Genomic DNA, 115,343 nt, shown 5'->3' on the forward strand with positions numbered 1-115,343 from the left:
CAAGCGTCTTCGCATCCTGCGGCATCTTCTTCTCCTGCTCCGCGATCTGCTGCGTGAGCAGGGCTAACTCCATAATTGCTGACATATTGCTCAATCTTTAATTTTCTCGTAAACTTCCGTCGTCAGCACATCCGTACGTGCCACGCCGGGCCATTTCCCCTCGACATGCTCATAGGCATCACCGACATTCTTATAGCGCTGGAAGACATACTCCGTATTGATATACCCGTCGTTGCCATCCTTGGCGAGGACATAACAGTACATCGTCTGCAGATAACCGACGATACCGCCGTCACGCTTCACGGGCTCACTCTGCCAGGTCTTCTGCGGGATGACAGAGGAGAGGATGAACGAACTCGGATAACGGTTATAGAAATCCTCACGGCATTGCAGAATGAGCATGTTGGCATCACCGCCCTGATAGCCCTCCTCACTGTAGATGGGCATATACTTCGTGCGGATGTCCTCACCCTTCTTGCCGTCCTTGATGCCGAGCTCGTCCTTCACGCGCTTCGTCGTCGACTTCCACGAGCTCTTGGCATTATTCCAGATCGTCGTAGCCTTCTCACTGATCGACGGTTCCTTCGTCTTTTGTGAACGTGCTTTTGACGCAGACTTCTTCCTCGTCTGTCCCTGTGCCGGGAGGCCGAGCGTGAAGAGCATCAACAACGAGATGGTAATCGAAACTTTTCTGTTCATTTTCTTTCTTAGATTTTTCGTGAGATCATATTTTTAGTTTACCGGGGGCAAAAATACGAAAAAAGACTTAATAGCGGGTAGCATTTGACAGAGATTAACAATATTTTCATTGTAAATAAACACAGAAAGCCGTATCTTTGCAGCCAAAAGGAAAGGAAAAGATGAAAAAGAGAAATATTTTCTTCTTACTGCTCTTAGGAGCCCTGCCCGTCATGGCCCAGACGGACCTCGACCGGCAGAAAGCGGTATGGCGGCAGATGGTACAGGACACGCTGCGGGACCGTCAGCCCCTGGAGGCGCCGACACTCTCCCGCCCCTGGAGCGGCAGTGACGCCCTCCAGTCCGCTGCCGTCGTCACCGATCCGGCATCACGGCTCCATGCCTCCGTGGACCTCAGCGCCTTCTATCTCTCGGGCGACAACCTGCCACATCACGGCGGTTTCTCCCAGAATGTCAACCTCAGCTACGACTCGCCCCTCGTGAAGGACGGCCGGCTGTGGTTTACGGGTGGCGCCAACTTCAACAACGTCATGTGGGGCAGCGACAACTACCGTAGTGTCAACCTCTACGGTAGTCTCGACTATCAGATCAATGACAAGTTCGACGTGTACCTCTATGGCAATCTAAACCTCACGAACAACCGCGGGTCCTACTATACACCTTATTTATATCGTCGCGGCTATGGCTGGTATGGCGGTCCGTGGGCCTCTCCCCTCGCCTATCGCGGTGGCTGGCCGGGCTACTACGGTGCCATGGGGTATTACGATGATTTCGGATATAACGGCATAGCCCCCGGCGCCAATGTCATCGGCGTGGGGGCTACCTATCATCCGAGTCGTAATTTCTGGATCAGCGTCAACGTCGAGCGGGCATGGTATAACGATCCCGTCTTCCGCTGATTCCGCCACATCGATCCGTTTGTAGGTGGCCGTCCTGTTGCGGCCACGCACCCGAATTGGGGCGGAACATGATCAATCATGTCCCTACGTCGGGATCATTTCGCCCATTTCAGCCGCAGGGAGTTCAGCACGACGCTGACGCTGGAGAAGGCCATGAGGGCACTCGCCCACATCGGCGTGATCTGGAAGTCAATGCCGAAGAGGTACAGAACGCCGGCGGCCAAGGGGATACAGATGATGTTGTAGATGAACGCCCAGAAGAGGTTCTCCCAGATCATCCGCACCGTCTTCCGGCTCAGCCGCACCGCCTCGGGGATCGCCTCGAGGTCATCACCCATCAGCGTCACCTGCGCCACATCCATGGCGACATCGGTACCCTTGCCGATGGCGATGCTCACGTCGGCCAGGGCCAGGGCCTGCGTGTCGTTGATGCCGTCACCGATCATCGCGACGACATGTCCCTTCTTCTGCAACTTCCTGACGAGTTGCTCCTTATCATCGGGCTTCACCTTACTCTGGTAATGGCGGATCCCGGCCTTCTCAGCCCAGTATCTCGCGGCCTCCTCCTTATCACCACTCATCATATAGACATCGATGCCCCAGTCCTGCAACTGTCTCATGGCCTCGACGGCATGGGGTTTCAGATGCTCACGCTCCTCCAAGGGGAGGTTATCGGCCTTCGTGAAGTCGATATTCTGGTTGGGGATCGTCAGCGTTCCCGTCTTATCGGTCACGAGGGCGTCGACCTTACGCAGCCGCTCCAGAGCCGTGGCATCCTTGATGAGGACCTTCTTCTCGGCAGCCTTACCGATACCGACCATCAAGGCCGTCGGCGTGGCCAGGCCCATGGCACACGGACAGGCGACGACGAGGACGGCGACGGCGGAGAGGATAGCCTGGGGCAGTGCCTCACTGCCGCCGAGGGCCCACCAGAGGAGGAACGTCAGCACGGCGATGGCGGCGACGACGGGGACGAAGACCATCGCGGCCTTGTCGACGATGCGCTGCACGGGGGCCTTCGACCCTTGTGCCTCCTGCACCATCCGGATGATATGGGCCAGGGCCGTGTCCTCTCCGATCTGCCGCGCTCTCATGCGGAACTTCCCCTGGGAGGGGATCGTTCCCGCCAGCACCTTCGATCCGGCCTTTTTCTCCGCGGGGGTCGGCTCGCCCGTGATCATACTCTCATCGACGTAGGCGGCATCGGCGGTCATGAAGCTCTCGGCCCATGTTACCTCACCGTCTACGGGGACTTTCTCGCCCGGACGGACCTCGAGGAGATCTCCTTTCTCGATCGTGGAGATGGGGACCTCCCGCACATCTCCGTCCTCGACGATATGGGCGGTCTTCGGGGCCATACCCATGAGCTGTCGGATGCTTGAGGCCGTGCCGTCCTTGGCTTTCTCCTCGAGGAGGCGGCCCGTGAGGACGAATGTGATGATCATCACCGACGCGTCGAAATACGTATGCCACGCCATGCCGCGAGCGCCCCATACGGCATCGCCCCAGAACGTGTTGAACGTACTGAAGAGGAAGGCAATGGCTGTCGACAGACAGACGAGCGTATCCATATTGGCGGCCCCATGGCGCAGCTGCCGCCACGCTGTCTGATAGAAGCTCCAACCGCAGAATACGATATTCGCCAGGGCCAGCAGCATCGCAGTCTGGTTCGTCACGGCAGCGCCTCCGATCCGGATCCAGTGCATCGACAGGGCCATGACGAGGAGGGAGAAGATCCAGGAGAGGATCGTCTTACGCTTCAGCAGCGTATAGGCGCGCTGCTCGATCTCCGCCACAGAGCGGTCACTCTCAATGACGAGGTCGTAGCCGATGCCGTTGATGGCTTCCTTCATCTGCGGCAGCGTGATCTTGTCGGGGTCATAATCGACGAGTGCAGAACGCCCCGGCAGTGATACCGAGGCGTTGTTGATGCCGGGAAGGCTGTTGAGCTTCCGCTCGACATTCGCCGAGCAGGAAGCGCAGGCCATCCCCAGTACAGGGATTGTTTTCTTCATATCAGCAGGGATTACAGACTCAGTTCATAACGGCCACTGTTGTCGACAGCAGCCTTCAACTGCTCAGGCGTCACGGCAGCCTCGTCATAGTCCACCGTCACATTGGCGGCATCGAGGTTTACCTCAGCGCTCTTCACGCCACTGACAGCCTTCAACGCGTTCTCTACATTCATCTTGCAGTGGCCGCACTTCATGCCACTGACCGCAAAAGTCTTTTTCATATCGTTCCTTTCCTTTTAAACAGTTAAACATCCCGAGGACAGCTCTTCCGCGCCCCCTCGGCTTTCTTTTCTGCTGCAAAGTTACGGATTTTTTTGGGGAAAGGAGTTACGATTTCTTGGAAGAAAATTATGATTGATAAATCATCATAGATTTATTTTAGAAAATGGGCCATCGGATAAAACATGTGGGCAACGTGCCTCCATCAATGATCATCAATATTTCATCAATATCATCAGCGCCTCAAAAAAATTATCATCTATGGATGCCAAGGCATCGCGTCAATTTTCATCAATAGTGGCGATGGGGGAAGAGATTGATCCACATGCAGGGGCCGTCCTTTATGGCGGTCCGATGCCGGTACGGCATTCCCGTGTGGCGAATATTGATGAAAATTGACGCGATGGCAGAGCCATCCATAGATGATTATCATCGCCACTCGTAGCGCCAATGAATTGATGTTATTATTGATGAATATTGATGGAGCCAACCCACAGAAAATATCAGAAGCCCTATTTATCCTTATATCTTTTATATTTTATCCAGTTCCTTCCGTGTATTTCCGTCCATCCGTTTGAATTCCGTCGGTGTCATGCCCGTGATGGTCTTAAACTGGGAGCTGAGGTAGGCCACGCTGCTGTAGTTCATTTTCAGGGCGATCTGGGTAAGCGACAGTTCATCATATTTCAGGAGTTCCTTCACCCTCTCGACGCGCAGGAGCATATAATAATGTTCGATCGTCTGTCCCGTGCACTCACTGAAGAGTTTACTCAGGGCACTGTAGTCACTGTGCAACTCCCGGCTGAGGTATTCGCTGAGGGTGAGCTGCGTGTTACTGTTCTGCTGATGCACGAGGGTGATGAGGAGACTCTTGATTTGATTGAGGGTCTGCTGCCGCCGGTCGGTAAGCAACTCAAAGCCGAGGTTTTTCAACATCCCGGACAACTTCTCCCGCTCTTCGTCAGGGAGTACATCTTCCCTAATCTTCACCTCACCGAGCTCCACGCTCAGGGGATGAAGGCCCAACTGTTCCAGACAGCCGCTGACGGCCATTTTGCAGCGGTCACAAACCATATTTTTTATATACAAGGTAATCATATCGGATGCAAAGATAAGAAAAAACTTAAAAGATGTCAAATTTTTCGGGAAAAATTTGGGCATTTCGTATAGTTATCGTACATTTGCAGTGTACTACTACAGTGGTACACGTAAAAGTAAAAAAGTAAAGAAGTAAAAAAGTAAAAAAGTAAAAACAGAAATATGATAGAGATCAAAAATCTGACATACCGCTACCCGGGAGCGAAGCATCCCGTGTTTGAGGATTTCAGTCTCACGCTGGAGGGCAACCGCATTTACGGGCTCCTGGGGAAGAACGGCACGGGGAAGTCCACACTCCTCTACCTCATCAGTGGTCTGCTGCGCCCCACGGCGGGGGAGGTGCTGCTGGGCGGCCGACGGAGTTTCGACCGCACGCCCGAGATGCTCGAGGACCTCTTCCTCGTCCCTGAGGAGTATGACCTCCCGGCGATGGGTCTCCGGGAATACGTGAAGGTGAACCGCATGTTCTATCCCCGTTTCAGTGAGGAGATCCTCACCAACTGTCTCCGGGATTTCGAGATCGCCCCCGACGTGGACCTGAAGGCCCTGTCGATGGGACAGAAGAAAAAGGTATATATGAGTTTCGCCCTCGCCACGGGGACGCGTCTGATCCTCATGGACGAGCCGACGAACGGCCTCGATATCCCGTCGAAGAGCCTGTTCCGTAAGGTCGTGGCGAGATATATGACGGAGGACCGTACGATGATCATTTCCACGCATCAGGTGCATGACATCGAGAGTCTCCTGGACCATATCGTCATCATCGACCAGAGTGAGGTGCTCCTCAACAGCAGTGTCAGTGACCTCACGGCGCGCTATGCCTTCCGTGCCATCAGTGAGCAGGAGGCCGAGGGGCCGGATGTCGTCTACACGGAGCCGAGCATCATGGGCCTCGCCGCGATCCTCCGCCGCCAGCCCGGGGAGGAGGAGACGCAAGTGAACCTGGAATTGTTGTTTGACGCAATAACCAAAAGTAAAAAAGTAAAGAAGTAAAAAAGTAAAAAAACGATATAAAAGTAAAGAAGTAAAAAAGTAAAGGACTCTGGAAAATGAAAAAAAGCAATATGGAAAGATTCAGGAAGGTGGTGCTGTGGCAGTGGGCATACACACGGCGGAGCTACCTCTATGCCGCCGGGGGCTTTGCCGCGGCAGTACTCCTCCCGGCGCTCTGCGGCCTTGCCCTCCACCGAGGGGGCCAGGGGGCCATGCAAGTGATGGGGTCCCTCTTCGATATTGCGGCAGTGATCTACCTCCTCACCTGCGGCGCCCTCATCACGTCGGATATCTCGGGGAAGCGGGAGCGCATTGCCGCCTTCACGCTCCCGGCGACGAAGGGCGAGAAATTCGTGGCCCGTTACCTCCATCTCGTCATCGGCATCCCCGTGGCAGCTTTCGTGGGCATGATCGCCGGAGATCTCGTGCAGATGCTCCTCTCCCTGCTCATCTCGGGGGACAGCACCTCCGTGACGGCGGAGTTCTTCGGACGGTCGCGATATCTCTCCGACGTGGACGGGGCCTTCGACTATGGGGCTCTCATGGGGATCCTGTCGCTGCTCTTCGCCCATAGTTTTATGATGCTCTGTGGCATCTGTTTCCGCCGTCACGCGTGGATCAAGACGATGATCCTGCAGGCGGCCCTCGGCACAGTGGTCTCCACGGTCCTCGCGGGTGTCGGCTTCGCCATGATGTTCGCCCTGAACAACCGGTACGGGGAACATAATTATAATGTGGTGTTGGTCGACAATACCTTCACGCAGATCCTCTATGCAGCGGTCCTCCTCGCCCTCACCGCGGGATGTTATTGGGGGACGTTCCGCATCTACCGGCGGATGCAGGCAAATTAAAAAAGTAAAGAAGTAAAAAGTAAAAAAGTAAAAGATAGACAGATTAAAATACAATACAGTATGAAAAAGATCATTTATACCTTTGTGGCGTTTCTCGTCGCCCTCTGCGCCCTCGCCTCCTGTAAGGTGGAGGTAGTGAATCAGAAGGACGGACAACAGGCAGCGTGGTCCGTTCCCGTGACCGCCTTCCGAGGCATCGAGGTGTCGGGCGCCGCCGATGTCACCTATATCCCCTCGGATACGTTCAGCGTGACGATCAAAGGGCCTGCCGATGAGCGGAAATATGTCTCCACGTCTGTCAATAATGGTATCCTGAAGATCAAATACGACACGAAGATTTTCAACAACAAGATCTACATCATCAACGGTCGTACGGAATCGCTGAAGATCGTGGTGAAGGCCCCCACCCTCTCCTCCGTCATCGTCAACGGCAGTGGCGACTTCACGGCCCAGTCCCTCCATGCCGACTCCTTCCGGAGTGTCACCAATGGCAGCGGGGATACGAAGATCACGAATCTCCAGGCCAAGAAGGTCGATATCTCCGTCAATGGCAGTGGGGATATCCGTGTAGGCCTTGAGAAGGTCGCTGACGCGCAGGTCGGCGTCGCCGGCAGCGGGGATATCAACCTGAAGCTGCGTCACTGCGGAAAACTCAACACCTCCGTCTCGGGCGCCGGTGACATCAAGGTCAGCGGCGATGTCGACACCTGGCAGAGCCATACCTCCGGCGCCGGTGATGTCGACAGTGACGGCCTGACCGTCAGACACCAGGAGGTCCACAATAGCCTCAATGATGAATAATGAGTTTCAAGAACGATAAAGCGATCTATCTCCAGATGGCGGAGCGGCTCTGCGATGATATCCTCGCGGGGAAATACAAGTCCGACGAGCGCATCCCGTCGGTACGGGAGTATGCCGTCATGCTGGAGGTGAACACGAACACGGCGGTGAAGGCCTACGATGAGCTGTCGCGGGAGGGCATCATCTACAACCGGCGCGGCCTGGGCTATTTCGTGGCCTCCGATGCCGCGGAGCGTATCCACGGGCACCGCCGGGAGGCCTTCTTCAAGGAGATGCTCCCCGACGTATTCCGCCAGATGACGCTCCTCGGGATCGATATTGAAGAGATCGAGGAAAGATGGATTAAAAGTAAAGAAGTAAAGAAGTAAAGAAGTAAAAAAGTAAAAAAGTAAAACAACTACGAATATGAAGAGACTTTATTTTACGGTTACGCTCGTGCTGCTGGCCATGACGGCGGCGCACGCACAATCCGCTGCCCACAAGGGCGGCGACGCTGCCCAGAAGGACAGCACGGAGACGGACTCCGCCTACTGGAAGAAATTCGACCTCAGCGAGGTGCAGGTCACTGCCGCCCGCAAGTATGTCAAGGCTGACATCGACAAGCTCACTTACGACATTGAGCGTGACGACGACTCGAAGACGAAGAACACCCTCGACATGCTCCGCAAGGTGCCCCTGGTCACTGTCGACGGCCAGGACAATATCAAGGTGAAGGGGTCCTCGGCTTTCAAGATCTACAAGAACGGCCACCCCGACCCGTCGTTTGAGGGCTCTACGGTGAGTCAGATCCTCAAGGCCCTCCCCGCCAACTCGATCAAGAAGATCGAGGTCATCACCGATCCCGGTGCCAAGTATGACGCCGAGGGCACCACGGCCATCCTCAACATCGTCATGAAGGACAATGCCGGCATGCATGGCGTGGCCGGTACGATCAATATGGCCGCCACCCCAGAAGGCTCCACAGAGCCATCGGTCAGCCTCACCACGCAGGTCGGCAAACTCACCGTCGGCATCAACTACGGCTTCGCCAATGTGTCGAAAGAAAATTCCAAGCAACGCCAGAATGGCGAGACCTATTATAAAGACAGTGGCGAGACCGACCGCTTCAATACGGCTATGAAAGGCCCGCTCCGCATCCATTTCGGCGATATCTCCGCCAGCTATGAGATCGACTCGCTGAACCTCATCTCCCTCTCCGGTGGCGGTTACTATTATCATGTCGGCATGGATATCCATACGGACAACCAGCATCTCGACAAGACCGGCGATCCCGTCTACAGCTATACTGACCACATGACGATGCCGAAATACGACTATTACAACTTCAACGGTCGTGTGGACTACCAGCATAAGACGCATCTCGACGGCGAGGTCCTCACGCTGAGCTATATGGGATCGACGACGAGGCAGAACGACAACGAGAGCCATGTCTACAGCAACTTCTCCGGCACCGTTCCCTTCGCCTATACCGGTTTTCTGCAGAAACAGAACGAGAAGTTCTTCGAGCATACGGCACAGATCGACTATGTCCGTCCCATCCATAAGATCCATACCCTTGAGGTCGGCGCGAAATATATCAACCGGTCGAACAAGAGTAAGACAGCCATGGACTATGCCGATGCTGCCGATCAGAACACCGGTGACCAGTTCAAGCATATCACGCAGGTCGCCGCCGCCTATGCTGAATGGATGTCGAAGCTCGGCAAATGGAGCCTCCGTGCCGGTCTGCGCTACGAATACAGTCACATGAAGGCGACTTATCCCGACGGCAGTCAGGCAGGCTTCAGCAAGAAACTCAACGACTGGTGTCCGTCGGCCAGCATCCAGTATGCCATCTCGGACATGAACACGCTGCGCCTGAACTACTCCACAACGATCACGCGTCCGGGTATCAGTTTTCTGAATCCCGCCGTCATCGAGACGCCGACGACGATCACCTATGGTAACCCGGAGCTGAACAGTGCCCGCAACCAGAGCCTCGCGCTGACCTACACCCATGTCGGTCAGAAGTTCACGTTCAATATCAGTCCGCAGTATTATTTCTCCAACAACCAGATTGCTGACGAGGACTTCGCGAGAAACAACAAGCAGGTGTCCACCTATGGCAATATCAACCGAGAGCGCAGTTTCTGGACTTCGGCCTACGCGCAGCTCACGCCTTGGAAGGGCGGCTCCTTCTCCATCAACGGCGGCGCGGGATACCACTGGTATAAGAACCCGAATATCAACCTCGCCCTCGGCGGCTGGCATGGCAACGGCTACGTCAACTACACGCAACAGCTACCGTGGAAGCTGCAGTTCACGGCGGGATTCGGTTGCAACCTGGGCAGGGAGCCGCAGTCGGTATATGACAATTGGACGGGATCCATATTCAATGATTTCTCCATCCGTCGCTCCTTCCTCAAAGAAGACCGGCTGACCGTGACGATCGCCACCTCCAATCCCTTCAATAAATATCAGACGTACAAATCTCACACGGTACAGGGTGACTATATCGGCTACAACAGGAATCAGAACTCACAGTCCCACCAGTTCGGTATCCGCATCTCCTACCGATTCGGTTCGCTGAAGGCTTCCGTGAAGAAGGCCGACAAGACCATCGAGAACAACGATGTCGTCGGAGGCATCAAGAAGTAGTTTGACCGCCACATCGGTTCGTATGCAGGGGCCGTCCCTTGTGGCGGCCCGCCGACCGAAGGTCGGATTTTAGGGATTGTGGGTACATCCGTCGTGCCGACGGCGGGCCGCCACAAGGGACGGCCCCTGCAAATGGATCACAGGCCACAAGGGCCGCGTCCTACGGTGGATCACGTTTGTCATTGCTTTGTCACACATGATCCACAATAAAGCCCTGGCATCGCCGTTATCCATGCAGATATGAAACTCTGGCAAATCATCGCTGCCGCCTCCATCGGCATCATCGTCGTGGTGATCATGATGATCCGCGACTTCGATATCAGCGCCCTCTCCCAGGTGTCCTTCTCCTGGCAGTTCATCGCAGGTGTCGTCGTCGCCTTCATGGGCTATGTCTTTCAGAACCTCTTCATGGCGGAACGGACACGGCTGCTCGTCGACGGGGAGCTGAACTTCTGGAAGAGTCTCCGCGTATTCATCCTCTGTGAGTTCACCTCCGCCGTCACGCCCTCCGCCGTCGGCGGCAGTGGCCTGGCGTTTATCTATCTCAATCAAGAAGGGGTGAACATGGGCAAGAGTACCTTCACCATGTTCGCCGCCCTCTTCGCCGACGAGCTCTTCCTCGGCCTGACGAGTCTCGCCCTCTACCTCTTCGTCCCCGCCAATACCCTTTTCGGTATCCCCGGTGATGTCAACAGCTCCATCCGCTATATCTTCCTCTTCAGCACGACCATCGTCTGTGCGTGGACGGCGACGCTCTTCGTCCTGATTTTCCACCACCCGGAATATTTCGGAAAGGTGTTCAAGCGCGTCTGCACCCTGCGCTGGCTGCGCCGCTTCTACGGAAAGGCTCGCCGCTACGGCAATGACCTGACGGTAGCCTCCGCCGTAGCCCGCCGGCATAACTTCTTCTACTGGCTGAAGATCATGGGCACAACGACGATGGCCTGGCTCTCCCGCTTCGGCATCGTCGTGGCGATTCTCTGGGCCTTCGACGCCCACGGCAACTACCTCATCGGACTGGCGCGGCAGTGGGTCATCTGGATGATCGCCATCATCTCACCGACTCCAGGCGGCAGTGGCGTGGCAGAACTGATGTTCCGCAACTATTACTCCGACTTCATCAGCAACACATCCGTCGTCATCCTCGCCGCCATGATCTGGCGATTTATTTTCTATTACACTTATCTTCTGCTCGGAACGGTAATGATTGCCACAAAACTGAAGAAATAATTTTCCTTAAAAATTATTTTTTCGTAACTTTGTGGCATGAACCACAAGAACATCCTTCTCTTCCTGGTCACCGTCCTCTTTGTCGCTTGTGACAAAGGGCCGTTTGACATCCACCCCTATGATGTCCATATCACGGGGGCCACAAATCTCAACGCTACAAATATCGCGAAGATCGAAGAAACCTGCAAAGGGAAAGACACCCTCCGTGTGGCCTTCATCAGTGACACCCATCTCTGGGTCTCCCAGTTTCAGAAAGAGGTCGACGACATCAACCGCCGCAAGGACTCCATAGACTTCGTCGTCCACTGTGGCGATATCACCGACACGGGGACAACGCGGGAGTATGAATGGACACGGAAGATCCTTGAGAAACTCGAGCGCCCTCATGTCGTACTCATCGGTAATCATGACTTCCTCGGCACGGGAGACCAAGTCTATGAGAACATGTATGGCGACCTCGACTTCTCCTTCATCGCCGGTACGACGAAGTTTGTCTGTCTGAACACGAACGCTACGGAATATGACTATCTCGCCGCCGTGCCCAACTTCGACTATATGGATGAGCAGATCCATGCCGACAGCGCGAAGTTCAACCACACCGTCGTCTGCATGCATGCCGGGCCGGGCAGTGAGCAGTTCAACAACAATGTCACGAAGATGTTCGGATATGTCCTCAGCCTCTATCCCGGACTCTACTGTTGTCTCTACGGCCATGACCATCACTTCCAGGCCACGGATATGTATCATAACGGTACGATGTGGTATGAGATTGCCAGTGCCCAGGCCCGTGAATACCTCCTCTTTACCTTCACCCCTAACGGATACAGCTATGAAAGGATTCATTATTAGTATACTGCTGCTCCTATTGCTGCCCCTCACCGCCACGGCGGGGGAGGAAGACAGCATCTACTTGAAAGACTCCATCCCGGGGAAATACGACCACCGCATCCACCGCTACCGTAAATACTGGGAGTCACTGATCCCCACACAGATCATCATCCAGAATGCGGGCAACATGGGCTTCATCTCCGGCGGCTTCGGATGGGAATACGGGCGACGGGGACAATGGGAGACGCATCTCCTCTGGGGCTTCCTGCCGAAATACAGCAGTACGCGCGCCAAACTGACGATGACGGTCAAAGAGACCTATATACCCTGGAGCATCAACCTCGGGAAGGGCTTCGCCCTCGAGCCCCTGAGCTCGGGCATCTACGTCAATACCGTCTACGGCCATGAGTTCTGGAAGAGTCAGCCGGGGCGCTATCCCGACAAATACTATCAGGCGCTGTCGACGAAATTCCGTCTGAATGTCTTCCTCGGACAACGGGTGACCCTGAATATCCCGGAGCGGCACCGCTTCTTCGTCAAGGCCATTACGGCATTCTATGAAGTCAGCACCTGTGATCTCTACATCCGTGCCATGATCCAGGATGACCAGATCAGCCTCTGGCAGATCCTCGGCCTGTCGCTGGGGTTGAAATTCCAACTGCTTTAAATGCGTTTCTCAAAAATATTTCGTAACTTTGTACCATCAAAACAAATAGCAAAAAAATCAAAAGGCGTATGAATATCTGTATTTTCTGCGGTGCCCGCCCGAACTTCATCAAGGTGGCACCGGTGATCAGAGCCATTGAGAAAGAGAAAGCCGCCGGCACGGACATCCACTACGAGCTCGTCTATGCCGGTCCCGCTGACGACCCGACACTCGAGAGCAGTATCTTTGAGGAACTGGAGATTCCACGGCCGAATGTCTTTCTCGGCGTGGAGTGTGAGAACCTTAATGAACTCACGGGACAGGTGATGTCGAAGTTCGAGACCTATCTGCAGCAGCACCCCACGGATACCGTCATCGTCGTCGACGACCTCGCCTCGACCATGGCCGCCGCCATCGTAACGAAGAAACAGGGCATCCGACTGGCACATATCGCCGCCGGCACACGCTCCTTCGATATCACGATGCCGAAGGAGATCAACCGCCTCGTCATCGACGGCCTCTCCGACATCCTCTTCACCGCCGGTATCAGTAACAACTCCATAGCAAACCGTGAGGGCGCTGAACTGTCGAAAGTATATATGGTGGGTAATGTGCTCATGGATAATCTGCGTTTCCTCCACGATAAGATTGAGAAGGCTACGCTCCCCGAGGAAGTGACGCGCTGGACGAAAGATGAGAATGGCAATGACAAGCCGTACCTCGTCTTCACCATCAACCGTAAGGCCCTCCTGGCCAATAAGCCGAACTTGCTGAAGATGCTCCAGCAGATGCTTGCGACATCCGGGGATATGGATATCATCGCGCCACTGCGTGATAAAGCCGTGACGACGATCATGGCCTTCGGACTCCATGACGGACTCGACCTCAGTCATTTCCATATTGTCCAGCCGTTGGGTTATCTCGAATTCTCCCATCTCACGCGTCATACCCGTGGCATCATCACCGACAGCGGTAATGTGGCTGAGGAGGCGACATTCAACCAGGTGCCGTGTATCACGCTGAACAGTTATACGGAACATATCGAGACGGTGAAGATCGGTACGAATGTCCTCGTGGGTGAAGATCCCACGGCCCTCGCCGGTGCCGTCTGCAACATGGTGCAGGGACAGTGGAAAGATGCCGCCATCCCCGACCGATGGGACGGACGAAGCGCCGAGAGGATCGTAAAGAGTTTATAAAGCCGATCAAACGGAAATTATTGGTCTTTAAACAGTTCCTTGATGCCGGCGAGGCTGCCGAGGACATTCGTCGCCTCATAGGGCAGATAGACGGTCTTCGTCTTATCGCCGGCGGCAAGTTCCTGCATCATCTGGATATATTTCTGTGCCAGGAGGTAGTTGGCCGGATTCGTACTCTTGCCGACAGCCTCCGTGATCTTCTCTATGGCGATGGCCTCGGCCTCAGCCTTACGGATACGGGCCTGGGCCTCACCCTCGGCACGGAGGATGGCCTGCTGCTTGGCAGCCTCGGCCTTGTTGATGATGGCGGCCTTGTCACCCTCACTCTGCAGGATCTGTGCCTGCTTGTCACCCTCACTGGTGAGGATCGTGGCACGCTTGTTCCGCTCAGCCTGCATCTGCTTCTCCATGGCCTGGAGGACACTCTGCGGCGGCGTGATATCCTGCAGCTCCACACGGTTGACCTTGATGCCCCATTTGTTCGTAGCATCATCGAGGACACCACGGAGCTTCGTGTTGATGGTGTCACGTGACGTCAGCGTCTGGTCGAGTTCCATCTCACCAATGATGTTACGGAGCGTCGTCTGCGTCAGTTTCTCAATAGCGTTCGGCAGGTTGTTGATCTCATAGACAGCCTTGAAAGGATCGACGATCTGGAAATAGAGCAGCGCGTTGATCTGCATCTGAATATTATCCTTCGTGATCACGTTCTGACGGTCGAAGTCGTAGACCTGCTCACGGAGATCGATGGTGTTGGTATACACATACCGTCCGTTGCGCAGGGAGACGATCTCCTTCGCCCGGTCGATGAACGGAATGATGATGTTCACACCCGGTTTCAACGTGGCATAATAGCGTCCGAGACGCTCAATGATTTTCGTCTCACTCTGCGGAATGATGACGACGGCCATCTTCACGAACACCAGGACGAGGATGACGATGGCAATTAAGACATAGGTTGCAATCATAATACAGTTTTTTATAGGTTTAACGGAACAGGATCAACCATGTCCCTACGTTTACTTTTTTACTTTTACAATAATGCTTTCTCTGCTGACGATCTTCACCTTCTCCCCTTTATGGATCGGCTCGGGATCATCGGAGACCGCCTTCCACTGGTCACCGTCGACCTGCACATACCCGCTGCCACCGGGACGGATCTCCTCGATGACCGTTCCTACCCTACCGATGAGGGCATCGGCATTGCTCACACGATGGTCACCACCCTTATGCAGGGCTTTCAACAGTCGGGGACGGATCAGTTTAATACTCAATACGGAGAAGGCGGCCCAAATCAGTACCTGCAACCAGAAAGGAAGTCCGATAACGGCACTGACGATGGCCACGAGGCCACCGATGGCAAAACAAGTGACAAAGAAATCACCGGAGGTCAGTTCTAGGATGAGGCACACAAAGGTGACGACGCACCACAGGAGCCATAGGTTGGCAGAAATATAATCTATCATAGTCATCGGAATAAAGGGTTATCAAAATATCCACTTGCAGGGGCCGTCCCTTGTGGCGGCCCGCCGTCGGTACGACGGATGTTTCCAAGGCAGTTGGGCAACCGAACAGATACCGGCGGGAACCAAATAAGATATTAACGTCTCTTGCGCGAAGAACTCTTGCGTGACGTCGTCTTCTTTGTCGTCACGGCTTTCGAGCTCTGCTTGTAGTATTTCAGAGCCTCAGGCATCTCCTGCTCCAGGGCGGCGATACGCTTGGCGTCAGAGGGGTGCGTGGAGAGGAAGTCGGATGTGGACGCTCCCGTATAAGAGCCACTGCTACCATTGCCACTGTTACCGGCCATACGCTTCCAGAACGGAATGGCCTGCTGGGGATCATAGCCGGCCATAGCGGCAAAGATCAGACCCATGTGATCGGCCTCGAGCTCATCCTGACGACTGTATTTGAGGTTCAGCAACTGGAAACCATTACTGGCGACATTGGCAGCAACATTGGCCACATCACTGCCGGCGACGGCGCCGAGGAGGGCACCACCGAGTTGAATACCGATGTTCTGATTCTGTGCCTTCGTCATCTGCTCCGCACTATGCTTAGCGACAGCATGGGCAATCTCATGACCGAGGACGATAGCCAGAGAGGTCTCATTCTGCGTGATAGGCAGCAAACCCTCATAGACAACAATCTTACCGCCAGGCATACACCAGGCATTGGCTTCCTTGTTCTGTACGAGGTTGAACTCCCATTCATAGTTCTTGATCTCTGAGGCATAGCCGTTCTGCTTTAGATAAGTCTCTACAGCATTGGCCAAACGGCGACCAACACGCTGGACCATCGCTGTGCTGGCAGCATCGGTAGACTTCTTGTTCTTTGCCATAAAAGCGGCATACTCCTGACGGGACTCCTGGAGGAGAGCCTGATCAGAGACAGCAATCTTGTGCTGACGGCCCGTGATAGGCACCGTCTGCGTCGTGCCACAACCTGCCAGACCTAAGACCATCATGGCAGTGAGCAAAATTACATGTAAACGTTTACTTCTCATTTCTTTACAGCATCACATATATTAATCTGCAGACAAAGATACATCTTTTTCTGCAATGCACAAAAAAATGGCTATAGTTTTTTACACTATAGCCATTTTATTATGATTGGGACATGATTCATCATGTTCCGAAATATTATGCCTCGGGGACGGCAGCGTCCTCAGCGGCCTTCTTCGTCTTACGGATGGAACGCTTGCGCTTCGGCTTCTCCTCTTTGGTCACGGTCTTCACACCGGCCAACTCAGGATCGATGAGGATACGACCACAATACTCGCAGACGATGATCTTCTTGTGCATCTTGATGTCGAGCTGACGCTGTGGCGGGATCTTGTTGAAACAACCACCACAGGCATCACGCTGCACGTAAACGATACCCAGACCATTACGGGCATTCTTGCGGATACGCTTGAAACTCTGAAGGAGACGGGGCTCAATCTTCTTCTCCAGCTCCTCAGCCTTGACCTTCAGCTTAGCCTCTTCATCCTTTGTCTCCTGCATCACCTCATCGAGTTCTCCACGCTTGTGCTCCAAATCAGCAGTGCGGTCCTCAATAGTAGACTGTGTGTTAGTGAGAGTCTGCTGCTTCTCAAAGACCTTCTGCTGGGCCTCCTTGATCTTTTTGTTGCACAGATCTACCTCCAACTGCTGGAAGTCGATCTCCTTACTCAGCATGTCATACTCACGGTTGTTGGCTACCGTGTCCAACTGCTGATGATAACGCGCCAGAGAGGCCTGAGCATCCTGGATGTCGGCCTGGTTCTTGGCAATGGCATTGTTGAAACTGTCAATGTCCTGCTGGATATGCTCCGCACGTGTCTGAAGACCGGCGATCTCATCCTCCAGCTCCTGCACTTCATAAGGTAACTCACCACGAAGGGCACGCTTCTCATCAATGGCAGAGAGCGTCTGCTGTAACTGGTAGAGGGTGGAGAGTTTCTCCTCTACCGTCATTTCTGTAGGATCTTTTTTTGTTGACATATCGTTTGTGATAAATATGAATTAATGTTGATGAAAATACAAAATAGGATTCGTGTCTTCTTCCGTCACTACCGTCCTTAACTCCGGACAACTCTTCTGAAGAATCTCCTGTAACAGTTCTGAGGTATACTGCTCACTCTGGTAATGCCCAATGACACAGAGCTGAATCTCCTGCTCATGGCCGAAATACTCATGATAATGCATCTCACCGGTCAGGAAGGCATCGGCTCCGGCTGCAAGGGCTGTCGGCAACAGGAAACTGCCGGCGCCACCACAGAGGGCAACGGTCTCGATGGGACGGCGCAAGAGCTCATTGGTCATCACGCACTCCACCTTGAAGACACGCTGGACGAGCTCCACGAAGTCATCGGCGGCGATCGGCTCGGCGAATCGTCCAAGGAGACCTTCCGATCCCCGCACACCTTCCACCTCCTGCTCCTTTCCAAGCGGGCGACAGTCGGACAGTCCGAGTTTCTCCGCGATCTTCCAGTTGACGCCACCCTGAGCGGCATCGAGATTCGTATGCATGGAGATGATGGCCAGGTCATGCTTGATGGCCTTGGCGACGACGCGCTGGACCATATCCTCCCCACTGATGCGGTGAAGGCCGTGGAAGAGCAGAGGATGGTGACTCACGATGAGGTTGCAGCCTTTTGACAACGCCTCATCGACGATGGACTCCGTCACGTCAAGACACAATAAAGCCCCTGAGACTTCCGCCTCTGGTAATCCGATCTGCAGGCCGGCATGATCATAGCCTTCCTGCAGGGGCAGAGGCGCGAAACGTTCAAGGGCATGAAGTACATTTCCTAATTTCACGCTAAAATGTTTTAGGTTGCAAAAGTACAATTTTTATTTGAGACCTACAAACTTTTCTCTTTTTTTTTCGCTTTTCGTTGGTGGTATCAATTTTTTTAACTAGATTTGCATCAGATAACGCAGTATCAACATTGTTCAACCCTTAAAACCGAAGAAGATGAATGTAACCTTACAAAGTGATTTTATTTTGCCTCCGGAATGGGACCGACAGAGCGGTATCATGCTCACATGGCCTCATGAACATACCGACTGGAAACCCTATCTCCAGGAAATCACGGAGACCTTTCTACAACTTGCCGACATCATCACACGGCATGAGAAACTCATCATCGCTACACCTGAGCCGGAGAAGGTAGAGAAACAGTTGAAGGACAGACTGAACGAGGAACAGATGAAAAAAGTCAAATGCTATGCCGTCGACACCGATGACACATGGGCCCGTGACCATGGTCCGATCACACTGGTATCTACGGGTAAAGCCCATGTTTGGCAGGTGCCGATCCACATGCTCGACTTCAACTTCAACGGATGGGGAGAGAAATATCCTTATGACAAGGATAACCGCATCAACCTGCAGCTCTATTATGCCGGTGCCTTCAAGGCCGTCTTGGAGAACCACACGGACTTCACGCTCGAAGGTGGTGCCATTGAGAGCGACGGAAAGGGATCGATCTTCACCACTTCCATGTGCATGCTGGCTCCTCATCGCAATGAGCCTTTGACAAAGAAAGACATCGATGAGCGACTGCGCATCCTCTTCCATGCCCAGCGCGTGGTATGGATCGACCACGGACACCTCATCGGCGATGATACCGACGGACATATCGACACCATCGTTCGCCTCGCGCCCAATGACACCTTATTATATATCGAGCCCGGTGACAAGAGCGATCCTCAACACGACGACTTCGTCAAACTGGAAGAGCAGCTGAAGACGCTCCGTACCCTCGACGGAAAGCCCTACCGGTTGATTCCGTTGCCCATGCCCGATGCCATCTACGACGGTGACGACCGTCTGCCGGCCACCTATGCCAACTTCCTCATCATCAATGGCGCCGTCATCGTGCCGACCTACGGACAGCCGGAGAAAGATGAAAGGGCCAAAGAGCAGATCCAGAAGGCCTTCCCCGGCAGGACCGTCATCGGCGTTGATGCCCGTACTGTCATCCGTCAGCACGGTTCCATCCACTGCCTCACGATGCAACTGCCTAAGGGGGCTATCCGCACACATACCAATTTCAACTGGGCTCAAGGAGCCTCTATCGCCCAATAAGCCCTTGATCAACAACAATATGACCAAAGAACTCAAAATCGGACTCTTACAACTGTCCAAGTCCGCCGACGTGAAAGAAAATCTCCGACGGACGGCAGAAGAGATCACGGACCTCGCCCACCGCGGCGCTGAACTCATCGTACTGCAGGAACTGCATAACTCCCTCTATTTCTGTCAAGTGGAAGATGTCAACAACTTCAACCTCGCCGAGCCGATCCCCGGTCCGTCCACGGCCTTCTACGGAGAGCTGGCACGGGAGTTGAATGTCGTCATTGTCACGTCACTCTTCGAGAAACGGGCGCCGGGACTCTATCATAACACCGCTGTGGTGATGGAGCGCGACGGCTCCATCGCCGGTATATACCGTAAGATGCATATCCCTGATGACCCGGCCTATTATGAGAAATTCTATTTTACCCCCGGCGATCTCGGCTTCCACCCCATCGACACCAGTGTGGGATGTCTCGGCGTCCTCGTCTGCTGGGACCAGTGGTACCCCGAAGCCGCACGACTCATGGCCCTGCAGGGCGCGGAAATTCTCATCTACCCTACCGCCATCGGTTATGAGACGAGTGACACGCCGGAGGAACAGCAACGGCAGCGGGAAGCCTGGACGACCGTACAACGCGGGCATGCCGTGGCTAACGGCCTCCCCGTGGTGACCGTCAACCGCGTGGGCTTTGAGCCCGACCCGAGTGGTCAGACCAAAGGTATTATGTTCTGGGGCAGCAGCATGGTCGTAGGACCGCAAGGCGAACTCCTCTACCGTGCTTCTGATAACGAGGAAGAGAGCATCGTGGTCAACATCGACCTCGAGCACAGCGAGCAGGTCCGCCGCTGGTGGCCCTTCCTCCGTGACCGCCGTATCGACCAATACGGAGGGATCACACAACGGTACATTGATTAGAAGTAAAAAAGTAAAAAAGTAAACGTCGGCAGTTGCGGCAGCTTTACTTTTTTACTTCTTTACTTTTTTACTTTTAAATTATTTTTTCCCGAATTCGGGATCAATATGTACGAGTTTTGTTACGATGTAAGTAACTAAACAGAATGCCATGACCAACACAAAATACATCCGATATCCCATCTGCTCCTGCATCCATCCACTCACCAAACCCGGCAACATCAGACTGGCCGTCATGAAGAAGGTACAAAGCGCATAATGACTCGTTTTGTAATCTCCTTGGGAGAAATAAATGAGGTAAAGCATATAAGCCGTGAAACCGAATCCGTAGCCAAACTGTTCAAAGAACAGGCAAGCGCTTACAATCATCAGATTGTTCGTCATGGAATAACTCAGATAGACATATACGAGATCGGGGATCGTGATGGCACAGACCATCGGCCACAGCCAACGCCGCAAGCCATCACGGGAGACGGCCATGCCACCGAGGATACCACCGAGCAGAAGACCGATGACACCCACTGTTCCTGACACGAAACCATATTCCTGGGGAGAGAGCCCGAGACCGCCGTTCGACGCGGAGTCAATGAGGAACAACGGCGTGATCTTCGTCAGAAAGCCCTCAGGCATACGGTAGAACAACATGAACAGTATCGCGGTCACGATATACGGTTTGGTGAAGAACGTCACAATCGTCTGACCCAACTCATGCCATACATCATTCATGGTGACGCCCTTACGCGGATGATCCTCCCGGGGATGAGGAAGGATAAACCGGTGCCAGAGCCACAGGGCAATGAACAATCCCGTCAGGCCATAGAAAGTAAGGCTCCAGGACAGTCGGATACTGTTCCGGAACAACACCTGCAGGTTTCCGGCAACCATCACGAGGACGCCCTGACCGAAGATCATCGCGAAACGATAGAACGTGCTGCGAATCCCGACGAAGAGGCTCTGGTCATGCTGCGACAAGCCTAACATATAAAAGCCGTCGGCGGCAATATCATGCGTCGCACTGGAGAACGCCATCAGGAAGAAGAAGAACATCGTCGACTGGAACCACCAATGGGTGGGGATCGTAAAAGCCACACCCGCCAGGGCGGCACCGATGAACAGCTCCATCGCCACGACCCAGAAACGCTTCGTCCGGATGATATCGACGAAAGGACTCCACAACGGCTTGATGAGCCACGGCAGGTTCAGCCATGTCGTATAGAATGTGATGGCGGCATTGCTCAGGCCCATCTGCTTGTACATCACCAATGAGACAACGGTGACGATGACATTCGGTATTCCCTCCGCGAAATAGAGGGAGGGCACCCAGGCCCATGGATTGATAGATGGTCGTTTCTTCATATCGTTTCGATGGTTGTATGCTGATAATAATGTTTCAAAATTTCCTCGTAGCTGTATCCCTGCTCGCCCATCACGGCAGCACCGATCTGACAGAGACCGACACCATGGCCCCAACCGGCTCCGGTAAGGACGAAGGCGGAAGGTACAGCGGCTCTGTCTTTCGTCTGATCCTCAAAGACCTTGTCGACAACGAAAGCGGAACTATAGAGATGACTGTCACTGAGGGCCCGCCGGATCTCCAACTCCTTGCCGATCACTACCGTTCCTTCCGTTCCCACAATCTGCAACTTCCAGATTCGTCCGCTCTTGCCACGGGCCAGCGGTACGAGGTCCGTAATGGCACCGACAACGATCTGACACTTGTCTCTCAACAACTGCTGCAGATGCTCCTGCGGCACCGTCTCTTTCCAACGATAGAAGTCGGTGGTCTCCTGGTCATAGTCATTGAGGACCTGAGAGAGGATCTTCTCATCATGGGTGTTGCAGAAAGCGGGAGGTGCCGTGCGGATCCAACGGTCGGCATTGGCCTCTACGGTAAGATCGGGAACGACGGTATCGCGGTCATCCCGTATGGCTTTCAGATAGGCCTTCGGCTCAGCCTCCCAACAATACTGATACTCCTCACTCACGCCACCGCAGCTCTTGCTGAAACGGGCATCGACGATCTCACCATCACTGACGAGGACCTGCCCGTAGGTAGCTTCCACAGCCTCACGGACATGCTCACTCGTCTCCTTGGTAATGCCTTGATAACGCTGACAGTGATCATCGGCACAGACATCAAAGAGGGTGTGATCCGTACGGTCGTACCAACGGATATGCTCGCCATGGGTAATGGGACCCTCTGAGACAGGAGATCCGGTCATACTCTTTTGCGGCGCTTTTTCCTCCCGGAGGATATGCATGAGCCAACTGCGGGAGATCACGGCATGGGCCTTCAACAGCTCCAGACTCGACGTGGCACTCATCTCACTCGAGATGACACTCTCCAGATAAGTCTCCACTCGAAGGATATTGATGGCGTAGATCCGCGGCTCAGCCTCCGGACCTTCTTCCTCCCGGTCCTTCCCATCAAGTCCGACACAGAGTTTCAATTTTCCGGAGAAGGTCTGACGCTCTTTGCGCTGCCAGTGGAAATGGACCCCGATGACGACATCATCAATGGAGAAGGAACACGAGCTGGCATAAGGCGCCAGCAACAATTCCTGATCCTCACAGGCTTTGCCGTCCCACAACAGTTCGCCCTTCGCAGAGAGCGCTACGGTATGGTCGCCTTCTATATGCTCGCCATTTCTGACATAAGCTCCATGGAAAGAAACATGCAACTCCTTGGCTCCGACAATACCAACCTTTACCTCCGGCTCACGGACCTTCTGGATGATCGTTTCATAAGTTTCATCGGAAACACACATTTCTTTCAATATCGAAATATATCGCGCTTCGGTCAGTTTCTCGAAATCCTCCTTACGTGGAAGGATGGCAAGTCCCGACATATCAAGGGCTCCGGGACTGATGAGCAACTGGTCGTCACCCGTAGCATAATAGCAATCGGGACGATGTTTTTCGCGCGGGAAAATAACAGTTATATATTCCTCCATGCCACGGTCAAACCAAGCTACGATATTCATCATCGGCTCGGTCTCGTCCTCTCGTTGCGGAAGTGCACGATAGAGGCGCCGGAAGAGGCGCAGACCGATCTCTTTCTCTAAGGTACGGATGGCAAAGGCATGACAAGGATAGTCGCGCAAGGCCAGCAACTGACCGTGATAGTCAAAGTCGACAAGGACGGTCGCATCTTTCTGCTCATCCCACCAGTTCTGTTCCAATGGGGTCAGTCCACTCGTTCCTCCCTGGAAATGGAGATGGTCAGGAGCACTGGCGCCACATTTCGGACCATTATAGAAGAACATCATATCCGGCTCATGATCCAAGAGCTGAAAAAGTTCCCCATACGTCTCCTCGATATGCTGCGGCTGATGCTTACGGGCCGGAATGGTGAAATGCTCGGGAAGGATGGGGAAAGGATTGACCAGTAGATGATAATCGCCATCCAACGGCATACTCTGCTGTTCCTTGGGGCGGTTCTCGTCACAGAGGAAACAAGGCCGCTGGGCGATCGTCGCATGATCCACCTTCGCGCCCGTACTCACGATACGGGCCGGATTCCACTGTGCGCGCAACTTCCCGAGGGCACGGACCTGGACACCCTGCAGATCGGTATAACGCTGTTCCACCTCCGGCCAGATACGCAACTGATGCTCGAAGAAACGGTCGAAAGCGGTCTGCTGGTCTAAATCAATATACTTATTCTCGCGGATGCGAGCCTCGAGTTCCATCGTCCGGATCTCATCCTTATAGTGATTGTTCCGATTCACTTTCTCCTGTGACAGGTCGGCATCACTGTTGCCTCCCCACCGACGACAGAGATAAAGCTCGTCATAGATACGACCGATGCGATAGTGACGACTGAACCACAGGCCCAGGGCATAATCCTCACCATAACTGGTATTGGGGAACTGCACCTGACGGACCAACGGCGTGAAGAAGGCACGGGGGGCACCGAGGCCATTGATACGCAAGGCATTGTTGGCACCATTCTCCAAGGTCCATTCATGATGGTCGATAAGGCCGGGAGGAAGGGTATTCAGTGAGAAATCACACATCCGATAGGCTCCGATGACCATCGCTGCCTTCTGATCATAGAAAGCCTTGACGATCTTCTCCACGGTATGTGGGGAGGAATAGAGATCATCGGAATCGAGCTGGATGGCAAAACGGCCGCAGGCTGCGGAATTGACCGCCTCATCCCAACAACCGCCAATACCAAGTTCCTGACGCTCGGGAACGATGACCACCAGTCGGTCCCCATATTTCTCTTTCAAAGAGGCCAACACGTCGGCAGTGCCATCGGTACTGTGGTTATCAACGACAATCACATTATAGTCGAAAGGTGCCTCTTGTTCACAGGCACTCTTCACGGCATCACCAATGGTCTTGACACGATTGTATACGGGAATCACCACACTGGCCTCACGGTCGAAGGGCTGCTCATGTAAATCGGGAGTCTGATAACCTTTGGAGTCGACCAAGGCGCCCAGACGCCAAAGATGATCCGTGACGACCTGCTCCATCTCGATCTGTACCTCACGGTTTCGGGGATTGACATAATCAAACTGTTTCTCGCCACTCTTCCGGAGATCCTGAGCTTCCGCGGTATAGAGATATTCGTTCACATGGAATATCGTGGACTCACGGGAGACAAAAAGGCGGAAACTGTACCAACCGGCATATTGAAGTTGCACTTCCTCTTTACCATCCCATACCGATGGACATTGGATGGTCGGACTTTGATAAGCATATTCCTCCAAGAGCTCCCGACGCAGAAGGATGACAGGACCAAAATCGAAATCATCACGCAACGATCCCTTCTGATAATCGATAACCGGATGATGCTGCCGCTGGCCTTCACTGATCTCATCATAGTCGGCATAGACAATACCGGCATTCGTCTCTTCTGCCACTCGGACAAGCCGTTGAAGGGCATTGGGCCCCCATGTGATGGAAGTATCCTGCAAGAGTAGGAGAATATATTTCTTATTGGTTTTCTTCAAGAGACCCCTCAAGGCCGCGTCGGACACCAGACCGCCATGAACGGGGGAATCGGAGAAGAAGATATCTACTTGTCGTTTGATCATTTTCTTGTTGAATTGTTCTTATTGCTTCGTATTCAAGCGACAAAGTTACAAAAAAATCAGCACAACGGAGCAGGGGAGACACATAATTATAAAAAATAAAAAGCCTTTCTTGGTCATTCGGGAAAAATATCGTAATTTTGCATTGTTATGACAGAAGCAACAAACAAAGAAGAAAAAATACAGAAAAAAGCCCTCCTCGGCCTTTCCCTGACGGAACTCCAGGATGTCGTCAAGGTCCTCGGCATGCCCCGCTTCACCGCTAAGCAGATCGCCGAATGGATCTATGTGCATCATGTGAAATCCATCGACGAGATGACCAACATCTCCAAGAATAACCGAGCCAAGTTGGAAGAGGAATACGAGATCGGCTGTGCTGGTCCCATCGATGCCCAACATTCTAAAGACGGCACCATCAAATACCTCTTCCCTACCCGCAGCGGGAAATTCGTCGAGACGGTCTTCATCCCGGAGACTGGAGGACGCGCCACGTTGTGTGTCTCCTCTCAGGTGGGCTGCAAGATGAACTGCCTGTTCTGCCAGACGGGAAAGCAGGGATTTGAGGGCAGTCTGCCGGCCAGCGACATTCTCAATCAGGTCTATGCCCTGCCGGAGGTGGACGAACTGACGAATATCGTTTTCATGGGTCAGGGGGAACCGATGGACAATCTCGATAACGTGCTGCGGGCCACACAGGCGCTCACGGCGCCCTGGGGCTGGGCCTGGAGTCCGAAGCGTATCACGGTGAGCAGTGTCGGCATCCGCGGCAAACTGAAACGGTTCCTCGAAGAGAGTGACTGTCAGGTGGCTATCAGCCTCCATGATGCCATTCCCGAAGAGCGTGCCTCCCTCATGCCGGCACAACGCGGCATGAGTATTGAGGAGATCGTTGAACTGCTGAGCAATTACGACTTCAGCCATCAGCGGCGGTTGTCGTTTGAATATATTGTCTTCGGTGGACTGAATGATGACATGCAACATGCCAAGGCTGTCGTCAAACTCCTCAAGCCTCTCGACTGCCGCGTCAACCTCATCCGATTCCACCAAATCCCGAATGTCCCTCTCCACGGTGCCAGCGACGAGGTAATGGAGAAATTCCGTGATTTCCTTACCGAGCATGGCGTGTTCACTACGATCCGTGCCTCACGGGGACAGGACATCTATGCGGCCTGCGGACTGTTGAGTACTTCGAAAAAAATCGGAGAGATCAGAAAATGAAACGAACCCGTCCCGCCCTTCTGCATACCTTGTTGATCAGTCTCTGCGTGATCATCCTCACAGGCTGTCGCCGCTCCTCGAAGCTTCCCGATGCCATCGGCAGACCTTCTGAGATCGTCCTCATTGACGGCCCCCATCATGAACTGAGAAGGATACTGCAAGACCGAAGGATGGAGGGACTTCCCCAACCGGAATATCTCTTCGATCTCACGGACATCAAACCGTCAGACTTTCGGGGTGACTTGAGAGAGGCGAAGATCATCGTTCGTTATGACAGGGGCAGATCACTGGAAAGCATAAATGATAAGTATGCCTTTCCACAGACAATCATCACAAGCAACGGCCGTGATCCCCAACGTCTCGTCAATGCCATCCTTCAGGCTGTCCTCCGACATCAGCAGATCCAACTGCTGCGTCACCGAAACATAAAGATGGAAAAGAGGGTGAGCCAACTGACCGGAGAAAAAATGTTGATTCCACAAGATATGACCTCCTGCAAACGGGCCCGTCATTTCCTTTGGATCTCCAACAACGATGGTAGGGTGATGAAGAACATCCTGATCTTCCCGGCCGGAGAGAAGGTCGACAGCATCCTTCAAAGGAATATGCCTGGAGAAGAAAAAGGCATGTACATGCAACTGGCAACCGGTCTGCCAAACGATCAGCGGACGACAGACTTAGAGAAGAAGAAACTCCCCCGGAAGGCCGACATGCTCCGAGGACTTTGGGAAATGCGAGGTGACGCCATGGGTGGCCCCTACATTCTCTATCACAAAAAGAACTCCCCATGGAGCCTGATGGCTTTCGTCTATGCCCCCGGCCATCCCAAGCGTGAGCCGATGCTGGAACTGGAGGCCTCCCTCCTCTCCTTCCGCCCTTGATCCGCCAAGACTAAATAGCCACGTCTATAGTGAGCTATCACATCTATCGCGAGCTACATATCTATTGTGAGCTATTGCATCTATTGTGAGCTATAAGAATTATCAATTTAAAATTAGCATATAATGGAAGAAAGAAAGATCCGCGTGGCACTGACCCACGGCGATACCAATGGTATCGGATACGAACTCATTTTTAAAACCTTCGAAGATCCGGAGATGCTCGACATCTGCACCCCGATCATCTACGGATCTCCGAAAGCCGCCACCTATCACCGTAAGGCTCTGGACCTTCCGGCACAGTTCTCTATCGTCACCAACGCCTCAGAGGTGAAAGACGGTCGCATCAACCTCCTCACGACCTACGATGAGGAGACGAAGATCGAGTTCGGTGCACCGACCCAAGAATCTGGCGATGCTGCTATCAAAGCCCTCGACCGTGCCATGAGTGACTACCGTGACGGTGCCTTCGACATCCTTGTCAATGCACCTGTTGACAACGATCATATCCAGGTAGAAGGCTATCCTTTCCATGGCATCACTCCGTATATCGAAACCTGCCTCGGAGAAGGTAAGAAAGTGATGCCTATCCTCATGAATAACCAACTGCGCGTTGCTTCCGTGACCGATTGTCTGCCATTGAATGAGGTAGCCGCCAAGATAACCAAGGAGAATGTTGAAGAACGGGCACGCCTGCTTTTCGACACCCTCCGACGTGACTTCCGCATCTCCAATCCGCGTATCGCCGTCCTCGCCCTGAACCCCGTGGCAGAGGGAGAAGGCAAATATGGTAAGGAAGAGACAGAAGCGATCATTCCGGCTATCACGGCTTTGGAAGATGATCACCTCCAGGCTTTCGGACCTTACGCTGCCGAAGATCTATTCGGCAAAGGATGGTATACCCATTTCGATGCTATTCTGGCCATGTACCATGATCAAGGCGTAGCACCGATGCGTGCGCTCTCCGATGCCGATCCGATCATCTACAATGCAGGACTGCCCGTGATCTCCACAGCCCTCGACATCACACCTGATTTTGAAGAGGCCGGAAAGAACATCGTTTCTGCTGACACCTTCCGTCAGGCCCTCTTCCTCGCCATCGACACCTTCCGTAACCGTAATGATTACGAGGAGCCTCTGAAACACCCACTGGGCAAGCTCTACCATGACAAACGGGAAGATGGTGATCGCTCACGCTTCTCGATCCCGAAGAAACATGCCGGCAGCCCGTTCCCTCCAAAGCGCAGCCACGGCATTCACACCTTCGCTCCAAAGAGCTATGGTCGTACACCCAAGACGGAGCATGCCGCCACCACGACACCGGCGCCCACCAAGCCTACTGCGCCTAATGTGCCTACTAAGCTCACAGCGCCTAGTGCCCCCGCTGAGTCCTCTGTCCAATAGGAAAGTGAAAAAAATCTGCCAAATTTGCAGATATCTCAAAAAATATATGTAATTTTGTCAGCTAAATGAATACATCAGAAATTCAGCGAGTCAAACAACGCTATAATATCGTCGGAAACTCCGATGGAATCAATCATGCCCTCGACGTGGCCCTACAGGTCGCGCCGACGGACCTGAGTGTGCTCATCGTCGGTGAGTCGGGTGTCGGTAAGGAGATTATTCCCCGGGTCATCCATGACAACTCACCGCGCCGACGGGAAAAATATTTCGCCATCAACTGTGGCAGTATCCCTGAGGGTACGATCGATAGCGAACTCTTCGGTCACGAGAAGGGCTCCTTCACCGGTGCCATCAACGAGAGTGAGGGCTATTTCGGTGTAGCCAACAAAGGTACCATCTTCCTCGATGAGGTAGGAGAACTCCCGATGGCTACCCAGGCTCGTTTGCTCCGCGTCCTGGAGACAGGTGAGTATATCCGTGTCGGTGGACAAGAGATTCGGAAGACCAATGTACGTATCGTTGCCGCCACGAACGTCAACATGCGTAAGGCTATCAGTGAGGGACGGTTCCGTGAAGACCTGTACTATCGTCTGAACACCATCCCTATCCAGATGCCCCCACTGCGCGACAGGGGAAACGATATCATTCTTCTCTTCCGTCTCTTCGCCATGCAGATGGCTGAGAAGTACCATCTGCCGAAGATCACGCTCACGGATGATGCCAAACAGCTCATGCTGAAATATAAATGGCCCGGTAATGTCAGACAGTTGAAGAATATCACCGAGCAGATGTCTGTACTCTGCGACAAGCGCGAGATCGATGCCGAGACACTGCTCCACTATATCCCCAAAGACACAGAGAGCACGCAACTCGCTACCATTGCCCAGCCCGGCCAACACTCTTACGAGAGCGAACGTGAGATTCTCTATAAGATTCTTTATGAGCTCCGTGGCAATGTCAGCGATCTCCGCCGAGACATGAATGCCCTCCGCAAACAGGTCGAGGAGCAACGGGATCTCAGTCAGGTAGCCCTCACCAAACAGGCGGAATATGGTACGGCTCTGCCTTCTGCTAATACGCCCTATCCTCAAGCTTCACCTTTCACTGCGCCCGGTAACAGTGTAGCACAGGAAGCAGAAGCCGAAGAGATCAAAGAGCCTGAGAGTCTCAATCTTAACGACCTCGGACGTCAGATGGTGGAGAAAGCGCTGGAGCGCAATGGGGGCAACCGGAAAAAGGCCGCACAGGAACTCGGCATTTCCGACCGTACCCTCTACCGCCGTATCAAGCAATATGGTCTCGAAGACAAGGAATACTAAACCAAATCCCTATTGTGAGCTATAGAAATCTATCGTGAGCTATAGAAATCTATCGTGAGCTATAGAAATCTATCGTGAGCTATAATATATAATAAGGTATATGAAGCTGTATAAATACATCCTTCCCATGATGCTCCTGCTCCTCGCCGCCTGTAGTGTCAGCTACAAGTTCAATGGAGCCAGCATCGACTATACGAAGACGAAAACCATCCAGATAGATGAGTTTCCGATCCGTTCCGCTTATGTATGGGCACCGATGGGACCACTCTTCAACAATCAACTCAAGGATGAGTTCAGCAGCCACACGCATCTCCGGCAGGTCAAGCGCAACGGTGACATGGTCATTCAGGGTGAGATCACCAACTACGCCCAGCACAACAAAGGCGTGACAGCGGAAACTTATTCTGCCCAGACAGAACTATCCATCACGGTCAACGTAAGGTTCACGAACACAAAGAATCACTCGGAGGACTTTGAGAAACAATTCACCTCTACCAAGACTTTCGATACGACACAGAGTCTGCAGAGCGTACAGGAAGAACTCGTACAGGAAATGATTAAGGATCTCGTCGACCAGATCTTCAACGCCACTGTAGCCAACTGGTAAGCAGGAAATGCTTCTCATCCGAAGACTCACAACACTCTATCATTCTAATAAATATTATGCAGAATCTCAGCAGACTGATACAACATCCGGAAGAACTCGACAAGGAGACCCTCTATGATCTCCGAAGCCTTCTTGCGCCCTATCCGTACTTCCAGACAGCCCGTCTGCTGATGCTGCAGAACCTCTATATCCTCCACGATCCATCCTTCGATGAGGAGCTGCGCCGTGCTGCCATCTTTATCCAAGACCGTACCGTCATCTTCCAGATGATCGAAGCCGCCCATTACCGACTTCGTCAGGAACAGTCGCCACGGATGGCCTCTCCCACCACCGCTGAGCAGTCTCAACCATCGAAGAACAATCAGGAAGACCGAACAGAGACACTCATCAATCACTTCCTTGACTCTATCCCATCAGAGGAAGAAGACTCCAAGAAGAAAAAGCGGAAGCCGACACCGGCAGATGCCGCCGTCGACTATGTCAGCTACCTTCTTGAGACGGAGAGCGAGGATGAGAAAGAGGCTGCCATGGACACGCCGCAGATGAAAGGTCAACAACTTATAGATGACTTTCTGGAAGATGGTGGCTTCGACCTCACGCAGTCGAATGATCTACCTGACGGTCCTGCAACAGAAGAAGAGGAAGAGAGCGAACCTTCATCCAACCAAGAGCCTCATGATGTCAACGTAGAAGACGGCAATGAGGGGGTCTTTACCGAGACTTTGGCCCGAATTTATATCAAACAAGGTAGATATTCGAAGGCTTTGGAAATTATTCGGCGATTAAATTTGAATTATCCAAAAAAAAATGCTTACTTTGCAGACCAAATACGATTCCTCGAGAAATTAATTCTCAACGAGAAAGAAAAAAAATAAATATAGCTATATAAAAATGTACACACTTTTAGTAATTATCATCGTCCTCGTGTCAATCCTCATGATTGGCATCGTACTCATCCAGGAGTCTAAGGGAGGCGGACTGGCGTCCAACTTCTCTTCCTCCAACCAGATCATGGGTGTCCGCAAGACCACTGACTTCATCGAGAAGGCTACGTGGGGTCTCGCCATCGCCATGGTGGTCATCTCCATCGCCTGCGCTTATGTCGCTCCGCAGTCTACCGCAGACCAGAGTGTCATGGAGCAGAGTTCTACCACTACCAATACCGCTATGCCCGCAATGCCCGGTCAGAACGGTGCTGCACAGGCTCCTGCTCAGGGTGTTCAGGCTCCCGTTCAAGGTGGCGCTGCCCAAGGTGCTCAGGCTCCCGCTCAGAGTGCTCCTGCCGCTCCTCAGACACCGGCAAAATAAAAAAAATAAAAAAAGTAAGGGAAAAATTTGGTAGATCCAAAAAATTCCCTTACCTTTGCACTCGCTTTCTGAAACATGAAAGCAGATAACCAAATGGTGGGCGTAGTTCAGTTGGTTAGAGCGTCAGATTGTGGTTCTGAATGTCGTGGGTTCGAGTCCCACCCCCCACCCCTCCTAACAAAGGCATTTCAAGTTCTGCTTGAGATGCCTTTTTTCATTTTGAAAAGATATGAAAATAACGCTTCCTTTCTTAGAAGAAACTTTTAATAAATTCAACAAGGAGATCTTTGACGGGCAACTGTCTGAGCCTGTTTTCGAGCCCTCCCGTGCCAAGACCTTTCTGGGTCTCTGTGTCCGCAAGCCTTTCACTTATCAAGGAAAGACCCAAGATATATGGATTCTTCGTTTCTCCATCATCATCGATCTCCCCAAAGAACAACTTGAGGACATCATTATCCACGAGATGATCCATTACTATATCGGCTCTACCGGTCAACAGGACAGTTCGGCCCATGGCCCTCTCTTCCTGAAGATCATGGATGACATCAACACCCGCTTCGGAAGACATATCACCGTCAGTGGCAAACTCACCAAGGAACAGAGAGAACAGCTCATCGATAAGCGACGGAAATGGCATGTCATAGCCATCGTCCGTTTCAAGGATGGTCGCGAGGGCTTCAAAGTCTTGCCGCGTGTCCGTGAGAGCATTCTAAGATACAAGAACACCCTCCAACGGTCACCGGAGATTGATGTCGTCCAACTGGTTTGGAGCCAGAACGTCTTCTTCAACCGCTATCCTGTGAGCAGTGCCTTCCGCGTCCATCTGAGCACGAACGAAGAGCTCACGCCCCTGCTCAAAGATGCTAAAATTTTACAACTCTAACCTCCCGTAGTCCTATGTCAATACTCTATCTTTTAGCCGGCCTCCTCATAGGAGCCGTTATTGGTTATCTCTTCGCCCACAGTAAAGTTGCCGCCCTGAACACAAAGGCAGAACTTCTGAATCAGCAACTTGAAGCCCAGAAAGCCCAATATGCCCAGCAACTCGAAGCTCAGAAAGCCCAATATGCCCAATATGCCCAAGAGCAGAAGGCGCAACAGAAGGAGCAGCAGAACCAGCAGGCCCAGCTCATCAGAGAACAGATCAACACGGCCTCTGAGGAGATTCTCCGCAAGCGCAGTGAGGAACTCGCACGCAACAACCATGACCAGCTCGCTGCCATCCTCACACCCCTCCATGACAATCTCCGTCAGATGCGTGAGGCCGTGGAGAAGAACGACCGCGACCAGGCCGACCGCCTCGTCAAACTTGACGCCACCATCAAAGAGAATCTCCGGCAGGCCCAGGAAGTCGGCGAGCGTGCTGACAAGCTGGCCCAGGCCCTGACGAGCGAGAACAAGACCCAGGGAAACTTCGGCGAGCTCCGTCTGCGCACCCTTCTGGAGAATATGGGCCTTGAGGAAGGCGTGCAGTTTGAGGAACAGTCAACGCTGAAGGATGAGAACGGACAGACGATCCATGAAGAAAACGGCCGCCGTATGATCCCCGATGTCATCCTCCATTTCCCCGATGAGCGTGATGTCATCATCGACTCAAAGATGTCACTGAAAGCTTTTGAGGATTATTACAATGCCGAAGATGACCAGGCCCGTGCCGATGCCCTCCAGCGCCATATCACCTCCGTCCGCAACCATGTCAACGAACTGGCACAGAAGAAATACTTTGACTATACGCCGAAGAACAAGCAGAAGCTCGACTTCGTCGTGATGTATATCTACAGCGAGAGTGCCCTTCAGCTGGCGCTGAGCAATGATCCCGGTCTGTGGAAAGAAGCCTATGACAAGGGCGTCATCATCTCCGGCAGTCAGAATCTCTACATGATGCTGCGTGTCCTGGAGATCACCTGGCGTCAGAGCCGGCAGGCCGAGAACCAGGAAGCCATTATGAAAGCCGCCGATGAGGTGGTCAACCGTGTGCAGCTATTCTATGAGCGTTTCCTCAATGTCGACCAGCAACTGACCAATACGCGCAAGGCTTTCGACGACCTGAAGACGACGACGCAGGCCAGTGGGCATAGCATCACTACAGCCGCCGCAAAACTCGTGAAACTCGGCGCAAAAGAGAATATCAAACGAAAGGTCAAACTCCCAAAGGAGGAAAATACAATAAATGATGACGAATAACGTTGTCCATATAAGTAAAAATACGTAATTTTGCAGCATTAAAAGATATTGAGACAACAAATATGAAGAAAATCTTCCTTGCCGCCCTCATGGCACTATGTACGCTTACCATCCACGCCCAGTCATCGATGACCGATGATCAGGTGATTGCAAAGGTAGCGCAGATGAATGCCGCCGGAAAATCACAAGCACAGATCGTCACACAACTCATGCAGAGCGGTGTTGACATCTCACAAATCCGCCGTATCCGGGAAAAATATCAGAAGACATCTTCCAAGAAAAACACGCTCGGCATGCAATCCGACGATACCGGCTCCCGTCTGCGCAAGCAGAACGGGCAGTTGAACCGGGAGAGCAATATAGATAACAGTTCCACCTACCGTGAGAGCAGCATCAGTCTGGATGACGATTACACCAACTATGATGCCAACGGCGACCGGATCCCTTTAAGCGACAAGCAGAAAGACCTGCTGCGAAAGCAACAGATTGATGAGATGATTGAAAATCTCGATGAGCTGACGCCGAAAGATTCCACCCGTCTCTTCCAAATGCTGATCCAACAGCAGCAGGACCACGATAAGCCCCGTATCTTCGGTCACGATATCTTCAACAATGACAAGCTGACTTTCGAGTCCGATATCAATATCGCCACACCGCAGCACTACCGCCTCGGTCCCGGCGATGCCGTGAACATCGATATCTATGGCGCCTCACAGAAATCGGTGACCGCCACCATCAGTCCTGACGGTGATGTCGTCATCGAGGGCTATGGTCCCATCAACCTCAGCGGCCTCACCGTGGCCCAGGCCAACGCCAAGCTGCGCCGTACCCTCGGCAGCCGTTACCGCAGCAGTCAGATCAAGCTCACCGTCGGTCAGACCAAGACTATCACCGTCAATGTCATGGGCGAGGTGAAGAGCCCCGGTACCTATACCCTCTCTGCCTTCGCCACCGTCTTCCAGGCCCTTTATATGGCACAGGGTGTCGACGATATCGGAACGCTCCGCAATATCAAGGTCTATCGTCACAACCGTCTCATCAGTGTCGTGGACCTCTACGACTATATCCTCAACGGCAAGCTCACGGGCAATGTCCGCCTGACCGATAATGATGTCATCATTGTCGGTCCTTATGACTGTCTTGTACAGATCACGGGCAAGGTGAAGCGCCCGATGTTCTATGAGATGAAGAAGAACGAGAGTCTGAGCTCCGTCCTTAAATATGCCGGTGGCTTCACGGGCGATGCTTACCGCAAGATCGTACGTGTGAGCCGTAAGACAGGTAAGGAACATACGGTCTTCAATGTTTCCGAGTTTGACTTCTCCTCTTTCCGCATCAATGACGGCGACTCCGTGAGCGTCGACTCCGTGCTTCCCCGTTATGAGAACACAGTAGAGCTCAAAGGTGCCGTCTTCCGTCCCGGTCTGTATCATATCAGCGGTGAGTGCAACAGTGTACGCTCCCTTATCGAACAGGCCGAAGGTCTCACGGAAGATGCCTTCACCAACCGTGCCATCATCCACCGCATGAAAGCCGACCGTACCCTCGAAGTCGTCAGTCTCGACCTCGAAGGCATCATGAGCGGCCGTGTCGCCGATGTGCCGTTGAAAGAGAATGACGTCGTCTTCATCCCCACCAAGACGGAGAAGAATGTCAAGCGTACGCTGACCATCCGTGGCGAGGTTCTCTACCCCGGTATCTATGAGTATGCCGACAACGAGACCCTTGAGGACTTTATCCTTCAGGCCGGCGGACTCACCGACAAGGCCTCTGTGGTGAAGGTTGATGTCAGCCGCCGTGTGATGAACCCGAAAGCCCTGGAGATAGACTCGATCATCGGCAAGACCTATTCACTGAGCCTGAAAGACGGTTTCGTCGTCGACGGCGAGCCGGGCTTCATCCTCATGCCATACGATGAGGTCTATGTCCGTAAGAGTCCGGCCTATAGCGATCAGCAGAATGTTTCCGTCAGTGGCGAGGTGATGTTCCCCGGCACCTACACCCTCACCAAGCGTAACGCCCGTCTGACCGATCTCCTCGAAGCTGCCGGCGGTGCCAACAATCTGGCCTATATCAAGGGCGCCCGCCTGGAGCGAAAGGTCAACAATGATGAGCGCAAGCGTATGGAGACCCTTCTGAAGATGGCACAGGAAGAGAAACGACAGAACCTCTCCACCCAGTTACTCTCCAACACGGCCATTACGGCCTCTGCGGAGCTCCTGCAGAAGCAGCAACAGCAAGAGTTGAACGAGTTGCAAGCCCCCGACTATTATCCGGTAGGTATTGAGTTGGATAAAGCTCTGAAGAATCCCGGCAGTGATGCCAACATCATCCTCCGCGAAGGTGACCGCCTCGTTCTCCCGCGCTATAATGCCTCCGTGAAGATCAACGGTTCTGTTCTCTATCCGAACACGGTGACCTACGAGCGTGGCAAGGGAGCCCGTTACTATATCGATGCCGCCGGCGGCTTTGCCCAGAATGCCCGTAAGAGTAGTGCCTACATTATCTATATGAATGGCATGGTCGGACAGGTCAGTCACGGCGCGAAGATCGAACCGGGCTGTGAGATCTACGTACCGAGCAAGCTCACCCGTAAATGGACGCCGGCAGAATACATGAGTATGGGCTCATCCTTCGCATCCATGGCAACTATGCTCGCCACGATCTGGAGTATTCTGAAATAAGCGTAACATCCCTATAACCTCCGGCCTTTGAAAGTATAAGGACGGGGGATATCCTTTTTCCGGATCCCAGATGGATCCAACGAAAAGAACGGCTCTGCGAGGACAGTCCTTTCCTCTGATCCTCCGAGGCGGAGTCTCTTCTCCTTCGTTCTGCCCCCTGGCAGCAGTACCTTTGGTTTCTGAATCAGTAGAGAACAAAGGAGGAGAGACTATATCTCACGGAACATGATTCATCATGTCCCTACATCTAGCGGAACATGAAGAATCATGTCCCTACAAAAAAGAATAATCATCAAATCAAGTTTAGATATGGATTTTAAGCGTAATATCATCATTACGGGTGGTGCCGGATTTATTGGCTCCCATGTCGTCAGACTCTTTGTCAACAAGTATCCCGACTACCACATCATCAATCTCGACAAGCTCACGTATGCCGGAAACCTGGCCAACCTCAAGGATATTGAGGACAAGCCGAACTACACCTTCGTGAAAGCCGACATCTGTGACTTCCCGAAGATGCAGGAACTCCTGCAGCAGTATCATGTCGACGGCATCATCCATCTTGCCGCCGAGAGCCATGTAGACCGCAGCATCAAGGATCCCTTCACCTTCGCACAGACGAATGTCATGGGCACGCTGAGCCTCCTTCAGGCTGCCAAGCTCTATTGGGAGAGTCTGCCGGAGAAATACGAGGGCAAGCGCTTCTATCATATCTCCACCGATGAGGTCTACGGCGCCTTGGAGCTGACTAATCCCGAGGGTCTCCCCTCTCCTTTCACCACGAAAGCTTCGTCCGCTCATCATCATGCCTACGGTAGGGAGTTCTTCACCGAAGACCGCCGTTATCAGCCCCATTCCCCTTATTCCGCCTCGAAGGCCAGCAGTGATCATTTCGTACGCGCCTTCCATGACACCTATGGTATGCCGACGATTGTCACCAACTGTTCCAACAACTACGGACCTTATCAGTTCCCCGAGAAGCTCATCCCGCTCTTCATCAACAATATCCGTCACCGCAAGCCCCTGCCCGTCTATGGCAAGGGTGAGAATGTGCGTGACTGGCTGTATGTAGAGGACCACGCCCGTGCCATCGATCTGATCTTCCATAAGGGCCGCATCGCCGACACCTATAATATCGGTGGTTTCAACGAGTGGAAGAACATCGATATCATCAAGGTACTCATCAAGACCGTCGACCGTCTCCTGGGTCGTAAGGAAGGTGAGGATATGGATCTCATCACGTATGTCACCGACCGTCCGGGCCATGACAAGCGTTATGCCATCGACAGCCGTAAGCTCCAGCGTGAGCTTGGCTGGGAACCGAGCCTGCAGTTTGAGGAAGGCATTGAGAAGACTGTCCGCTGGTATCTCGACAACCAGGAGTGGATGGACAATGTCACCTCCGGCGACTACCAGAAGTATTACGACAATATGTATAAAAACAGATAAGCAGATGAACGTTATCAAAACAGCCATAGAGGGCGTCGTGATCATCGAGCCCCGTATCTTCCCCGACGACCGGGGTTATTTCTTTGAGTCCTGGAACGAGAAGGCCTTCAACGAACAGGTCCGTGAGATTCATTTCTGTCAGGACAACCAGAGCAAGAGCAGCTACGGTGTGCTCCGTGGCCTCCATTTCCAGAAAGGCGAGCACAGTCAGAGCAAGCTCGTGCGCGTCGTCCGCGGCAGTGTCCTCGACGTTGCCGTGGATATCCGCAAAGGCTCTCCGACCTTCGGCCAGCATGTCGCCGTGGAACTGACGGAGGACAACCAGCGCCAGTTCTTCATTCCCCGTGGCTTCGCCCATGGCTTCAGCGTACTGAGTGAGACTGCCATCTTCCAGTATAAGTGTGACAACTTCTACTGCCCGGAGAGTGAGGGAGCCATTGCCTGGAATGATCCTGCACTGAAGATCGACTGGCGCATCCCTGCCGACAAGGTAATCCTCTCTCCGAAAGATGCCCATCATCCGCTGCTCAAGGACAGCGACTACCTCTTCGACTACAACGAGGATTTATATAAGTGATTCCCTTTCTCGATCTCAAGGCAGTGACGGCGGCCCATGGCGACGAGATCCGCCGGGCCGTCAACGAGGTCATCGATAGCGGCTGGTATCTCCAGGGAGAAGCCAACCGCCGCTTCGAGGCCGACTATGCCCGGTATATCGGTACGCACTACTGCGTAGGCTGTGGCAATGGCCTCGATGCCCTCTGGCTGATCTTCCGCGCCTATCTTGAGCTCGGCGTTCTCCATGAGGGCGACGAAGTCATCGTTCCCGCCAACACGTATATCGCCTCTATCCTCGCCATCTCCGAGAATGGGTTGAAGCCCGTACTCGTGGAACCACGTGAGGATACCCTTGAGATCGATGAAGACCGGATAGAGAACGCCATCACCTCACGCACCCGTGCCATCCTCATCGTTCATCTCTATGGCCGTTGTGCCTATACGGAGAAGATCGGGGCGTTGTGTCGGAAATACAATCTCAAACTTATTGAGGACAACGCACAGGCGCATGGCTGCCGATTTGAATCTGCAGAAGGATTGCCCTATCGGGCAACGGGCCGCCACAAGGGACGGCCCCTGCAAGCGGATCCCAACAGCGAAATGCAGGGGCCGTCCCTTGTGGCGGCCTGTCGTCGGAACGACGAATCCATACGACCTTCTGAAACACATAATTTTCAGCACGCCGAAAACACCTCTTCGCAACATACCGGTTCCCTCGGTGATGCCGCCGGTCACAGTTTCTATCCCGGCAAGAACCTCGGTGCCCTCGGTGACGGCGGTGCCGTAACGACCAACGACGAGGCCCTCGCCGCCACCGTCCGCAACCTCGGCAATTACGGTTCCACACGTAAGTATGTCTTCCGCTATCAGGGCCGCAACAGTCGTCTCGATGAGATTCAGGCTGCCGTCCTCGATGTGAAACTCCGTTATCTCGATGCCGATAACCGCCACCGCCAACAATTGGCACGGCTCTACTACGACGGTATTCATAACCAGTACATCCGTCTTCCCCGTCGTCTCCCCGATGCGGAGAATGTCTATCACCTCTTCCCCATATTCTGTGAAAGTCGTGATGATCTTCAGCAATATCTGAAAGACAACGGCATTCAGACGCTTATCCACTACCCCATTCCACCCCATCAGCAAGAGGCTTACAAGGAATGGAACACCCTTCATTATCCTATTACGGAACATATCCATCAGACGGAGCTCAGCCTGCCCATCAGTAGTGTACAGACTGAAGAGACAACCCAAAAGATTATAGACGTCATTAACAGCTATAAATAAAAATCCAAGACGATGAATTCTTTCGAAAATATTAAGATTGCCGTCGCTGGCACCGGTTATGTCGGCCTCAGCATCTCCACCCTTCTCAGTCAGCATCATGACGTGAAGGCTGTCGATGTCATCCCCGAGAAAGTGGAGATGATCAATCATAAGAAATCCCCTATCCAGGACGACTATATCGAGAAGTATCTCGCCGAGAAGCCCCTGCGCCTCACGGCGACCCTTGACGGTGCCGCTGCCTATCGTGATGCCGACATTGTCGTCATCGCCACACCGACGAACTATGATCCCGTGAAGAACTATTTCGACACATCCCATGTTGAGGAAGTCATCGAACTCGTCATGAAGGTCAATCCCGACGCGATCATGGTCATCAAGTCGACGATCCCCGTAGGTTATACGGAGAGTGTCCGCAAGAAATACCATTGCGATAATATCCTCTTCGCCCCGGAGTTCCTGCGGGAGAGCAAAGCCCTTTACGACAACCTCTATCCCAGCCGTATCATCGTCGGCCGTCCAGAGGGTGATGCCCGTCTGGACAAGGCCGCGCATATCTTCGCCGACTTGCTGAAAGAGGGAGCCATCAAGGAGAATATCGACACGCTGTTCATGGGGCTCACGGAGGCCGAGGCCGTAAAGCTCTTCGCCAATACCTATCTCGCCCTGCGTGTGAGCTACTTCAATGAGCTCGACACCTATGCCGAGGTGAAAGGCCTGAAGACCCAGGATATCATCAAGGGCGTGAGCCTCGACCCACGTATCGGTGACTTCTACAACAACCCATCGTTCGGTTATGGCGGCTACTGTCTGCCGAAAGACACGAAGCAGCTGCTCGCCAACTACAAGGACGTGCCGGAGAACCTCATCCAGGCCATCGTGGAGAGCAACCGCACACGTAAGGACTTCATCGCTGATCAGGTGCTGCGCAAGGCCGGATACTACGACTATTACAGCCATGGCGAGTATGACCCGCGGGAGGAGAACAGCTGTACCATCGGTGTCTACCGTCTGACGATGAAGAGCAACAGCGACAACTTCCGCCAGTCGAGTATCCAGGGCGTGATGAAGCGCATCAAGGCCAAGGGCGCACAAGTCATCATCTACGAGCCCACGCTCCCCGACGGCACGACGTTCTTCGGCAGTAAGGTTGTCAACGACCTTCAGCAGTTCAAGGCCCAGAGTCATGCCATCATCGCCAACCGCTACAACAGTTGTCTCGATGATGTCCGCGAGAAAGTCTATACGCGCGATCTATTCGAAAGAGACTAAGGAATATATGTAGGTGGCCGCCATGTTGCGGCCACCTACAAAAGGATATATGTGTAACCTTGAGTTCCATCTGCACAACATGGGCGACGAATACTGCGCTGATGAAGTCATGCTGGAACTGGAAAATGCATGAAACTATGGAAATCTACTCAGATACAATAGACGATCGGAAAATTAGATTCGCAGTCATCGCCATTGAAGCAGCAGCGAAGAAGTTAGGCATATCACCCAGTACGTTCTGCGCTCGTTTAGACCATTATGACTTGATAGAGAAACGACTCTTCAAATATTATGACACGCTCCATACTCAAAGTCAGTCTTATGTTGCTGATGATATTATAGAAACCCTAAGAAATTACGAGAGAAGAGAAGGAGGTAAAGAATGAGCAAAATAGTTTTATATCATGGCTCTCTCGTTGAAGTTAGTCATCCCCTTGTCAATGTTGGTCGTAAAGATCTTGACTTCGGACAAGGATTTTACTTGTAAAAAACTATAAAAAACAATGCTGGAATTTACACTAAGAAGAAAAATAGCGAGGGTCATCAAACAACTTGCCGAAACTCTGAATATTAGTTTCCCGCGAGCCGTCGCCCTGTTCTACAGTACCGATACTTGCCGAAAGATGCATGACCCCAAGTATCAGATTCATTATATGTCTGACACTTATCTCGTCAACGATATCATCCAGGAACTTCAGAAAAAACAAGGCTAAACAAACACGATCATCACATGAACATCTATGATCTCCACCACCGATGGGTGGAACGAAAAAAACGGAAACAGGAAGAAAAGAAGAAAAGGATGGAAGAACAGATTACCCAAGAGGAAGAAAAGTCCCGGAAAGTTCTGACGCAGAAGGAGGAACAGCCAAGCCATAATGGAAAAGAGCTTAAGCAACTTGATTTTATTAAGATTTTTCAAATCCTCAAGAAACATATCCTCTTATATCTGATCACTTTCCCTGCAGCAATCATCATCGCTTATCTTCTTGTTGCTTCTGAACCCAGATATTATACTTGTACCGTTAAAATGGCGCCGGAATTCTCTAGTATGAGTTCCAGTTCCATCAGTGCTCTAGCATCATCCTTCGGTGTTGATCTCAGTTCTGGTGGTTCTTCTGGTAACGATGCTATTATACCAGAACTCTATCCAGACCTGATGCAGTCTGTAGATTTCAAAACAAGCATGTTTGATGTCCCTATCACGACATCTGACGGAAAAGTGAAGACAACTTATTACGACTATTTACATAAGTATCAGAAAACTCCTTGGTGGAACAATATTTTTTCGAAACTTTTCTCCAAGAAGAAAACGGTAGAAGCAGACAGTGCCGTTAATCCTTTCAAACTCACGAAGACACAGTCTGATATCGCCAACACAATCGGAGGTAACATCACCTGCAGTATTGATAAAAAGAATTATGCCATCTCTATTTCTGTGACCGACCAGGATCCGCTCATCTGTGCCACTATTGTAGATACTGCAAAAGCCCGCCTTCAAGATTTTATCACAGAATACCGCACACGAAAGGCACGCAAGGATCTTGCTTACACACAATCATTATACAATACCGCGAAGGCTACCTATGAGAAAACTCGTAGAGCTTATGCAGCCTACTCCGACGCTAACACGGACGTGACACTTCCCAGTGTTCAATCAAAGTTGGAAGACATGGAGAATGACATGCAGTTGAAATACAATACTTTCACGCAATATAGCCAGCAGCTCCAACAAGCAAAAGCCAAACTGATTGAGCAGACGCCTGCATTCACGACCATTCAGAATGCCACCGTTCCTGTCAAGCCCGCGGGCCCGAAGAGGATGATTTTCAGCCTTATCATTGGAGTAATTGTTATTTTCATAGATTCTATCTATGCCTTTATCAAGCAATAGGGATGATCATCATTGTTTTTTCCCTGGCTGTCATCGTTGCCGTCCTGTTTCTGCTAGAAGATTATCTGGGGCCTTATAAATTACCGATATATCTCGTTCTTGTCCTCATTTTTATTCTTGTTGCCGGCTTTAAGGACATGGACAGCGTAAACGATGCCTATAATTATGAATTTATTTTTGAACATTATGATGATCCAATCTTAGCAAAAGGTGTTGAATTTTCCTATCTTTGGATATCAAAAATCTTTTATCATTGGTTTCATGATGTACGCTCCATATTTTTATTTTATGCCATACTCGGAGTAAGTCTGAAATTCATTGCATTCCGGAAACTTTCCCCGATCATCTTCCTCCCCGTTCTGTTCTATCTCAGCAACTACTATCTGCTTCATGATCTGACACAGATCCGTGCTGCCGTAGCATCGGGATTTTTTCTTTTCTCTATATACTATTTAGACCGAGATAAAAAAATTGCGTTTCTTCTGATATTATGCGCATTATTTTTTCATTACTCTTCAGCGGCCTTAATTCCTCTTCTCGTTCTAAAAAACAGTAATATTGAAGGTAGGAAACGATATCTTTGGGCATCTATCATTCCCATAGGTTACATCTTGTATTTCCTACATCTCAACCTCCTGTCATTCATTCCTATCCCTTATCTCGCAAACAAGATCGAAGCCTATCAGAGTCTGGCAGAGAAAGGAATCGTCGGCAATGAAATCAATGTTTTTAACCTGGTGTTCCTTGTCAGGATATTGATTTTCTACTTTAATCTCTACTTCCTCGATACTATCAAGATATTCAACCAACGTACGCCCCTACTTCTGAAGATAGACGCATTCTCTCTTTTCAGTTTTCCGGCCTTGGCAACAATCCCCGCCATTGCATTTCGAATAACTGAACTTTTGGGAATTGTAGAAATCTTACTCATGTCAAATATCTTATATACCATCAAACAGAGAAGCATTGCGAATGGAGTAGTCATTTTTGCAGCTTTCACACTTTTGATGATAAACGTATTCTATTTGCATTTGCTCGTCTAATATGGATGTGTCCATCATTATCGTAAATTACAATACAGGAGAACTTATCAAAGACTGTATCCAATCCATCCAGGAAAAGACGAAGGAAGTCTCCTATGAGATTATCATCGTAGACAATCACTCAAAAGAATCTATAGATCAGTTTGTTTTCTCCGGTCAAGCCGATATTAGAATCATTAAATCAGAAGAAAATCTCGGTTTTGGAAGAGCAAACAATTTAGGAGCGAAGTATGCTGCTGGAAGGAATCTGTTTTTCCTAAATCCTGATACGATTCTGAAAAACAATGCCATTAAGCTACTCTCCAACTATCTGGACCAACACCAAGAAGCAGGAGCTTGCGGCGGAAACTTATTCGACTGGAAGGAGCAACCAACCCTATCCTACCGTCGCATTCTTCCCGGTACATTGTGGGACCTTTCTGAGTTAACCTTCCATCGTCTGGAGATGCTTCTATTTGGAAATAACTGGCAATTCAACCATTCCCAACATCCCATCGCTGTGGGCTATTCTTCAGGCGCTGACCTTATGGTCAAGAAAAAAGTCTTTCAAGAGGCTGGTGGCTTTGACCCTCTCTTCTTTATGTATTATGAAGAGACTGATCTCTGTCTGCAGATCAAGCGCCTGGGTCATCACGTCATAAATGTACCCCAAGCACAGATTATCCATCTCGAAGGAAAGAGTTTCGTGACGGATCCTAACAAGAAAGCGAACCCTATCAGTCTGAGATACTCGGAACAAAGCAGGAGAAAGTATTACAAGAAAAATGTTGGAACGTTCTGTAGATTCTTAAACTATCTTTTATATCCTGCCTTTCTGCATCTTGCCATCAAACTCTTTAACAAGAATGAGAAGGCACTCGACTTTTATCAAACTATATTAACCGTCTATCAGGCTGAAGAGAAACACCGATGATCAGTATACGCTGAAAGAAATTATAGCAATGCCTCATATACTTTCATATGTTCGTCAGCACAACGTTTCCATGAGAAAAGTTTTACACGCTGGTCGCCTATAGCTGTGAGATCCTTGCGCCTGTCCTCATCCTCCGTCAACTTAGTCATCACTGCCAACATTGAGTCTGTGTCTGTCGGCTCAAAGTATTCTCCGGCTTCCTGACAGATTTCCGGGAAGCAACTGGCTTTTGAAAGGGCCACCGGACAATGATTTGCCCATGCCTCCAGAATCGGCATCCCAAAACCTTCATAAATACTGGGGTAAATAAAGAACAAGGCATTTTCATACAGTGCACGCATTATCTGTTCGTCGGCAGAGATATGAATCATAGATTCTTCTATCCCTAACTGATGAAACATTTGATGCTCTGCCGTTGTAAACGGATCTGAAGTACAAACCACCTTCACTTCCGGAAATAGTTGATGATAGGCAGAAAAAGCCTGAACAAAGCGTTCAAAGTTCTTATAGCTGGCACGCACGCCAACATAAAGGATATAGGGTTGGCCTATAGGATCTAAGAGATGTTCCTGGGTGTCAAAGAGTTCGATGCCGTGATAGATGACATGCACCTTTTCTTCATCGACATCAAAATATTTCAGCAAATCATGCTTCGTATTCTCACTAACCGCAACAATCGCATCCGCTCTTTGCAACGCAACTCGCTGAAGGGCAACACGGTCGGGCTGTGGAAAATAAGTGAGATAATTGGCGTCGTGATAAGTAACCACCAAAGGCTTATTGCCTAACTGCTTGTAGAAATAATGATCAAAATCTGTCTGATGCATCACGTCATACTGACGCTTCCCCACCCGATAACAAGTGTACGGCCGGTTGAACAAGGACAGAATGCGATTCTGCCCTCTGAACTTCTTGGGATATGTCTGAAATAGATGTTTGGCATGAACATACTCATTGCAAGACCACAGCGCCGTAGTTGCCCAGGAGTCACGGGGTAATGAATTGATCATCATCGCAAAATATTTCGACGCGCCTCCATATACTTGATAAAACAGGGTATGGTCAAATAATACTTTCATCCTTTTTTTGGATGCAAAAGTAAAGAAAAAAAATCATATTCACGAACTATTCTATGAAAGTTTTAATCTTACTATCTACATACAACGGACAACGATATCTCTCAGAATTGTTGGACTCCCTTGAAAAACAATCCGGGGTAGAAACAGAAATCCTTGTCAGAGACGACGGGTCAAAGGATGATACAGTTGAGATCTTAAGGAAATATCAACAGAAATATGGGAACCTGCATATCCATCCCGACATAAATCAAGGGGCTTGCAAGAGTTTTCTTTCTCTTATTGATCTAGCGTCAAAAAAGACATATTTTGACTATGCTGCCTTCTGCGACCAAGATGATGTATGGCTTCCCAATAAGTTGTCGGCTGCAGTTACGTTGATGCAAAGAGAACATACAGACTTCTATTATTCCCCCTATCAACTGGTGGACAAAAACCTTCAGCCTCTCCATGATAACGACCATTTCCTACCCATCAAACAGCTTGGCCCTAGCCTAGTATATAACTCCGTGACCGGTTGTACCATCCTTTGCAGTAAGAAGGTGATCGATATGGCAGCATCTTCACATCCTGCACAGATTATGATGCATGACTCGTGGATATTCAAGGTAGCGCTAGCCAATCAGTGCGGTGTCTCTGTTGACAACAAGTCTTACATCCTTTATCGGCAACATGGTGACAACGTGATTGGTGGAACTGAGACTGCTTGGAATCGGTTGAAAAGAAGATGGTATAATTTCTCTCATCCCCGATGTGAAAGATCCTTGGAGGCTGAAGAGCTATACCGAAATTACTACGACGTAATGAACCATGAGGATAAAAGTCTTATGGACAAAATCCATCAATACAAAAAAAAGAATCTATTTCAACGTTTCTTAATAGCCTTTGATCCTTTATTCCGGACCGATAAAACGATCAACGACCTTATTTTCAAAATAGCCATTCTTACGAAAAGATTTTAAAATGATCAGCGTTTGTATTGCCACGTTTAATGGTGAAAAATATATCCAGGAACAACTCCTCTCTATCCTGCCCCAATTAGAACAGAATGACGAAATAATCATTTCTGATGATCATTCCTCTGACCATACGATAGAAAGAATTGAAAGTCTCAATGATCCCAGGATAAAAATAGTTCTTCATAGTGCCGAGCCTTGCCGCTTCCTAATTGATCATTCTACCCATAATTTCCAAAACGCACTCCGACAAGCAAAGGGAGATATCATCTTTCTTTCCGACCAAGATGACAAATGGACAGCAGATAAAGTCTCTGTAATGAAAAAGCAGTTACAAGACTACGATCTTGTCGTTTCTGATTGCTACGTCACAGACGAAAGACTGAATATCATACACCCTTCCTACTTCAAGATAAGGAATAAAACTTTGGGGATTTGGGATACCTTTTGGAAGTCTCCTTTCCTGGGAAGTTGTATGGCCTTTCGTAAAGAGGTATTACTGAAAGCCCTGCCTTTCCCCTCTTTTGGTGTAGGTCATGATCTATGGTTAGCCCTTACCGCAATAAAGTATTTTCGGCTACATTACATCGACCAACCATTGTCTTACTATCGGAGGCATGCCGATGCGGTTACGGAAAGTGGAATGAGAAATACCTCCTCTTTTTTCTTCAAAATAAGATATAGACTTTTCGTTCTCTACGCCATTATCACAAAATTATAATTCGTTGATTATGACAATCATGCAAGTCATCACACGCTCTGAACTTGGTGGAGCTCAAAGCGTCATGGCCAATATAGCTAACGCCCTCTGTCAGCATCATCATGTCATCGTCATCGCTGGTGAAGGTGATGGGAAACTATGGGATATCCTTGACCCGAAGATCACAAAGATCTCCTGTCCCTTTCTCCAAAGAAAACCTTCATTACTCCGAGACCCTCAAGCAATATGGTTCCTGAGAAAACAATATAGGATATACAAGCCCGACGTGATCCATCTCCATTCTTCAAAAGCTGGTCTTCTCGGTAGGATCGCATTCCCGTCATCAAAAATCGTATATACGGTTCATGGGTTCGACTCCATCCGACTCAAATACAGGAGCTTTATTCCCATTGAGCGCTTTTTCCAATACTTATGCCACTTTATCGTAGGCGTGAGCCAGTATGACGAGAAGAACCTGAAGGCTGAGGGGATCAGACGGAATGTTTCTTACATTTACAATGGTATTCCTGAACCGAAAACAGATTCGCACACGCCGCTGTCATGCAAAGGATATGAGAAAAAAGTCCTATGCATCGCTCGGATCAGTCAACAGAAAAGATTTGATCTCTTCCTGGATGTCGCCCGTCGTCTGCCGCAATATGCCTTCGTTTGGATCGGTAATTTGGAAGAGGTAAAGGATATACCCAACAATGTTTTTATGATGGGAAATCTCGTCAATGCCCAAGCCCATTGCGCTGATGCGGATCTGTTCTTCCTGCCCTCTAACTACGAAGGCCTGCCCATGGTCATCATTGAGGCAATGAGCCATGGAAAACCTATCGTTGCTTCTGAGGTCGGTGGAATCTCTGAGATCGTCCGTAATGGTGTCAACGGCTATACCGTTGAGAATGATCCTGCGGAAATGGCGGAAATCATTCAGAAGATGATCGAGGATCCGCAACTTTGCAAACAAATGGGACGGCAATCAAGAAAAATCTTTGAAGATAAACTCACCTCTGAAAGAATGATTGCCCGATACATGGATCTCTATCAAAAAATAGCTGGAAAGATGTAAAATTTCAATAACCTTTCGAATATATACCGGTTTTTTCCTTCGACGAATCACCCCTCGTTTTTCACCCCTCAAAATTCGCGTATTTTCAATCGAACAAGCTATTACCCGGAAATACGCGATTCTCAGCAGAGTTAGTATCCTTCTGATATCCAACGGGTTAGCAAATATCACATTTTCTTATCGCATATATATTCGCATAAAACCATCATAATTACGCCAAAAATGATGGAATTATGCAGATTTTCTACGCTATTTACGACCCGTAAACAGCATCAATACGAAATTCTGCACGAAAGATAGAAAATTTTCTATCGTGTTTACGCTCAGAAAACACCTGTTTTCCGCCTCCGACGCCCTCTTTTCCCCATTTTTCTTCCTAGATTGCAAGTGCAATTTGTCAAAAAAAATGGAAAATCTCAATTTTTCGCCAAGATTATCTCTATGGCCCGCACGTTTTTAGCGGCAGAATAACCTTCGTTTGGCTATGCCTTGATACTTCCTAAAAATTCTTTCAATGTATAAACAGGTATAGAAGAGAGATTAAAATCTTTCTTATTTCTGGGCCACCGGATAAAACATGTGGGCGAGATGCCTCCATCAATGATCATCAATATTTCATCAATTTCATCAGCGCCTCATAAAATAATCATTTTTTTGCCAAGGCATCGCATCAATTGACGGATATCGTTGATTCTCGTAGCGCCAATGTATTGATGATATTATTGATGATCATTGATGGAGCTATTCCCACAGGAAATATCCAGTGTCCCAAATTTTGCCAAACTTTTTAGAATATTCAGGCAATAAAAGTTAACATCTTTCGTTTTACGAGTATGAACAACATAGAATATCGAAGCAACATGGAAGAAAATGCTATTCAGATTCCTATCTATGTCAAGTGGAACGACGAAAAGGATAACCCTCGTTTTATCCCTGACGGAATGAATGAATTTGAACGCAATGTGAAGCGGCTCGGTGACTTCTTCATCGCCGCCGGATGTCTTGTGGTATTCTCTCCCCTCTTTCTAATCTGTGCTATCTTGATAAAACACGAGGACGGCGGGCCCGTCATCTTCAAGCAGGAACGTATCGGACGGTTCGGACGACCCTTTACGATCTACAAATTCCGCAGTATGAGAGTGGACGCTGAGAAAAACGGACCACAACTCTTCGGCCACGGTCACGACACACGCATGACAAAAATCGGACGGTTCCTCCGGGATCATCATCTCGATGAACTGCCGCAGTTATGGAATGTAGTCAAAGGTGATATGGCCTTCATCGGGCCGCGACCGGAACGGAAATACTATATCGACCAGATCATGCAGCATGACAAGCGCTACGAGTACCTCTATCAGATTCGTCCCGGCGTAACGTCTTACGCTACCTTATATAATGGTTATACCGACACGATGGAGAAAATGCTCCGCCGTCTTGACCTTGATCTTTATTATCTCGAGCACCGCTCCTGGTGGTTCGACACGAAGATCCTCGTCAAGACCTTCATCAACATCGCGTTCGGAAAAGTATTCTAAAGCCTCCCCGCCACCCCCTCCCCAAAAGGGAGGGGATGATTGTGGACTTAAGATAATCGTTGATCATTTATGGCAGCTGATAACAAGAAGATAGCCAAGAACTCTATTTATATGTACATCCGAATGGGTGTCACTATCCTGGTCGGTTTTTATACCTCGAGAGTGATACTCCAGGTGTTGGGCGTACAGGATTATGGTATCTATAATGCAGTCGGTGGAATAGTAGCTTTGTTCACTTTCTTGAATACAGCTATGACTGAAGCCACGCAGCGTTTCCTTTCTTATGAGTTAGGAAAAGGTGACAAAGTCCAACTGAGAAATACCTTTTCCATGTGTCTCAATGTGCATATGATCATTTCGATGATCATCGTACTATTTTGTGAGATTATTGGCTTGTGGCTGTTCTATCATAAGATGGTTATCCCGTCTGACAGGCAGAATATAGCTTTCTGGGTATTCCAGTTGTCTGTTATCACCTCCGTCTTGAATGTTACACAGGTACCCTACAATGCCTCTCTCTTTGCTCATGAGAAATTTAATGTATATGCCGTATTTCAAATAGGGAAAACGGTATTACAACTTTTATTTGTCATAGCCCTTCAATTTATACCTTTTGATAAACTCCTTGTTTATGCAATATTGGTATTCATTTGCAACCTGACTTTCGTACTACTCAATCGATTGTACGATATAAGAATGTTTGAGGAGTGCCATTATATTAGGTATTGGGATAATCATCTTTTCAAACAAGTGATGGGATACACGTCTTGGAGCCTCGTGGGAAACCTGTCCAATACGCTAAGTGATCAAGGAATAAACATCCTCCTGAATATGTTCTTCGGACCTGTTGTCAATGCAGCAAGGGGCATCGCTATGCAGGTGCAAACGGCTGTGGCATCTTTAGTATTCAATTTTCAGGGCGCTTCTATTCCTCAGATTGTAAAATTATATGCTTCGGGGGATAGAGAAGCCGCCATTAAACTTGTAAACAACAGTTCTAAAATATCTTTCTACTTCTTCTATATCCTTGTAGTTCCTGTCTGTTTTGAGATGCATCAGTTATTGCATATTTGGCTGGGACACGTTCACGATTATATGGTATCTTTTTCCATTCTGACTTTGCTGAGCATCCTTTGCGCAGCATTCGGAGGGACTTTAGGTTTCCTCATTCAGGCAACAGGCAAAATAAGAAGATTCCAACTTTTTATTAGCATCGCCAATATTACAATCTTTGTAGCTTCTTATTTATTTCTGAAATTAGGATTTCCACCATATTCGCCATTGATTATTACGATAGTTATGAAGTTGGTGATCGATCTCTATACATATTTTGAAATTCGAAGATTGATGGATTATCCAATCATGTCTTATTTTAAATCATTTCTATTCCCTTCATTAATTGTTTCTGTTTTGGGACTGGTCGTTCCTGGCTTGTGGTATCTCTGTTTACCAGAGGATCTTTTGAGATGCATATTATTAATTTCAACAACTATCACTATCAATGCTTTGATTATCTTCTTTGTAGGTTTTAAGCATCATGAAAGAATATGGATTATTCATCTATTAAGAGGAGTTCTGTCTTCGCGAATTAAGAAAGAATTAAATTAACAGAAAGTATGAATTTACTTACGATACTGATTACGACATACAACAGGAGTCCTTATATCAAGGTTCTTGTAGAGCGTTTCTCAAGATATATTGAAAAAGGACTGGAGTTTAAGGTCCTTATCAGTGATGACTGCTCTAAGGATGATACTGAGCAACTGTGCCTTGAATATCAAGAGCAGTACGACTGGCTCTCGTATTACCGATTGGAGAAGAATTCCGGTATGGACGCAAACTTCAGAAATGCTTATGCTCATTGTGAGACTAAGTACTGTTGGCTGTTGGGAGATCACCGATATATAGACTTCGACGAGATGAAGACGATATTGGATGTTCTCTCCCAAGAAAAATACGATGCGCTAATTTTAAGGTGCAGAGATGAAGTAATCTATCCGGATAAGGAGTACACGGATATCAATATTCTGTTCCGAGAATTGGGAATCAATATTACCAACAATGCCTCTTGTATTATACCTACATGTTTCTTCAACGAATCCATGTATCAGCGTTTTAAGGGTACCACATTCCTTCACATGGGTATACTCATAGAAGGGCTAGCCGCTAAACAGAGTTTCAACGTAAGGTATCTGTCAAAGGTTGTGGCAAAGAATCTCGAGATAGATGGTTTCTCTTATGTCGGTTGGAATAATCATCCCTTCTTGAACTTCGGTAAGTATTGGGTGAACTTTATATTCTCCCTTACTCCGCAAATTGACGTCCTCAATAAAGCTTATGTATTGAAACTGCATAATAGAATCACAGGTCTGTTTGACATAGGATCAATTCCCCGAAAGATGGCTGTATATGGAGATGTATTCATTAAATCCTACAAGGAGGGCCGACCATACATGAAGTATGCTACGGACAAGCCCTTGTGGTTACTGGATTTATTGATTCTCTTCATCCCAAAGAGCGTCTATGGCTTCACAAGAAAGATATATAAAAAGGTGAAGAAACTGAGAACTAGAGGAAAAATACAATAAGATGGATAAATTAAAAATTTTAGTATGCTGCCATAAGGCAGATCCAAACACAAGAACGCAGAAGCCTTATCTTCCCATTCAGGTTGGTAAGACTTTACACCCGGACCTTGATCTGGGCTTCATCTGCGACAATACCGGTGACAACATCAGTGAGAAAAATCCTTCCTTCTGTGAATATACGGCTCTATACTGGGGATGGAAGAATCTGAAGAATGTTCAATACTGTGGTCTGTGCCATTACAGAAGATATTTTGATCTCAATATCAACGAGAACAATATTGACTCGTTGTTGGCAGATTGTGATATGCTTGTGATCAAGCAGGATTACCCCATGCTAAGTAAGAAGGAACGCCTGAACAACCTTGTTTGGGTTACTTCTGCTGAGGATGCATATCTGTATCTGGATACTATCTTGTCCATGTATCCACAATATAAGAACGAAATCATAGATTACTTCTATGACTCTAAGTTGAGCCTTCCTTTCTCTATGTTTATCTCATCAAAAAAGATATTTGATGAATATTGTGATTTCGTCTTCCCCGTGTTGTTTGAGATGGAGAAGAGGATGAAACCTCATGGATATACAAGACAGAAGAGAGCTATCGGATACTTCGGAGAAGTTTCCTTGGGCTTATTCATTATGTGCAAAAAACTTAAATACAAGGCTATTCCCTTGAAAGCGTTTGGATCTGCCAAACAACCTCATTCTTTAAAAGCAAGTATTCATCGAAGGATAAAGACATTTTTGTATAGTTTGCTGGATTTAGGGAAGACACCAAAATCTCTGACATGTGGAGATGCTTATAAAGTGGGCTTCAAACAGGATGGCATAGAACTGAAAGCGCTGAAATAACCGCTCACGACGCTTGCCGAAAATGGATGGCAAACGACGCAATGAATTCACACCGTCATTTCCCCCGCCCCGAAAAGGGCGGGGAGCAGGGGGTGAGGCTTCTACATTTTCTTAAAATAAATCTTCACCGTCTTCGATGTCAGCACCATGCGGCTGCCTGTCAAGCTCTCTACCTTAAATGATGTGTAGAGTCCCGAGAGACCGTAGAGATTGAGCTTGCTCGAAGCGAAATCAGTAACGGGAATATCGCCGCCGCCACCTTCCTGACCACTGTCCTCATGACCGTGATTGGCATAAGGCTCATAGATGCGGAGACTGTCACCGCTATGGTCAAAACGACAATAATAACCACGATCATCCTTTACATAATCATGGATCCACATCAGTTTATGTTCAATGCCCCAATAACGCTTTTCCGACATTAAATCAGTTGTGCCTCCTGTGGCTAACGTATCTACACGTTGCATACGCCAGTTTCCGTCGAGATCACCGTTATCACTCGTCTCCAGTTCACACGAGGCCATCAGGGCAGCCACGCAGAGGATGGGAAATATCTTTTTCATCATAGTTTCAATAATCCTTTTTTAGCAATCGTCATCTGTAAGCCGGCATTATGCCCGAGAATGGCACCGAAGTCCATACCGTAGCCTGCCGTCAGCTGCCAGCCGTGCGGGAAGAGATAGTTGGCTTCCACGAGGAAGCTGACATTATGATGGATATCATCATAAGGAATGCCATACGTTCCCAGTCCGTCTTGATAACTGACGAGGACACGATAGCCCAACCGCTCTGATGGCTGACCGTCGAAGCCGAGATGCCAGGCATTGAAACGGTTGTTGTCGACATGGATCGTCCCGTCCTCATTATAGATCGGACTGCGGTAGAGGGGATTGCCGACGACCTGGCCCCAGTGCTGCCAACCCGTGAAGTTGGCATGGTTGTAGTAATCATCCATACCGGCCATGTGGTCGGGGATATTCCTCGTATGGTCGTGGTTGTACGGACCGCTCTGATATTTCGTATAGAGATGTTCGATGACGATATCGCGCAGCCAACGGCTGTAGTGGAGGTTCAGTTCGAAACCGATCATATTATCCTTCAACTTATACAGATAGTAACGGAGCTTCTCCCACGTCATGTAGTTGTCGCCACTGCCGTAGCCGTCATAGTCGAGGAAGAACATCTGACTGTGATCCTCAAAGAAATGGTCGTAATAGAGATGAGCACTCCACAACTCCGCATCCCAGTTGATACGGCCCACCCACGAGCCGAGCTGGTTGCCTTCCTTGTTGCCATAGACACCATCCGTGGCATCACTGCCGCCGGGGAGGAACACGTTCCAGAAATCCTTCAGACTGTGACCGCCCTTAACGACAGGGACTTTATCATTAGGACGGTAACTGGTACCGCCAAACTGCGCCGCCATCTCCAGTCCGAGTTCCACGGAGAAGGGCTTGAAAGCCTCGGGCTTGCCGATCATCAGATAACCGGCCTTGGAATGAATGAGCACATCAGAAGTGTATTTCGACTGTCGGTTCGTGAAAGATGCTTCCCAATTGTCATCGGTATACATACCATAGGAGATATGTCCCTTGATATGGAACCAACGGCCAAGGGCAGGGATCGTCCAGTATTTCGGCAGCGCCAGACGGACCTCGGGGAACGGACGGGCATTGATGCCGAGCGTCTGGGAGCCACTGCTCAGTCGGTCGTTCTTCAACTGCAAAGGCTGCTCTTTGGCACCGATGGTCAGCACGCCATGAAGCCAGCGGCCTTCGATATAGGCCTGTTGAAGGATCACCTTACTCTGATAATGGACGGCACCGGCCATATCCACGCCGTAGCCGATGCCCCAGCGGCGCGTAGAGTCATTGTCCAACGAACGGTAGAGTTGGCCACGGAGATAGCCGTTGCCTTTCTCCAGAGAACTGAGGCCGTATTTGTTGGCATTGAGCCACAGCGGCGTCTTTCCCTTCGACCCGGAAGCCTGCAGCTCCACATCGTAGGTCAGTCCGTGCAGCGGCTGCAACTTCGTCTTCACCGGTTCCTCATCCCACTGCCACGCATACTGGGCACGGAGTCCCGCAGGCGCCAGCACCAGGACTGCCACGGAAAGCCATCGTACTGATTCTTTCATCTTTTTTGAAATTGACGTTTTGAGGATAACGCTTTTCTCCACCTTTTATTATATAGCATCGGATTTAACAACGAAACACAGAACTGTTATGGCAACGGATTTCACGGATCTTCACGGATAAAAAGATCCGTGGAAATCCGTGTGTTCCGTTGCAAATATTTTCCTCTGTTTCGTTGCTACTTTTTTAGCAACGGATTTCACGGATCTTCACGGATAAAAAAATCCGTGGAAATCCGTGTGTTCCGTTGCAGAAACTTTCCTCTGTCTTGTTGATTTTTTTTTGCAACGGATTTCACGGATCTACACGGATAAAAAATCCGTGATAATCCGTGTTTTCCGTTGCAAAAACTTTCCGTGATAATCCGTGTATTCCGTTGCAAGAACAACTACCTTGGAATGTTATGAAAAAGCAAACATTATTATTTTATGTTTAAAGAGTTGCATTTTTCAAGAAAAGACAATATCTTTGCTATAACTTATAGAACTAAAAATATTACGCTATATGCTACTATATCAAGATCTCTCAGACAAAATAATTGCAGCTTTCTATGAAGTGGCAAAGCATCTTCCCGCTGGTATGGAAGAGAAAGTTTACGAAAGGGCACTAATCTACGAACTCCGTCAGCAAAGGTTGCATCCTAATGACCAACAACATCTCACGGTAACCTACAAAGGAATGATTATCGGTGAATACATACCCGATATTGTCGTAGACGATAAGATCATCCTTGAACTGAAAGCCGTAAACAAGATAGCCCCCGAACATAAAGCACAACTTATTAACTATCTTGCCATAACAGGTATTCGGGTAGGATATGTATTAAATTTTGGTGACACAAGAGCCTTTGCTAGACTCATCAGAGGATAGGGTGCCTGTTTTTATGCCTTGCCCTCAAAAAAATCCCGTAATTGTTTGGCTGTTCGGGGAAAAAGCCGTAACTTTGCAAACTGTTACGGATTACCGTGGCAAGATTAGATTATAAACATTATATTTTAAAACAAAAATGAAAAAAGGTATTCATCCCGAAAACTATCGCCCCGTCGTATTCAAGGATATGTCCAACGGCGATATGTTCCTTACACGTTCTACATGCAAGACTACAGATACAGTAGAATTTGAAGGCGAAACTTACCCCGTGGTAAAAGTTGAAATCTCCAGCAGCTCTCATCCGTTCTACACTGGTAAGAGCAAGCTCGTCGATACAGCTGGTCGCGTAGACCGCTTCATGAACCGTTACGGCAAGCTGAAGAAGTAATACCGACGATATACAGAAGAATAAGCGCGCCTCATCGTAGTTGCATATGCGATGAGCCGCGCTTTTTTGGTCTCTTTACAATATATCTATAAATGAAACTGAACATTCATCATCTCCTCTTTCTCCTCCCCCTCTCCCTCCTTCTCGCTGCCTGCGGGGGCAGTGACGACGACACGCCCAATACTGATCCTTCTACCGTCAACAACAGTAACCGGAACTTCCCCACGGCCAATGCCAAGGAGATCTACCGACTGGAGTTCCCGAAGGTAAAAGGCGGCAACAGTGTCATCCTCACGAAATATTCCGGTGACGAGGTCAACTACAGCGTGGAATGGGATAAGGATCTCAAGGCTGCCCGCTGGTCCGTCTATGAGATGACGGAGAGCAACAGCAAGAGCAACGTCAAGCGCTATTCTGTTGCCTACGGTACTTCCGATTTCTGGTCAAAACAATATCCTACAGACCCCGATATGCCACAGCCCTACGGCTGGCAGGCCGGAAAGAGCACTGATCCTTACTGGGGCTCAGGATACAGCCACGGACATCTCTGTCCTTCCGCCGATCGTCTGAACTCTTCAGAGTCCAACTATCAGACGTTCTATCTGACTAATATGTCACCGATGAACCAAACGTTCAACGCCGGCGCATGGGCTGCCATTGAGAATTTCGTCCGTACCTCCTTCCGTACAACGCTCAGTAATGATATCAGTAAGTATCAGGATCACAACGACACCCTCTATGTCGTCAAAGGCGGTACCATCGACAGTGAGAGCTACATATTGAAACGGACAGCGAAAGGAATGATCGTCCCGATGTATTTCTTCTGCGCCATGCTCATGAAGAATCATGAGGGATACAAGGCCATCGGCTTTTGGATTAAGCATGACGCCGACAGCCCCACAAAGCTCTCTGCCTCCGTGGTCAATATCGCTACCCTTCAACAACTGACGGGTCTCGACTTCTTCTGCAACCTTCCCGATAACACCGAGAACGAAGTGGAGAATCTCCCTAAAGAGAAGGTCATGAAAGCCTGGGGAATCAATTGACAAAGATCCTCTTGCAGGGGCCGGCCCTTGTGGCGGCCCGATGCCGGTACGGCATACCCCTAAGGAACAATTTTACTTTATGATTCGGCGTTCCGCCGACGGGCCGCCACTAGGGACGGCCCCTGCAAAGGGAACATGTCTATTTGCGCAGCACCGTGCTGTTGACCGTCCATGTCGGCGCCTTCACGCTGTGGCCGAAGGTCTTAGCCGTAGAGGTCGACGCAGCCCTGCTGCCGTAGCTCTTGGCATAGCTGCTGTTGTTGCGGATGGTCTTGAAATAGAACGCGTCATTCGTGTTCGTGCCGTAAGCATAGCCATCGAACGTTCCCTTGTTGCCATCCAAATAGAATCCGATATTATTCTTGGGATTGATATCCATGACGAATACTTTGCCATCAGCATACTTCATATAGATATCCTCCGTCTGCTCATCTACATACCACGAGAACTCCAATGTCTGCGTGTTCCCCTGATTATCCGTGTCGATCTCCGTACCATTACCGCTCAGGGAATTGGTATCATACTGAGCAAACGTCCATTTGATCCCGAAATTGGAGACAGTATTCTCGGAAGCCGTCAGATACTCCATCGTTCCTATCCACTGACCATTCAACGTCTGGGCCAAAGCCAGGGCTTCATCCTCCTGACCGTCGTAAGGATTATTATAGTTGTAGTTCCAACTGTAGCCATTGTCATAGTAGGGATCATCATAATCATCCCACCAGTTCCAATAGTCATCATCACAACTCGTGAAGGCCAACGGCATTGCCGCTACAGCCAGCATCACCATGTATGTACTAATCTTTTTCATATTCGTAGTCTTTTTAATTTTCTGTTGCAAATTTATATAAGATTTCTTAACCCGACAAGTATAATTCTCCTATTCTATAAGGGGGATTTCCCTATCTGTAAATCTTTTACTATTTTCTTTGCGCCGTTTGCAAAAAAATGAGTATCTTTGCAACTACATTCCAATATAAAACAATAAAAGTATAGATATACAGAAACTATAAAACAAAAAATGAGAACGGTTTACGAATTCTCTGTCAAGGACAGAAAAGGCAAGGAGGTATCACTCCGGGAGTATGCCAACGAAGTACTCCTGATCGTCAACACAGCAACAAAATGTGGCTTCACCCCTCAGTATGAGGAGCTCGAGAAACTCTACGAGAAATATCACAGCCAGGGCTTCGAGATCCTCGACTTCCCCTGCAACCAGTTCGGACAGCAGGCGCCGGGCACTGATGAGAACATCCATCAGTTCTGCAAACTCACCTACGGCACGGAGTTCCCGCAGTTCAAGAAGTTGAAAGTCAACGGTGATGATGCCGCTCCCCTGTATAAGTTCCTCAAAGAGCAGAAAGGCTTCGCCGGCTGGGATGAGAGCCATCCTATCTACCCCGTCCTCGACAAGATGCTCTCTGAGGCTGATCCGAACTACAAGGAGAACCCCGACATCAAATGGAACTTCACGAAGTTCCTCATCAATAAGAAAGGACAGGTCGTCGCTCGCTTCGAGCCGACGGAGAAGCTTTCCAATATCGCCAAAGCCATTGAAGAGCTGCTGAAAGCCTAACTATCCCCTACATAACGACGGGCACGTTGAAAAACGCGCCCGTCGTTTGTTTCTTCGTATGGCCTGCCGTCGTGAGCTTGTTTGTATGGCCTGCCGTCCCGTGCTTGCGCTTTGCAAGCGCAAGGAAGCCTCTAGCTCAGCTCTTTCAGCACTTCCACGGCCTCTTTGACCGAGTGGACATTCTTAATCACCATCAGCCGATGGTGATTTTTTTCTTTTAATACGGCACGCTTCACATGACTCGTGGCGTAGTTGAGCACATTCGTGAACGCCTGACTCTGATAGAACGGACTGTCGACATTGGAGACAAACTGCAACTGCATAATCCCTTGCTTGAGGATGACTTTCTCACAGCCACAGCGCTTGCCATAGCGGCGCAGCCTGACGACTTCCATGAGCTCTTCGCCCTCCGCCGGTACAGGGCCAAAGCGGTCCTCCAACCGTTTGCGGTAAGCCTCGAGATCACGGTCGGTCTCTATACGGTCCAGTTCACGATAGAGCAGCATACGCTCACTGCTTCCCGGTACATAGTTGTCGGGGAAGTACATCTCCAGGTCACTCTCCACGGCACAGTCGTCGACGAAGTCATCACCGGTGATAACGGTGCCATTGGCCATCTCATCCTTATAGATATCCTGGAACTCCTCATTCTTCAGTTCCGTGACAGCCTGCGAGAGGATCTTCTGATAGGTCTCATAACCGAGGTCTTCCATGAATCCGCTCTGTTCGGCACCGAGCAAGTTTCCGGCGCCACGGATATCAAGATCCTGCATGGCGAGGTTGAAGCCGCTACCAAGGTCGGAGAAATTCTCCAGCGCTTCAAGACGACGGCGGGCCTCGGGATTGAGGACACTCTTCGGCGGCGCAAGGAGGTAACAGAATGCTTTTCGGTTACTGCGCCCTACTCGTCCGCGCATCTGATGGAGGTCGGAGAGGCCGAAGCGATGGGCATCATTGATAATAATGGTGTTCGCGTTCGGGATATCAATACCGTTCTCCACAATCGTTGTCGACAGCAAGACATCATAGTCGTAATTCATAAAGCCCATGATGATCTTCTCGAGCTCGTCGGGATTCATCTGTCCATGACCGATGGCGACACGACAGTCGGGGACATACTTATGAATCAGATCGGCAATGGACTGAAGACTGTTGATACGGTCATTGACGAAATACACCTGTCCGTTACGGCTCATCTCGAAGTTAATGGCATCGGCAATGATCTCATGACCGAATGTCGCCAACTCCGTATGCACGGGATAACGGTTGGGTGGCGGCGTACGCATGATACTCATATCACGAGCGCCCATCAGTGAGAACTGCAGCGTACGGGGAATCGGCGTCGCCGACATCGTCAGTGTGTCGACATTGACCTTCAACTTCCGCAACTTCTCCTTCGTGGAGACACCGAACTTCTGTTCCTCATCGATGATCAGCAGGCCGAGATCATGCCAGTGGACCGTCTTGCCAAGGAGCTTATGCGTGCCAACGAGGATATCCACCTTTCCGGCAGCGAGATCGGCGAGGACTCCTTTCGTCTCCTTTGTGCTGCGGGCACGACTGAGATAATCTACTCTCACGGGGAAATCCTTCAAGCGGTCACGGAACGTCTGATAATGCTGGAACGCCAGCACCGTCGTCGGCACGAGGACGGCGACCTGCTTACTGTCACAGGCAGCCTTGAAGGCGGCACGGATGGCCACCTCTGTCTTGCCGAAGCCGACATCACCACAGATCAGCCGGTCCATCGGCCGGTTGCTCTCCATGTCTTTCTTCACATCCTGCGTGGCCTGATACTGGTCGGGCGTATCCTCATAGAGGAAGCTGGCCTCAAGCTCGTGCTGCATATAGTTGTCGGGACTGAAGGCAAAGCCTTTCTCCTTCCGGCGCTGGGCATAGAGACGGATGAGATCACGGGCGATATCCTTGATCTTCTTCTTCGCCTTCTCCTTCAGACGGTCCCAAGCGCCCGTGCCGAGGGCACTCAGCCGTGGCGGCTCGCCGGTATCACTGCTGCGGTATTTGGAGATCTTATACAGCGAATGGATACTCACGTCGACGATGTCGTTATGCTGATAGAGGATGCGGATCATCTCCTGATAACCACCATCGGGATGGTTGGCATCCTTGGGGATAGGCACACGGACGAGACCGCCGAACTTTCCGACTCCATAGTCGACATGGACGATGAAATCGCCGGGCTCCATCTCCTGCAGCTCCTTCATCGACAGTGCTACCTTTCCCGCACGAGCGGCATCACTACGAAGACTGTACTTATGGAAACGGTCGAAAATCTGATGATCGGTGAAGAAACAAACTTTCAGATCATCATCGACAAAGCCGGCATGAAGGGTCTTGTCGACAGGCACGAAGGTGATGCCGTATTTCTTCAACTCCTCTGACGAAAAGATATCCTTCAGACGCTCCGTCTGCTTCTGACTGTCGGCAAATATATATAGGTGATAACCCTGTAGGATATAGTCCTGCAGACTCTTCGAGAGGAGCTCGAAATTCTTATGGAAGAGAGGCTGCGGCGTGATATGGAACGGGATCTTTGTCTGAGGCGTCCCCGTAGGACTGTGTCCGAACTCCACACGACGGAGACGGGAGGCATCATCGGTGAACTGTGTAGCCGTACAGAGACTGTTGTCACGCTTCAACTCCTCCTCGATCTCCTTGCGCTCTACCTCCGTGGCACTGGCCAGCCGTTCCGTGACAGCCTGATCGGAGAAGCCTTCCTGGTAGATCTGTCCGATATGGTCGTGGACGAACATGAAATCTTTCATCACCAACGTCGCTGTCTCGGGAAGGAACTGAAGGAACGGCACCTTCTCCTGGTGTCCTTTGGCCAACTCGGGCACAATTTCTATCGCGTCTTTCTTATCCTTCGACAATTGGGTGTCGACCTCGAAAGTACGGATCGTATCGACCTCATCGCCAAAGAAGTCGATACGGTAAGGATACTCACAACTGTAGGAATAGACATCGAGGATACTGCCACGGACAGCAAACTGGCCGGGCTCATAGACATAGTCCTGACGCTCGAAACCTAAGTTAGCCAACTGAGCCTCAAGATTCGTCAAGGAAATATGCTCACCCGTCTGCACCTTCACCACACGGTCGGCGAAACGGTCTTTGGCAACGACACGCTCAGCAAGGGCCTCGGGGAAGGTGACAACAAAGAGACTGCCTGTCTTCGAAGACGAAGAAGCGTCAAGGCGCGCCAGTGTCTCCGTTCGCAGAATCTCGGAGGCATGGTCGCGCTGCCCGTATTTCACGGCACGACGATAGCTGCTGGGAAAGAAGAACACATGTTCGTCACCCAGCAACTGCTTGAGATCATTATAGAAATAACCAGCCTCATCGGCATCATCAAGGATGAAGACCACGGGAGCCTGCAACTTTCCGAAGACGGAAGCGAAGAGCATCGGTGCCGCAGAGGCCTGCAAACCCTGAAGGAAGACCGTATGCTGTTGGTCATCAGACAACGTCTTCACCAAGGCACCACACTGCGGCAGATGACCGTAGAGGGTCTGAATGTCTTGTATCGTCATCAGTCTTACTTCCCTATCTTCGGATATTTACGGAACCAACCGTCGAGACGCAGACGCATGACACCGAAGAAGGCCTCGCCGAAGATACCACCACTCATCTTGCTCACGCCCTCACGACGGTTGACGAAGATCACGGGTACTTCCTTAATCTTGAAACCAATCTTATAAGCCGTGAACTTCATCTCGATCTGGAAGGCATAACCTTTGAAACGGATCTTGTCCAAGGGAATGGTCTCCAACACGCGGCGCTTATAGCACACGAAGCCCGCCGTGGTGTCATGGACCTTAAAGCCCGTGACGATCTGTACGTACTTGCTGGCAAAATAACTCATCAGCACACGACCGATAGGCCAGTTGACAACATTCACGCCACTGACATAACGGCTGCCAATAGCCATGTCATAGCCCTCGTCATGGGTGGCAGCATAAAGCCGCGGCAGGTCATTGGGGTCATGACTGAAGTCGGCATCCATCTCGAAAATATAGTCGTAGCCATGCGCCAGAGCCCATTTGAAACCGGTGATATACGCCGTTCCCAAACCTTGTTTGCCACTGCGCTCAATGATGAACAGCCGGTCGGCAAACTCCTTCTCCATCAGCCCGTGGACGATCTGTGCCGTGCCGTCAGGGCTGCCGTCGTCAATGACCAGGATATGGAAACATTTCTCCAAGCCAAAGACGGCCCGGATGATCTTCTCGATATTCTCCTTCTCGTTATAAGTAGGAATGATAACTATGGAATCACTATTATTCATTGTCGTTATATATTTATTGGTCCGGATTCTCCACAAATCCCTGATATTTCGGTTCGAGGGCACTCATGATCGCCTCATAGCTCTTCTCCATTTGGTTCTTGACATTCTCCGGACCCTTGCCGATAGGCTGGATAGGCTCGTGGATCGTCAACTTCAACGGATGCCAGAACACCCAATAGATATCCTTCATGCGCGGCTTCACGTCGAAAGAGCCATTGATCGTCAACGGGACAACAGGCAACTGGAGTTCGTCGGCAAGCATGAAAGCGCCGCGACGGAAGATGCCCATATGACCGGTGAACGTGCGGGCTCCCTCGGGGAAGACAACGAGGGACATACCGTCCTTCAGTACTTCCTCTGCCTGCTTATAAGTACGATGGATGGCATGGGGACCACTGCGGTCGACGAAGATATGATGGGCGGCCTCACAGGCGACACCGACGAGCGGTATCGTGCGCAGCCCCTTCTTCATCATCCATTTGAAATTACGGTCGAGGAAACCGTAGATCAAGAAGATATCAAAGGCTCCCTGATGGTTGGCCACAAAGACGTAACTCTGTTTCGGATCGAGATGCTCCCGGCCCTCTACCTTTACAGGAAGAAGACAGAGCCACACGATGAGCCGCGACCAGATCTTGCCGGGATAATAGCCCCAGACATGGCCGTTGCCGATCATGCATCCCACACAGGTGAAGAGGGCCGCAAGGATGGAGAAGACCAACAGCAGCGGCACCACTACACAGAGTTGATAAATCCTATACAATAACTTCAGCATGCTATAAGCTCTTTTCTATTGTGATCTATTATATCTATTGTGTTCTATTATATCTATTGTGTTCTATAATGTCTATAGCGATCTATAGAGATCTATTGTGCGCTATCCCCTCGATGCAGCGTGATCACCACGATCTCCGGCGTAGCCCCGAGACGGCAAGGGAAGGCCCCGCTCCAGCCACAGCTAACATAGAGATACCGACCGCTGTTCTCATAGAGCCCATAATCCTCTTTATACGACAGCATCGTAGGCCGCAGGCCGAATAGCTCGATCTGGCCGGCATGGGTATGTCCCGCCAAGGTCAGCTGCGCCTTACTCTCGGGAAGGATATGCAGATCCCACATCTTCGGGTTATGCTGCAAGACGATCGTGAACGCCTTTTTGGGGATACCGCGCAATGTCTTCCGCAGATCAGAGCGGTTTGGACAGCGCTTGGCCTTCGGTATCTCTCCCCACTCTTCTCCGGCTATCCAAAGGGTATCACGGCCGCGGACAATAGGCATGTTCTCATTGCGCAACAACCGCCACCCCAAAGACTTCTGCATCTCTACCATCTGCCGCTCTACCTCCCGCTGATGGGCCTCACTGCCTCCGACATAATAACTGTAGTCGTGATTGCCAAGGACGCTGATCACAGGCACGCGGCCTTTCGAGAAGGTAGCCAGGCGGCGCAGATCCTTGGCATGGAGCTGGAGTTCACCGGGCTGCAGATTCTGCAGATCACCCGTGAAACAGATCATATCGGGACGGGCAGCGATGACACTGTCGATATTCCGTTCCAGACAGTGATCCATGACATGATTGAAACTGCCGATATGAGCGTCACTGAACTGTACGATACGGTAACCGTCAAATGCCTTCGGCAGGTCTTTCAAGGTGAGGTCGACATGCCGCACCGTGAACTGTCGGGGACCGATGGTGATACTATATATAAAGAGGATCACCGTGATGACGGCTCCTACAGCTCCGATAATATTACCGCGGTTGACACGGAGATGATGACGGCGCGCCCACCACAGTCCGATAGCCGAACAGAAAGCGAAGACGGCCTTCGGCATGACGATGACACCCACGAGGGAGAGATAGGCACTGAGCCACCGCAGATCCGTCGGCACGAAATTCTTGATCGACGCCAGTGCGACGGTATAGACCAGCATGACGATACATGGCAACCACCACAACACCCGCTTCTTCAACGTAAACCGGGGATGGCGGCGCAGATACTGCCAGTCTAAATACAGGTCCGGCAATACAATCAGTAATATCAGCCATACAAATATTCGTGCAATCAAGATGGTAATCACTTCGCAGAACATGATCAATCATGTCCCAACGTTTACTTCTTTACTTTTTTACTTCTTCATCAGACTTGCCTGCAGGAATCTCCGCATCATTTCCACGGGGATACCTCGGCGATGGGCATAGTCTCGTAACTGGTCCTCACCGATCGGGCCCAAGTCAAAATAGTGGGCCTTCGGATGGGAGAAATAGAATCCACTGACACTGGCGTGAGGAATCATCATACCACTCTCTGTGAGTCGGATACCGATATCTTTCATCCCGAGGATCTGATCAAGGAGAAAGTTCACACTCGTATCGGGCAGAGACGGATAACCGACGGCAGGACGGATACCCTGATATTCCTCGGCATGGGTCTGCGCCATCGTGAGATGCTCATCGGGAGCATAGCCCCAATATACTCTACGAACCTCCTCGTGGAGTCGTTCCGCCGTTCCCTCGGCAAGACGGTCACAGAGGACCTGGGCGAGCATGCGCTGGTATGGGTCTTCCTTGAACATCCCATCAACATCGACATCTACCGTCGTAGCGAAAACACCAGCCTCATCCTGGATACCTAATGACAACGGACGGACAAAATCGGCCAGACAAAGACTCGGCTGCCCCGCTGCCACCTTCTGTTGACGGAGCATGGGGATCCGCTTTCCGCCCAGGATAAGGTCGTCGCCGTCACTGTTGGCCGGGAGAATGGCAAAGATACCATGGGTATGATATCTCCCTTCCCACGTGGCGAGGAGCGCCTCCGCCTCTTTTCTAAGCCGGTCTTTTTCCTCCTGTGGCTTTCCGTTCAGTCCCCAGGCATGGAAGAAATAGAGCCAGTTAATATACGGCGTGATATCCAATATGTTATAGTCTATCTTTTTCTTCATGATCAAACGCTAATTCCTCACCCTTTGACTGTTCGTCAAATTGGCCATGATCAAAGACCAAATGACCATTACACCAGGTCTGTACAACCTCCCACGTGAAGCGATGACCTTCCAAAGGACTCCAGCTACATTTACTCTGAATAGCGTCCTTCGTCAGCACCCAGCCTTCCTTCCGCGGTCTGACAATAGCAATGTCTGCCTTGTAACCGGGACGGAGGAAACCACGACCCTGGATATCGAAGAGCTGGGCGGGGTGATGGCACATCAGTTCCACGACCTTCGTATACGGGATACCGAGTTCATCGGCCAACTGCAGCATAGAAATCAAAGAGAACTGTAGCATCGGCATTCCCGAAGCGGCATGGGCGCAACCGCCCTGCTTGTCCTTCCACTCATGGGGTGCGTGATCTGTGGCTACCGTGTAGATCGTACCGTCGGCAACGGCTTTGCGGAGGGCAGCCCGATCAGCGGCCGTCTTCACGGAGGGGTTACACTTGATACGGGCACCGAGACGGACATAGTCCTGATCGGTAAACAACAGATGAGCCATACATGCCTCTCCGGTGATGCCTCTCTCGACATCGAGGAGCGACAATTCCTTCGCCGTCGACAGATGGGCGATATGCAAACGGGCATGGGCGGCCTCGGCCAACTGCACGGCGAGATGACTGCTGGCATAACAGGCCTCGACACTGCGGATCTCCGCATGATGGATGATCGACGGATCATCGCCCCACCGCTCCTTCGCTGCCTTCATATTGGCATTGATCATCGCCGTGTCCTCACAATGGGTCATGACGAGGAGGTTCAGACGGGCTGCCTCCGCGAACACCGCCTCCAGGGATGCGCGCTTGTCAACAAGCATATTGCCCGTACTGGCTCCCATAAAGAGTTTGATACCCGGCACATGGCGGCGGTCAACCTCCTTGAAGAGGGACGCATTGTCATTGGTGGCTCCGAAGAAGAAACCATAGTTGACATGACTCTTCACCGCACCTAACTGCCGCTTGGCCTCCCACGCCTCCACGGTCGTCGTCTGCGGGATCGTATTCGGCATGTCGAGAAAAGAGGTGACACCACCCCAGGCGGCAGCACGACTCTCACTCTCCATATCGGCCTTACGCGTCAACCCGGGATCACGGAAATGAACATGCTCATCGATGACGCCGGGCAGAACGAAACACCCCGTGGCGTCTACTTCGTCATCGTAGTCTCCACGGGGCGCCGGGCCTTCTATAATCTGATCGATATGGTCGTCAACAAGAAGGACAGACCCTTGATAGGCCCTGCCTTCATTGACAACCGTACCGGAATGAATGATTCTTTTCATAACTTACTTACTTCTGGGGAATGGTAGGACGCGCCAAGTCGTTGGCGGTAGGTCCGTCCTGAGGCTGCTGCACACCGTCAGGACCACCGGGGGGAGGAGGAACACCGGGACCGGCATCCTTCATGCCATTCATGATCTGCTCGTTCTCCTGCGCTTTCTGATAATAATCCTTCACATAAGGATCATTCTTGAACTTCTCCGTGGCCCGACTCATGATATCCTCCACCCAAGGGGAGAGCATCGGATACTCATTGTCTATGGTGAACATGAAGAAAACGCCGGGACCCAGGACATTATCAAAATTACTGCATACGAAATTCGTCACGAGTTTGTCCTCCTGATCACTCAGACGGGCCGCCTGAGCCTGCAACTGACTGTTCACAGCCTGCATATTACTGCCATCCATGATGGCTTGGTCATGACGGTGGACAAGCTCTGCCTCCTGACTCTTGAGCTGGTTATATCTCTTGACAAACTTATCCAGTTTGTCATTCAAAGGCGTTCCCGTGACACTCTGTTGCGTATTGTCAAACTTCACCGTGATATCGCCTCCCTCAAGGACAAGGGGTAACAGAAAGTCCTTATCCATAAAGATATTGGCCATACAAGCTGAATCCACCGTTCCGGAGAATTCAAACTGACCATGGACGACATCACAGGAGTCGACATTCTTGAAGTCGTTGTTCTTCAACACCTTAAGATACAACTTCTGTCCGTCGAGCGTAGACATATTGCTCGAGCCGGTGATATTATAAGTCTGAGCACATGAGGTAAAAGCCAATAGACTTACAAATGCGTAAAGTATTTTATTCATAAGCACTTTTCTGTTCGCAGAACAAAGGTACAATCATTTCTCTGTTCTGAAAAATATTTTTATGCTATTTAAAATTCATACCTACTCTTTTAGTTTTTTTTCGCATTCGTATTCTGCCTCTTCCGCTCCTCATGATCGATACGGTGGACCGTATAGAGTTCCAAAACGGCGGCAATGAGCAGCAACAAGACCCACTTATTATAAAAATAGGTGAGGTATGTTTCGTAGTTGGCGAAGAGATCACGGAAAAAGCCATAGGCCGTGTCTACCATCGAGATTCCGGCCAGCACAAAGAAGATATCCGCCATAAGCTGGATACGCTTCAGACGACGTAAAACGAGTGTGCTGTCTGACGGCTCCTGGATAGCCTGAAGGACGGAGAAGAGAAGGGAACCAACGAGGTAGACCCAACAAGCCACGCTCACAAGAGCTGGAAAAATAAAGCCGAAAGAGAAGCAACCGGCACCGATGACCATCAGGACACCACCGATGATGAAAAGGATGGTTTGTAGTTTATTCATTCGTTTCGTTGTTTGTTGTTGATTCTTGATCGATGTTGTCCGGGTTCATGCCATCACTCTTATCTTCTGTCTCGTTCTGCTGCTCGTCCGTACTCAACACATAGATATCCTCATCGTCGGCTTTCATGAAATAACGCTCCCGGGCAATCTTCTCGATCGTCTTCGGATTGCGCTTGAGGTCACGGAGGGTCTTCGAATCCTTCTCGTACTGCTTGTCGTAGTTGTTGATCTGATCCTTCAGGTCGCTGATCTCCATCTCGTACTGTATAAGCTTGCGGAAACTGTTGTCGTCGAGTACACCCACAATAAGCACGCCCACCACAATCGTGATGAGATACTTATAATGGGCCAGGAAGCCTAACCATGCATTTACCTTTCCAGACATCTTACATAGATTTTTCTGCAAAAGTAAGAAATTAAAATGAGAATAACGCAACCAAGGGCGTTATTTTCTTTGTCGTTTCAAAAATTATAGTTATTTTTGCAAAACAAATTCATCCGTATGAAAGAATATATTGTTTCGGCACGCAAATACCGGCCGATGACCTTCGACAGCGTCGTCGGACAGACTGCCCTGACGACAACACTGAAGAATGCCGTCAAGAGCGGGAAACTGGCACATGCCTACCTCTTCTGTGGTCCGCGAGGGGTGGGAAAGACAACCTGTGCCCGCATCTTCGCCAAAGCGATCAACTGTGAGCACCCCACGGCCGACGGCGAGGCCTGCAACGAGTGTGAGAGCTGTAAGACTTTCAACGAGGGACGGTCCCTGAATATCCTCGAGCTCGACGCCGCCTCCAACAACTCCGTGGAGAATATCAAGGCCCTCATGGAGCAAACGCGTATACCGCCACAGGTGGGACGCTATAAGGTGTTCATCATCGATGAGGTCCACATGCTCTCCACGGCTGCCTTCAACGCCTTCCTCAAGACCTTGGAGGAACCGCCTGCTCACGTGATCTTCATCCTCGCCACAACGGAGAAGCACAAGATCCTGCCGACGATCCTCAGCCGTTGTCAGATCTATGACTTCGAGCGCATGACGGTGCCCAACACCATCAAACACCTGAAGATGGTGGCAGAGAAAGAGGGTATTCAGTATGAGGAACAGGCCCTGGCGGTCATCGCGGAGAAGGCTGACGGCGGCATGCGCGATGCCCTGAGCATCTTCGACCAGGCCGCCAGTTTCTGTCAGGGGAATATCACGTATCAGAAAGTCATCGAAGACCTCAACGTCCTCGATGAGGATAACTATTTCCAACTCGTAGACCTGGCACTGAAGAATGATGCTGCCGACATGATGGTACTGCTCAACAACCTTCTGGCCAAGGGCTTCGACGGTGGAAATCTCATCAACGGCCTCGCCGCCCATGTGCGCAATGTTCTTATGGCGAAAGACCCGAAGACCGTGAGTCTCCTCGAAACGAGCGACGAACAGCGCAAGCGCTATACGGAACAGGCTCAGAAAGCGCCTACACCTTTTTTATATAAGGCCCTGCAGATCATGAACCGCTGTGATGTGGAATACCGACAGAGCAGTAACAAACGACTGCTCGTGGAACTGACCCTCATCGAAGTGGCACAGATCACACAACCCGAGGACAAGGATGTCCCCGCCTCGGGGCGCTCGCCCTATAGACTGAAAATCCTGTTTAAAAATCTCCGACAGGTTCGGACAAAGGCGGCCCCGCAGGTAGCTGCCCCGAAACCGCAGCCGGTGAATGCTGCTGCCGGATCTACGGCGGCAGCCCACACTGCTTCTGCGCAGGCAGCCGCGACAACGGCTGCTACTCCTCATGCCACGACACATTTCAACCCAAAGGGCATCGGCGTCTCCTTCGACTCTATCCTCCATCCGCGCCAGCCGTCCTATCTCCGTCAAGAGAAGGTAGCGGAGGCTGCTGCCGCCAAGGAGAACAAAGACCGTGACTTCACGCCTGAAGAGCTCGACCTCCAATGGGTGGCCATGTGCAACCGTATGCCGAAACAATATATCGGTCTGGCACAACGGCTGAAGAATATGCGGCCGCAGATCACCACCTATCCCAACGCCGAACTCGTCGTCGACAACCAGATCTTCCTCGATGAGGTCAATAAACTGCGCGGCAGCATCCGTGCCACACTGGCCCAGCTGCTGCACAACAACAGTATTCAACTTACCACCCGCCTCGCCGAGGCAGGGGAAGCCCAGAAAATTCTTTCCAGAAAAGATGTGTTCGATGAACTGCGGAAAAACAACCCGTCCATCGAACGCTTACGTCAGGCTCTTGATCTTGAGCTGACTTAGATCAGCGGCATGCCCGCCTCTTCGCACGCTTTGCGCATGTCCTCGGGCCAGATACTGGCCTGGATCTCACCGATATGGGCCTTGTGGAGCATGACCATGCACAGACGGCTCTGACCGATACCGCCACCAATGCTCAACGGCAACTTGCCATTGAGGAGCTGCTGGTGGAAATAGAGTTTCTCACGCTCTTCCTTTCCCTCAATCTTCAACTGACGGAGCAGACTCTCCTTGTCAACACGGATACCCATACTACTGAGTTCGAAGCTGCGGCCAAGGACAGGGTACCAGATGAGAATATCACCATTCAGTCCGGCCTTGCCGTTCTCGGCTACCGTTGACCAGTCATCATAGTCCGGGGCACGACCGTCATGCTTCTTTCCGTCACTGAGTTTACCTCCGATACCCTCTACGAAGACGGCTCCATATTTCTTGCAGATGGCATCCTCACGCTCATGGGGAGTGAGATTGGGATACATATCCAATAGATCCTGACTATGGATGAAATGAATCTCCTCGGGCAAGAACGGCTTCAACTGCGGATAGAACTCACAAGCCAGATACTCCGTACGACGGATGGCAGCATAGATACGGCGCACGACATCCTCGAGGAAATGGATCGTACGGTCCTCTCGCGTGATGACAGCCTCCCAGTCCCACTGGTCGACATAGAGCGAATGGAGATTGTCCAACTCCTCGTCGGCACGGATGGCATTCATATCGGTATAAATGCCATACCCCGGCTGAATCTCATACTCGGCAAGCGTCAGACGCTTCCATTTGGCCAACGAATGAACGACCTCGGCCTGTGCATCGCCGAGATCCTTGATGGGGAACGTCACAGGACGCTCCACGCCATTCAGGTCATCATTGATACCTAAGCCCTTCAACACAAAGAGAGGAGCCGTGACACGACGCAGACGAAGCTCTGTGGCTAAGTTCTGCTGAAAGAAATCCTTGATCTGTTTGATACCCTGCTCGGTCTGGCGCATGTCCAACAGCGGCTTGTAACCTGCAGGCTTAATTAACTGACTCATGTTCTGTATTTTATTTCTTTTATTGTCAAAAACTGCTGCAAAGTTACAACTTTATTATTAAATCGCAAGTATTTTTGGAAGAATTTTTGCAAAAAGTCAACAGAAATATCAATTTAAAACCTGTAGGGACATGATTGATCATGTTCCGCCCCCTTCGTAGGGACATGATTGATCATGTTCCGCCCTATGGAATGGCATGCCGTTGTGTGCTTGCGCTTTGCAAGCGCAAGGAGCCGCATCTGCAGGCCCAAGCATAAAAAAGACAGAATAACAAACAAACATATCTTAGGAATAATCCCCAAAAAATTTGGCTTTTCAAAATAAAAGATGTATCTTTGCACTCGATTTACGAAAAACCGCTTTCCACGGCCAAATCGTAAGTCACATCATTGGACCCGTAGCTTAGCTGAATAGAGCGTCAGATTCCGGTTCTGAAGGTCCTGGGTTTGAATCCCAGCGGGTTCACTTCTTAAAAGGTTAAATATCTTACTACTATCAAAAGCACTTACAATAATCCCCAAAAAGGAAAGGAAAGCGGTTGCTGCTGCAATGTTATGGATCGTACTCCTCATGTTTTTTATTTCTTTGTTTTTTCATATATATAAAAGAAAGTCTTCAACTGAAAAGCGCGGCTTGACTTAAAAGAGCCACCACCCGCTTCCCCAATCGGTAGAGAACAGAACAACGAGCAAGGAGATGCCAAACAAGAGCAGGCAGATACCACAAAAAACGTAATCTCCGCTTAGTGCTGTCGCGAATGAACCGAAAAATGATATGGTCATAACGATTTGGCAAAATGTTCTTATTTTCTTCATAATGTTCAGCGTTTTAGTTGCTACAAATGTAGTCAAAAAATACAAAAGACAATGGCAAATAACATAAAGTTTAACTTAAGTTTGAATATCAACGGCAAGAACGTAGTTAAGTGTATTTAACTATCAAGGGAAAATGTCAAAAGGAAGATATTTTTTGCACAATATTCCAATGTTGTGCACCATTTAACGGCGGTTAAGATTTTCTAACAAAAAACGGGGACATACATGGGGTGACTTCCTATTTTTGTCCTTACTTTTGCAGAAAATAAAAAGAAATGACTTCATACGAATACTATCAACAAGGCAATGACTATCGTCGGAAAGGCGACTTCCAACAGGCCATCAACAGCTATCTGGAGGCCATCGCACTCGATGCCGACAGTCCTGCCGTGGAAGCCAAACAGATGCTGGATGATATCCTCAACTTCTATTGTAAGGATTATTACAACCCCTGACATCCCGTCTGATTGTACCCTCATAAACATTATTACGAAATAAAATATGTCAACAAGATTTCAAGGCGCCGTTGTGGTGGATACCGACCGCTGCAAGGGCTGTTCGCTGTGTGTCGTGGCCTGTCCGAAAGACGTGCTGGCCCTCTCACAGAAAAAGGTCAACCGACATGGATACCCCTTCGTGGAGGCCGTCCGTGCCGATGACTGTATCGGTTGCGCATCCTGCGGCATCGTTTGCCCCGACGGATGCATCACAGTGTATAAGAAAAAAATAGAAGGGAACGCATAGCAATGGAAAAAGAGAATCAAGAAGTGACACTGATGAAAGGCAATGAGGCCATCGCCCATGCCCTCATCCGCTGTGGCGCCGATGGCTTCTTCGGCTATCCCATCACGCCGCAGAGTGAGATCATTGAGACCCTGGCCCTGCTGAAACCGTGGGAGACAACAGGAATGGTCGTCCTCCAGGCCGAGAGTGAGGTGGCGGCCATCAACATGGTCTATGGCGGTGCCGGTGCCGGCAAGCGCGTCGTGACGACAAGTTCCTCCCCCGGTGTGGCCCTCATGCAGGAGGGTATCTCCTATATGGCCGGTGCCGAGATTCCCGGCGTCATCGTCAACGTGCAGCGCGGCGGTCCCGGACTGGGTACGATCCAGCCGAGTCAGAGCGACTATAACCAGGCCACACGCGGCGGCGGCAACGGCGACTATAACGTTATCGTCCTCGCGCCGGCCTCCGTCCAGGAGATGGCCGACTTCGTGGACCTCGCCTTCACCCTCGCTTTCCGTTACCGTAACCCGGCAATGATCCTCAGCGACGGCGTCATCGGACAGATGATGGAGCGTGTCGTCCTGCCACCGATGAAGCCACGTCGCACGGAGGAGGAGATCCGCAAGGAGTGTCCGTGGGCAACCATCGGACGGACGAAAGACCGCAAACCAAATATCCTCACCTCCCTCGAACTGAAACCGGAGGTCATGGAAGCCCGCAACCTGCAGATGCAGGCTAAATACCAGGAGATCAAGGAGAAAGAGGTACGCTATGAGACGCAGCAGTGTGACGATGCCGACTATGTCATCGTCAGTTTCGGCTCCGCTGCCCGTATCGCCGAGAAGAGTGTGGAACTGCTGCGCGAACAGGGTGTCAAGGCCGGCCTCTTCCGTCCCATCACCCTATGGCCGTTCCCGACAAAGACCCTCCGTGAGATGGCCGGACGCGTCAAGGGATTCCTCGTGGCGGAGATCAATGCCGGACAGATGGTCTACGACGTCCGTCTGGCTGTCGAAGGCCGCGTCCCCGTGGAATATTTCGGTCGCCTCGGTGGTATCGTCCCTGATCCCGAGGAGATTGTCAACGCACTGAAAACTAAACTGATCAAGAAATGAACAAGGATATAATTGCTCCGGAGAACCTGGTCTATCAGAAACCGGAGCTGATGAATGACACCCCTATGCATTACTGTCCTGGCTGTTCTCATGGCGTCGTCCATAAGCTCGTGGCCGAAGTGATCGCCGAGATGGGCATGGAAGAGAAGACCGTCGGCATCTGCCCCGTGGGCTGTGCCGTCTTCGCCTACCGTTACCTCGATATCGACTGGCAGGAGGCTGCCCACGGTCGTGCCCCTGCCCTCGCCTCCGCCATCAAACGCCTCTGGCCCGACCGCCTCGTCTTCACCTACCAGGGTGACGGCGACCTGGCCTGTATCGGTACCTGTGAGACGATCCATGCCTTGAACCGCGGCGAGCATATCCCCATCATCTTCATCAATAATGCCATCTATGGCATGACGGGTGGACAGATGGCTCCGACGACACTCATGGGGCAGAAGACGTCTACCTGTCCTTACGGCCGTGAGGCTGACCTCCATGGCTATCCTCTGAATATCACCGAACTGGCTGCCCATCTCCAGGGCACCTGCTATGTCACGCGACAGAGCGTGGAGACCGTGGGCGCTATCCGTCAGGCCAAGAAAGCCATCCGCAAGGCCTTCGAAGCCAGTATGAAAGGCCTAGGCTCCAGTCTCGTAGAGATCGTTTCTACCTGTAATAGTGGCTGGAAACTCTCTCCCGTAGAGGCTAACAAATGGATGGAGGAACACATGTTCAAACAGTATCCCAAAGGGGATCTTAAAGACACGACAAACTTATGAAAAAGGAAATCATCATATCCGGTTTCGGTGGACAGGGCGTCCTCTCTATGGGAAAGATCCTCGCCTACTCGGGACTGATGGAGGACAAACAGGTGACATGGATGCCGGCCTACGGACCGGAGCAGCGCGGTGGTACGGCCAACGTGACGGTCATCATCTCCGACGACCGTATCTCCTCGCCGATCCTCAGTAAATATGATATCGCCATCGTCCTCAACCAGCCGTCTCTCGACAAGTTCGAGAGTAAGGTGAAGCCCGGCGGTACCCTCATCTACGACGGCTATGGCATCATGAACCCGCCGACACGCCAGGACATCACGGTATATCGCCTCGACGCCATGGATAAGGCAGCAGAGATGAAGAACGCGAAGGTCTTCAACATGATCGTCCTCGGCGGTCTGCTGAAAATCTGTCCCGTCGTCAGTACGAAAGGTCTGGAGAAAGCCCTCTATAAGGCGCTCCCCGAACGCCATCACAACATGATCCCCCTGAACATGCAGGCTGTGGAAGAGGGAATGAAACTCATAAAAGTAAAAAAGTAAAGAAGTAAAAAAGTAAACGCGGGATCATGATTCATCATGTTCCGCAATAACGTAAACGTTGGCACATCCCTGCCAACGTTTACTTTTTTAATTTTTTACTTTTTTACTTTTAAACGCCTCCATCGCCTCAACTTTCGGCAGTCCGAGGGCAGCAAAGCGTGCTGCCGTACCCCGGTTACGGTCCTCGGCCCGCTGCCAGAAGAGACGACTGTCACTGCCGGGGAAGGGGGCACTCTCCATCTGACTGTGATGCTTGAGAATCGCCTCACGCTTCTCGGCCAGTTCACCGGCCGTCAACGGTATCGCCAGGTCGATATCAGCCAGGTCCCATTCAGCCCAGGCACCCCGATACATCCATATCTTATAATGATCGAGCCAGTCGAAAGAATCACCGGCAGCACCCTTGGAACATTCCTGCCTCTGCGTCTTTGCTTTCTTCGCCTTGAGTTCATCCAAAGCGGAAAAGACGGCAGCCGTACACTTGCGATGGGTGTCATGAGGATCGGCAAAATCACCAGCGACAAAGATCTGCTGGGGACGGACAGCTGCCAATAGGTTGGCGATAAGGGCCACATCACGCTCACTGACGGGATATTTCTCGATACGTCCACTCTCATAGAACGGCAGATTGAGAAAATGGACATGATCCTTCGGGATATGGTTATAGTCACAGGCCAACCGGGCCTCACCACGACGGATCAGCGCCTTGAGTTCCTGTACCTCCAAATCATCAACCTCCCCGTCTTTCTTCTTTTCGAGAAAGGCCGAGACGGATTTCACCAACTTGCTCACCGCATCATCAGCGCCATCACAGAAGAGGTCGTTGACGCCCTTGACGAAATACAGATAACGCCGTACCTCTTCGTCTCCCACAGCGATATCTCCTGAAGTCTGATAGGCAACATGGACGTCATGCCCCTCACGGACGAGCCGACGGAGGGTGCCGCCCATGGAGATGACGTCATCATCAGGATGGGGGGAGAAGACCAGCACACGCTGAGGAACGGGAAACGCCGGAGGTGTCCCTGCCTTCTCCGCAATGATTCCCAGGAAATCTTCCTCAACAAGCCGGTTGATCTTCTCTGCCGACCCATAACCGTCAAGAAGATCCCCAAAACCACCTTGCCGATAGTCGTCCTCCGAGAGGTCCAAAATGGGCTTCCCGCTTCGTTCACAGAGACTTACAACAGCCTCTCTTAACTGATAAAGATCCATTGTCATATTCTTTCGTCTTTTATAGGGCCTGCCGTTCCGTGCTTGCGCTTTGCAAGCGCAAGGTCGCCTTTATGCCCTTCCCTTATAATATTTATAGGTGGCGACATGCAGCTCGTCCGTCGCCGCCTCATCACAGACGAGGATACTCCGGGGATGGAACTGCAGGGCACTGACCGGCCGCATCTGTGTCACCGGCCCCTCCACAGCGGCAGCCAGGGCCTTCGCCTTCTGATGACCATTGATGAGGATCATCACCTCACGGGCATCCATCACCGTCCCGACACCCACCGTCAGTGCCTCTGTGGGCACCTGTGTCGTGTCGCCTCCGAAGAAACGACTGTTGGCGAGGATCGTATCCTCCGTCAGACTGACCTTCCGCGTACGGGAGGCCAGTGACGACCCGGGCTCGTTGAAGGCGATATGACCATCCTGCCCTACGCCGCCGATGAAGAGGTCCACACCTCCGGCCTTCCGGATCAACGCCTCATAATGGCGGCACTCCTCCTCGGGATGGGTGGCATTGCCATTAAGGAAATGGACATTCTCTCGTGGGATATCAATATGGGAGAAGAAATGGTCGAACATAAAGGAATGGTAACTCTGCGGATGGTCCTCGGGGAGTCCGACATACTCATCCATATTAAAGGTTAGCACATGTTGAAAGCTCACCTCCCCACGGCCGTTGGCGGCAATGAGGGCGTCATACATGCCGATCGGCGTCGAGCCCGTCGGCAGTCCGAGGACAAAGGGATGGTCAGCCGTTGGCGACGCATCACGGATGCGCGCCATGACATAATTGGCGGCCCACTGTGACAGGGCTGTATAGTCTTTTTGAATGATCAGTCGCATAACAGATTGTATTTAGATTCGTTATTTTGTCTTTTTCTTATCTACAAAGGTATAAAAAAATTGATAAAAAAACAATGAAAGAGAGATTTTTTTATTAACTTTGCGGAAAATATTCATTTATCCTATATGGAACTGACAGAACGATTTATCAACTACACAAAGTTTGACACACAGTCGAGCGAAGATTCCGACAGTGTGCCGAGTACGGCGAAACAACTCGTCTTCGCCAAGTATCTGAAAGAAGAACTCGAGCATGAAGGGCTCGAGGATGTCGAGATGGATGACATGGGATATATCTATGCCACCCTCCCCGGAAACAGCAAGAAAGAGACGCCGACCATCGGCTTCATCTCTCATTATGATACCTCCACGGATGCCAGCGGAAAGGATGTCAAGGCACGTATCGTCAAGAACTATGACGGCGGCGACATCGTCCTCTCCCCGGGCATCATCTCCTCTCCGAAGAAATTCCCCGAACTCCTGGCGCATAAGGGCGAGGACCTCATCGTCACCGACGGCACGACGCTCCTCGGCGCCGACGACAAGGCAGGCATCGCCGAGATCGTACAGGCTATGTGCTACCTCCGCGATCATGACGAGATCAAGCACGGCGATATCCGCGTCGCCTTCAACCCCGACGAGGAGATCGGCATGGGCGCTCACCACTTCGACGTGAAGAAGTTCGGATGCCAATGGGCCTACACCATGGACGGCGGTGACCTCGGTGAACTGGAGTATGAGAATTTCAACGCCGCCGGAGCGAAGGTCCATATCAAGGGCGTCAGCGTACATACCGGTTATGCCAAGGGAAAGATGATCAATGCCAGCCGACTGGCCTGCGAGTTCAACAACATGATTCCCGAGACGGATATCCCGGAGACCACGGAGGGCTATCAGGGCTTCTACCACCTCCTCGGCATCAACAGCCGTTGCGAGGAGGCCACACTGAGCTATATCATCCGTGATCACGACCGGGAGAAGTTCAACGACCGGAAGGACTTCATCCTCGAATGTGCGGAGAAACTCAACCAGAAATATGGTGAGGGCACCTGCACCGTAGAGATGAAGGACCAGTATTATAATATGAAGGAGAAGATCGATCCGAACATCCATGTCATCGACATCGTCCTCAAAGCCTTCGAACAACTGGGTATCGCCCCGAAGGTTCAGCCCATCCGCGGTGGTACCGACGGCGCTCAACTGTCGTTCCGTGGTCTCCCCTGCCCGAACATCTTCGCTGGTGGCGTCAACTTCCACGGCCCTTATGAGTTCGTCTCCATCCCCGTCATGGAGGCGGCCATGAAGACCGTCGTGAAGATCTGCGAACTCACGGAAGCCTTCAACGACTAAACATTTTTCTCTATGGATCTGATTTCTGATCTCAGCCTCATCCTCATCGTCGCAGGCATCGTCACCCTGCTCTTCAAGAAGCTGCGGCAGCCCCTTGTGCTGGGTTATATCGTCGCCGGCTTCCTGGTGTCTCCTCACATGCCGTATACGATGTCGGTGGTCCATGAGGCGAATATCGAGACATGGGCCGACATCGGCGTGATGTTCCTGCTGTTCTCACTGGGATTGGATTTCTCTTTCAAGAAAATCGTCAAGATGGGCATAGCTCCCGTCATCGCCGCCCTGACCATCATCTTCTGTATGGCAGGACTGGGGATGACGGTGGGCAAGGCCTTCGGATGGGGACGCATGGACTGCATCTTCCTCGGGGGTATGCTCGCCATGTCGTCGACGACGATTATCTATAAGGCCTTCGACGACCTCGGACTGAGTCAGCAGCGCTTCGCCTCCCTCGTCATGAGCGTCCTCATCCTCGAGGATATCCTCGCCATCGTCATGATGGTCATGCTGAGTGCCATCGCCGGAGGCAGCAGTCCCGACGGCACCCAGATGGTGGGAAGCATTCTGAAGATCGCCTTCTTCCTCATCCTGTGGTTCGTCGTCGGCATCTATCTCATGCCGAGCTTCTTCCGCGTCACGAGGAAACTGATGACGGCAGAGACCATGGTCATTGTGTCACTCGGTCTGTGCTGTCTCATGGCGGTCATCTCCACAAAGGTGGGGTTCAGCTCGGCCTTCGGAGCCTTCGTCATGGGTAGTATCCTCGCTGAGACGGTGGAGGCCGACAAGATAGAAAAGGTGGTGGAACCGGTGAAGAACCTCTTCGGTGCCATCTTCTTCGTCTCCGTCGGTATGCTCGTCGACCCACAGATCATCATCAGCTATGCCGGACCGATCATCGCCCTCGTGGCGGCGATCCTACTGGGACAGATGGTGTTTGGCACCATGGGATTCCTCTTCAGCGGGCAGGATCTGAAGACGGCCATGCGATGTGGGTTCTCCATGGCACAGATCGGTGAGTTCGCCTTCATCATCGCCTCGCTGGGTCTGAGCCTCGGCGTGATCAGCAAATTCCTCTACCCTGTCGTCGTCGCCGTCTCCGTCATCACGACCTTCCTCACACCATATATGATGAAGGCAGCTGATCCTTGCTATCATCTGCTTGAGACAGCCTTACCCAAGAAATGGATCAGACGGTCGAACCATATCCATATCGGTACTCCGGAAGGATCCGTCAGCCACAGTGAGTGGCACGACCTGCTGATGGCCATGACGGTGAATGTCGTCGTCTATGGCATACTCTCGGGAGCAGCCATCTTCTTGATGTTCACCTTCATCCTCCCGCTCTGCCGCCATCTCTCCGTACAGATGACCGGAAACCACTGGACGGGCAACTTCGTTTGCGGCGTGGCGACACTGCTCATCATCTCTCCCTTCCTCAGGGCGATGATCATGAAGAAGAACCACTCCGAGGAATTCCAGCATCTGTGGACGGAGAACCGCATCAACCGTCTGCCGCTGGTGTTCACTGTACTGGCACGCATCGCCATCGCGTCGGCATTCGTGTTCTATATCGCCAACTATCTCACACGCTTCGCCAACGCCTTCCTCGTGACCTTCACCCTGGCGATCATCGTCATCATCATGCTCTCGAGAAGGTTGAAGAAACGGAGCATCAGTCTGGAACGAAGGTTCATCGAGAACCTCCACAGTCGGGAGATCGCACAACAGGTGAAAGGTACCCGCCGGCCGCTCTATGAAGGGAAACTCCTCGACCGTGATATCCATATCGGTGAGGTGATGATTCCTGAAGACTCGGAATGGGCCGGGAAGAGCCTCCGTGACCTCCATCTGCGTAACCGCTTCGGGATCCATGTGAGCAGTATCCTCCGTGGACGACAGCGACTGAATATCCCCGACGGCCAGTCCATCCTCTTCCCCGGTGACCAGTTGCAGGTGATCGGCAACGATGAACAGTTGCAGAAATTCAGTAAGGCCGCCAAGAGTGAACTCGTGGCTGAAGACCCGACGATAGAGAAACGGGAGATGAAACTGCAACAGCTCGTCCTCTCCAAGGATTGTCCGTTCATCGGAAAGACACTCCGCGAGAGTGGAATCCGCGATGAGTACAACTGTATGGTCGTAGGACGCGAGGAAGGACAGGAGAATCTCACACTCATCGATCCCAACCACTGCTTCGATCCCGGTGACATCATCTGGGTCGTCGGTGAGAAAGACAACCTCCGCCGCCTGGCTATTGCCGTAGGGGCATAAGCCCCTCCACAACCCTCCCTCAAGGAGAGGCTGCCATAGTTCCGCCAAGCCGGGCCTGCGTGCTTGCGCTTTGCCGGGCCTGCCGTCGGGTACTTGCGCTTTGCAAGCGCAAGGAGGCGCAAATGCCCCTCCCCCCTCTATCGCGAGTGATCAAAATCTATTGCGAGCTATATTAAAAACCAACCAACATGCAAACAAAACAAATCCTCCTCGCAGCCCTCTTCGGCTGCCTCCCCCTGGCTGCTATGGCACAGTACCACTCCCAGGTGTGGAACCCCGACCTCGGCAACGGACAGTACAAGAACCCCGTCCTCTATGCCGACTACAGTGATCCCGACGTCTGTGCCGTCGGTGATGACTACTACCTCACCGCCAGTTCGTTCAACTGTATCCCCGGACTGCCCATCCTCCACTCCAAAGACCTCGTCAACTGGGAGATCATCGGCTATGCCCTTCAGGAGCAGGAACCGAAAGACTTCTTCGACAAGCCGCAACACGGCAAAGGCGTGTGGGCCCCGTCCATCCGCTACCACAACGGTGAATACTTTATCTACTGGGGTGATCCCGACTTCGGCGTGATGATGGTCAAAGCCAAAGATCCTCGTGGTCCTTGGTCTAAACCGCTCTGCGTCATCAGTGGAAAGGGAATGATCGACACCTGTCCCCTCTGGGATGATGACGGCCGCTGCTATCTCGTCAACGGATGGGCAGGCAGCCGATCCGGCTTCAACTCCGTCCTCTCCATGCGGGAGCTCTCCGCCGATGGCACACAGGCTATCAGTGCCCCACGCATCGTCTTCGACGGCGGACAGGCCAACCATACCACGGAAGGTCCTAAACTCTATAAACGGAATGGATGGTACTGGATCATGTGCCCCGCCGGTGGCGTGGAACAGGGTTGGCAACTGGCTATGCGCTCCCGCAGCGTATGGGGTCCCTACGAGGCTACGAAAGTGATGGCGGAAGGGAAGAGTGGCATCAATGGACCTCACCAGGGTGGATGGATTCATACGGCCCAGGGAGAGGACTGGTTCCTCCATTTCAACGATAAAGGCGCCTACGGGCGCGTCGTCATGCTGCAACCCGTGACCTGGAAGGACAACTGGCCCGTCATGGGTCGTGTGCCCGCCAAAGGCTATTGCGGGGAGCCCTACGCTACGTTCCGGAAACCCAAGAGCAGCTCAACCACAAAGGTCAATCCCGTGGAGAGTGACGAGTTCAACTCCGGGGAACTGGGACGGCAATGGCAGTGGCACGCCAACTACGACCAGAGCTTCGGTATGCCGACAGCCAACGGAACGTTACGACTGTACAACTATTATGAGCCGACTGACTATAAGAGTCTGTGGGATGTGCCCAACCTACTGCTTCAGAAACTCCCGGCACCGACATTCACGGCTACAACAAAGGTACGCGTCGCCGCCAAGGCCGAAGGACAGTATAGTGGCATCGTCATGATGGGTATGGATTATCAGGCTCTCGTGGCTAAACGAGTGGGGGATCAGTTCTCTATCGAACTCCACAACTGTACCAAGGCTGACCGCGGAAATACGGAGACGGTCACTCCGCTGACTACCGTAAAACCAACGGCGAAAGACCCACTGCCCTATCAGCCCGCCATCTACCTCGACCTTTACCTCCAGATGAAAGTCAAAGACGGCAAATGTCAGATGGCCTATAGCCTCGACGGGAAGACCTACCATTTCGCCGGTGCCCCCTTCACGATGGTCAAAGGAAAATGGATCGGTGCTAAAATGGGATATGTCAGTGAGTGGAACGCTCAGAAAGGCAACCGCGGCTGGCTCGACGCCGATTGGTTCCGCGTCAAATAAAAAAAAAATCTGCATCAATCCTCAATGGACGGATGCAGATTTTTTATTGGAGATTGAGACCCGCAGGTCTCACGTATTTACTTGTTCAGACCACGGTTAACCATGGTAGCGTTCAGCAGCATGAGGTACTTCTTGTACTGCTTCTCAGAGAGGATGGAGTGCATGTACTTCAGATCCTTCTCTACAGCCTTGTCGACGATGGCCTTGCGCTCGGTAGCAGGAGCAACAGCAGCATTCATCATCTCTGCCGTGAAGTTCTTGTGGACACTCTCTACAGCGTCAGCCTGATCACCGTTCAGTGCCAGTGCGTTGCTCAGCGCGTTCATGTTCACGTTCATGTTGTAAGCTGCAGTGGCTGCGGTAGCACTTGCGTTCTCATCTGCTGCGAATGTTGCGGTGGTCATGCCCAGCATGGCGACTGCCAATAAAATCATCTTCTTCATAATCTTTTTACCTTTCTTTTACGGCCCCTTGTTATGTTATTCCTGAATGGGACCTTTGTTAAACATTATCCTAAATAGGCCTGATGGCCGTGTGTGTCGTCAAACTTGAATCAATCTCCTAAAAGACCTCCTTCTTGTCTTTTGACATTGCAAAGGTAGGAACTTTTTTCATAGCCTCCAAATATTTTGTAAGATTGTTTGCGAAAACAGCGATATTCTTGACATAAATCAAAGTTGACTGCTTACATTTCAAAACTGTTACAGGAAAAAACATGCCTTTTCCTTTGTTTTCCGACCGAAAAGCATTACCTTTGCAGACAGTATCCACCGGCAGGAGGGATCATCCTATAAATGTCCCCCGCCACAAGATCCATTTTATGAAAAGATATATCCAAGCATCCTACAAGCTCTATGACGCCACACCAGGGCGTCACGACCTCCTGGAAGAGACCCAGGACGGCAAGCCCTTTGTCTTCATCACGGAGATGGGCATCGCCCTTGAAGCCTTCGAACAGAAAATAGCCGACCTTGAGGCCGGAGAGGAGTTCCGCTTCACGCTCCCCGCTGCCTCGGCCTTCGGTGAACATCTTGACGAGCGCGTCATCGACCTCGACAAGAGCATCTTCACTATCGACGGGAAATTCGACAGTGATCATGTGCAACTCGGCGCCACACTGCCCCTGGAGAATGCCGACGGCAACCGCTTCCTCGCACAGGTCGTCGCTATCGGGGAGAAGGTCGTCCGCATGGACCTCAACCATCCCCTCGCCGGCCGTGACCTCTCCTTCGAGGGAAAGGTCCTTGTAAACCGCCCGGCTACCGAGGAGGATATCCAGGCCTTCAACGACAGCCTCCATCACCACTGCCACCACGGCAAAGACGGCGGCTGCGGCAACTGCGACGGCAGCTGCGGCAACGACGGCGGCTGCAAGGACGGCGGCTGCCACTGCGGCGAGTAGGGACATGATTTATCATGTTCCGCTCCGCCTCCCATGGCCTGCCGTTCCGTGCTTGCGCTTTGCAAGCGCAAGGATCCTATAATATTCATCCCTATAGCTATGAGCAATACTTTCGGAAAAAAATTCACGCTGACAACCTTCGGTGAGAGCCACGGCGTGGCTGTCGGCGGCATCGTCGACGGCTATCCCGCCGGTATACCCATTGACCTCGACTTCATCCAACACGAACTCTCACGCCGCCGCCCCGGACAGAGCCGGCTGACGACCTCCCGGAAAGAAGCCGACCAGGTGGAGTTCCTCAGTGGCATCTTCGAGGGGAAGTCAACCGGTACTCCTATCGCCTTTGAGGTACGCAACACCAACCAGCACTCCAACGACTACGACAACCTGCGGGACCTCTTCCGGCCCTCCCATGCCGATTACACCTATTATAATAAGTATGGCATCCGTGACCACCGTGGTGGCGGACGCTCCTCGGCACGTATCACACTGGCACGCTGCGTCGGTGGCGCTCTGGCCAAACTGGCCCTGCAACCGAAGGGGATCTCCATCCGGGCTTATACATCACAGGTGGGCCCCATCGCCCTCGAGAGAGACTACCGGAAATATGACCTGAGTAAGATCGAGGACAATGATGTGCGCTGTCCTGATCCCAGGAAAGCCCGGGAGATGGCCGATCTCATCCTGAAGGTGAAGAAAGCCGGTGACACCGTCGGCGGCATCATCACCTGCGTCATCCAAGGCTGTCCCGCCGGTATCGGTGATCCCGAGTTCGACAAGCTCCATGCGCGCCTCGGGGCTGCCATGCTCAGCATCAATGCCGTCAAAGGGTTTGAATATGGTGAGGGCTTCGACGGCGTGAACTCCTGCGGCAGTCTGCAGAATGATGTCTTCATCCCCGCCGCGGATATCAGTAAGTACCCCGAGGGCCCCGACGCCCCCCGTATCTGTACGGGAGGCACGCCGGCAGCTGCCACCCTGACGAATCACAGCGGTGGCATCCAAGGGGGTATCAGCAACGGACAGGATATCTATTTCCGCGTGGCCTTCAAACCCGTGGCAACGATCCTCCGGGACCAGCAGACCATCAACAAGGCCGGCGAGGCCGTGACCTTCCAGGCCCGTGGCCGTCATGATCCCTGTGTTCTCCCCCGCGCCGTTCCCATCGTCGAGGATATGGCCGCCATGGTCCTCCTAGACATGATGCTATAAAAAAAGGTGGTCGCAAAAAGCGGCCACCTTTCTTTTTATCTATTGCGAGCTATAGCCCCTAATCTATGCACCCAATGATCTCATTGACATCCTTCACGCCATGATCATCAAGCCACTGGTTCATCCCGTCAATGACCTTCACGGTGACCTGCGGATCAATGAAATTAGCTGTACCAATCTCGATGGCCGTAGCTCCACACATCATAAACTCCAGGGCATCGCGCTCATTCATAATACCGCCCAGTCCGACAACAGGAATCTTCACGGCATGGGCCACATCATAGACCATACGGAGCGCCACGGGCTTCACGGCAGGCCCACTGAGTCCACCCGTGCGGATACTCAACAGCGGCCGACGCTTCTCGATATCCACAGCCATGCCCATCAACGTATTGATCAGGGAGACACTGTCAGCACCCTCTGCCTCACAGGCCCGGGCGATCTCCGTGATGTCCGTCACATTGGGCGAGAGTTTCACAATAATGGGTTTAGGATATACCGCTCTGACGGCCTTCACAACGGCTGCTGCCGATGTACAAGAAGTGCCGAAAGCCATGCCGCCATCCTTCACATTCGGACAGGAAATGTTCAGTTCTATGGCCGGAATATGTTCCAAATCTTTTAATTTCTCTGCACATCTCGCATAGTTCTCCGGGGAATTTCCGCTCACATTAACGAGAATATTTGTGTCGTAACCCGCAATGAATGGATATATTTTTTGCACGAAATAGTCCACACCCTTATTCTGCAATCCTACACAGTTGAGCATGCCCTGTGGCGTCTCCGCCATACGCGGATAATCATTCCCCTGACGAGGCTCTAAGGTCGTTCCCTTGACAATGATTCCGCCCAGACGACTGAGGTCTACAAAGTCCTCAAACTCCTTTCCGTAACCGAATGTCCCGGAAGCCGTCATCACCGGATTCTTGAACTTTAATGTATTGATTTTTACACTTAAATTAGCCATAATTGATTCATTTATTTCCACAATAACTGGTCAATGGAGAACACCGGACCATCCTGGCAGACACGCTCATTTCCCTTGATGGTCTTCTCTACACAACAGAGACAGGCACCGACACCGCAGGCCATCATGTTCTCTAAAGAGGCCTCACAAGGTATATTTTTCTCACGCGCATAACGGGCCACAGACATCATCATCGGCTTAGGACCACAGGTATAAATGTAGTCAAAATATTCCTGCTGAAGAATGGAATGCTGGGTGACGAAGCCTTTCTCGCCGACACTGGCATCCTCTGTCGTCACGAAGACCCGGCCTACCTGATCGAAGAGATCGAGCTCCAGGAGGTCACGGGCACTGCGTGCGCCGAGCAGGAACGTCGGTTCGCCGCCATTGGCCTTGATCCGACAACCGAGGTCATAAAGAGGGGCCACACCGACGCCACCGCCGATGAGCAATGTCTTCTTTCCGGATTCTTCGGGAAGGGTGAAACCATTGCCCAGGGGGAATACACAGTTGAGCGTGTCTCCCGCCTTCAACCGTGCCAATGCCTTCGTGCCGTCACCGATGGCAGCAACCAGGAGCCAGAGTTCGTTACGCTTACGGTCAACAAAATTGATGGAGATAGGACGACGAAGGAAGGTCGTCGGGGAATGGTCCACACGGACCTCTACAAACTGTCCGGGATGTGTCTCGGGCAGTGGAGCGTCCTGCGTGAGCTTCAGCAGCACATGTTTCGGTGACACATGATCCACTGAAGCGACGCGGAGATCAAGGATATACTTTTTCATCTTTACACCTGATTAATGGATATGGTGCAAAGTTACAAAAAATATTTCAAAGACTTACTTCTTAGGCACAAAACTCTCCCATGTGTTATCATCATAGAAGATGCGGATTTCTGAAATTTTCCGTTGTGGTTTGTCAATATTCTTTACCAAAAGCTTTTCGATATTCCGGTTCAATTTCTCCTCCTGACAGAGGGTAGCGGAAGCAGGGGAGGGGACGGCGGTATCCGTGACGGAACCTACCGGCGAAACAGAACCCTCGACAGCCGATACCGTAACACTACCGCCTGTCACATCTGCCTGATCCTCTCCCGCAGACGAAGCGGCAGCGGACTGAGCCGATGTCTCTTCCAGAAACATCGGTCCATTGCCGAACATCAACCAGTCGATATTGATATTCGGGAATCGCTTCTTGATTGCCTCGACATGATTCAGGGTCGGATTGGTACGACCCTTGAAAATATTCGTCAACGTCGCCGGATTGATGCCCGTGGCATTGGCAAAAAGAGTATTGTTCATATGCTGACTCTCCATCAGCTGACGGATGCGTTCCTTCATTGTCGTGTCTTTTAGTCGTCGTTTTTTTAACAGACAGTCTCACGTCGACTTTTTAGCCTTAAATCGTACGTCACTGTTTCAGTTTACAAAGGTAAAACAAAAAATTGAACTATACAAATATATAAAGAAGAATTTTAAATTTTAAATTTTAAATTTAGAAATTTATATCCGTAAATCAAAATAGAGAAAAATGGGTTTTCTATACTACATTTTTAAATTTATAAATTTCAATTTCAAAGATCGTATTAACCTAAACTTCAATCAATTAGAAGAACATTTTGAGTTTTTGAAGTCTAGATCTCCCATTTTATGGATATCCTGAGCACTTATGCACTTTTTTCGTCAGAAACCGACGGAATCCATGAAAGATGATGGAGAAGAAATCTATAATATTTTGATTTTTAGCATTTTATGTCATACACTCCCATTTGCATAATTATGTATTCACTTTCGTAAAGTAAAGAATTTATTTTTCTGTTTATAAAATTATATTGATTCATTTATTTTTTAGTTTTATGTATTTTTATTTTCAAAAGTAAAAACGCCGTTTATCTTCATGAAATTTATATTTGTATACCCGGAAAATGACTTGTTATTTTATGTTAAGCTAAATTTTCCAGGGGTTGAAAAAGGGAAAAATTGTCATTTTGGGCGAATTCTCCATCAGACGGCCGAAAGCTTGGAAATTCGGCCGTATTGAGAAAGATAAAATGCGCTGAAGCTCTGATTGATAGCTACTTAGGTATTAAAAAGGCTGAATTGAGAAAGTTCAATCTAGCGCCAAAAAGGCCCTTTTTCAATCGTTTTCGACCGCTATTACCTCGAAAACAACTCTTTTTCAATGCCCTCTCCCACCCCGCTACCTACTCAAAAAGGCCGTTTCTCCTCCTCTTTGATGCCTCCAGGCGGAGATTTTCGAAAGAGCTCCCAACACTACTCCGTAAAGACAAGAAGGGGGAGCAGCCCGCTCCGGGACCACTCCCCCACTCTTCTTCCCCTCCTGCCGCTGTGGCGGAATTCCACCGGGGTCAATGAAGGATAAAGAAGATCAACTCCTGCATCAGTTCATTGGCATCCGTACTCGGATTATTGATACCCTTACTCTTGGCATCCACCTCACGGATCTTCCGGATGATCTGCATGACCTTCACGCCCGTATAGTTGCGCATACCGATTTTGTATTCCTTGGCAGCCCAGGAAGAGCGAAGATCGAGGAAACGCGCCAGCTCACTGTCGTTATTCTTATCGGGCGCATAGTAGGCGATCATGAGTGTTTCGAAGAAAGAGAAGAGTAGCGGGAGGAGACGGAACAATCCACCCGCTTTTGGATTTTTGTCAAAATATTTTACTATTTGGTTAGCCTTGAAGACATCCCGGTTAACGATGGCGGACCGGAGTTCGAAGGCATTGAATTCCTTACTCACGCCAACCTCCCGCTCCACGATCTCCGGCGTCACCCGTCGGTTGTCCTCAGAGAGAGAGATCAGGATCTTATCCAACTCGGAGACGAGCCGACTGAGATCAGAGCCCACATGGTCGGCCATCATCTGGGCAGCCTTCGGCTCGATCGTCGCCCCCTTCCCCTTGAGATAGGTCTCGATGAATCCCGGCAGCTCCCGGTCATAGAGTTTCTTACTCTCGAAGAGGACGGCCCCATTCTTCTGTGCCAGGGTATACATCCGCTTGCGCTTGTCGATGGCGCCATTCTTGTGACAGCACACGAGGACTGTCGACGGCGACGGTTTCTCGAAATATTTCTCCAGATAGGCCAGTCCGGACTTCATGGCCTGACTCTCCTTGACGATGACGACCTGACGCTCGGCCATCATCGGATAGCGCCGTGCCAGATCAGCGACCTGTCCGCCCGTGACATCAGCGCCGAAGACAACCGTCTGGTTGAAGTCACGCTGATCCTCCGGGAGGGCATGGGTCAGGATATAGTCGGTGATACGGTCAATGAAATAAGACTCATCACCACTTAATATATATATAGGTGCAAAAGACCCCTTCTGCAGATCTTTCATCACCTGGGCGAAAGTTACGCCCGTTTTCTTTTCTGCCACCATTTTTTTTAGTAATTTTGCAATGTCACTGCAAAAATACAAAAATGATTCGATTAAACCTACCTCCATACGCAATAAAAATCGGTGGAACGAAGGATCACCCCCTCATCTGGGACTTCCTGAGGCGGAAATATGTGGCGCTGACGCCCGAAGAATGGGTACGACAGCACTTCACACACTATCTCGTAGAACATCGCGGATATCCTAACTCGTTATTAGCCAACGAGATACAGCTCCACGTAGGATCCAAGAGCCTCCGCGCAGACAGTATCCTCTACGACAGGGATCTCAAACCTCGCATGATCATCGAGTATAAAGCCCCGCATATCGCCCTGACACAGCGTGTCTTTGACCAGATTACGGTCTACAACATGCTCCTGCACGTCGATTATCTCGTCGTCAGCAATGGCCTGCAGACCATCGTCTGTAAGATGGACTATGCTCACCACAGCTACATATTCTTAAAGGAAGTACCTGATTATCAGAACATTAAATAAATATTTCTATGGCATTTGGAAAATGGATCGGCGGCGCTTTGGGCTTCATCACAGGCGGACCGCTCGGTGCCCTGGCAGGATTCGTCCTCGGTACCCTTTTTGATGAAGGTATGGACGCCGTCAACACCCCCGGTAACACGCAACAGACGGGATACGACTACGTCAACCGCTCCTCCCGTGGCTATTCCGCTGAGGAACAGCGCAACAGTTTTCTCTTCTCCCTCCTCGTCCTCTCCGCTTATATCGTCAAGGCAGACCGGAAAGTGATGCATTCGGAGATGGAATATATCCGACAATTCCTTCGCCGCAATTTCGGCGAGGAAGCCGTCCTGCAAGGTAACGAAATTCTTCTGAAACTGTTTAAGAAACAAGATGAGACGGCGCCGAATGAATATCGGCAGGTGATCCTCGACAGCTGTCATCAGATCGCCTCCGTGATGCCTTTCGAACAACGCCTGCAACTGCTCAATTACCTCGCGGACATCGCGAAAGCGGATGGTATCGTCACTCCGGAAGAGGTAGAAACACTGAAATTTATGGCCACAAACATGGGACTGACCGCCCGGGATGTAGAAGGTATGCTCAATCTTAGCGACGCTTCCTCCAACCTGGAAGCCGCCTATAAAGTGCTCGGCGTCAGTCCCGACGCTACCGACGAAGAGGTCCGTAAGGCCTATCGCAAACTGGCCCTTCAGAACCACCCCGACCGCGTGGCAACGCTCGGTGAGGATATCCGCAAGGCAGCAGAGAAGAAATTCCAGGAGATCAACGCTGCCAAGGAAACCATTTGGAAATCAAGAGGTTTATAAATTTTGTATTACTATATGATAGAATTACTTTCTGTTCCATCATATAGTAATTATATTTATATGAATCACATACATAAATTAATACCATCATTCAATCATATAAAGATAAATATAATTATAATACATATTATGTCATTATTATATTAAATGATTATATATTATTTATCAGATGTAATTATATCATATTGTATTAACATCGTATCATATTTTCAGACGATGATGTAATCAGAAATATTAATATCTTGTTTTCATATTTATGTAATAGATTATAAATATAATAAGATATTATTTATTATAATACTATCATATGAATTATAATACAATATTAACATAATATCAATTTATCTATTTATGGATGATTCATTATTAATAATAAAGTATTATGTAATAACTACTATATAATATTACATAATAACAGACACATAAATGCAAATATATAGTATATTATCTTAATACATAAAGACAACATTACTCATAGATAAGTATTTATATTTTAAAGATGATATATTATGTTCTTATTAAATAGATATAATATAGAATATAAATATTACCTATCATTTATAATAATCTACGTCTATATTATTTTATAATCTGAATATAAGAGATACGATTATACGAATAGAATGATACGTGGCCGCACAAGGCGGCCACGGCATTTAGTCAATCGGAGGATCATTACGAACGTTTAGTCACAGGCTTGTAATACAAGCCACGATGCAATCGATTGAGGACTTCGTACTTAAAAGTTAGGTTACTTAGAATGCGTTTCGCCGTGCGTTCCGAGAAACTAAGTTTCTTGGAAATCTTTACGAGGTCGCCTGTCCGAAACTCACCCTCTGGAAGCGCATTATAAAGTTTCAGATCTTCCGCTGAGGGTTTCAGTCCCTTTAAGGCAAAAGGATTGTCATCCTCCTTAGCCATCACGGTGTATACCCGAGCGGTATGATTGATGAGACAGCCGACAATCGTCATGGCCATCCGGAAGTCACGGTCATCACAGACGATGGCATTCTCCTCTTCGGGAAAGAGATCAGAAGGGTCAGAGGGATTGAACGACTCCTGCCACTCGGTCAGGCGGCGGAGCAGGGTAAGGATCATGGCATAGCGGAAGTTCTCCAGGGCCAGACGGAACACGAAGGCACGGATGCCCTTCCCCAACATGCCGAACTGCTCTTCCAGCACTTCCTGATAGGTATCGAGGAACATCTGCTGTTGGCTGTCACTCATCAGAAACTGAACGGGATGGCCGGCACGCTGCTGCAAAGCGTGGTAGAGTGGCGCGAAGTAATCGCCCAACTCTTTATAGACATCATCCAGTGATCGGTCCTTCACCGCGAAGACATTGTGGAAGGCCACATGGTCATCGGGCATATAATAGAAGAGGAAGCGGGATCCCAGGCCATTCTCAAATGAAGGGAAGAGGGCCGGCAACTGTCCGGGCGTACAGGTGAGCAAGATGCTCAGTCGGGGCTCATCAATGTCAATATGAATATCATCAGTGACACGTGTCATCGACAGCGGCTCATGATGATGGGCCTTTCGCATGAGATCGGAATAGTTGCCATAATCACTGTCGAGCATACTCGACACGGTGTCAGCCTCCGTCTCATACATCAGGCCCCACCCTCCGTTGGCCTTTAAGGCACGGTAGACCGCCGAGGACGTACTGTTGCCCGGCACGAAGGGATCGCGGTAAAGAGGCTTCTCAGGCGCCTCACCCCGCTCCTTTTTTCCCTTAGCCTCCCAAGCAGCCATCGCGGTATCATACGCTTCCTTCTCCGCCGCATACTTCCGCCGCATCTCGTCCTTGACGGGAGCCGCCAACTGCTTGTCGAAAACAAGATTACCCTTCTCGTTACCGGCCCCGGAATAGATGATGTTGAACAGAGGGGCGTAGACACGGCGGCCATCGTAGAGACCATAGACGCCGCTGCGCTCATCACCCACGAAATTGGCGCCTCCCATCAAGCCACTACAGACATTGAGGGCTCCCAATATCATCGCATCACATTTGGCGACGTTGTCATGATGCAAGTCGTAGATCGTCCGAAGGATATGATCAAGATCTTCCACCTTCAACTTGTCGGAGAAAGTGAAGCCATTATGCGCCTTGTCGGCAGTTTGTGCCAGTTGTGCCATTGTGCCAAGTGGCATTTCACCATCAAAAGTACGTAAAATAGGGGTTTTTACCTCTTTTCCCATACTTTTGGCACTTGGCACAATGGCACAACTGGCACAAACTCCATGATCCGACTGACTCTGCAGATGTTCTTTCGCAAAGGCCTTGAGGTCGACACCGGCCTGCTTCGCCATCCAGTAGAGGGTGCTGATGTTCACGCCGTGGCCATCGGTATGGACAGTGCGGAGGCAGTTGTCGTACTTCTTGTTGCATTCCCGCACGTTGTACTTACTGCTCAGGCGGCTGAGCTGATGGAAGTAGATACGGCCACGCTCCCCGAGTTCCCCGGCGAGGGCGAAGCCGACCTTCAGCCAGTCGCCATAGTCGTCGGAGAAACCGGCGCCATGGGAGGTGATGGCACTGACGAGGTCGCGGATCTTCCCTTCCGAGGAGGTCGTCTGAGGGTTATTCACTGGAGAAGGAGCAGCCATGTGCTCATTCTCATTACGTCTTGCTTGATTCTTGTGGGCCCAAGCAATAGGGTCAAAAGGTATTGTTGCTGTCATAGAATAGTATTTTTTATAAAATGGACGGATGAACATAACAGTTGCCGTCATGGGGCAGGAAACAGGCCCGGGAGACGTTGACGCATTTCTCGTCGACCTCTGTCTGATAGACCTCGCGGACATACTCCCGTATGGCGAGGAACCACGTGCGGTGGTCCGCCCGGGAGACGTCGATATCGACGACCCATTTCAGCCCGTGGCCACTCGGTGATACGAAGAGCAGCCACGTATCGAAATGTCCGTCATGGATGAGCCACTCCCTGAGGTTGCTAAGCTCCGCCGGTCCTCCGACATCGTCGAAGTCGAGGCAGAGCAATCCGCTGTGCCGGATGAGACCGTCATCCTTACGGTAAGAGAAGGTCCCTGAGAACGTGGCGAAGTCGAACCATCGGGTTTTGAACTTCCCGACCTCCTTGGGATCCCGCCGTCCTGCGGTGACGTCCTTGATGATCTCCCGCAGCTCCAGCGTGCGTTTCATCGCCTCCGGATTCCGCGTGATGTAGTCATAGGCCTCCCGTATGCCCCATACGGTGTTGCTGCGCACCGTACTGGCAGGGGCGGTATAGACCTGAAACAGGTGTCTTTCTGACATCTTGTGGTTAACACATTCTTCTTGCATAGCTTATAGGTTTCATTGAGCGTTATTAGTTACATTGCAAAGATACAACCTGGAGAGCCGTTTGTCAAGTGATTTTCTTTAGCTTTTTCCGTTAATTATTGCAAAGATACAATATTGAGGGCCGTTTGTCAACTGAAAATCATATACTTTTTTAGGGAAATTTTAAAATCGCCATTATTCACACGACAAAACAGAATATTTTATTCGTTTTTCATGATTATCGTTCTACTAATAAACATCGTGTTTACAAAAATATCTATCGTAGAGAATTTTCTAAACATCGTGTTTACGAAAATATCTACGATAGATATATCAGGCCATTTCTTCTGCCGGTCGACTTATCCCGGCAGAAGAAGGATTATAATTCTACCAGCACCTCATGATGTCCCGACAGACAGGGGATGAGGTTGCCGCTGACGGGCTTGCCGTCGACGGAGAGGGAGCGGACGCCCTTCTGACGGCCGTTGGGATTACGGACGGTGATGTCGTAGTCAGCGCCACGGAAGCGGCGGTGGACACGGTATTCACGGGCCTCGGCGGGCAGACAGGGATCGATGCGCAGACCTTCGAAGTCGGGCTGGATACCGAGGATGAACTCGGAGACGGTATACCACATCCAGGCGGCCGTACCCGTGAGCCAGGAGTTCTTACCCTCACCGGGACGGAAGGCATCCTTGCCGGCCACCATCTGACAGTTCACGTAAGGCTCCACCTTATGGAGCGTCTGGTATTTCTCCTCGACATACGACGGCAGGATCTTCTTGTAGTGTTCCCAGGCATCATTGCCGCGGCCGTCCACCGTCTCACCGATGATCACCCAGGGGTTGTTATGGCAGAAGATACCGGCATTCTCCTTATAGCCCTCGGGATAGGAGCTGATCTCACCATATTCTACATAGTAATGGGTGAAGGCGGGGTTGTTGAGCACGATGCCATGCTCGCACTCCATACGTTCCTTGACACTGTCAAGAGCCTTGTCGCAGAGGCCGTCCTCAAGACCGATACCGGCCATGGTGCACCAGCCCTGGCTTTCGATGAAGATCTGTCCCTCACGGTTCTCATGGGAACCGATCTTCCGGCCATAGAAGTCATAGGCGCGGAGGAACCAGTTGCCGTCCCATCCATGGGCTTTCACGGCCGCCATCATCTTGTCGACCTCCGTCTGCATGCGGTCTCCCTCGGCGGCATAATCGGCGGCAGCCTTCACGGCCTTCGGATGGTCAGCCAGAAAGCGGCACAGGGCGACATAGTCCTTTGCCGTGACGACGAAAAGGCCGGCGATCATCACGCTCTCCGCCTTCGACCCCTTGGAGTTGTTCTCCGTGGTCTGGAAGCTCTCGTTAGGATCCCAGGAGAAGCAGTTCAGGTTCAGACAGTCGTTCCAGTCGGCACGTCCGATGAGCGGCAGTCCGTGGGGACCGAGGTTATGGACGACATGATTCAGCGAGATGGTCAGATGTTCCATGAGTGTCTTCTCCGTTCCCGGCTGGTTGTCAAAGGGCACCTGTTCGTCGAGGATGGAGAAGTCACCCGTCTCCTTGAGGTAGGCCACGGTACCGAAGATCAGCCAACAGGGATCATCATTGAAGCCGCCACCGATATCGTTGTTGCCCCGTTTCGTCAACGGCTGGTACTGGTGATAGCAGCCACCGTCGGGGAACTGCGTAGCGGCGATGTCGAGGATACGCTGGCGGGCACGCTCGGGGATGAGATGTACGAAGCCCACGAGGTCCTGGTTGGAGTCGCGGAAGCCCATGCCACGGCCGATACCCGACTCAAAGAAGGAGGCGCTGCGGCTCATGCAGAAGGTCACCATACACTGATACTGATTCCAGATGTTCACCATCCGGTCGAGTTTGTCATTATCCGTAGAGACCCGGAAGATGCCCAACAGCTGATCCCAGTAGTCCCGGAGCTCCCCGAAAGCCTTGTCTACCTTCTCCGGCGTGTCGTAGGCATCGATGAGGACATGAGCCTTCTCCTTATTAATAACATGGTCGAGACCGTCCTCAGCACTGTAGTTGCCCTCGGCGTCAATCCATTTCTTGTCCTGCTCATTCTCCACATAACCGAGGATGAAGATCAGGTCCTTCTGCTCACCCGGCTTCAAGGTCACCTCCACCGACTGTGAGGCGATCGGGCTCCAGCCATGGGCCACGGAGTTACGGCTATGGCCGTCGACGACGACATCGGGGGCACTCTTCTCACTGTACAGTCCCATGAAGGTCTCACGGTCGGTATCGAAACCGGCGATGGGCTGGTTGACATGATAGAAGGCATAGTGGTTACGGCGCTCGCGGTATTCCGTCTTATGATAGATCGTAGAACCCTCGATCTCCACCTCACCGGTAGAGAAGTTACGCTGGAAGTTCTCCATATCCGTGGCGGCATTCCACAGGCACCACTCCTCGAAGGAGAAAACAGTAAGGTGCTTCTCCGTCTGACTGTTATTCGTCAGGGTCATCCGCTGTACCTCACAGTGGGCATGGAGGGGCACGAAAAAGAGCACGGAGGCCGTGATGCCGTCCTTGGCGCCGGTGATGCGGGTATAGTTCATGCCATGGCGGCACTCATAACTGTCGAGGGGTGTGCGGCAGGGTTTCCATCCGGGGTTCCAGATGGTCTCTCCGTCCTTGATATAGAAATAGCGGCCGTCGTTGTCCATCGGCACGTTGTTATAACGGTAGCGCGTGATACGGCGGAATTTCGCGTCGCGGTAGAAGGAGTAGCCACCGGCGGTATTACTGATGAGGGAGAAGAAGTCCTCGTTGCCGAGGTAGTTGATCCAGGGCCACGGCGTCCTGGGATCGGTGATGACATACTCACGATGGGCGTCATCGAAATGACCATAGCGTTTTTGTTCCATGATTGTCAGTTGTATTGTTGTTAGTGATTTCCGGTACAAAGGTAAGGAAAAAAAAGGAAAAGACACAAAGAGAAGGCTGTTTTTTACGGTAGAGATGTTTCAAAAAGGGGAGGCGGAGGTACTCCTCCCCCCTACTCGTCCTCGTCGAAATCGAAGTTGCTGTCGTCATCCCATCCGAAGAGGGCGGGATCGACGAAGGCATCGAGGGCACGGCGTTCCTTCTTCGTAGGACGGCCCGTGCCACGCGCCCGGTCGACGAAGCCGCTGATACGGCTCATCTCCAGGAGCTCATACTGTTTGGGATCGGTGACATTCTCGTAGACCCCGGCGAGGAGCTTCGCCCCCACGCGCTGCTCGATGCAGTTCTTCACCTTAAAGGAATAGGTGATCGGCGGCTTACGGACACTGATCACGTCGCCCGTCTTGATGGTATGACTCGGCTTGGCATTGGCCCCGTCAATGGTGACGCGTCCGTTCTTACAGGCGTCGGCGGCGATGGAGCGTGTCTTGAAGATGCGTGCCGCCCACAGCCATTTGTCCAGACGGGCACTGTCATGCTGTTGCAGTTCTTTCATTTTCCCAGTTTATTGAAATCATTCATTGTCACGTCGATGCCGGCGAGGACGAAGCTGCGGATGATATCGCAGGCCGTCTCGATGGCCGGCGTGAGGACTTTCATCTCCTCCTCACTGTAATGGCCGAGGACCCAGTCGATCTGTCCGCCCCGCGGATAGTCATGACCGATGCCCATGCGCAGACGGGCATAGTCCTGTCCGATGAGCTGCTGGATATGTCCCAGACCATTATGACCACCGTTACTGCCGTTGGCCTTCAGTCGGAAATGTCCCAGGGGCAGGGCGACATCATCGGAGATGACGAGGAGCCGTTTCTGGTCGATATTCTCCTTGTTCAACCAGTAGCGCACGGCATTGCCACTGAGGTTCATGAATGTCGTCGGTTTGAGGAGAATCACCTTCCGGCCTTTGAGAGAAGTCTCGGCGACGAAGCCGTACCGGCGGTCCTCAAAACAAATATTGGACGCTTTAGCGAAAGCGTCCAATACCATAAATCCTGTATTGTGACGGGTCCCGGCATATTCATCACCGGGATTTCCCAGTCCACAAATCAAATATTTGTCCATTCCGATTATTTAGCCTCTTCAGCAGGAGCCTCAGCAGCTGCATCGTCGCCCTCAGCAGCCTCAGCGGTATCGTCGGAAGAAGCGGCAGCGTTACGTGTCATCTTGATGGAGCAGACAACGACGCTCTTCGGCGTAGCCATCTCCAGACCCTCGAAGCTCAGGTCGCCGACACGGATGCTCTTACCGATCTTCAGAGCGGTGACATCGATGTCGAGGTGCTCAGGGATCTGCTGATAAGGAGCGGTGACATTGATCTTACGGATGGAGAGGTTCATACGACCACCATCGCGGACACCCTGTGCCAGACCGACGAGCTTCACGGGGATACCGATCGTGATCGGCTTCTGGTCGTTGACCTCGAGGAAGTCGACGTGCAGAAGAGCGTCGGTGACGGGATGGAACTGCAGCTCCTTCAGGATAGCCGTGTGGTTCTCACCGTCGATAGTGAGGTTGATGACATAGATGTGGGGAGTGTAGACCACCTTACGGAGCTCAGACATCGGAGCAGCGAAGGACAGGGCGACGGGCTTGCCGTTCTCGTCCTTGGCCTCACCATAGAGGTTGCAGGGAACCATACCCTCCTTACGGAGAGCCTTTGAAGCTTTCTTGCCAAGGTCTGTACGCTTCTGACCTGAAACAGTAATCTCTTTCATTTCGAATAAATGTTAATGTGTTACTCTAAATTAAATGTTGTATTAATTCGCCATCACACGGAGATGCTTTGACGAAAAGCGGGTGCAAAGGTACACATTTTTGGTGAGACCAACAACTTTTCTATTAAAAAAACTTGTTTTTCCCCCCTTTTTCTTGCGTATATGGTGGGAATTGTCTAAATTTGCAGTGTCATAACAGCAAAACGAACCATAAATTATTGGAGAATGATTAATAGGCAGCTGATAAGAATCAAGATCGTACAGTTGACGTATGCCTACTACCTCAACGGAGGAAAGAACATGGATACGGCAGAGAAAGAACTGATATTCAGTCTTTCCAAGGCCTACGACCTGTATAATGATCTGCTCTACCTCATCGTGGCCATCACCCAGGAGGCCCGTCGTCAGAATGACGTCCTCACGGCCAAGGCAGAGCGCGAGGGCACAGAGGCGCCGTCGCCCAAATTCGCTTTCAATAAGTTCGCCGTCCAGCTTGAAGAGAACAAGATGCTCGGTGAGTTTATCGAAAATCAGAAATTCACATGGAAGGACGATATTGAGCTCGTCCGCAAGATCCTTTCTCTCATCGAACAGAGTGAGATCTATCAGGATTACATGTCCGCTACCGACGACAGCTATGAGGCTGACCGTGAGTTGTGGCGGAAGCTCTATAAAAAGTTTATCATGGACAATGTCGACCTCGACGATGTCCTGGAAGACAAGAGCCTGTATTGGAATGACGACAAGGAGATTGTCGACACCTTCGTGGTGAAGACCATCAAGCTGTTCGATCCCAATGAGAAAGCCGACCAGGAGCTCCTCCCCGAATATAAGGACGAGGAGGACCGTGAGCTGGCCCGTAAGATCTTCCGTGCCACCATCCTCAATGCCGACACCTATCAGCGCTATATGAGTGAGATGAGCCGCAACTGGGATCTGAGCCGTCTGGCCTTCATGGATCTGATCATCATGCAGATCGCCATTGCCGAGATGATGACCATCCCGAGTATCCCGCTCAACGTGACGATCAACGAGTATGTGGAACTGGCGAAGGTCTACAGTACGCCGAAGTCAGGCCGTTATGTCAACGGCATGCTCGACTCCATCGCCCGTAACCTCATCGCCCAGGGTAAGCTTCTGAAGACCTTCGAGGCACCCACGCCGGCCCATGAGGCAAAGGCACCGCAGGAGAATGCTCCCCAAGAATAAAGAAACAAACAAATAAGAATAAAGATGAATACAATGATTTTATCCGCTCAGGCTGCCCAGCAGGGCGGTGGACTGGGATTCCTGGTGATGATGGTCGCCATCTTCGTCATCATGTGGCTTTTCATGGTCCGTCCCCAGCAGAAGAAGCAGAAGAAGATCCGCGAGTTCCAGAACGCTATCAAGGCTGGTGATCAGGTTGTCACCGGTGGCGGTATCTATGGTACCGTCCGGTTTATCGACCAGGCCCGCAACACCGTTGACCTCGAGGTCGCTCATGGTGTCACCATCAAGGTCGACCGTGGCTATATCTTCCAGAGCACCGATGCTGCCGCAGCTACCACGGCACAGAAATAAATTTCCAGAAGAGCATTGAACAGACTCAAGAATACGGAACACCTGGTCAGAGACTCCGTGCTGAAAATCTTCAACAAGGAGTTTCTGACTTTTTTGTTCTTCTTCGTCCTCAGCGGTATCTTCTGGCTGATGATGGCACTCAACGAGACCTATGAGAAAGAGGTCCCCGTGCGCGTGCGCCTGACGGGCATACCGAAGAATGTCGTCATCACCCAGGATATCAATGATACCGTGATGGTGACGATGCGGGACAAGGGGTTCTATATCGCGGCCTATATGCTCAAGGGCTACCTAGCCCCCGTGTCCTTCGCCTTCGACAATTATGCCAACGACAAGGTGGAGAAAGGGGTCATACCGGCCGCAGACATCGTCAAGGCCGTAAGCCTGCAGCTCCAGGGATCGACGAAGGTGATGTCGCTGAAGCCCGACCATCTCGAGTTCTATTACAACTACGGACTCTCGAAGACGGTCCCCGTACGTCTCTCCGGCGTCATACGCCCCTCTGCCAGCTGTTACCTCGCGAAGGTACTGTTCTGGCCCGATCATGTCACGGTCTATGCCTCACAGCATGTCCTCGACAGTATCCAGTATGTCACGACAGAGGACCTGCGCATCACCAACTTCAACGATACGGTCATCCGCCGGGTGCCGCTGATGAAGATCCGCGGCGCGAAGATCATGCCGGTGACGGTCCGTCTCGGCCTCTTCCCCGATATCCTCACCGAGGAGAGCATCGAGGTGCCTATCGAAGCGGTCAATATGCCCCCCGACAAGGTCTTCCGGCCCTTCCCCAATAAGATCCGGGTACATTTCACCATCGGTGCCAGTCAGTTCCGCCATATCCGGCCCGAGCAGTTCATCGTCGTCGCCGACTACAATGAGATTGCCCGTCAGCCCTCGTCGAAGTGTAACCTCTATCTGAAGTCGGCACCGAAGGAAGTCCGGCATCCGACCTTGGAATTCAACCAGGTGGACTACCTCATCGAGCAAGAATAACTTCAAATCATGCATATTGCGATTACGGGCGGCATAGGATCCGGAAAATCCTATGTCTGCCATCTATTGGAACAACGGGGCATTCAGGTCTACGACTGTGATGCCGCCGCCAAACGCCTCATGCGTGAGGACGCGCCGCTCAGAGAGGCGCTGAAGGCACTCGTAGGCCCACAGGTCTATGAGGGAACTACCCTGCAGAAACGGGTGCTGGCCGCCTTCCTCCTGGAGAGTGAGGCCCACAAGCAGGCCGTCAACGATGTCGTCCACCCCGCCGTCGCCCGTGACTTCCTCCGTAGTGGCATGGTGTGGCTCGAGAGTGCCATCCTCTTTGAGAGTGGCTTCGACCGCCGCATATCCTTCGACAAGATCGTTATGGTCTCTGCCCCCGAGGCGCTCCGTGCCAAGCGGATCATGGCCCGTGACCATCTCTCCCAAGAGAAGGCGGAGGAATGGATCCGCTGTCAGATGTCGCAGGAGGAGGTGCGACGCCGCTCCGATTTCGAGATCATCAACGACGGACGCCCCCTGGAGCCACAAGTCGAGGCGCTACTTCTAAAAGTAAAAAAGTAAAAAAGTAAAAAAGTAAAAAACGAAAACATAAAAATGGAAACAATTCTCTCTATCTCCGGCAAGCCGGGCTTGTATAAGCTCGTGAGCCGTGGCAAAATGAATCTGATTGTAGAGGCCCTCGATGAGAGCCACAAGCGTGTCCCCGCCTTCGCCACCGACCGTGTGACGTCGCTCGGCGATATCGCCATGTATACCGATGATGAGGATGTGCCTCTGTGGCAGGTCCTCGAGAATGTCGGCAAGAAGGAGAACAACCAGGTCAGCACCTTCAAGTATAAGAAGGCCAGTGCTAAGGATCTCCACGAATACTTCGCTGCCGTCCTCCCCAACTACGACCGTGACCGTGTCCACGACAGTGACATCAAGAAGCTCCTGCAGTGGTACAACATCCTCGTCAGTGCCGGCATCACCGATTTCAAGACCGTTTTGGCACCTACAGAGGGTGAGAATGTCGACGACCGTCAATAAGCTGCCGTCATGGTCGACATCATCCTCTTTATTGTAGGAATCATCCTCGTTCTCAAGGGTGCCGACTGGCTCACCGATGGCAGTGTCGCCGTGGCCTCGCGCCTTGGCGTCTCACAGCTCGTCATCGGCTTGACCATCGTCGCCATGGGAACGAGCATGCCCGAGTTCTGCGTCAGTCTCTTCTCGGCTCTGAAGGGAACGCCGGACCTCGCTGTGGGTAATGTGGTGGGCTCGAATATCTTCAATGCCCTCCTCATCGTCGGTGTCGCCGCCCTCGTGGCGCCGATGACGATCCGCCGGAGTACGGTGAAGCGTGACATCCCCTTCGCCGTCCTCGCCTCCGTGGCCCTGATGCTGATGTGCCTCGACAACCATATCGGTCGCCTGGATGCCTTCATCCTCATCATCCTCTTCGCCATCTTCATGACGATGACCCTCCGAGGGGCCCGTAAGGATGCGGAGGAGCCACAAGGGGAAACGAAAACATTGCCGACGGGTAAGGCGGTCGTCTTCATCCTCCTCGGTCTGGCCGGACTGATCATTGGCTCCAACCTCTTCGTCGACAGTGCCAGCAGTATCGCCCGCAGCCTCGGCGTCAGTGATGCCGTCATCGGACTGACCATCGTCGCCGGTGGCACCTCCCTGCCCGAGCTCGCCACGAGTGTGGTGTCCGCCCGGAAAGGCAACAGTGGTATCGCCATCGGTAATGTACTGGGATCGAATGTGTTCAACATCCTCTTCATCCTCGGCATCACCGGACTCATCCAGCCTATGGCGATCACGGGTATCACGATGGTAGACCTCAGTGTGATGGTCCTGAGCATGTGTCTGCTCTGGCTCTTCTCCTTCACGCGCTATCGTATCCAGCGCTGGGAGGGTGCCGTCCTCACCGCTGCCTTCATCGGATATATGGCCTGGCTGTTGGCCTAACGGTAGCCAATATCATTCATATACCCTATCTGTAGGTGGCCGCCATGTTGCGGCCACGCAAGGAAGATAGGGAATATAAAAAGAGTGCTTGTCTAACCTCTTAAAAAACAAGAAAAATGAAATCCAACACCAATCAGGTGAGTGTGCTGTTTCTGCTTGTCAGCATCCTCTTCTGCGTCTGCCTCATCACGGCAAACCTTCTCGAAACCAAGCAGATCGACGTATTCGGTATCTCGCTCACGGGGGGCCTCCTCGTCTTCCCCGTCTCCTATATCCTCAACGACTGTGTCTGTGAGGTATGGGGCTATCAGAAGGCACGGCTGCTCATCTGGTGCGGCTTCGCGATGAACTTCTTCGTCGTCCTCATGGGAGCCCTCTGTGACTGGATTCCCGGCGCCCCCTGGTGGCATAATGATGCCGGTTTCCATGCCATCTTCGGACTGGCACCACGCATCGCCGCTGCCTCTTTCGTAGCCTTCCTCGCCGGCAGTTTCGCCAATGCCTACGTGATGAGTCGCATGAAACTGCGTGACGGCAGCCGTCATTTCTCCCTCCGTGCCATCTGGAGCACCATTGTCGGGGAGAGTCTCGACTCCCTCATCTTCTTCCCACTGGCCCTCGGCGGTGTCGTACCTTGGAAGGAGTTGCCGGCCATCATGCTCTGGCAGGTCTTCCTCAAGACCGCCTATGAAGTCGTCGTCCTCCCCGTCACCATCCGTGTCGTCCGTTGGATGAAAGCCACGGAAGGCTCCGATGTCTACGACGAGAATATCAGCTATAATATTTTTAAACTGTAAAATGGAAAATCAAGATTCAAGAAAGTCCGAAGGCTTGAAAGCCCTCGGCGCGAAGACAAAATATCGGATGGACTATGCCCCGGAGGTTTTGGAGACCTTCGTCAACAAACACCAGGATCATGACTACTGGGTACGCTTCAACTGTCCCGAGTTCACGTCCCTCTGCCCCATCACCGGTCAGCCGGACTTTGCGGAGATCCGCATCTCCTATGTCCCTGACATCCGAATGGTGGAGAGCAAGAGTCTGAAACTCTACCTCTTCAGTTTCCGCAACCATGGTGACTTTCATGAAGACTGCGTGAACATCATCATGAAGGATCTCATCCGTCTCATGGATCCGAAATATATCGAGGTCACGGGTCTCTTCACCCCTCGAGGCGGAATCTCTATCTATCCCTATGCCAACTACGGCCGTCCGGGGACGAAATGGGAACACCTCGCCGAACAGCGCTTCGCAACACACGAATAACCTGATCCCCTTGCAGGGGCCGTCCCTTGTGGCGGCCCGTCGGCGGTTACGCCGAATCGAATCGAGAAATAATTTCCTTTTTTGAATGCCGTTCCGGCATCGGGCCGCCACAAGGGACGGCCCCTGCAAATGGCAGATTTACAACCGCATCCCTTGGGATGGGGTTGAGTAAGCCTTTACTTCAGTTTGTTCTGAATATTCTGTTCCACCTTCTTTGCGGCAGCGTTGGCCTTGGCATTGGCGGCGCGGGCACTCTGCTGACGACGGAAGCCGATAACGGTACCGTTTTTCGTACGCAGGGCCAGGGAGTCATTAAGCATATAGACGATATTGAACGTGTCGCGCACCGTCTTGGCGTTGAAGACGACACCATTCATCTCAAAACGGCCCTGCACGAGGATCAGCCGGTTGTTGTAAGGATGCCACTCCGTATACATTGGTACCTTCGGATACTCCACGGGACTGTCATCCTCAATATCCGAAGTCTGACGGACCATACCGATGGACGACGCCTCACTCTGTCGACTCAGTGTGAAACCATACTGCCGAGGTATCATATAGGTCTGTACGATGGAGTCCGGCATGTTGGCCAGGATACGCTGCTGCTGTCGCTTGCTCAGCCGACTGACATCACGCAGATGGGGCATGACGGTATAACTCCACGACCCTTTCAGCTCATCGAGGTCGACAACGGAGTAGGCTTCCTTGCTCCCCTTGCTCACGGGCAGCACACCGATCCAGTCACCCACCGTCGGTGTTCCATAGATACGATGGGCACGACGGGCGTCCAGGATGTTATAGGTCACCGGATCACCACCGGCATTCGGCAGGAGGACAACGACGGAGTCCGTACAGCCCACACAGGCCAGACCATAGATGACACTGTCACCCGGTGCCGGTTTCGAATAGCTGATGGCCTTCTCCTCATCGTTGAATCCTTCTCTCGGCTTCCCTTTCGGCTTTCCACAGGAAGCGGCGACGAGGACGGTCAGGGAAATGAGCAACAAAGTTCTAACTTTCATATTTCTTAGGGTCGTTTACTGCACAACAAACTGATTTTGTGCACAAAGTTAATACAATATTTCTAAAAAATAGTACCATTGGCTCCGTATTTGAATTTTTTTATCTAATTTTGCACCTCGGAACGACTTTGTCATGCGATCCGTTGCCCATAAGACGGATGGCAGGCAACAAAAAGGCGTATCCCGTATTCAGTAACAAGACAACATTAGATTAAAAGAAATAATGGGAAAGAAAATTCAGTTCAGTCTCGTCTATCGAGATATGTGGCAGAGTTCTGGCAAGTTCCAGCCTCATGCTGACCAGTTGGCAAAGATCGCACCCATCTTCGTAGAGATGGGCTGCTTCTCCCGTGTGGAGACCAACGGTGGTGCCTTCGAGCAGGTACAGCTGTTGGCCGGTGAGAACCCCAACAAGGCCGTCCGTGCCTTCACCAAGCCGCTTCACGAAGCCGGTATCAAGACGCACATGCTCGACCGTGGTCTCAACGCCCTGCGTATGTACCCCGTGCCCGATGATGTGCGTCAGATGATGTATCGTGTCAAGCATGCCCAGGGTACCGATATCACCCGTATCTTCGACGGTCTGAACGATATCCGCAATATCGCGCCGTCTATCAAGTGGGCCAAGGAAGCTGGCATGACGCCGCAGGGAACGCTGTGTATCACCACCTCTCCTGTCCACACGCTGGAGTACTACAGCAAGCTCGCCGACGAGGAGATCGCCGCCGGTGCTGAGGAGATCTGTCTGAAGGATATGGCCGGTATCGGTCAGCCCGCCTTCCTCGGTCAGTTGACGAAGATGATCAAGGACAAGCATCCTGAGATCGTCATCGAGTATCATGGCCACAGTGGTCCCGGTCTCTCCATGGCCTCCATCCTTGAGGTCTGCAAGAATGGCGCCGACATCATCGACACCGCCATCGAGCCGCTGTCCTGGGGTAAGGTCCATCCCGATGTGATCTCCGTACAGAGCATGCTCAAGCATGCCGGCTTCGATGTTCCCGAGATCAATATGGACGCTTACATGAAGGCCCGTGCCCTCACGCAGGAGTTCATCGACGACTGGCTCGGCTATTTCATCAACCCGCAGAACAAGATCATGTCCTCCCTCCTCCTCGGCTGTGGACTGCCCGGTGGTATGATGGGCTCCATGATGGCTGACCTCGGTGGTATCCGTACGACCATCAACAACCTCCGCAAGAAGAAGGGCGAGGCAGAGCTGACGATGGACGACATGCTCATCAAGCTCTTCGACGAGGTAGCTTATGTATGGCCGCGCGTCGGTTATCCACCCTTGGTGACCCCGTTCAGCCAGTATACGAAGAACATCGCCCTGATGAACCTGCTGTCCATGGAACAGGGCAAGGGCCGTTATGTCTATATGGACGACTCCATGTGGGGCATGATCCTCGGCAAGAGTGGTAAGATCCCCGGCACCATCGCACCCGAGCTCGTTGAGCTCGCCAAGGAGCAGGGCCGTGAGTTCACCGATGTCGATCCCCACACGCTGCTGAAGAACAACCTTGAGGACTTCAAGAAGGAGATGGACGAGAATGGCTGGGACTACGGCCAGGATGATGAGGAGCTCTTCGAGCTCGCCATGCATCCCGAGCAGTACCGCAACTACAAGAGCGGCCAGGCCAAGAAGAACTTCCTCGCCGACCTGCAGAAGGCCAAGGATGCCCGTCTCGGCGCCAAGGTGAGCGTAGAGGAGGCTACCGCCTTCAAGCATGCGAAGGCTGACGCCATCGTCGCTCCCGTGAAAGGTCAGATTTTCTGGGAGTTCCAAGGTGATGCCGAGGCTGCTCCCGCCGTCGAGCCCTATATCGGCAAGGAATACCTGGAGGGTGATGCCTTCTGCTATATCTGCACGCCGTGGGGCGAGTTTGAGATGATCCCCGCTGCCCTCGGTGGCAAGCTCGTGGAGATCAACGCCAAGCAGGGCGCGAAGGTCCGCAAGGGTGATGTCATCGCCTATATCCAGCGCGAGGCCTAAAGTCCCACCTATTTTATATATGGATTATCAAAAGATCATAGATCAATACTACCAGGACCAGAGCGCCGATCTGCGCTCGGTCCTGATGGTGCACAGCACGCTTGTCATGAAGCGTGCTGTGCATATTTGTGACCAACACCCCGAACTACACATGGACCGCGACTTCATCATAGAGGCGGCCATGCTTCACGACATCGGCATCTTCCGCTGTGATGCCCCCGGCATCTACTGTTTCGGTGACCAGCCCTATATCTGTCACGGACGCATCGGCGCCGAGATCCTCCGCAAGGAGGGCTTTCCGCGTCATGCCCGCGTCTGTGAGCGTCATACCGGTGCCGGACTGACGAAGGAGGAGATTATCCGTCAGGATCTCCCCCTGCCCCATGAGGATTTCCTCCCCGAGACCCTTGAAGAGAAGGTCATCTGCTATAGTGATAAGTTCTATAGCAAGACCCATCCCGACCGGGAGAAATCCTATGACCAAGCAGAGAAGAGCATCGCCCGCTTCGGCGCCGACGGCCTAGCGCGTTTCCGCGCCTGGCATCAGCTCTTCGAACCCTAAAAAATGACAGGTCACATTCGTCCTGCCCGCATAAACGTATCTGAATGAGAAGAAATTCCCTTATCGTCCTTCTGCTCCTTGCCGTCGTCTGTATGATGGCAAGTCCGGAACTGCAGTTCTTCAAGAAACATAAGAAGAATCCTGAGACGGAGAATGCCGCCGGTGCCCCGTTGGCTGCCGACAGTGCCGTCACGGACACCACGCAGATGGACTCCCTCCAGCTAGCTGTCTACCATCATAATAAAATCGTCGACGACTCCATCCGCCTCGACTCCATCAACCGTCGCAGGGCCGGTGGCATCGACGCCCCTATCAGCTATACCGCCCAGGACTCCCTCGTCTACGACGCCAAGGAGCGTACGGCCCATCTCTATGGTAATGCCGGCGTGAAATATGAGAAATACGACCTCACGAGTGACCGTATCCGCATGAATATGGACTCCTCCCTCGTCAGGGCCCATGGCACGAAGGACTCCACGGCAGAGGGTGGCGTGAAGGGAAAGCCGCTCTTTAAGATGGGTAGTGATCAATATAATACCGACACCATCGCCTTCAACTATAAGACGAAGAAGGCGTTCATCGATAATGTCTATACCGAGCAGCAGGAGGGTTTCCTCACGGGCAAGGAGAGCAAGCGCGACTCCACAGGTATCATCTATCTCCAGCATGGCCGTTATACCACCTGTGACAAGGAGGATCCCGACTTCTATATCGCCCTCTCCCGTGCGAAGGTTCGTCCGGGCAAGGATGTCGTCTTCGGACCCGCTTACCTCGTCGTCGCCGATGTGCCGCTGCCCCTGGCTATCCCCTATGGCTTCTTCCCTTTCACAAAGCGGTACAGCTCCGGTTTCATCATGCCGACCTACGGTGATGAGCAAGACCGCGGCTTCTACCTCCGGGAGGGTGGTTATTACTTCGCCATGAGTGACAAATGGGACTTGAAACTCCTCGCCGAGATTTATACGAAAGGCTCATGGGGTTTCAGTGCCGAAAGCAGATACAACAAGCGTTACCGCTATTCCGGCGACTTTAACTTCTCCTATCAGGACACCAAGACGGGTGACAAGGGCATGCCCGACTTTGCCCGTCAGGAGAGTTTCAAGCTGCAGTGGACTCACCGTCAGGATGCCAAGGCCAATCCTTACAGTTCATTGAGTGCCAGCGTCAACTTCGCCTCAGAGAGCTATGAGCGTAACAACCTCACGAGTCTCTATAACCCACAGTCGCTGACGCAGACCACCCGTACCTCTTCGGTGGCTTACAGCACGAGTTTCTCGAGCATCGGTCTATCGCTGAGTACCACAATGAATCTCAATCAGAACATGCGAGACTCTACCATCGCCATGACGCTCCCCGACATGAGCATCTCCCTGGCCCGTTTCTATCCCTTCCGCCGGAAGAAACAGGTGGGTGACGAGAAATGGTATGAGAAGATCTACATGAGTTATACCGGTCAGATCTCCAACTCCATCACCACGAAGGAGAACCAGCTCCTCCATTCGAAATTCGGCCGTGACTGGCAGACACGCTGGACCCACAACATCCCCATCGGTGCCTCCTTCACCCTCTTCAACTATATCAATGTCACGCCGTCATTCAACTTCCAGGATGTCACGCTGACGAAGAAGGTCAAGCGCAGCTATGATGCCCTCAGACAGGAAGAGGTCCGCGACACCACCTATGGCGTCTATAATGTCTACAACTGGAACATGTCCGTCTCCGCCTCCACGAAGCTCTATGGTTTCTGGGTGCCGAGCCGAAAGCTCTTCGGTGATAAGATCCAGGCCATCCGTCATGTCATCACGCCAACGGTGAGCCTCTCCTATGCTCCGGATTTCGGTGCCTCCCGTTATGGCTATTATCAGACCTATCAGAAGACGGACGAATACGGCAATGTATCCCTCGTCAGCTATTCTCCTTATGAGAGTGCGCCGGGAACGGGAAAGACGGGCAACCTGAATTTCTCCATCGACAACAACCTCGAGATGAAGGTCAAGAGCGACAAGGACTCCACGGGATATAAGAAGATCTCCCTCATCGACCAGCTGGCCCTGAGCATGAGCTACAACATGGCAGCGAAGGTACGGCCGTGGAGTGACCTGAACATGAATATCCGCCTGAAGTGGTGGAAGAACTACACCTTCTCCATGAATGCCGTCTTCGCCACCTATGCCTACGACCTCGACGAGAACGGCAAGCCCGTCCTCGGCACCCATACGGAGTGGAGCCGTGGTCATTTCGGCCGTTTCCAGGGTACGAGTCAGAACTTCTCCTTCACGCTGAACCCGCAGACTTTCAAGAAGTGGTTCGGTCACAAGGATGATAATGACAACGACAAGGACACCGACAGTGACAACGACCATGAGGGCCCTGATACGAATATCGAGAGCAATATCGACGATACGATGGAGAAAGGCAAGAACGCCGCGAAGCGGAAGAACACAAAGGCCGAGACCGATGATGACGGTTACATGTCCTTCTCCATGCCCTGGTCGCTGACCGTCGGCTACGGTATCACGATGCGTGAGAGCTCCGATGTCAATAAGTTCAACTACCGTAAGATGCGCTATCCTTATGAGTTTACGCAGACGCTGAACCTCAGTGGAAACATCCGTATCTCCGACGGTTGGAATATCAACTTCTCCAGTGGTTACGACTTTGAACAGCATAAGATGAGCATGACCACGGCATCGCTGCAGCGTGACCTCCACTGCTTCAACATGAGTTGTCAGGTGGTCCTCGCTCCTTACACGAGTTATAACTTCACCTTCCGTTGTAACGCCAGTACGCTCACAGACGCGCTCAAATATGACAAGCGCAGCGGCTACAGCAATGCCGTGCAGTGGTACTAAATCAATGGAGAATGGATAATGGATAATAGATAATAAGAGCCTCTTGTAGGTGGCCGCCATGTTGCGGCCACGCACCCCCAAGGGGCAAACAGCATATTTTAGAGAGATTATATGAAGAAACAGACACAAGCCATCCATCTGGCGTATAAGCGCCCCGACGCTTACAACGCACTGAGTTTTCCCGTTTATAATGCCGTCGCTTATGAGTTCCCCGACGCGCAGATGATGTCGGACGCTTTCTGCGGCCGTATCGACGCTCCCGACTACTCTCGTGTGGAGAATCCTACTGTCACCAACTTTGAGCGCCGTGTGGAAGCCCTCACAGGTGCCGTACATGTCACGGCTGTCAACTCCGGCATGGCAGCCATCAGCAATGCCATCCTGACCCTCGCTGCCAAAGGAAAGAATATCGTCACGTCGAAGCACCTCTTCGGCAACACCTTCTCCCTTCTGGCCTTCACCCTGCACCGCTTCGGTGTCGACGCCCGTCTCGTCGACCTGACGAATCTCGACGAGGTCCGTGAGGCTGTCGACGACAAGACCTGTGCCCTCTTCTTCGAGATCATCACGAACCCGCAGATGGAGGTGGCTGACATCGGTGGTCTCGCCGAGATCACCAAGAGCCATCATGTGCCCCTCGTGGCTGACACGACGACGATCCCCTTCACGCAGTTCTCCGCCAAGGACCTCGGCGTGGACATCGAAGTCGTCTCCTCCACGAAATATGTCAGTGGTGGTGCTACGAGTCTCGGCGGTCTGATCATCGACTACGGCAACTTCCCGCGCTTCACGAAGACGATGGCCGGAGAGAGCCTCTTCAATTTCGGCGCTTACATGACGCCTCAGGTGGCTTTCCTGCAGACCATCGGTCTTGAGACCCTCGACGCCCGCTACCGCGTGCAGAGCAGCAACGCCCTCGAGTTGGCCAAACGCCTGGAGAAACTGCCGCAGATCAAACGCGTCAACTACGTCGGTCTGGAGGATAACCCCTATCACGAACTTGCCCGGAAGCAGTTCGGCAAGGCCGCCGGTGCCATGGTCTGCATCGACCTCGAGAGTCAGGAGGCCTGCTTCTCCATGCTCAATAAGTTGAAGGTCATCCACCGTGCCACGAACCTCTTCGACAACCGTACCCTCGCCATCCATCCCGCGAGCACGATCTTCGGCCTCTTCCCGCCGAAGGCCCGTCAGGATATGGACGTCCTCGACACCACCATCCGCCTCTCCGTAGGCCTTGAGGATGTCGACGACCTCTTCGAGGATATCCGGCAGGCACTGGAAAAGTAAAAAAGTAAAGAAGTAAAAAAGTAAACGTAGGCAGGGAATTATTCAGCCTACGTTTAATTTTTTAATTCTTTAATTCTTTACTTTTTTACTTTTCAATTTTTTGTCATATCTTTGTAACCGAATCAACCAACGAAAGGCAAGTGATATGAAACAGTACAAGATGATCGTGCTCGACTTGGACGGCACGTTGACGAACGAAAAAAAAGAAATCACCCCTCGTACCCTTGCAGCGCTCATGGAAGCCCAGACCGTCGGTGTCACCGTTGTCCTGGCTTCCGGTCGCCCTACCTATGGCATCATGCCGCTGGCCAAGCAGCTCAAACTGAGTAAATATGATGGTTACATCCTCGCATACAATGGTGGTAAGATCACACGTCCGAAGACGGGTGAGGTGATCTTC

At 51.4% G+C, this 115,343-nt stretch carries 109 protein-coding genes, 2 tRNA genes and 1 pseudogene (2 of these 112 running past the window's edge); 72 read left to right on the forward strand and 40 right to left on the reverse strand.

Annotated features, from left to right (window positions below; translation table 11 throughout):
* Positions 1-85: the 5' portion of a hypothetical protein gene (locus G604_RS0100485; protein ID WP_155941816.1), read on the reverse strand. Its footprint begins 146 nt before the window's first position; 85 of the gene's 231 nt are visible here — the first part of the coding sequence; its start codon is at positions 83-85; its stop codon lies off the left edge, out of view.
* 5 nt (positions 86-90) lie between these two features.
* Positions 91-699, reverse strand: a complete 609-nt coding sequence (locus G604_RS13110; protein WP_231376003.1) for a hypothetical protein — start codon at positions 697-699, stop codon at positions 91-93.
* A gap of 161 nt (positions 700-860) precedes the next feature.
* Here G604_RS13110 and G604_RS13115 point away from each other — a divergent pair, with 161 nt between their 5' ends.
* Entirely contained in the window at positions 861-1,598 is a 738-nt protein-coding gene (locus G604_RS13115; RefSeq protein WP_051220132.1) for a hypothetical protein, read from the forward strand.
* 95 nt (positions 1,599-1,693) lie between these two features.
* On the opposite strand, the gene G604_RS0100500 is transcribed toward G604_RS13115, so the two are convergent.
* Together G604_RS0100500 and G604_RS0100505 are read right to left on the reverse strand one after the other, a co-directional pair.
* Positions 1,694-3,613: a heavy metal translocating P-type ATPase gene (locus G604_RS0100500; protein WP_028908825.1), complete on the reverse strand. Its 1,920-nt coding sequence runs from the start codon at positions 3,611-3,613 to the stop codon at positions 1,694-1,696.
* Positions 3,614-3,624: 11 nt separating this feature from the next.
* Positions 3,625-3,834 carry a cation transporter gene (locus G604_RS0100505; RefSeq protein ID WP_028908826.1) on the reverse strand — a complete coding sequence of 70 codons (210 nt, stop codon included), beginning with the start codon at positions 3,832-3,834 and terminating at the stop codon, positions 3,625-3,627.
* A gap of 133 nt (positions 3,835-3,967) precedes the next feature.
* Between G604_RS0100505 and G604_RS15120 the strand changes: the two genes are divergently transcribed.
* Positions 3,968-4,231 (forward strand): hypothetical protein, encoded by a 264-nt coding sequence (locus G604_RS15120; protein WP_155941817.1) that lies wholly within the window; start codon positions 3,968-3,970, stop codon positions 4,229-4,231.
* A 132-nt stretch (positions 4,232-4,363) separates the two neighbouring features.
* Here G604_RS15120 and G604_RS0100510 read toward each other — a convergent pair whose 3' ends face one another.
* Positions 4,364-4,930, reverse strand: coding sequence for a helix-turn-helix domain-containing protein (locus G604_RS0100510; RefSeq protein WP_028908827.1), 567 nt, complete (start codon positions 4,928-4,930; stop codon positions 4,364-4,366).
* 162 nt (positions 4,931-5,092) lie between these two features.
* On the opposite strand from G604_RS0100510, the gene G604_RS0100515 reads away from it, so the two are divergent.
* The 9 genes from G604_RS0100515 (at position 5,093) to G604_RS0100555 (ending at position 14,115) form a co-directional block, all read left to right on the forward strand.
* The gene (locus tag G604_RS0100515) at positions 5,093-5,923 is read left to right on the forward strand and encodes an ATP-binding cassette domain-containing protein (RefSeq protein ID WP_028908828.1); all 831 of its coding nucleotides are present in this window, start codon (positions 5,093-5,095) and stop codon (positions 5,921-5,923) included.
* A gap of 71 nt (positions 5,924-5,994) precedes the next feature.
* Positions 5,995-6,774 (forward strand): hypothetical protein, encoded by a 780-nt coding sequence (locus tag G604_RS0100520; RefSeq protein ID WP_155941818.1) that lies wholly within the window; start codon positions 5,995-5,997, stop codon positions 6,772-6,774.
* A 60-nt stretch (positions 6,775-6,834) separates the two neighbouring features.
* On the forward strand, positions 6,835-7,575 hold the full coding sequence (locus tag G604_RS0100525; RefSeq protein WP_028908830.1) for a GIN domain-containing protein: 741 nt from the start codon (positions 6,835-6,837) through the stop codon (positions 7,573-7,575).
* Entirely contained in the window at positions 7,575-7,943 is a 369-nt protein-coding gene (locus G604_RS0100530; RefSeq protein WP_028908831.1) for a GntR family transcriptional regulator, read from the forward strand. Before G604_RS0100525 ends, G604_RS0100530 begins: the two co-directional genes overlap by 1 nt.
* A 37-nt stretch (positions 7,944-7,980) precedes the next feature.
* The gene (locus tag G604_RS0100535) at positions 7,981-10,212 is read left to right on the forward strand and encodes an outer membrane beta-barrel family protein (protein ID WP_028908832.1); all 2,232 of its coding nucleotides are present in this window, start codon (positions 7,981-7,983) and stop codon (positions 10,210-10,212) included.
* 240 nt (positions 10,213-10,452) lie between these two features.
* A complete protein-coding gene (locus G604_RS0100540; RefSeq protein ID WP_028908833.1) occupies positions 10,453-11,442 on the forward strand; it encodes a YbhN family protein in 990 nt (329 codons plus the stop codon).
* A 36-nt stretch (positions 11,443-11,478) separates the two neighbouring features.
* On the forward strand, positions 11,479-12,291 hold the full coding sequence (locus G604_RS0100545; RefSeq protein WP_028908834.1) for a metallophosphoesterase family protein: 813 nt from the start codon (positions 11,479-11,481) through the stop codon (positions 12,289-12,291).
* The gene (locus tag G604_RS0100550; RefSeq protein ID WP_028908835.1) at positions 12,272-12,937 is read left to right on the forward strand and encodes a hypothetical protein; all 666 of its coding nucleotides are present in this window, start codon (positions 12,272-12,274) and stop codon (positions 12,935-12,937) included. The genes G604_RS0100545 and G604_RS0100550 overlap by 20 nt, the downstream gene beginning before the upstream one ends.
* Before the next feature lie 68 nt (positions 12,938-13,005).
* On the forward strand, positions 13,006-14,115 hold the full coding sequence (locus G604_RS0100555) for a UDP-N-acetyl glucosamine 2-epimerase (RefSeq protein WP_028908836.1): 1,110 nt from the start codon (positions 13,006-13,008) through the stop codon (positions 14,113-14,115).
* 17 nt (positions 14,116-14,132) lie between these two features.
* Here the strand turns inward: G604_RS0100555 and G604_RS0100560 are convergent, their stop codons facing one another.
* The 5 genes from G604_RS0100560 to G604_RS0100580 form a co-directional block, all read right to left on the reverse strand.
* Positions 14,133-15,083, reverse strand: coding sequence for an SPFH domain-containing protein (locus G604_RS0100560; RefSeq protein ID WP_028908837.1), 951 nt, complete (start codon positions 15,081-15,083; stop codon positions 14,133-14,135).
* Positions 15,084-15,134: 51 nt separating this feature from the next.
* A complete protein-coding gene (locus tag G604_RS0100565) occupies positions 15,135-15,581 on the reverse strand; it encodes an NfeD family protein (RefSeq protein ID WP_028908838.1) in 447 nt (148 codons plus the stop codon).
* Positions 15,582-15,715: 134 nt separating this feature from the next.
* The gene (locus tag G604_RS0100570; protein WP_028908839.1) at positions 15,716-16,621 is read right to left on the reverse strand and encodes a M48 family metallopeptidase; all 906 of its coding nucleotides are present in this window, start codon (positions 16,619-16,621) and stop codon (positions 15,716-15,718) included.
* A gap of 136 nt (positions 16,622-16,757) precedes the next feature.
* The gene (locus tag G604_RS0100575; protein ID WP_036904198.1) at positions 16,758-17,600 is read right to left on the reverse strand and encodes a zinc ribbon domain-containing protein; all 843 of its coding nucleotides are present in this window, start codon (positions 17,598-17,600) and stop codon (positions 16,758-16,760) included.
* A gap of 21 nt (positions 17,601-17,621) precedes the next feature.
* Positions 17,622-18,419, reverse strand: a complete 798-nt coding sequence (locus G604_RS0100580) for a Nif3-like dinuclear metal center hexameric protein (RefSeq protein WP_028908841.1) — start codon at positions 18,417-18,419, stop codon at positions 17,622-17,624.
* A 157-nt stretch (positions 18,420-18,576) separates the two neighbouring features.
* On the opposite strand from G604_RS0100580, the gene G604_RS13120 reads away from it, so the two are divergent.
* Positions 18,577-19,692 carry an agmatine deiminase family protein gene (locus tag G604_RS13120; protein WP_036904201.1) on the forward strand — a complete coding sequence of 372 codons (1,116 nt, stop codon included), beginning with the start codon at positions 18,577-18,579 and terminating at the stop codon, positions 19,690-19,692.
* A 19-nt stretch (positions 19,693-19,711) separates the two neighbouring features.
* Positions 19,712-20,599 carry a carbon-nitrogen hydrolase gene (locus G604_RS0100590; protein ID WP_028908842.1) on the forward strand — a complete coding sequence of 296 codons (888 nt, stop codon included), beginning with the start codon at positions 19,712-19,714 and terminating at the stop codon, positions 20,597-20,599.
* 78 nt (positions 20,600-20,677) lie between these two features.
* Here G604_RS0100590 and G604_RS0100595 read toward each other — a convergent pair whose 3' ends face one another.
* Together G604_RS0100595 and G604_RS14920 are read right to left on the reverse strand one after the other, a co-directional pair.
* Positions 20,678-21,952: an MFS transporter gene (locus tag G604_RS0100595; RefSeq protein WP_028908843.1), complete on the reverse strand. Its 1,275-nt coding sequence runs from the start codon at positions 21,950-21,952 to the stop codon at positions 20,678-20,680.
* Positions 21,949-25,647 carry a DUF4922 domain-containing protein gene (locus G604_RS14920; RefSeq protein WP_081657593.1) on the reverse strand — a complete coding sequence of 1,233 codons (3,699 nt, stop codon included), beginning with the start codon at positions 25,645-25,647 and terminating at the stop codon, positions 21,949-21,951. The genes G604_RS0100595 and G604_RS14920 overlap by 4 nt, the downstream gene beginning before the upstream one ends.
* Before the next feature lie 147 nt (positions 25,648-25,794).
* Between G604_RS14920 and rlmN the strand changes: the two genes are divergently transcribed.
* From rlmN to G604_RS13145, 21 genes are all read left to right on the forward strand, one after another.
* Positions 25,795-26,862: a 23S rRNA (adenine(2503)-C(2))-methyltransferase RlmN gene (rlmN, locus tag G604_RS0100605; RefSeq protein WP_051220133.1), complete on the forward strand. Its 1,068-nt coding sequence runs from the start codon at positions 25,795-25,797 to the stop codon at positions 26,860-26,862.
* Positions 26,859-27,743 (forward strand): DUF4837 family protein, encoded by an 885-nt coding sequence (locus G604_RS0100610; protein ID WP_028908845.1) that lies wholly within the window; start codon positions 26,859-26,861, stop codon positions 27,741-27,743. The genes rlmN and G604_RS0100610 overlap by 4 nt, the downstream gene beginning before the upstream one ends.
* 123 nt (positions 27,744-27,866) lie before the next feature.
* Complete coding sequence (locus G604_RS13130; protein WP_081657594.1) at positions 27,867-29,144, forward strand: PdxA family protein; 1,278 nt, start codon at positions 27,867-27,869, stop codon at positions 29,142-29,144.
* 65 nt (positions 29,145-29,209) lie between these two features.
* Positions 29,210-30,463, forward strand: coding sequence for a sigma-54 interaction domain-containing protein (locus G604_RS0100620; RefSeq protein ID WP_028908846.1), 1,254 nt, complete (start codon positions 29,210-29,212; stop codon positions 30,461-30,463).
* A gap of 100 nt (positions 30,464-30,563) precedes the next feature.
* Complete coding sequence (locus tag G604_RS0100625; protein ID WP_028908847.1) at positions 30,564-31,070, forward strand: LptE family protein; 507 nt, start codon at positions 30,564-30,566, stop codon at positions 31,068-31,070.
* 56 nt (positions 31,071-31,126) lie between these two features.
* Positions 31,127-31,945 carry a hypothetical protein gene (locus G604_RS0100630; protein WP_036904207.1) on the forward strand — a complete coding sequence of 273 codons (819 nt, stop codon included), beginning with the start codon at positions 31,127-31,129 and terminating at the stop codon, positions 31,943-31,945.
* A gap of 16 nt (positions 31,946-31,961) precedes the next feature.
* Positions 31,962-32,378 carry a preprotein translocase subunit SecG gene (gene secG / locus G604_RS0100635; RefSeq protein WP_028908849.1) on the forward strand — a complete coding sequence of 139 codons (417 nt, stop codon included), beginning with the start codon at positions 31,962-31,964 and terminating at the stop codon, positions 32,376-32,378.
* 95 nt (positions 32,379-32,473) lie between these two features.
* Positions 32,474-32,549 (forward strand) — tRNA-His (locus G604_RS0100640).
* A gap of 58 nt (positions 32,550-32,607) precedes the next feature.
* Positions 32,608-33,261 (forward strand): SprT-like domain-containing protein, encoded by a 654-nt coding sequence (locus G604_RS14630; protein ID WP_051220134.1) that lies wholly within the window; start codon positions 32,608-32,610, stop codon positions 33,259-33,261.
* A gap of 14 nt (positions 33,262-33,275) precedes the next feature.
* Positions 33,276-34,562, forward strand: coding sequence for a DNA recombination protein RmuC (locus G604_RS0100650; RefSeq protein WP_028908850.1), 1,287 nt, complete (start codon positions 33,276-33,278; stop codon positions 34,560-34,562).
* Between the two features lie 62 nt (positions 34,563-34,624).
* The gene (locus G604_RS0100655; protein WP_028908851.1) at positions 34,625-37,246 is read left to right on the forward strand and encodes an SLBB domain-containing protein; all 2,622 of its coding nucleotides are present in this window, start codon (positions 34,625-34,627) and stop codon (positions 37,244-37,246) included.
* A 309-nt stretch (positions 37,247-37,555) separates the two neighbouring features.
* Positions 37,556-38,695, forward strand: a complete 1,140-nt coding sequence (locus G604_RS0100660) for a dTDP-glucose 4,6-dehydratase (protein ID WP_028908852.1) — start codon at positions 37,556-37,558, stop codon at positions 38,693-38,695.
* A 4-nt stretch (positions 38,696-38,699) separates the two neighbouring features.
* On the forward strand, positions 38,700-39,272 hold the full coding sequence (gene rfbC, locus G604_RS0100665) for a dTDP-4-dehydrorhamnose 3,5-epimerase (RefSeq protein WP_028908853.1): 573 nt from the start codon (positions 38,700-38,702) through the stop codon (positions 39,270-39,272).
* Positions 39,269-40,540: a DegT/DnrJ/EryC1/StrS family aminotransferase gene (locus G604_RS0100670; protein WP_028908854.1), complete on the forward strand. Its 1,272-nt coding sequence runs from the start codon at positions 39,269-39,271 to the stop codon at positions 40,538-40,540. Before rfbC ends, G604_RS0100670 begins: the two co-directional genes overlap by 4 nt.
* Before the next feature lie 12 nt (positions 40,541-40,552).
* A complete protein-coding gene (locus G604_RS0100675) occupies positions 40,553-41,809 on the forward strand; it encodes a nucleotide sugar dehydrogenase (protein WP_036904210.1) in 1,257 nt (418 codons plus the stop codon).
* A 137-nt stretch (positions 41,810-41,946) separates the two neighbouring features.
* The gene (locus G604_RS0100680; RefSeq protein WP_028908856.1) at positions 41,947-42,195 is read left to right on the forward strand and encodes a DUF3791 domain-containing protein; all 249 of its coding nucleotides are present in this window, start codon (positions 41,947-41,949) and stop codon (positions 42,193-42,195) included.
* The gene (locus G604_RS14925; protein WP_081657595.1) at positions 42,192-42,296 is read left to right on the forward strand and encodes a DUF3990 domain-containing protein; all 105 of its coding nucleotides are present in this window, start codon (positions 42,192-42,194) and stop codon (positions 42,294-42,296) included. Before G604_RS0100680 ends, G604_RS14925 begins: the two co-directional genes overlap by 4 nt.
* A 16-nt stretch (positions 42,297-42,312) precedes the next feature.
* Positions 42,313-42,522, forward strand: coding sequence for a DUF3791 domain-containing protein (locus G604_RS0100685; RefSeq protein ID WP_028908857.1), 210 nt, complete (start codon positions 42,313-42,315; stop codon positions 42,520-42,522).
* A gap of 89 nt (positions 42,523-42,611) precedes the next feature.
* Positions 42,612-43,703 carry a chain-length determining protein gene (locus G604_RS13140; RefSeq protein ID WP_231376004.1) on the forward strand — a complete coding sequence of 364 codons (1,092 nt, stop codon included), beginning with the start codon at positions 42,612-42,614 and terminating at the stop codon, positions 43,701-43,703.
* A 2-nt stretch (positions 43,704-43,705) separates the two neighbouring features.
* Positions 43,706-44,746: an EpsG family protein gene (locus G604_RS0100695; protein ID WP_051220136.1), complete on the forward strand. Its 1,041-nt coding sequence runs from the start codon at positions 43,706-43,708 to the stop codon at positions 44,744-44,746.
* A gap of 7 nt (positions 44,747-44,753) precedes the next feature.
* The gene (locus tag G604_RS13145; protein WP_196801073.1) at positions 44,754-45,659 is read left to right on the forward strand and encodes a glycosyltransferase family 2 protein; all 906 of its coding nucleotides are present in this window, start codon (positions 44,754-44,756) and stop codon (positions 45,657-45,659) included.
* 20 nt (positions 45,660-45,679) lie between these two features.
* On the opposite strand, the gene G604_RS0100705 is transcribed toward G604_RS13145, so the two are convergent.
* On the reverse strand, positions 45,680-46,738 hold the full coding sequence (locus tag G604_RS0100705; protein WP_028908859.1) for a glycosyltransferase family 4 protein: 1,059 nt from the start codon (positions 46,736-46,738) through the stop codon (positions 45,680-45,682).
* 53 nt (positions 46,739-46,791) lie between these two features.
* On the opposite strand from G604_RS0100705, the gene G604_RS13150 reads away from it, so the two are divergent.
* The 7 genes from G604_RS13150 (at position 46,792) to G604_RS14635 (ending at position 54,442) form a co-directional block, all read left to right on the forward strand.
* Positions 46,792-47,697 carry a glycosyltransferase gene (locus G604_RS13150; RefSeq protein ID WP_051220138.1) on the forward strand — a complete coding sequence of 302 codons (906 nt, stop codon included), beginning with the start codon at positions 46,792-46,794 and terminating at the stop codon, positions 47,695-47,697.
* A 1-nt stretch (position 47,698) separates the two neighbouring features.
* Entirely contained in the window at positions 47,699-48,412 is a 714-nt protein-coding gene (locus G604_RS0100715) for a glycosyltransferase (protein WP_028908860.1), read from the forward strand.
* Between the two features lie 19 nt (positions 48,413-48,431).
* Complete coding sequence (locus G604_RS0100720) at positions 48,432-49,466, forward strand: glycosyltransferase (RefSeq protein WP_316928659.1); 1,035 nt, start codon at positions 48,432-48,434, stop codon at positions 49,464-49,466.
* Between the two features lie 941 nt (positions 49,467-50,407).
* A complete protein-coding gene (locus G604_RS0100725; protein ID WP_410524355.1) occupies positions 50,408-51,001 on the forward strand; it encodes a sugar transferase in 594 nt (197 codons plus the stop codon).
* 69 nt (positions 51,002-51,070) lie between these two features.
* Positions 51,071-52,609, forward strand: a complete 1,539-nt coding sequence (locus G604_RS0100730) for a lipopolysaccharide biosynthesis protein (protein WP_028908863.1) — start codon at positions 51,071-51,073, stop codon at positions 52,607-52,609.
* An 8-nt stretch (positions 52,610-52,617) separates the two neighbouring features.
* A complete protein-coding gene (locus G604_RS0100735) occupies positions 52,618-53,589 on the forward strand; it encodes a glycosyltransferase family 2 protein (RefSeq protein WP_028908864.1) in 972 nt (323 codons plus the stop codon).
* 1 nt (position 53,590) lies between these two features.
* Positions 53,591-54,442 carry a DUF4422 domain-containing protein gene (locus G604_RS14635; RefSeq protein ID WP_051220139.1) on the forward strand — a complete coding sequence of 284 codons (852 nt, stop codon included), beginning with the start codon at positions 53,591-53,593 and terminating at the stop codon, positions 54,440-54,442.
* Between the two features lie 101 nt (positions 54,443-54,543).
* On the opposite strand, the gene G604_RS0100745 is transcribed toward G604_RS14635, so the two are convergent.
* Both G604_RS0100745 and G604_RS0100750 read right to left on the reverse strand, forming a co-directional pair.
* Complete coding sequence (locus tag G604_RS0100745; protein ID WP_036904307.1) at positions 54,544-55,005, reverse strand: lipocalin-like domain-containing protein; 462 nt, start codon at positions 55,003-55,005, stop codon at positions 54,544-54,546.
* Positions 55,005-56,579 carry a capsule assembly Wzi family protein gene (locus G604_RS0100750; protein WP_081657596.1) on the reverse strand — a complete coding sequence of 525 codons (1,575 nt, stop codon included), beginning with the start codon at positions 56,577-56,579 and terminating at the stop codon, positions 55,005-55,007. Before G604_RS0100750 ends, G604_RS0100745 begins: the two co-directional genes overlap by 1 nt.
* A gap of 502 nt (positions 56,580-57,081) precedes the next feature.
* Here G604_RS0100750 and G604_RS0100755 point away from each other — a divergent pair.
* From G604_RS0100755 to G604_RS0100765, 3 genes are all read left to right on the forward strand, one after another.
* Positions 57,082-57,447, forward strand: a complete 366-nt coding sequence (locus G604_RS0100755) for a GxxExxY protein (RefSeq protein WP_028908867.1) — start codon at positions 57,082-57,084, stop codon at positions 57,445-57,447.
* A gap of 136 nt (positions 57,448-57,583) precedes the next feature.
* The gene (locus G604_RS0100760; protein WP_028908868.1) at positions 57,584-57,835 is read left to right on the forward strand and encodes a type B 50S ribosomal protein L31; all 252 of its coding nucleotides are present in this window, start codon (positions 57,584-57,586) and stop codon (positions 57,833-57,835) included.
* A gap of 92 nt (positions 57,836-57,927) precedes the next feature.
* Positions 57,928-58,881: a DNA/RNA non-specific endonuclease gene (locus tag G604_RS0100765; RefSeq protein ID WP_028908869.1), complete on the forward strand. Its 954-nt coding sequence runs from the start codon at positions 57,928-57,930 to the stop codon at positions 58,879-58,881.
* Positions 58,882-59,020: 139 nt separating this feature from the next.
* On the opposite strand, the gene G604_RS0100770 is transcribed toward G604_RS0100765, so the two are convergent.
* The gene (locus G604_RS0100770; RefSeq protein WP_028908870.1) at positions 59,021-59,692 is read right to left on the reverse strand and encodes a hypothetical protein; all 672 of its coding nucleotides are present in this window, start codon (positions 59,690-59,692) and stop codon (positions 59,021-59,023) included.
* A gap of 210 nt (positions 59,693-59,902) precedes the next feature.
* On the opposite strand from G604_RS0100770, the gene G604_RS0100775 reads away from it, so the two are divergent.
* Positions 59,903-60,457: a glutathione peroxidase gene (locus tag G604_RS0100775; RefSeq protein ID WP_028908871.1), complete on the forward strand. Its 555-nt coding sequence runs from the start codon at positions 59,903-59,905 to the stop codon at positions 60,455-60,457.
* A 131-nt stretch (positions 60,458-60,588) separates the two neighbouring features.
* On the opposite strand, the gene mfd is transcribed toward G604_RS0100775, so the two are convergent.
* The 9 genes from mfd to G604_RS13160 all read right to left on the reverse strand — a co-directional run bounded on the left by mfd (position 60,589) and on the right by G604_RS13160 (position 70,759).
* Positions 60,589-64,011, reverse strand: a complete 3,423-nt coding sequence (mfd, locus tag G604_RS0100780; protein WP_028908872.1) for a transcription-repair coupling factor — start codon at positions 64,009-64,011, stop codon at positions 60,589-60,591.
* 5 nt (positions 64,012-64,016) lie between these two features.
* Entirely contained in the window at positions 64,017-64,766 is a 750-nt protein-coding gene (locus tag G604_RS0100785) for a polyprenol monophosphomannose synthase (protein WP_028908873.1), read from the reverse strand.
* 13 nt (positions 64,767-64,779) lie between these two features.
* Complete coding sequence (locus tag G604_RS0100790; protein WP_028908874.1) at positions 64,780-65,538, reverse strand: lysophospholipid acyltransferase family protein; 759 nt, start codon at positions 65,536-65,538, stop codon at positions 64,780-64,782.
* Between the two features lie 95 nt (positions 65,539-65,633).
* The gene (locus G604_RS0100795; RefSeq protein WP_028908875.1) at positions 65,634-66,833 is read right to left on the reverse strand and encodes a metallophosphoesterase; all 1,200 of its coding nucleotides are present in this window, start codon (positions 66,831-66,833) and stop codon (positions 65,634-65,636) included.
* Positions 66,834-66,893: 60 nt separating this feature from the next.
* On the reverse strand, positions 66,894-67,709 hold the full coding sequence (locus G604_RS0100800; protein WP_028908876.1) for a vitamin B12 dependent-methionine synthase activation domain-containing protein: 816 nt from the start codon (positions 67,707-67,709) through the stop codon (positions 66,894-66,896).
* Entirely contained in the window at positions 67,687-69,039 is a 1,353-nt protein-coding gene (locus G604_RS0100805; protein ID WP_028908877.1) for a dihydroorotase, read from the reverse strand. The genes G604_RS0100800 and G604_RS0100805 overlap by 23 nt, the downstream gene beginning before the upstream one ends.
* 7 nt (positions 69,040-69,046) lie before the next feature.
* Positions 69,047-69,853, reverse strand: a complete 807-nt coding sequence (locus tag G604_RS0100810; RefSeq protein WP_028908878.1) for a DUF4369 domain-containing protein — start codon at positions 69,851-69,853, stop codon at positions 69,047-69,049.
* A gap of 89 nt (positions 69,854-69,942) precedes the next feature.
* Positions 69,943-70,374 (reverse strand): hypothetical protein, encoded by a 432-nt coding sequence (locus G604_RS0100815; protein ID WP_036904218.1) that lies wholly within the window; start codon positions 70,372-70,374, stop codon positions 69,943-69,945.
* Entirely contained in the window at positions 70,367-70,759 is a 393-nt protein-coding gene (locus G604_RS13160) for an FtsB family cell division protein (RefSeq protein ID WP_051220142.1), read from the reverse strand. Before G604_RS13160 ends, G604_RS0100815 begins: the two co-directional genes overlap by 8 nt.
* Before the next feature lie 117 nt (positions 70,760-70,876).
* On the opposite strand from G604_RS13160, the gene G604_RS0100825 reads away from it, so the two are divergent.
* The gene (locus G604_RS0100825; RefSeq protein WP_028908880.1) at positions 70,877-72,661 is read left to right on the forward strand and encodes a DNA polymerase III subunit gamma/tau; all 1,785 of its coding nucleotides are present in this window, start codon (positions 70,877-70,879) and stop codon (positions 72,659-72,661) included.
* On the opposite strand, the gene asnA is transcribed toward G604_RS0100825, so the two are convergent.
* Positions 72,658-73,695 carry an aspartate--ammonia ligase gene (gene asnA / locus G604_RS0100830; RefSeq protein ID WP_028908881.1) on the reverse strand — a complete coding sequence of 346 codons (1,038 nt, stop codon included), beginning with the start codon at positions 73,693-73,695 and terminating at the stop codon, positions 72,658-72,660. The two genes, G604_RS0100825 and asnA, sit on opposite strands and share 4 nt — an antisense overlap.
* A gap of 391 nt (positions 73,696-74,086) precedes the next feature.
* On the opposite strand from asnA, the gene G604_RS0100835 reads away from it, so the two are divergent.
* The 6 genes from G604_RS0100835 to G604_RS0100860 all read left to right on the forward strand — a co-directional run bounded on the left by G604_RS0100835 (position 74,087) and on the right by G604_RS0100860 (position 77,657).
* Positions 74,087-74,160: transfer RNA gene (locus G604_RS0100835), tRNA-Arg, on the forward strand.
* Positions 74,161-74,785: 625 nt separating this feature from the next.
* Complete coding sequence (locus G604_RS0100840; RefSeq protein ID WP_028908882.1) at positions 74,786-74,965, forward strand: tetratricopeptide repeat protein; 180 nt, start codon at positions 74,786-74,788, stop codon at positions 74,963-74,965.
* Between the two features lie 46 nt (positions 74,966-75,011).
* Positions 75,012-75,254, forward strand: coding sequence for a 4Fe-4S binding protein (locus tag G604_RS0100845; RefSeq protein ID WP_028908883.1), 243 nt, complete (start codon positions 75,012-75,014; stop codon positions 75,252-75,254).
* A 2-nt stretch (positions 75,255-75,256) separates the two neighbouring features.
* A complete protein-coding gene (locus G604_RS0100850; protein ID WP_036904219.1) occupies positions 75,257-76,351 on the forward strand; it encodes a 3-methyl-2-oxobutanoate dehydrogenase subunit VorB in 1,095 nt (364 codons plus the stop codon).
* Positions 76,348-77,115 (forward strand): thiamine pyrophosphate-dependent enzyme, encoded by a 768-nt coding sequence (locus tag G604_RS0100855; protein ID WP_028908885.1) that lies wholly within the window; start codon positions 76,348-76,350, stop codon positions 77,113-77,115. The genes G604_RS0100850 and G604_RS0100855 overlap by 4 nt, the downstream gene beginning before the upstream one ends.
* The gene (locus G604_RS0100860) at positions 77,112-77,657 is read left to right on the forward strand and encodes a 2-oxoacid:acceptor oxidoreductase family protein (protein ID WP_028908886.1); all 546 of its coding nucleotides are present in this window, start codon (positions 77,112-77,114) and stop codon (positions 77,655-77,657) included. Before G604_RS0100855 ends, G604_RS0100860 begins: the two co-directional genes overlap by 4 nt.
* Before the next feature lie 87 nt (positions 77,658-77,744).
* Here the strand turns inward: G604_RS0100860 and G604_RS0100865 are convergent.
* Together G604_RS0100865 and nagB are read right to left on the reverse strand one after the other, a co-directional pair.
* A pseudogene (locus tag G604_RS0100865) lies at positions 77,745-78,902 on the reverse strand (PIG-L family deacetylase); the annotation flags it as partial.
* Positions 78,903-78,941: 39 nt separating this feature from the next.
* Positions 78,942-79,721 (reverse strand): glucosamine-6-phosphate deaminase, encoded by a 780-nt coding sequence (nagB, locus tag G604_RS0100870; protein WP_028908888.1) that lies wholly within the window; start codon positions 79,719-79,721, stop codon positions 78,942-78,944.
* Between the two features lie 126 nt (positions 79,722-79,847).
* On the opposite strand from nagB, the gene pepT reads away from it, so the two are divergent.
* The 3 genes from pepT (at position 79,848) to G604_RS0100885 (ending at position 85,177) form a co-directional block, all read left to right on the forward strand.
* Positions 79,848-81,071, forward strand: coding sequence for a peptidase T (pepT, locus tag G604_RS0100875; protein ID WP_028908889.1), 1,224 nt, complete (start codon positions 79,848-79,850; stop codon positions 81,069-81,071).
* A gap of 12 nt (positions 81,072-81,083) precedes the next feature.
* Positions 81,084-83,345: a cation:proton antiporter gene (locus G604_RS0100880; RefSeq protein ID WP_028908890.1), complete on the forward strand. Its 2,262-nt coding sequence runs from the start codon at positions 81,084-81,086 to the stop codon at positions 83,343-83,345.
* 188 nt (positions 83,346-83,533) lie between these two features.
* On the forward strand, positions 83,534-85,177 hold the full coding sequence (locus G604_RS0100885) for a glycoside hydrolase 43 family protein (protein WP_028908891.1): 1,644 nt from the start codon (positions 83,534-83,536) through the stop codon (positions 85,175-85,177).
* Positions 85,178-85,254: 77 nt separating this feature from the next.
* Here the strand turns inward: G604_RS0100885 and G604_RS0100890 are convergent, their stop codons facing one another.
* Positions 85,255-85,620, reverse strand: coding sequence for a hypothetical protein (locus tag G604_RS0100890; protein ID WP_028908892.1), 366 nt, complete (start codon positions 85,618-85,620; stop codon positions 85,255-85,257).
* Positions 85,621-85,997: 377 nt separating this feature from the next.
* Between G604_RS0100890 and G604_RS0100900 the strand changes: the two genes are divergently transcribed.
* Positions 85,998-86,579, forward strand: coding sequence for a peptidylprolyl isomerase (locus G604_RS0100900; protein WP_028908893.1), 582 nt, complete (start codon positions 85,998-86,000; stop codon positions 86,577-86,579).
* A 99-nt stretch (positions 86,580-86,678) separates the two neighbouring features.
* Positions 86,679-87,791, forward strand: a complete 1,113-nt coding sequence (gene aroC, locus G604_RS0100905) for a chorismate synthase (protein ID WP_028908894.1) — start codon at positions 86,679-86,681, stop codon at positions 87,789-87,791.
* Between the two features lie 58 nt (positions 87,792-87,849).
* Here the strand turns inward: aroC and G604_RS0100910 are convergent, their stop codons facing one another.
* The 4 genes from G604_RS0100910 to holA form a co-directional block, all read right to left on the reverse strand.
* On the reverse strand, positions 87,850-88,758 hold the full coding sequence (locus G604_RS0100910) for a dihydroorotate dehydrogenase (RefSeq protein ID WP_028908895.1): 909 nt from the start codon (positions 88,756-88,758) through the stop codon (positions 87,850-87,852).
* Between the two features lie 11 nt (positions 88,759-88,769).
* Complete coding sequence (locus G604_RS0100915) at positions 88,770-89,543, reverse strand: dihydroorotate dehydrogenase electron transfer subunit (RefSeq protein ID WP_028908896.1); 774 nt, start codon at positions 89,541-89,543, stop codon at positions 88,770-88,772.
* A 54-nt stretch (positions 89,544-89,597) separates the two neighbouring features.
* Positions 89,598-90,098, reverse strand: coding sequence for a helix-turn-helix domain-containing protein (locus G604_RS0100920; RefSeq protein ID WP_028908897.1), 501 nt, complete (start codon positions 90,096-90,098; stop codon positions 89,598-89,600).
* A 1,028-nt stretch (positions 90,099-91,126) separates the two neighbouring features.
* Entirely contained in the window at positions 91,127-92,164 is a 1,038-nt protein-coding gene (gene holA, locus G604_RS0100930; protein WP_028908899.1) for a DNA polymerase III subunit delta, read from the reverse strand.
* 41 nt (positions 92,165-92,205) lie between these two features.
* On the opposite strand from holA, the gene G604_RS0100935 reads away from it, so the two are divergent.
* Together G604_RS0100935 and G604_RS0100940 are read left to right on the forward strand one after the other, a co-directional pair.
* Entirely contained in the window at positions 92,206-92,658 is a 453-nt protein-coding gene (locus tag G604_RS0100935) for a type I restriction enzyme HsdR N-terminal domain-containing protein (protein WP_028908900.1), read from the forward strand.
* 8 nt (positions 92,659-92,666) lie between these two features.
* The gene (locus G604_RS0100940; protein WP_028908901.1) at positions 92,667-93,467 is read left to right on the forward strand and encodes a DnaJ domain-containing protein; all 801 of its coding nucleotides are present in this window, start codon (positions 92,667-92,669) and stop codon (positions 93,465-93,467) included.
* A gap of 675 nt (positions 93,468-94,142) precedes the next feature.
* Here G604_RS0100940 and G604_RS0100945 read toward each other — a convergent pair.
* The 6 genes from G604_RS0100945 to G604_RS0100970 form a co-directional block, all read right to left on the reverse strand.
* Complete coding sequence (locus G604_RS0100945) at positions 94,143-96,152, reverse strand: DUF3987 domain-containing protein (RefSeq protein ID WP_196801074.1); 2,010 nt, start codon at positions 96,150-96,152, stop codon at positions 94,143-94,145.
* Between the two features lie 13 nt (positions 96,153-96,165).
* Positions 96,166-96,744, reverse strand: a complete 579-nt coding sequence (locus G604_RS14640; protein WP_051220143.1) for a BT4734/BF3469 family protein — start codon at positions 96,742-96,744, stop codon at positions 96,166-96,168.
* 385 nt (positions 96,745-97,129) lie between these two features.
* Positions 97,130-99,637, reverse strand: coding sequence for a GH36-type glycosyl hydrolase domain-containing protein (locus tag G604_RS0100955; RefSeq protein ID WP_028908903.1), 2,508 nt, complete (start codon positions 99,635-99,637; stop codon positions 97,130-97,132).
* 131 nt (positions 99,638-99,768) lie between these two features.
* A complete protein-coding gene (locus G604_RS0100960) occupies positions 99,769-100,212 on the reverse strand; it encodes an RNA-binding S4 domain-containing protein (protein ID WP_028908904.1) in 444 nt (147 codons plus the stop codon).
* Positions 100,209-100,778: an aminoacyl-tRNA hydrolase gene (gene pth / locus G604_RS0100965; protein WP_028908905.1), complete on the reverse strand. Its 570-nt coding sequence runs from the start codon at positions 100,776-100,778 to the stop codon at positions 100,209-100,211. The genes G604_RS0100960 and pth overlap by 4 nt, the downstream gene beginning before the upstream one ends.
* Before the next feature lie 5 nt (positions 100,779-100,783).
* Positions 100,784-101,431, reverse strand: a complete 648-nt coding sequence (locus G604_RS0100970; protein ID WP_028908906.1) for a 50S ribosomal protein L25/general stress protein Ctc — start codon at positions 101,429-101,431, stop codon at positions 100,784-100,786.
* Positions 101,432-101,656: 225 nt separating this feature from the next.
* Between G604_RS0100970 and nusB the strand changes: the two genes are divergently transcribed.
* The 8 genes from nusB (at position 101,657) to queF (ending at position 107,224) form a co-directional block, all read left to right on the forward strand.
* On the forward strand, positions 101,657-102,640 hold the full coding sequence (nusB, locus tag G604_RS0100975) for a transcription antitermination factor NusB (RefSeq protein ID WP_028908907.1): 984 nt from the start codon (positions 101,657-101,659) through the stop codon (positions 102,638-102,640).
* Positions 102,641-102,664: 24 nt separating this feature from the next.
* The gene (gene yajC, locus G604_RS0100980) at positions 102,665-102,994 is read left to right on the forward strand and encodes a preprotein translocase subunit YajC (protein WP_028908908.1); all 330 of its coding nucleotides are present in this window, start codon (positions 102,665-102,667) and stop codon (positions 102,992-102,994) included.
* A 15-nt stretch (positions 102,995-103,009) separates the two neighbouring features.
* Positions 103,010-103,990: a CdaR family protein gene (locus tag G604_RS0100985; RefSeq protein WP_028908909.1), complete on the forward strand. Its 981-nt coding sequence runs from the start codon at positions 103,010-103,012 to the stop codon at positions 103,988-103,990.
* Positions 103,991-103,999: 9 nt separating this feature from the next.
* Positions 104,000-104,560 carry a dephospho-CoA kinase gene (gene coaE / locus G604_RS15350; RefSeq protein WP_028908910.1) on the forward strand — a complete coding sequence of 187 codons (561 nt, stop codon included), beginning with the start codon at positions 104,000-104,002 and terminating at the stop codon, positions 104,558-104,560.
* Between the two features lie 33 nt (positions 104,561-104,593).
* The gene (locus G604_RS15355) at positions 104,594-105,028 is read left to right on the forward strand and encodes a DUF5606 domain-containing protein (protein ID WP_028908911.1); all 435 of its coding nucleotides are present in this window, start codon (positions 104,594-104,596) and stop codon (positions 105,026-105,028) included.
* A 9-nt stretch (positions 105,029-105,037) separates the two neighbouring features.
* Entirely contained in the window at positions 105,038-105,958 is a 921-nt protein-coding gene (locus G604_RS0101000) for a calcium/sodium antiporter (RefSeq protein ID WP_028908912.1), read from the forward strand.
* Between the two features lie 116 nt (positions 105,959-106,074).
* Positions 106,075-106,755, forward strand: coding sequence for a queuosine precursor transporter (locus G604_RS0101005; RefSeq protein WP_028908913.1), 681 nt, complete (start codon positions 106,075-106,077; stop codon positions 106,753-106,755).
* A gap of 1 nt (position 106,756) precedes the next feature.
* Entirely contained in the window at positions 106,757-107,224 is a 468-nt protein-coding gene (gene queF / locus G604_RS0101010) for a preQ(1) synthase (protein ID WP_028908914.1), read from the forward strand.
* Between the two features lie 176 nt (positions 107,225-107,400).
* Here the strand turns inward: queF and G604_RS0101015 are convergent, their stop codons facing one another.
* Positions 107,401-108,246, reverse strand: a complete 846-nt coding sequence (locus G604_RS0101015; protein WP_028908915.1) for a hypothetical protein — start codon at positions 108,244-108,246, stop codon at positions 107,401-107,403.
* Between the two features lie 223 nt (positions 108,247-108,469).
* Here G604_RS0101015 and G604_RS0101020 point away from each other — a divergent pair, with 223 nt between their 5' ends.
* From G604_RS0101020 to G604_RS13170, 5 genes are all read left to right on the forward strand, one after another.
* Positions 108,470-110,242 (forward strand): oxaloacetate decarboxylase, encoded by a 1,773-nt coding sequence (locus G604_RS0101020; protein WP_028908916.1) that lies wholly within the window; start codon positions 108,470-108,472, stop codon positions 110,240-110,242.
* Between the two features lie 19 nt (positions 110,243-110,261).
* Positions 110,262-110,804 carry an HDIG domain-containing metalloprotein gene (locus tag G604_RS0101025; RefSeq protein WP_028908917.1) on the forward strand — a complete coding sequence of 181 codons (543 nt, stop codon included), beginning with the start codon at positions 110,262-110,264 and terminating at the stop codon, positions 110,802-110,804.
* 206 nt (positions 110,805-111,010) lie between these two features.
* A complete protein-coding gene (locus tag G604_RS0101030) occupies positions 111,011-113,656 on the forward strand; it encodes a putative LPS assembly protein LptD (RefSeq protein WP_410524356.1) in 2,646 nt (881 codons plus the stop codon).
* Between the two features lie 111 nt (positions 113,657-113,767).
* Positions 113,768-114,943 carry a PLP-dependent transferase gene (locus G604_RS0101035; RefSeq protein WP_028908919.1) on the forward strand — a complete coding sequence of 392 codons (1,176 nt, stop codon included), beginning with the start codon at positions 113,768-113,770 and terminating at the stop codon, positions 114,941-114,943.
* 145 nt (positions 114,944-115,088) lie between these two features.
* On the forward strand, positions 115,089-115,343 hold the start of the coding sequence (locus G604_RS13170; protein WP_155941819.1) for a Cof-type HAD-IIB family hydrolase. The gene runs 630 nt beyond the window's last position; the window shows 255 of its 885 coding nt (coding positions 1-255); its start codon is at positions 115,089-115,091; the stop codon falls past the right edge of the window.

This window comes from Prevotella sp. AGR2160, assembly GCF_000424185.1.
GTDB lineage: Bacteria > Bacteroidota > Bacteroidia > Bacteroidales > Bacteroidaceae > Prevotella.

Excerpts from the sequence above, each read along its gene's own strand:
- G604_RS0100620 (WP_028908846.1), top strand. The coding sequence starts at position 29,210 with ATGAATACATCAGAAATTCAGCGAGTCAAACAACGCTATAATATCGTC.
- G604_RS0100575 (WP_036904198.1), bottom strand. The coding sequence starts at position 17,600 with ATGTCAACAAAAAAAGATCCTACAGAAATGACGGTAGAGGAGAAACTC.
- holA (WP_028908899.1), bottom strand. The coding sequence starts at position 92,164 with ATGGTGGCAGAAAAGAAAACGGGCGTAACTTTCGCCCAGGTGATGAAA.
- G604_RS0101025 (WP_028908917.1), top strand. The coding sequence starts at position 110,262 with ATGGATTATCAAAAGATCATAGATCAATACTACCAGGACCAGAGCGCC.
- G604_RS0100920 (WP_028908897.1), bottom strand. The coding sequence starts at position 90,098 with ATGAAGGAACGCATCCGTCAGCTGATGGAGAGTCAGCATATGAACAAT.
- G604_RS0100550 (WP_028908835.1), top strand. The coding sequence starts at position 12,272 with ATGAAAGGATTCATTATTAGTATACTGCTGCTCCTATTGCTGCCCCTC.
- G604_RS14635 (WP_051220139.1), top strand. The coding sequence starts at position 53,591 with ATGGATAAATTAAAAATTTTAGTATGCTGCCATAAGGCAGATCCAAAC.
- pepT (WP_028908889.1), top strand. The coding sequence starts at position 79,848 with ATGGAACTGACAGAACGATTTATCAACTACACAAAGTTTGACACACAG.
- G604_RS0100545 (WP_028908834.1), top strand. The coding sequence starts at position 11,479 with ATGAACCACAAGAACATCCTTCTCTTCCTGGTCACCGTCCTCTTTGTC.
- G604_RS0100695 (WP_051220136.1), top strand. The coding sequence starts at position 43,706 with ATGATCATCATTGTTTTTTCCCTGGCTGTCATCGTTGCCGTCCTGTTT.
- G604_RS0100825 (WP_028908880.1), top strand. The coding sequence starts at position 70,877 with ATGAAAGAATATATTGTTTCGGCACGCAAATACCGGCCGATGACCTTC.
- G604_RS0100850 (WP_036904219.1), top strand. The coding sequence starts at position 75,257 with ATGGAAAAAGAGAATCAAGAAGTGACACTGATGAAAGGCAATGAGGCC.
- G604_RS13150 (WP_051220138.1), top strand. The coding sequence starts at position 46,792 with ATGAAAGTTTTAATCTTACTATCTACATACAACGGACAACGATATCTC.
- mfd (WP_028908872.1), bottom strand. The coding sequence starts at position 64,011 with ATGACGATACAAGACATTCAGACCCTCTACGGTCATCTGCCGCAGTGT.
- G604_RS0100955 (WP_028908903.1), bottom strand. The coding sequence starts at position 99,637 with ATGGAACAAAAACGCTATGGTCATTTCGATGACGCCCATCGTGAGTAT.
- G604_RS15355 (WP_028908911.1), top strand. The coding sequence starts at position 104,594 with ATGGAAACAATTCTCTCTATCTCCGGCAAGCCGGGCTTGTATAAGCTC.
- G604_RS0100880 (WP_028908890.1), top strand. The coding sequence starts at position 81,084 with ATGGATCTGATTTCTGATCTCAGCCTCATCCTCATCGTCGCAGGCATC.
- G604_RS0100525 (WP_028908830.1), top strand. The coding sequence starts at position 6,835 with ATGAAAAAGATCATTTATACCTTTGTGGCGTTTCTCGTCGCCCTCTGC.
- G604_RS0100785 (WP_028908873.1), bottom strand. The coding sequence starts at position 64,766 with ATGAATAATAGTGATTCCATAGTTATCATTCCTACTTATAACGAGAAG.
- G604_RS0100560 (WP_028908837.1), bottom strand. The coding sequence starts at position 15,083 with ATGATTGCAACCTATGTCTTAATTGCCATCGTCATCCTCGTCCTGGTG.
- G604_RS0101015 (WP_028908915.1), bottom strand. The coding sequence starts at position 108,246 with ATGAAAGTTAGAACTTTGTTGCTCATTTCCCTGACCGTCCTCGTCGCC.
- G604_RS0100855 (WP_028908885.1), top strand. The coding sequence starts at position 76,348 with ATGAACAAGGATATAATTGCTCCGGAGAACCTGGTCTATCAGAAACCG.
- pth (WP_028908905.1), bottom strand. The coding sequence starts at position 100,778 with ATGGACAAATATTTGATTTGTGGACTGGGAAATCCCGGTGATGAATAT.
- G604_RS0100540 (WP_028908833.1), top strand. The coding sequence starts at position 10,453 with ATGAAACTCTGGCAAATCATCGCTGCCGCCTCCATCGGCATCATCGTC.
- G604_RS0100715 (WP_028908860.1), top strand. The coding sequence starts at position 47,699 with ATGATCAGCGTTTGTATTGCCACGTTTAATGGTGAAAAATATATCCAG.
- G604_RS14920 (WP_081657593.1), bottom strand. The coding sequence starts at position 25,647 with ATGATCAAACGACAAGTAGATATCTTCTTCTCCGATTCCCCCGTTCAT.
- G604_RS0100730 (WP_028908863.1), top strand. The coding sequence starts at position 51,071 with ATGGCAGCTGATAACAAGAAGATAGCCAAGAACTCTATTTATATGTAC.
- nagB (WP_028908888.1), bottom strand. The coding sequence starts at position 79,721 with ATGCGACTGATCATTCAAAAAGACTATACAGCCCTGTCACAGTGGGCC.
- G604_RS0100800 (WP_028908876.1), bottom strand. The coding sequence starts at position 67,709 with ATGAAGAAAAAGATAGACTATAACATATTGGATATCACGCCGTATATT.
- queF (WP_028908914.1), top strand. The coding sequence starts at position 106,757 with ATGGAAAATCAAGATTCAAGAAAGTCCGAAGGCTTGAAAGCCCTCGGC.
- G604_RS0100745 (WP_036904307.1), bottom strand. The coding sequence starts at position 55,005 with ATGAAAAAGATATTTCCCATCCTCTGCGTGGCTGCCCTGATGGCCTCG.
- aroC (WP_028908894.1), top strand. The coding sequence starts at position 86,679 with ATGAGCAATACTTTCGGAAAAAAATTCACGCTGACAACCTTCGGTGAG.
- G604_RS0100680 (WP_028908856.1), top strand. The coding sequence starts at position 41,947 with ATGGAAATCTACTCAGATACAATAGACGATCGGAAAATTAGATTCGCA.
- G604_RS0100505 (WP_028908826.1), bottom strand. The coding sequence starts at position 3,834 with ATGAAAAAGACTTTTGCGGTCAGTGGCATGAAGTGCGGCCACTGCAAG.
- G604_RS0100610 (WP_028908845.1), top strand. The coding sequence starts at position 26,859 with ATGAAACGAACCCGTCCCGCCCTTCTGCATACCTTGTTGATCAGTCTC.
- G604_RS0100910 (WP_028908895.1), bottom strand. The coding sequence starts at position 88,758 with ATGGCTAATTTAAGTGTAAAAATCAATACATTAAAGTTCAAGAATCCG.
- G604_RS0100655 (WP_028908851.1), top strand. The coding sequence starts at position 34,625 with ATGAAGAAAATCTTCCTTGCCGCCCTCATGGCACTATGTACGCTTACC.
- G604_RS14630 (WP_051220134.1), top strand. The coding sequence starts at position 32,608 with ATGAAAATAACGCTTCCTTTCTTAGAAGAAACTTTTAATAAATTCAAC.
- G604_RS0100815 (WP_036904218.1), bottom strand. The coding sequence starts at position 70,374 with ATGAATAAACTACAAACCATCCTTTTCATCATCGGTGGTGTCCTGATG.
- G604_RS0100840 (WP_028908882.1), top strand. The coding sequence starts at position 74,786 with ATGACTTCATACGAATACTATCAACAAGGCAATGACTATCGTCGGAAA.
- G604_RS0100660 (WP_028908852.1), top strand. The coding sequence starts at position 37,556 with ATGGATTTTAAGCGTAATATCATCATTACGGGTGGTGCCGGATTTATT.
- G604_RS0100860 (WP_028908886.1), top strand. The coding sequence starts at position 77,112 with ATGAAAAAGGAAATCATCATATCCGGTTTCGGTGGACAGGGCGTCCTC.
- G604_RS0100970 (WP_028908906.1), bottom strand. The coding sequence starts at position 101,431 with ATGAAAGAGATTACTGTTTCAGGTCAGAAGCGTACAGACCTTGGCAAG.
- G604_RS0100810 (WP_028908878.1), bottom strand. The coding sequence starts at position 69,853 with ATGAATAAAATACTTTACGCATTTGTAAGTCTATTGGCTTTTACCTCA.
- G604_RS13110 (WP_231376003.1), bottom strand. The coding sequence starts at position 699 with ATGAACAGAAAAGTTTCGATTACCATCTCGTTGTTGATGCTCTTCACG.
- asnA (WP_028908881.1), bottom strand. The coding sequence starts at position 73,695 with ATGAGTCAGTTAATTAAGCCTGCAGGTTACAAGCCGCTGTTGGACATG.
- G604_RS0100890 (WP_028908892.1), bottom strand. The coding sequence starts at position 85,620 with ATGAAGAAGATGATTTTATTGGCAGTCGCCATGCTGGGCATGACCACC.
- G604_RS0100630 (WP_036904207.1), top strand. The coding sequence starts at position 31,127 with ATGCAGAATCTCAGCAGACTGATACAACATCCGGAAGAACTCGACAAG.
- G604_RS0100900 (WP_028908893.1), top strand. The coding sequence starts at position 85,998 with ATGAAAAGATATATCCAAGCATCCTACAAGCTCTATGACGCCACACCA.
- G604_RS0100945 (WP_196801074.1), bottom strand. The coding sequence starts at position 96,152 with ATGACAGCAACAATACCTTTTGACCCTATTGCTTGGGCCCACAAGAAT.
- G604_RS0100520 (WP_155941818.1), top strand. The coding sequence starts at position 5,995 with ATGGAAAGATTCAGGAAGGTGGTGCTGTGGCAGTGGGCATACACACGG.
- G604_RS0100530 (WP_028908831.1), top strand. The coding sequence starts at position 7,575 with ATGAGTTTCAAGAACGATAAAGCGATCTATCTCCAGATGGCGGAGCGG.
- G604_RS0100845 (WP_028908883.1), top strand. The coding sequence starts at position 75,012 with ATGTCAACAAGATTTCAAGGCGCCGTTGTGGTGGATACCGACCGCTGC.
- G604_RS0100500 (WP_028908825.1), bottom strand. The coding sequence starts at position 3,613 with ATGAAGAAAACAATCCCTGTACTGGGGATGGCCTGCGCTTCCTGCTCG.
- G604_RS0100885 (WP_028908891.1), top strand. The coding sequence starts at position 83,534 with ATGCAAACAAAACAAATCCTCCTCGCAGCCCTCTTCGGCTGCCTCCCC.
- G604_RS0100725 (WP_410524355.1), top strand. The coding sequence starts at position 50,408 with ATGAATGAATTTGAACGCAATGTGAAGCGGCTCGGTGACTTCTTCATC.
- G604_RS0100705 (WP_028908859.1), bottom strand. The coding sequence starts at position 46,738 with ATGAAAGTATTATTTGACCATACCCTGTTTTATCAAGTATATGGAGGC.
- G604_RS0100510 (WP_028908827.1), bottom strand. The coding sequence starts at position 4,930 with ATGATTACCTTGTATATAAAAAATATGGTTTGTGACCGCTGCAAAATG.
- G604_RS0100915 (WP_028908896.1), bottom strand. The coding sequence starts at position 89,543 with ATGAAAAAGTATATCCTTGATCTCCGCGTCGCTTCAGTGGATCATGTG.
- G604_RS0101000 (WP_028908912.1), top strand. The coding sequence starts at position 105,038 with ATGGTCGACATCATCCTCTTTATTGTAGGAATCATCCTCGTTCTCAAG.
- G604_RS0100750 (WP_081657596.1), bottom strand. The coding sequence starts at position 56,579 with ATGAAAGAATCAGTACGATGGCTTTCCGTGGCAGTCCTGGTGCTGGCG.
- G604_RS0100720 (WP_316928659.1), top strand. The coding sequence starts at position 48,432 with ATGCAAGTCATCACACGCTCTGAACTTGGTGGAGCTCAAAGCGTCATG.
- G604_RS13115 (WP_051220132.1), top strand. The coding sequence starts at position 861 with ATGAAAAAGAGAAATATTTTCTTCTTACTGCTCTTAGGAGCCCTGCCC.
- G604_RS14925 (WP_081657595.1), top strand. The coding sequence starts at position 42,192 with ATGAGCAAAATAGTTTTATATCATGGCTCTCTCGTTGAAGTTAGTCAT.
- G604_RS0100675 (WP_036904210.1), top strand. The coding sequence starts at position 40,553 with ATGAATTCTTTCGAAAATATTAAGATTGCCGTCGCTGGCACCGGTTAT.
- rlmN (WP_051220133.1), top strand. The coding sequence starts at position 25,795 with ATGACAGAAGCAACAAACAAAGAAGAAAAAATACAGAAAAAAGCCCTC.
- G604_RS0100570 (WP_028908839.1), bottom strand. The coding sequence starts at position 16,621 with ATGAGAAGTAAACGTTTACATGTAATTTTGCTCACTGCCATGATGGTC.
- G604_RS0100595 (WP_028908843.1), bottom strand. The coding sequence starts at position 21,952 with ATGAAGAAACGACCATCTATCAATCCATGGGCCTGGGTGCCCTCCCTC.
- G604_RS0101005 (WP_028908913.1), top strand. The coding sequence starts at position 106,075 with ATGAAATCCAACACCAATCAGGTGAGTGTGCTGTTTCTGCTTGTCAGC.
- G604_RS0101035 (WP_028908919.1), top strand. The coding sequence starts at position 113,768 with ATGAAGAAACAGACACAAGCCATCCATCTGGCGTATAAGCGCCCCGAC.
- G604_RS0100565 (WP_028908838.1), bottom strand. The coding sequence starts at position 15,581 with ATGATAGATTATATTTCTGCCAACCTATGGCTCCTGTGGTGCGTCGTC.
- G604_RS13130 (WP_081657594.1), top strand. The coding sequence starts at position 27,867 with ATGGAAGAAAGAAAGATCCGCGTGGCACTGACCCACGGCGATACCAAT.
- G604_RS0100685 (WP_028908857.1), top strand. The coding sequence starts at position 42,313 with ATGCTGGAATTTACACTAAGAAGAAAAATAGCGAGGGTCATCAAACAA.
- G604_RS0100590 (WP_028908842.1), top strand. The coding sequence starts at position 19,712 with ATGACCAAAGAACTCAAAATCGGACTCTTACAACTGTCCAAGTCCGCC.
- G604_RS0100765 (WP_028908869.1), top strand. The coding sequence starts at position 57,928 with ATGAAACTGAACATTCATCATCTCCTCTTTCTCCTCCCCCTCTCCCTC.
- G604_RS0100650 (WP_028908850.1), top strand. The coding sequence starts at position 33,276 with ATGTCAATACTCTATCTTTTAGCCGGCCTCCTCATAGGAGCCGTTATT.
- G604_RS0100940 (WP_028908901.1), top strand. The coding sequence starts at position 92,667 with ATGGCATTTGGAAAATGGATCGGCGGCGCTTTGGGCTTCATCACAGGC.
- G604_RS13140 (WP_231376004.1), top strand. The coding sequence starts at position 42,612 with ATGGAAGAACAGATTACCCAAGAGGAAGAAAAGTCCCGGAAAGTTCTG.
- coaE (WP_028908910.1), top strand. The coding sequence starts at position 104,000 with ATGCATATTGCGATTACGGGCGGCATAGGATCCGGAAAATCCTATGTC.
- G604_RS0100535 (WP_028908832.1), top strand. The coding sequence starts at position 7,981 with ATGAAGAGACTTTATTTTACGGTTACGCTCGTGCTGCTGGCCATGACG.
- G604_RS0100960 (WP_028908904.1), bottom strand. The coding sequence starts at position 100,212 with ATGAAAGAACTGCAACAGCATGACAGTGCCCGTCTGGACAAATGGCTG.
- nusB (WP_028908907.1), top strand. The coding sequence starts at position 101,657 with ATGATTAATAGGCAGCTGATAAGAATCAAGATCGTACAGTTGACGTAT.
- G604_RS0100770 (WP_028908870.1), bottom strand. The coding sequence starts at position 59,692 with ATGAAAAAGATTAGTACATACATGGTGATGCTGGCTGTAGCGGCAATG.
- G604_RS0100775 (WP_028908871.1), top strand. The coding sequence starts at position 59,903 with ATGAGAACGGTTTACGAATTCTCTGTCAAGGACAGAAAAGGCAAGGAG.
- G604_RS0101020 (WP_028908916.1), top strand. The coding sequence starts at position 108,470 with ATGGGAAAGAAAATTCAGTTCAGTCTCGTCTATCGAGATATGTGGCAG.
- G604_RS0100555 (WP_028908836.1), top strand. The coding sequence starts at position 13,006 with ATGAATATCTGTATTTTCTGCGGTGCCCGCCCGAACTTCATCAAGGTG.
- G604_RS0100760 (WP_028908868.1), top strand. The coding sequence starts at position 57,584 with ATGAAAAAAGGTATTCATCCCGAAAACTATCGCCCCGTCGTATTCAAG.
- G604_RS0100935 (WP_028908900.1), top strand. The coding sequence starts at position 92,206 with ATGATTCGATTAAACCTACCTCCATACGCAATAAAAATCGGTGGAACG.
- G604_RS0100735 (WP_028908864.1), top strand. The coding sequence starts at position 52,618 with ATGAATTTACTTACGATACTGATTACGACATACAACAGGAGTCCTTAT.
- G604_RS0100805 (WP_028908877.1), bottom strand. The coding sequence starts at position 69,039 with ATGAAAAGAATCATTCATTCCGGTACGGTTGTCAATGAAGGCAGGGCC.
- G604_RS0100515 (WP_028908828.1), top strand. The coding sequence starts at position 5,093 with ATGATAGAGATCAAAAATCTGACATACCGCTACCCGGGAGCGAAGCAT.
- G604_RS0100755 (WP_028908867.1), top strand. The coding sequence starts at position 57,082 with ATGCTACTATATCAAGATCTCTCAGACAAAATAATTGCAGCTTTCTAT.
- G604_RS0101030 (WP_410524356.1), top strand. The coding sequence starts at position 111,011 with ATGGACTCCCTCCAGCTAGCTGTCTACCATCATAATAAAATCGTCGAC.
- yajC (WP_028908908.1), top strand. The coding sequence starts at position 102,665 with ATGAATACAATGATTTTATCCGCTCAGGCTGCCCAGCAGGGCGGTGGA.
- G604_RS13120 (WP_036904201.1), top strand. The coding sequence starts at position 18,577 with ATGAATGTAACCTTACAAAGTGATTTTATTTTGCCTCCGGAATGGGAC.
- rfbC (WP_028908853.1), top strand. The coding sequence starts at position 38,700 with ATGAACGTTATCAAAACAGCCATAGAGGGCGTCGTGATCATCGAGCCC.
- G604_RS13160 (WP_051220142.1), bottom strand. The coding sequence starts at position 70,759 with ATGTCTGGAAAGGTAAATGCATGGTTAGGCTTCCTGGCCCATTATAAG.
- G604_RS0100625 (WP_028908847.1), top strand. The coding sequence starts at position 30,564 with ATGAAGCTGTATAAATACATCCTTCCCATGATGCTCCTGCTCCTCGCC.
- secG (WP_028908849.1), top strand. The coding sequence starts at position 31,962 with ATGTACACACTTTTAGTAATTATCATCGTCCTCGTGTCAATCCTCATG.
- G604_RS14640 (WP_051220143.1), bottom strand. The coding sequence starts at position 96,744 with ATGTCAGAAAGACACCTGTTTCAGGTCTATACCGCCCCTGCCAGTACG.